General features: G+C 62.8%; 109 protein-coding genes and 3 pseudogenes (2 of these 112 only partly in view). 68 read left to right on the top strand and 44 right to left on the bottom strand.

The genetic code is table 11. From position 1 onward, the window contains the following. Positions 1-3,102: the 3' portion of a cobaltochelatase subunit CobN gene (gene cobN / locus CO664_RS06530; protein WP_097538211.1), read on the top strand. The gene continues 921 nt to the left of window position 1, outside the view; 3,102 of the gene's 4,023 nt are visible here — the last part of the coding sequence; the start codon falls outside the window, past its left edge; it ends in the stop codon at positions 3,100-3,102. A gap of 10 nt (positions 3,103-3,112) precedes the next feature. Further along, complete coding sequence (cobO, locus tag CO664_RS06535) at positions 3,113-3,757, top strand: cob(I)yrinic acid a,c-diamide adenosyltransferase (RefSeq protein ID WP_037423672.1); 645 nt, start codon at positions 3,113-3,115, stop codon at positions 3,755-3,757. A gap of 54 nt (positions 3,758-3,811) precedes the next feature. Here the strand turns inward: cobO and CO664_RS06540 are convergent, their stop codons facing one another. Continuing rightward, positions 3,812-4,597 (bottom strand): TSUP family transporter, encoded by a 786-nt coding sequence (locus CO664_RS06540; RefSeq protein ID WP_097538212.1) that lies wholly within the window; start codon positions 4,595-4,597, stop codon positions 3,812-3,814. 462 nt (positions 4,598-5,059) lie between these two features. Between CO664_RS06540 and CO664_RS06545 the strand changes: the two genes are divergently transcribed. From CO664_RS06545 to CO664_RS30615, 14 genes and pseudogenes are all read left to right on the top strand, one after another. Further along, complete coding sequence (locus tag CO664_RS06545) at positions 5,060-5,518, top strand: cobalamin biosynthesis protein (protein ID WP_037423678.1); 459 nt, start codon at positions 5,060-5,062, stop codon at positions 5,516-5,518. Positions 5,519-5,633: 115 nt separating this feature from the next. Beyond that, a complete protein-coding gene (cobA, locus tag CO664_RS06550) occupies positions 5,634-6,476 on the top strand; it encodes a uroporphyrinogen-III C-methyltransferase (RefSeq protein ID WP_097538213.1) in 843 nt (280 codons plus the stop codon). Then, positions 6,473-7,768 carry a cobyrinate a,c-diamide synthase gene (locus CO664_RS06555; RefSeq protein ID WP_097538214.1) on the top strand — a complete coding sequence of 432 codons (1,296 nt, stop codon included), beginning with the start codon at positions 6,473-6,475 and terminating at the stop codon, positions 7,766-7,768. The genes cobA and CO664_RS06555 overlap by 4 nt, the downstream gene beginning before the upstream one ends. A 2-nt stretch (positions 7,769-7,770) precedes the next feature. Then, positions 7,771-8,772 (top strand): threonine-phosphate decarboxylase CobD, encoded by a 1,002-nt coding sequence (cobD, locus tag CO664_RS06560; RefSeq protein ID WP_097538215.1) that lies wholly within the window; start codon positions 7,771-7,773, stop codon positions 8,770-8,772. Next, positions 8,773-9,753, top strand: a complete 981-nt coding sequence (gene cbiB, locus CO664_RS06565) for an adenosylcobinamide-phosphate synthase CbiB (RefSeq protein ID WP_097538216.1) — start codon at positions 8,773-8,775, stop codon at positions 9,751-9,753. Positions 9,754-9,776: 23 nt separating this feature from the next. Further along, positions 9,777-10,529, top strand: a complete 753-nt coding sequence (locus CO664_RS06570; RefSeq protein ID WP_097538604.1) for a glycerophosphodiester phosphodiesterase family protein — start codon at positions 9,777-9,779, stop codon at positions 10,527-10,529. A 177-nt stretch (positions 10,530-10,706) separates the two neighbouring features. After that, positions 10,707-10,985, top strand: coding sequence for an acyl carrier protein (locus CO664_RS06575; protein WP_097538217.1), 279 nt, complete (start codon positions 10,707-10,709; stop codon positions 10,983-10,985). 115 nt (positions 10,986-11,100) lie between these two features. Then, on the top strand, positions 11,101-11,577 hold the full coding sequence (locus CO664_RS06580) for a 3-hydroxyacyl-ACP dehydratase FabZ family protein (protein ID WP_097524945.1): 477 nt from the start codon (positions 11,101-11,103) through the stop codon (positions 11,575-11,577). A 1-nt stretch (position 11,578) separates the two neighbouring features. Then, a complete protein-coding gene (locus CO664_RS06585; protein ID WP_097538218.1) occupies positions 11,579-12,778 on the top strand; it encodes a beta-ketoacyl-ACP synthase in 1,200 nt (399 codons plus the stop codon). Between the two features lie 11 nt (positions 12,779-12,789). Further along, positions 12,790-14,073, top strand: coding sequence for a beta-ketoacyl-ACP synthase (locus CO664_RS06590; protein WP_097538219.1), 1,284 nt, complete (start codon positions 12,790-12,792; stop codon positions 14,071-14,073). Positions 14,074-14,116: 43 nt separating this feature from the next. Then, a complete protein-coding gene (locus tag CO664_RS06595; protein WP_037423703.1) occupies positions 14,117-15,145 on the top strand; it encodes a zinc-binding dehydrogenase in 1,029 nt (342 codons plus the stop codon). Between the two features lie 11 nt (positions 15,146-15,156). Continuing rightward, positions 15,157-16,080, top strand: coding sequence for a lipid A biosynthesis lauroyl acyltransferase (locus tag CO664_RS06600; protein ID WP_037423706.1), 924 nt, complete (start codon positions 15,157-15,159; stop codon positions 16,078-16,080). A 61-nt stretch (positions 16,081-16,141) separates the two neighbouring features. Then, positions 16,142-16,336, top strand: a pseudogene (locus tag CO664_RS06605) (cytochrome C oxidase Cbb3); the annotation flags it as partial. Between the two features lie 108 nt (positions 16,337-16,444). Continuing rightward, positions 16,445-16,624, top strand: a complete 180-nt coding sequence (locus tag CO664_RS30615; protein ID WP_162109160.1) for a hypothetical protein — start codon at positions 16,445-16,447, stop codon at positions 16,622-16,624. Between the two features lie 43 nt (positions 16,625-16,667). Here CO664_RS30615 and CO664_RS06615 read toward each other — a convergent pair whose 3' ends face one another. The 3 genes from CO664_RS06615 to CO664_RS06625 all read right to left on the bottom strand — a co-directional run bounded on the left by CO664_RS06615 (position 16,668) and on the right by CO664_RS06625 (position 18,321). Next, positions 16,668-17,021: a VOC family protein gene (locus CO664_RS06615; RefSeq protein WP_176536538.1), complete on the bottom strand. Its 354-nt coding sequence runs from the start codon at positions 17,019-17,021 to the stop codon at positions 16,668-16,670. Continuing rightward, positions 17,005-17,436, bottom strand: coding sequence for a polyketide cyclase (locus CO664_RS06620; RefSeq protein ID WP_097525067.1), 432 nt, complete (start codon positions 17,434-17,436; stop codon positions 17,005-17,007). Before CO664_RS06620 ends, CO664_RS06615 begins: the two co-directional genes overlap by 17 nt. 78 nt (positions 17,437-17,514) lie before the next feature. Next, positions 17,515-18,321: a helix-turn-helix domain-containing protein gene (locus tag CO664_RS06625; protein ID WP_097538221.1), complete on the bottom strand. Its 807-nt coding sequence runs from the start codon at positions 18,319-18,321 to the stop codon at positions 17,515-17,517. A gap of 399 nt (positions 18,322-18,720) precedes the next feature. On the opposite strand from CO664_RS06625, the gene gndA reads away from it, so the two are divergent. Together gndA and CO664_RS06635 are read left to right on the top strand one after the other, a co-directional pair. Beyond that, positions 18,721-20,151, top strand: coding sequence for an NADP-dependent phosphogluconate dehydrogenase (gene gndA, locus CO664_RS06630; RefSeq protein WP_097538222.1), 1,431 nt, complete (start codon positions 18,721-18,723; stop codon positions 20,149-20,151). Positions 20,152-20,256: 105 nt separating this feature from the next. Beyond that, positions 20,257-20,526: a hypothetical protein gene (locus CO664_RS06635; protein ID WP_037423718.1), complete on the top strand. Its 270-nt coding sequence runs from the start codon at positions 20,257-20,259 to the stop codon at positions 20,524-20,526. A gap of 24 nt (positions 20,527-20,550) precedes the next feature. On the opposite strand, the gene CO664_RS06640 is transcribed toward CO664_RS06635, so the two are convergent. After that, positions 20,551-21,150 carry a YdeI/OmpD-associated family protein gene (locus CO664_RS06640; RefSeq protein WP_097538223.1) on the bottom strand — a complete coding sequence of 200 codons (600 nt, stop codon included), beginning with the start codon at positions 21,148-21,150 and terminating at the stop codon, positions 20,551-20,553. A gap of 228 nt (positions 21,151-21,378) precedes the next feature. On the opposite strand from CO664_RS06640, the gene CO664_RS06645 reads away from it, so the two are divergent. Then, positions 21,379-22,053, top strand: coding sequence for a hypothetical protein (locus tag CO664_RS06645; protein ID WP_097538224.1), 675 nt, complete (start codon positions 21,379-21,381; stop codon positions 22,051-22,053). Positions 22,054-22,274: 221 nt separating this feature from the next. On the opposite strand, the gene CO664_RS31130 is transcribed toward CO664_RS06645, so the two are convergent. Continuing rightward, positions 22,275-22,595 (bottom strand): hypothetical protein, encoded by a 321-nt coding sequence (locus CO664_RS31130; protein ID WP_234820110.1) that lies wholly within the window; start codon positions 22,593-22,595, stop codon positions 22,275-22,277. 114 nt (positions 22,596-22,709) lie between these two features. Between CO664_RS31130 and CO664_RS06650 the strand changes: the two genes are divergently transcribed. Beyond that, positions 22,710-23,948 (top strand): transcriptional regulator, encoded by a 1,239-nt coding sequence (locus tag CO664_RS06650; RefSeq protein WP_234820112.1) that lies wholly within the window; start codon positions 22,710-22,712, stop codon positions 23,946-23,948. Between the two features lie 22 nt (positions 23,949-23,970). Here CO664_RS06650 and CO664_RS06655 read toward each other — a convergent pair whose 3' ends face one another. Next, positions 23,971-25,032: a LacI family transcriptional regulator gene (locus tag CO664_RS06655; RefSeq protein WP_097538605.1), complete on the bottom strand. Its 1,062-nt coding sequence runs from the start codon at positions 25,030-25,032 to the stop codon at positions 23,971-23,973. 514 nt (positions 25,033-25,546) lie between these two features. On the opposite strand from CO664_RS06655, the gene CO664_RS06660 reads away from it, so the two are divergent. The 10 genes from CO664_RS06660 to CO664_RS06705 all read left to right on the top strand — a co-directional run bounded on the left by CO664_RS06660 (position 25,547) and on the right by CO664_RS06705 (position 37,680). Continuing rightward, positions 25,547-26,782, top strand: coding sequence for an ABC transporter substrate-binding protein (locus CO664_RS06660; protein WP_097538226.1), 1,236 nt, complete (start codon positions 25,547-25,549; stop codon positions 26,780-26,782). Between the two features lie 198 nt (positions 26,783-26,980). Further along, on the top strand, positions 26,981-27,889 hold the full coding sequence (locus CO664_RS06665; protein WP_037426801.1) for a sugar ABC transporter permease: 909 nt from the start codon (positions 26,981-26,983) through the stop codon (positions 27,887-27,889). Then, the gene (locus CO664_RS06670) at positions 27,882-28,823 is read left to right on the top strand and encodes a carbohydrate ABC transporter permease (RefSeq protein WP_037426799.1); all 942 of its coding nucleotides are present in this window, start codon (positions 27,882-27,884) and stop codon (positions 28,821-28,823) included. Before CO664_RS06665 ends, CO664_RS06670 begins: the two co-directional genes overlap by 8 nt. 6 nt (positions 28,824-28,829) lie before the next feature. Further along, positions 28,830-29,915, top strand: coding sequence for an ABC transporter ATP-binding protein (locus tag CO664_RS06675; protein ID WP_097538227.1), 1,086 nt, complete (start codon positions 28,830-28,832; stop codon positions 29,913-29,915). Positions 29,916-29,994: 79 nt separating this feature from the next. Beyond that, positions 29,995-32,469: a glycoside hydrolase family 2 protein gene (locus CO664_RS06680; RefSeq protein WP_097538228.1), complete on the top strand. Its 2,475-nt coding sequence runs from the start codon at positions 29,995-29,997 to the stop codon at positions 32,467-32,469. A 112-nt stretch (positions 32,470-32,581) separates the two neighbouring features. Further along, entirely contained in the window at positions 32,582-33,343 is a 762-nt protein-coding gene (locus CO664_RS06685) for a sugar phosphate isomerase/epimerase (RefSeq protein ID WP_097538229.1), read from the top strand. A 15-nt stretch (positions 33,344-33,358) separates the two neighbouring features. Continuing rightward, complete coding sequence (locus CO664_RS06690; RefSeq protein WP_097538230.1) at positions 33,359-34,492, top strand: Gfo/Idh/MocA family oxidoreductase; 1,134 nt, start codon at positions 33,359-33,361, stop codon at positions 34,490-34,492. Between the two features lie 205 nt (positions 34,493-34,697). Continuing rightward, entirely contained in the window at positions 34,698-35,726 is a 1,029-nt protein-coding gene (gene mgrA, locus CO664_RS06695) for an L-glyceraldehyde 3-phosphate reductase (RefSeq protein WP_097524934.1), read from the top strand. 294 nt (positions 35,727-36,020) lie between these two features. Then, entirely contained in the window at positions 36,021-37,127 is a 1,107-nt protein-coding gene (locus tag CO664_RS06700; protein WP_097524933.1) for a TRAP transporter substrate-binding protein, read from the top strand. A 139-nt stretch (positions 37,128-37,266) separates the two neighbouring features. Beyond that, positions 37,267-37,680, top strand: a complete 414-nt coding sequence (locus CO664_RS06705; protein WP_097538231.1) for a cupin domain-containing protein — start codon at positions 37,267-37,269, stop codon at positions 37,678-37,680. 91 nt (positions 37,681-37,771) lie between these two features. Here the strand turns inward: CO664_RS06705 and CO664_RS06710 are convergent, their stop codons facing one another. Both CO664_RS06710 and CO664_RS06715 read right to left on the bottom strand, forming a co-directional pair. After that, positions 37,772-39,619, bottom strand: coding sequence for a TRAP transporter large permease subunit (locus CO664_RS06710; protein ID WP_097538232.1), 1,848 nt, complete (start codon positions 39,617-39,619; stop codon positions 37,772-37,774). After that, complete coding sequence (locus tag CO664_RS06715) at positions 39,616-40,191, bottom strand: TRAP transporter small permease subunit (RefSeq protein ID WP_097538233.1); 576 nt, start codon at positions 40,189-40,191, stop codon at positions 39,616-39,618. The genes CO664_RS06710 and CO664_RS06715 overlap by 4 nt, the downstream gene beginning before the upstream one ends. 315 nt (positions 40,192-40,506) lie before the next feature. Here CO664_RS06715 and CO664_RS06720 point away from each other — a divergent pair, with 315 nt between their 5' ends. Next, positions 40,507-42,135, top strand: coding sequence for a glycoside hydrolase family 43 protein (locus tag CO664_RS06720; protein WP_097538606.1), 1,629 nt, complete (start codon positions 40,507-40,509; stop codon positions 42,133-42,135). A gap of 122 nt (positions 42,136-42,257) precedes the next feature. Beyond that, positions 42,258-42,629, top strand: a complete 372-nt coding sequence (locus CO664_RS06725) for an RcnB family protein (RefSeq protein ID WP_097538234.1) — start codon at positions 42,258-42,260, stop codon at positions 42,627-42,629. Positions 42,630-42,727: 98 nt separating this feature from the next. Here CO664_RS06725 and CO664_RS06730 read toward each other — a convergent pair whose 3' ends face one another. Next, positions 42,728-43,750: a zinc ABC transporter substrate-binding protein gene (locus CO664_RS06730; protein WP_097524930.1), complete on the bottom strand. Its 1,023-nt coding sequence runs from the start codon at positions 43,748-43,750 to the stop codon at positions 42,728-42,730. A 157-nt stretch (positions 43,751-43,907) separates the two neighbouring features. Between CO664_RS06730 and CO664_RS06735 the strand changes: the two genes are divergently transcribed. From CO664_RS06735 to CO664_RS06745, 3 genes are read left to right on the top strand one after another with little or no spacing between them, the layout of a single operon-like run. Beyond that, positions 43,908-44,816, top strand: coding sequence for a metal ABC transporter ATP-binding protein (locus tag CO664_RS06735; RefSeq protein ID WP_037426745.1), 909 nt, complete (start codon positions 43,908-43,910; stop codon positions 44,814-44,816). Beyond that, entirely contained in the window at positions 44,809-45,630 is an 822-nt protein-coding gene (znuB, locus tag CO664_RS06740; RefSeq protein WP_037426734.1) for a zinc ABC transporter permease subunit ZnuB, read from the top strand. Before CO664_RS06735 ends, znuB begins: the two co-directional genes overlap by 8 nt. Then, a complete protein-coding gene (locus tag CO664_RS06745) occupies positions 45,630-46,025 on the top strand; it encodes a Fur family transcriptional regulator (RefSeq protein ID WP_037426730.1) in 396 nt (131 codons plus the stop codon). Before znuB ends, CO664_RS06745 begins: the two co-directional genes overlap by 1 nt. 10 nt (positions 46,026-46,035) lie before the next feature. Here CO664_RS06745 and CO664_RS06750 read toward each other — a convergent pair whose 3' ends face one another. From CO664_RS06750 to CO664_RS06770, 5 genes and pseudogenes are all read right to left on the bottom strand, one after another. After that, complete coding sequence (locus CO664_RS06750) at positions 46,036-46,689, bottom strand: phytochelatin synthase family protein (protein WP_097524929.1); 654 nt, start codon at positions 46,687-46,689, stop codon at positions 46,036-46,038. A 73-nt stretch (positions 46,690-46,762) separates the two neighbouring features. Next, positions 46,763-47,293 carry a gamma carbonic anhydrase family protein gene (locus tag CO664_RS06755; protein ID WP_037426726.1) on the bottom strand — a complete coding sequence of 177 codons (531 nt, stop codon included), beginning with the start codon at positions 47,291-47,293 and terminating at the stop codon, positions 46,763-46,765. A 53-nt stretch (positions 47,294-47,346) separates the two neighbouring features. Beyond that, positions 47,347-48,035: pseudogene (locus CO664_RS06760) on the bottom strand (fumarylacetoacetate hydrolase family protein). A 214-nt stretch (positions 48,036-48,249) separates the two neighbouring features. Further along, complete coding sequence (locus tag CO664_RS06765) at positions 48,250-48,462, bottom strand: hypothetical protein (RefSeq protein WP_050988417.1); 213 nt, start codon at positions 48,460-48,462, stop codon at positions 48,250-48,252. Positions 48,463-48,877: 415 nt separating this feature from the next. Further along, positions 48,878-49,117 carry a DUF982 domain-containing protein gene (locus CO664_RS06770; RefSeq protein WP_037426721.1) on the bottom strand — a complete coding sequence of 80 codons (240 nt, stop codon included), beginning with the start codon at positions 49,115-49,117 and terminating at the stop codon, positions 48,878-48,880. A gap of 414 nt (positions 49,118-49,531) precedes the next feature. Between CO664_RS06770 and CO664_RS06775 the strand changes: the two genes are divergently transcribed. Continuing rightward, positions 49,532-49,780, top strand: coding sequence for a hypothetical protein (locus CO664_RS06775; protein ID WP_037386209.1), 249 nt, complete (start codon positions 49,532-49,534; stop codon positions 49,778-49,780). Positions 49,781-50,104: 324 nt separating this feature from the next. Here CO664_RS06775 and CO664_RS06780 read toward each other — a convergent pair whose 3' ends face one another. Continuing rightward, positions 50,105-50,326 carry a hypothetical protein gene (locus CO664_RS06780; RefSeq protein ID WP_234819707.1) on the bottom strand — a complete coding sequence of 74 codons (222 nt, stop codon included), beginning with the start codon at positions 50,324-50,326 and terminating at the stop codon, positions 50,105-50,107. A gap of 536 nt (positions 50,327-50,862) precedes the next feature. Between CO664_RS06780 and CO664_RS06790 the strand changes: the two genes are divergently transcribed. The 3 genes from CO664_RS06790 to dusA all read left to right on the top strand — a co-directional run bounded on the left by CO664_RS06790 (position 50,863) and on the right by dusA (position 52,942). Continuing rightward, complete coding sequence (locus CO664_RS06790) at positions 50,863-51,117, top strand: hypothetical protein (protein ID WP_097524927.1); 255 nt, start codon at positions 50,863-50,865, stop codon at positions 51,115-51,117. Between the two features lie 305 nt (positions 51,118-51,422). Continuing rightward, on the top strand, positions 51,423-51,731 hold the full coding sequence (locus tag CO664_RS30620) for a hypothetical protein (protein WP_158254907.1): 309 nt from the start codon (positions 51,423-51,425) through the stop codon (positions 51,729-51,731). A 53-nt stretch (positions 51,732-51,784) separates the two neighbouring features. Next, positions 51,785-52,942 carry a tRNA dihydrouridine(20/20a) synthase DusA gene (gene dusA, locus CO664_RS06800; RefSeq protein WP_097538236.1) on the top strand — a complete coding sequence of 386 codons (1,158 nt, stop codon included), beginning with the start codon at positions 51,785-51,787 and terminating at the stop codon, positions 52,940-52,942. Between the two features lie 240 nt (positions 52,943-53,182). Here the strand turns inward: dusA and CO664_RS06805 are convergent, their stop codons facing one another. After that, on the bottom strand, positions 53,183-53,395 hold the full coding sequence (locus tag CO664_RS06805) for a cold-shock protein (RefSeq protein WP_012708287.1): 213 nt from the start codon (positions 53,393-53,395) through the stop codon (positions 53,183-53,185). Between the two features lie 503 nt (positions 53,396-53,898). Between CO664_RS06805 and CO664_RS06810 the strand changes: the two genes are divergently transcribed. Continuing rightward, complete coding sequence (locus tag CO664_RS06810; RefSeq protein WP_086022816.1) at positions 53,899-54,516, top strand: J domain-containing protein; 618 nt, start codon at positions 53,899-53,901, stop codon at positions 54,514-54,516. 228 nt (positions 54,517-54,744) lie between these two features. Here the strand turns inward: CO664_RS06810 and CO664_RS30625 are convergent, their stop codons facing one another. Together CO664_RS30625 and uvrB are read right to left on the bottom strand one after the other, a co-directional pair. Next, the gene (locus CO664_RS30625; protein ID WP_210201045.1) at positions 54,745-55,467 is read right to left on the bottom strand and encodes a hypothetical protein; all 723 of its coding nucleotides are present in this window, start codon (positions 55,465-55,467) and stop codon (positions 54,745-54,747) included. Positions 55,468-55,711: 244 nt separating this feature from the next. Next, positions 55,712-58,756, bottom strand: coding sequence for an excinuclease ABC subunit UvrB (gene uvrB / locus CO664_RS06825; RefSeq protein WP_097538238.1), 3,045 nt, complete (start codon positions 58,754-58,756; stop codon positions 55,712-55,714). Positions 58,757-59,002: 246 nt separating this feature from the next. Between uvrB and CO664_RS06830 the strand changes: the two genes are divergently transcribed. Next, positions 59,003-59,356, top strand: a complete 354-nt coding sequence (locus tag CO664_RS06830) for a DMT family protein (protein ID WP_037424128.1) — start codon at positions 59,003-59,005, stop codon at positions 59,354-59,356. An 8-nt stretch (positions 59,357-59,364) separates the two neighbouring features. Here CO664_RS06830 and CO664_RS06835 read toward each other — a convergent pair. Continuing rightward, positions 59,365-59,900 (bottom strand): annotated as a pseudogene (locus tag CO664_RS06835) (hypothetical protein). Between the two features lie 65 nt (positions 59,901-59,965). Continuing rightward, positions 59,966-60,352: an acyl-CoA thioesterase gene (locus CO664_RS06840; RefSeq protein ID WP_037424131.1), complete on the bottom strand. Its 387-nt coding sequence runs from the start codon at positions 60,350-60,352 to the stop codon at positions 59,966-59,968. 200 nt (positions 60,353-60,552) lie between these two features. Here CO664_RS06840 and CO664_RS06845 point away from each other — a divergent pair, with 200 nt between their 5' ends. The 8 genes from CO664_RS06845 to CO664_RS06880 all read left to right on the top strand — a co-directional run bounded on the left by CO664_RS06845 (position 60,553) and on the right by CO664_RS06880 (position 68,874). Next, positions 60,553-62,361: a methyl-accepting chemotaxis protein gene (locus tag CO664_RS06845; protein ID WP_097538239.1), complete on the top strand. Its 1,809-nt coding sequence runs from the start codon at positions 60,553-60,555 to the stop codon at positions 62,359-62,361. A gap of 254 nt (positions 62,362-62,615) precedes the next feature. Continuing rightward, positions 62,616-63,110 carry a Kazal-type serine protease inhibitor domain-containing protein gene (locus tag CO664_RS06850; RefSeq protein ID WP_234820160.1) on the top strand — a complete coding sequence of 165 codons (495 nt, stop codon included), beginning with the start codon at positions 62,616-62,618 and terminating at the stop codon, positions 63,108-63,110. Positions 63,111-63,315: 205 nt separating this feature from the next. Further along, positions 63,316-64,542 (top strand): extensin family protein, encoded by a 1,227-nt coding sequence (locus CO664_RS06855; RefSeq protein ID WP_097538241.1) that lies wholly within the window; start codon positions 63,316-63,318, stop codon positions 64,540-64,542. Positions 64,543-64,825: 283 nt separating this feature from the next. Then, positions 64,826-65,647 carry a sulfite exporter TauE/SafE family protein gene (locus CO664_RS06860; protein WP_097524919.1) on the top strand — a complete coding sequence of 274 codons (822 nt, stop codon included), beginning with the start codon at positions 64,826-64,828 and terminating at the stop codon, positions 65,645-65,647. A 184-nt stretch (positions 65,648-65,831) separates the two neighbouring features. Beyond that, positions 65,832-66,722, top strand: coding sequence for an MBL fold metallo-hydrolase (locus CO664_RS06865; RefSeq protein WP_037424151.1), 891 nt, complete (start codon positions 65,832-65,834; stop codon positions 66,720-66,722). Beyond that, positions 66,723-67,061 carry a metalloregulator ArsR/SmtB family transcription factor gene (locus CO664_RS06870; protein ID WP_037424155.1) on the top strand — a complete coding sequence of 113 codons (339 nt, stop codon included), beginning with the start codon at positions 66,723-66,725 and terminating at the stop codon, positions 67,059-67,061. It begins immediately after the preceding gene. Positions 67,062-67,189: 128 nt separating this feature from the next. After that, complete coding sequence (locus tag CO664_RS06875; protein WP_097538242.1) at positions 67,190-68,116, top strand: ABC transporter ATP-binding protein; 927 nt, start codon at positions 67,190-67,192, stop codon at positions 68,114-68,116. Next, positions 68,113-68,874 (top strand): ABC transporter permease, encoded by a 762-nt coding sequence (locus CO664_RS06880; protein ID WP_097524918.1) that lies wholly within the window; start codon positions 68,113-68,115, stop codon positions 68,872-68,874. Before CO664_RS06875 ends, CO664_RS06880 begins: the two co-directional genes overlap by 4 nt. Positions 68,875-68,891: 17 nt before the next feature. On the opposite strand, the gene CO664_RS06885 is transcribed toward CO664_RS06880, so the two are convergent. The 3 genes from CO664_RS06885 to CO664_RS06895 are packed head-to-tail and all read right to left on the bottom strand — an operon-like array spanning position 68,892 to position 70,644. Then, positions 68,892-69,593, bottom strand: coding sequence for a TIGR02281 family clan AA aspartic protease (locus CO664_RS06885; RefSeq protein ID WP_097538243.1), 702 nt, complete (start codon positions 69,591-69,593; stop codon positions 68,892-68,894). Then, complete coding sequence (locus CO664_RS06890; RefSeq protein WP_037424164.1) at positions 69,590-69,811, bottom strand: DUF1289 domain-containing protein; 222 nt, start codon at positions 69,809-69,811, stop codon at positions 69,590-69,592. Before CO664_RS06890 ends, CO664_RS06885 begins: the two co-directional genes overlap by 4 nt. Positions 69,812-69,855: 44 nt before the next feature. Then, positions 69,856-70,644 carry an adenosylcobinamide-GDP ribazoletransferase gene (locus CO664_RS06895; protein WP_037424168.1) on the bottom strand — a complete coding sequence of 263 codons (789 nt, stop codon included), beginning with the start codon at positions 70,642-70,644 and terminating at the stop codon, positions 69,856-69,858. Positions 70,645-70,793: 149 nt separating this feature from the next. Here CO664_RS06895 and cobT point away from each other — a divergent pair, with 149 nt between their 5' ends. Together cobT and CO664_RS06905 are read left to right on the top strand one after the other, a co-directional pair. After that, entirely contained in the window at positions 70,794-71,810 is a 1,017-nt protein-coding gene (gene cobT, locus CO664_RS06900; protein ID WP_097538244.1) for a nicotinate-nucleotide--dimethylbenzimidazole phosphoribosyltransferase, read from the top strand. Between the two features lie 187 nt (positions 71,811-71,997). Then, positions 71,998-72,408: a diacylglycerol kinase gene (locus CO664_RS06905; RefSeq protein WP_037424173.1), complete on the top strand. Its 411-nt coding sequence runs from the start codon at positions 71,998-72,000 to the stop codon at positions 72,406-72,408. Between the two features lie 23 nt (positions 72,409-72,431). Here CO664_RS06905 and CO664_RS06910 read toward each other — a convergent pair whose 3' ends face one another. Beyond that, positions 72,432-73,967, bottom strand: a complete 1,536-nt coding sequence (locus CO664_RS06910) for a HAMP domain-containing sensor histidine kinase (RefSeq protein WP_037424175.1) — start codon at positions 73,965-73,967, stop codon at positions 72,432-72,434. Between the two features lie 137 nt (positions 73,968-74,104). On the opposite strand from CO664_RS06910, the gene CO664_RS06915 reads away from it, so the two are divergent. From CO664_RS06915 to CO664_RS06925, 3 genes are all read left to right on the top strand, one after another. Further along, positions 74,105-74,821, top strand: a complete 717-nt coding sequence (locus tag CO664_RS06915; RefSeq protein ID WP_097538245.1) for a thermonuclease family protein — start codon at positions 74,105-74,107, stop codon at positions 74,819-74,821. Then, positions 74,814-75,449 (top strand): uracil-DNA glycosylase family protein, encoded by a 636-nt coding sequence (locus tag CO664_RS06920; RefSeq protein WP_097538246.1) that lies wholly within the window; start codon positions 74,814-74,816, stop codon positions 75,447-75,449. Before CO664_RS06915 ends, CO664_RS06920 begins: the two co-directional genes overlap by 8 nt. Before the next feature lie 64 nt (positions 75,450-75,513). Further along, entirely contained in the window at positions 75,514-76,002 is a 489-nt protein-coding gene (locus CO664_RS06925) for an Lrp/AsnC family transcriptional regulator (RefSeq protein ID WP_037424182.1), read from the top strand. A gap of 38 nt (positions 76,003-76,040) precedes the next feature. Here the strand turns inward: CO664_RS06925 and CO664_RS06930 are convergent, their stop codons facing one another. The 3 genes from CO664_RS06930 to CO664_RS06940 form a co-directional block, all read right to left on the bottom strand. Next, a complete protein-coding gene (locus CO664_RS06930) occupies positions 76,041-76,772 on the bottom strand; it encodes a DNA alkylation repair protein (RefSeq protein WP_037424185.1) in 732 nt (243 codons plus the stop codon). Next, positions 76,769-77,659 (bottom strand): NAD(P)-dependent oxidoreductase, encoded by an 891-nt coding sequence (locus tag CO664_RS06935; RefSeq protein WP_272938887.1) that lies wholly within the window; start codon positions 77,657-77,659, stop codon positions 76,769-76,771. Before CO664_RS06935 ends, CO664_RS06930 begins: the two co-directional genes overlap by 4 nt. A gap of 70 nt (positions 77,660-77,729) precedes the next feature. Further along, on the bottom strand, positions 77,730-78,554 hold the full coding sequence (locus CO664_RS06940; RefSeq protein ID WP_097538247.1) for a class I SAM-dependent methyltransferase: 825 nt from the start codon (positions 78,552-78,554) through the stop codon (positions 77,730-77,732). Positions 78,555-78,744: 190 nt separating this feature from the next. Between CO664_RS06940 and CO664_RS06945 the strand changes: the two genes are divergently transcribed. After that, on the top strand, positions 78,745-79,470 hold the full coding sequence (locus CO664_RS06945; RefSeq protein WP_097538607.1) for a DUF2270 domain-containing protein: 726 nt from the start codon (positions 78,745-78,747) through the stop codon (positions 79,468-79,470). Positions 79,471-79,494: 24 nt separating this feature from the next. Here the strand turns inward: CO664_RS06945 and CO664_RS06950 are convergent, their stop codons facing one another. The 4 genes from CO664_RS06950 to CO664_RS06965 form a co-directional block, all read right to left on the bottom strand. Then, on the bottom strand, positions 79,495-79,761 hold the full coding sequence (locus CO664_RS06950; protein WP_037424194.1) for an usg protein: 267 nt from the start codon (positions 79,759-79,761) through the stop codon (positions 79,495-79,497). A 165-nt stretch (positions 79,762-79,926) separates the two neighbouring features. Further along, complete coding sequence (locus CO664_RS06955; protein ID WP_097538248.1) at positions 79,927-80,757, bottom strand: ABC transporter permease; 831 nt, start codon at positions 80,755-80,757, stop codon at positions 79,927-79,929. Further along, on the bottom strand, positions 80,754-81,557 hold the full coding sequence (locus CO664_RS06960; RefSeq protein WP_037424199.1) for an ABC transporter permease: 804 nt from the start codon (positions 81,555-81,557) through the stop codon (positions 80,754-80,756). Before CO664_RS06960 ends, CO664_RS06955 begins: the two co-directional genes overlap by 4 nt. A gap of 165 nt (positions 81,558-81,722) precedes the next feature. Further along, entirely contained in the window at positions 81,723-82,505 is a 783-nt protein-coding gene (locus CO664_RS06965) for an ABC transporter substrate-binding protein (RefSeq protein WP_097538249.1), read from the bottom strand. Positions 82,506-82,897: 392 nt separating this feature from the next. Between CO664_RS06965 and CO664_RS06970 the strand changes: the two genes are divergently transcribed. Then, on the top strand, positions 82,898-85,195 hold the full coding sequence (locus CO664_RS06970; protein ID WP_097538250.1) for an OmpA family protein: 2,298 nt from the start codon (positions 82,898-82,900) through the stop codon (positions 85,193-85,195). Positions 85,196-85,443: 248 nt separating this feature from the next. On the opposite strand, the gene CO664_RS06975 is transcribed toward CO664_RS06970, so the two are convergent. The 3 genes from CO664_RS06975 to CO664_RS06985 all read right to left on the bottom strand — a co-directional run bounded on the left by CO664_RS06975 (position 85,444) and on the right by CO664_RS06985 (position 90,553). Then, on the bottom strand, positions 85,444-86,184 hold the full coding sequence (locus tag CO664_RS06975) for a TetR family transcriptional regulator (protein ID WP_097538251.1): 741 nt from the start codon (positions 86,182-86,184) through the stop codon (positions 85,444-85,446). A 143-nt stretch (positions 86,185-86,327) separates the two neighbouring features. Beyond that, complete coding sequence (locus tag CO664_RS06980; protein ID WP_097538252.1) at positions 86,328-89,438, bottom strand: efflux RND transporter permease subunit; 3,111 nt, start codon at positions 89,436-89,438, stop codon at positions 86,328-86,330. Beyond that, positions 89,438-90,553 carry an efflux RND transporter periplasmic adaptor subunit gene (locus CO664_RS06985; protein WP_097524905.1) on the bottom strand — a complete coding sequence of 372 codons (1,116 nt, stop codon included), beginning with the start codon at positions 90,551-90,553 and terminating at the stop codon, positions 89,438-89,440. The genes CO664_RS06980 and CO664_RS06985 overlap by 1 nt, the downstream gene beginning before the upstream one ends. A gap of 99 nt (positions 90,554-90,652) precedes the next feature. Between CO664_RS06985 and CO664_RS06990 the strand changes: the two genes are divergently transcribed. The 3 genes from CO664_RS06990 to CO664_RS07000 all read left to right on the top strand — a co-directional run bounded on the left by CO664_RS06990 (position 90,653) and on the right by CO664_RS07000 (position 93,592). Then, on the top strand, positions 90,653-91,240 hold the full coding sequence (locus tag CO664_RS06990; RefSeq protein ID WP_037424223.1) for a TetR/AcrR family transcriptional regulator: 588 nt from the start codon (positions 90,653-90,655) through the stop codon (positions 91,238-91,240). Positions 91,241-91,417: 177 nt separating this feature from the next. Next, positions 91,418-92,716, top strand: a complete 1,299-nt coding sequence (gene fabF / locus CO664_RS06995) for a beta-ketoacyl-ACP synthase II (protein ID WP_097538253.1) — start codon at positions 91,418-91,420, stop codon at positions 92,714-92,716. A gap of 60 nt (positions 92,717-92,776) precedes the next feature. Continuing rightward, entirely contained in the window at positions 92,777-93,592 is an 816-nt protein-coding gene (locus tag CO664_RS07000) for an oxidoreductase (RefSeq protein WP_097524902.1), read from the top strand. Positions 93,593-94,080: 488 nt separating this feature from the next. On the opposite strand, the gene CO664_RS07005 is transcribed toward CO664_RS07000, so the two are convergent. Further along, the gene (locus tag CO664_RS07005; protein WP_097538254.1) at positions 94,081-94,785 is read right to left on the bottom strand and encodes an aspartate/glutamate racemase family protein; all 705 of its coding nucleotides are present in this window, start codon (positions 94,783-94,785) and stop codon (positions 94,081-94,083) included. A gap of 335 nt (positions 94,786-95,120) precedes the next feature. On the opposite strand from CO664_RS07005, the gene CO664_RS07010 reads away from it, so the two are divergent. Genes CO664_RS07010 through CO664_RS07030 form a run of 5 tightly spaced genes read left to right on the top strand, consistent with a single transcriptional unit; the run spans position 95,121 to position 100,848 of the window. After that, complete coding sequence (locus tag CO664_RS07010; RefSeq protein WP_097538255.1) at positions 95,121-96,443, top strand: FAD-binding oxidoreductase; 1,323 nt, start codon at positions 95,121-95,123, stop codon at positions 96,441-96,443. A 53-nt stretch (positions 96,444-96,496) separates the two neighbouring features. Then, positions 96,497-97,624: an FAD-dependent oxidoreductase gene (locus CO664_RS07015; protein WP_097538256.1), complete on the top strand. Its 1,128-nt coding sequence runs from the start codon at positions 96,497-96,499 to the stop codon at positions 97,622-97,624. Next, positions 97,605-97,907, top strand: a complete 303-nt coding sequence (locus CO664_RS07020; protein ID WP_097524899.1) for a (2Fe-2S)-binding protein — start codon at positions 97,605-97,607, stop codon at positions 97,905-97,907. The genes CO664_RS07015 and CO664_RS07020 overlap by 20 nt, the downstream gene beginning before the upstream one ends. Beyond that, a complete protein-coding gene (locus tag CO664_RS07025) occupies positions 97,904-99,424 on the top strand; it encodes an NAD(P)/FAD-dependent oxidoreductase (RefSeq protein WP_097524898.1) in 1,521 nt (506 codons plus the stop codon). Before CO664_RS07020 ends, CO664_RS07025 begins: the two co-directional genes overlap by 4 nt. Further along, complete coding sequence (locus tag CO664_RS07030) at positions 99,421-100,848, top strand: aldehyde dehydrogenase family protein (RefSeq protein WP_097538257.1); 1,428 nt, start codon at positions 99,421-99,423, stop codon at positions 100,846-100,848. The genes CO664_RS07025 and CO664_RS07030 overlap by 4 nt, the downstream gene beginning before the upstream one ends. A 223-nt stretch (positions 100,849-101,071) precedes the next feature. On the opposite strand, the gene CO664_RS07035 is transcribed toward CO664_RS07030, so the two are convergent. From CO664_RS07035 to CO664_RS07050, 4 genes are all read right to left on the bottom strand, one after another. Beyond that, a complete protein-coding gene (locus tag CO664_RS07035) occupies positions 101,072-101,428 on the bottom strand; it encodes a cupin domain-containing protein (RefSeq protein ID WP_037424240.1) in 357 nt (118 codons plus the stop codon). Between the two features lie 462 nt (positions 101,429-101,890). Continuing rightward, positions 101,891-102,418 (bottom strand): molybdopterin-guanine dinucleotide biosynthesis protein B, encoded by a 528-nt coding sequence (gene mobB, locus CO664_RS07040; RefSeq protein ID WP_097524896.1) that lies wholly within the window; start codon positions 102,416-102,418, stop codon positions 101,891-101,893. Continuing rightward, positions 102,415-103,074, bottom strand: coding sequence for a molybdenum cofactor guanylyltransferase MobA (gene mobA / locus CO664_RS07045; RefSeq protein WP_176536507.1), 660 nt, complete (start codon positions 103,072-103,074; stop codon positions 102,415-102,417). The genes mobB and mobA overlap by 4 nt, the downstream gene beginning before the upstream one ends. 13 nt (positions 103,075-103,087) lie before the next feature. Beyond that, positions 103,088-103,996, bottom strand: coding sequence for a DMT family transporter (locus tag CO664_RS07050; protein WP_097524895.1), 909 nt, complete (start codon positions 103,994-103,996; stop codon positions 103,088-103,090). Between the two features lie 420 nt (positions 103,997-104,416). Between CO664_RS07050 and CO664_RS07060 the strand changes: the two genes are divergently transcribed. Further along, the gene (locus CO664_RS07060) at positions 104,417-106,960 is read left to right on the top strand and encodes a HAMP domain-containing methyl-accepting chemotaxis protein (protein WP_097538258.1); all 2,544 of its coding nucleotides are present in this window, start codon (positions 104,417-104,419) and stop codon (positions 106,958-106,960) included. A 146-nt stretch (positions 106,961-107,106) separates the two neighbouring features. Here CO664_RS07060 and moaA read toward each other — a convergent pair whose 3' ends face one another. Further along, positions 107,107-108,156, bottom strand: a complete 1,050-nt coding sequence (moaA, locus tag CO664_RS07065; protein WP_097538259.1) for a GTP 3',8-cyclase MoaA — start codon at positions 108,154-108,156, stop codon at positions 107,107-107,109. Positions 108,157-108,317: 161 nt separating this feature from the next. On the opposite strand from moaA, the gene CO664_RS07070 reads away from it, so the two are divergent. Continuing rightward, positions 108,318-108,692: a DUF971 domain-containing protein gene (locus CO664_RS07070; protein WP_097525058.1), complete on the top strand. Its 375-nt coding sequence runs from the start codon at positions 108,318-108,320 to the stop codon at positions 108,690-108,692. 108 nt (positions 108,693-108,800) lie between these two features. Here the strand turns inward: CO664_RS07070 and CO664_RS07075 are convergent, their stop codons facing one another. Beyond that, positions 108,801-109,298: a MarR family winged helix-turn-helix transcriptional regulator gene (locus CO664_RS07075; RefSeq protein WP_176536508.1), complete on the bottom strand. Its 498-nt coding sequence runs from the start codon at positions 109,296-109,298 to the stop codon at positions 108,801-108,803. 47 nt (positions 109,299-109,345) lie between these two features. Between CO664_RS07075 and CO664_RS07080 the strand changes: the two genes are divergently transcribed. Together CO664_RS07080 and CO664_RS07085 are read left to right on the top strand one after the other, a co-directional pair. Next, the gene (locus tag CO664_RS07080; protein WP_097524890.1) at positions 109,346-110,263 is read left to right on the top strand and encodes an alpha/beta fold hydrolase; all 918 of its coding nucleotides are present in this window, start codon (positions 109,346-109,348) and stop codon (positions 110,261-110,263) included. Positions 110,264-110,345: 82 nt separating this feature from the next. Beyond that, positions 110,346-110,954, top strand: a complete 609-nt coding sequence (locus tag CO664_RS07085) for a pyridoxamine 5'-phosphate oxidase family protein (protein WP_097538260.1) — start codon at positions 110,346-110,348, stop codon at positions 110,952-110,954. 29 nt (positions 110,955-110,983) lie between these two features. On the opposite strand, the gene CO664_RS07090 is transcribed toward CO664_RS07085, so the two are convergent. Then, positions 110,984-112,054: a GGDEF domain-containing protein gene (locus CO664_RS07090; protein WP_097538261.1), complete on the bottom strand. Its 1,071-nt coding sequence runs from the start codon at positions 112,052-112,054 to the stop codon at positions 110,984-110,986. Positions 112,055-112,208: 154 nt separating this feature from the next. Beyond that, positions 112,209-113,046, bottom strand: partial view of a class II fumarate hydratase gene (gene fumC / locus CO664_RS07095; RefSeq protein ID WP_234820114.1) — the 3' portion only. Its footprint extends 554 nt past the window's final position; 838 of the gene's 1,392 nt are visible here — the last part of the coding sequence; the start codon falls outside the window, past its right edge — the gene reads right to left on this strand; the stop codon is at positions 112,209-112,211.

Consider the following 113,046-nt stretch of genomic DNA (forward strand, 5'->3'; position numbering starts at 1 on the left):
TCCTCCCGCGAAGCCTGGGAAGCCTCGCCGCAAGGGCTGATGGCGCGCGACCTCGGTATGAATGTCGCGCTGCCGGAGGTGGACGGACGGATCCTTTCGCGCGCCGTCTCCTTCAAGGCGGCATCGGTCTACGACCCGCTTGTCGAGGCAAACATCGTCGGCCATGAGCCGCTTGCCGGCCGCGTGCGCTTCGCCGCCCGGCTCGCCGGTAATTGGGCAAGGTTGCGGCGCGCGAAGCCGCAGGCGCGGCGCGTCGCAATCGTCATGGCGAACTACCCGAACCGGGACGGACGTCTCGGCAACGGCGTCGGCCTCGATACACCCGCCGGCACTGTCGAGGTGCTGAAGGCGATGGCGGCGGAAGGTTATTCGACTGGCGATCTGCCCGAAGGCGGCGAGGCGCTGATCCGCTTCCTGATGGCCGGACCGACGAATGCCGCAAGCCGCGGCCGGGAAATTCGCGAAACCATTTCCTTGAATCACTACAAGGACTTCTTCTCCTCTCTTCCGGAAAAGATTCAGGCGGAAGTGGGCGTGCGCTGGGGGACGCCGGAGGCCGATCCTTTCTTCCTCGACGGCGCCTTCACCCTGCCGCTTGCCCGGTTCGGCGAGGTCATCGTCGGTATCCAGCCGGCGCGCGGTTACAACATCGATCCGAAGGAAACCTATCACGCGCCGGATCTCGTGCCGCCGCACGGCTATATCGCCTTCTATGCCTATCTGCGCCAAACCTTCGGCGCTGACGCGATCATCCATATGGGCAAGCACGGCAATCTCGAATGGCTGCCGGGCAAGGCGCTGGCGCTTTCCGAGACCTGCTACCCAGAGGCGATCTTCGGCCCGACGCCGCATCTCTATCCCTTTATCGTCAACGACCCGGGCGAGGGGACGCAAGCGAAACGCCGCACCAGCGCGGTGATCATCGATCACCTGACGCCGCCTCTGACACGCGCCGAGTCCTACGGACCGCTCAAGGATCTCGAAGCGCTGGTCGACGAATATTACGAAGCGGCGGGCGGCGATCCGCGACGGCTGCGTCTGCTCAGTCGTCAGATCCTCGATCTCGTGCGCGACATCGGCCTCGACCACGACGCCGGCATCGACAAGGGCGACAGCGACGACACGGCGCTCGAAAAGCTCGACGCCTATCTCTGCGACCTCAAGGAAATGCAGATCCGCGACGGGCTGCATATCTTCGGCGTGGCGCCGGAAGGGCGGCTGCTGACCGACCTGACGGTGGCGCTTGCCCGGGTGCCACGTGGCTTGGGCGAGGGCGGCGATCAGAGCTTGCAGCGCGCGATCGCGGCGGACCTGGGGTTGGGTGATGCCGGGCGAGTACCCCCCTCTGTCCTGCCGGACATCCCCCCCACATGGGGGGAGATCAGGGATGCGGGTTCTTCCCTCCCAAATACTGCCGCGCTTGCAACCAACTCCTCAATAGACCGCCCGATCGCCGCCGGCGGAACCAGGGAAACGGACGGGCGCCACTCGCCAATCTCCCCCCTTGTGGGGGAGATGTCCGGCAGGACAGAGGGGGGTATTCCCGCACAACGTTTCGACCCCCTCGACTGCGTTCTCTCCGCGCCCTGGCTCGGCTCAAAGCCCGATCTCCTCGCCAACCTCTCGGATGCTTCTTGGCGCACCGCCGGCGATACGGTTGAGCGCATCGAGCTTCTCGCCACGAAGCTGGTGTCGGGCGAGATCGCTTGCCCCGACGGTTGGACCAACACGCAAGCCGTGCTCGACGAGATCGAGGCACGGCTGAAGCCTTCAATCGAACGGTCGGGTGCTGCCGAGATCACCGGCCTGCTCACCGGTCTCGACGGCCGCTTCGTCGCGCCTGGCCCATCCGGCGCGCCGACACGCGGGCGGCCGGACGTGCTGCCGACCGGCCGCAATTTCTATTCCGTCGACAGCCGCGCCGTGCCGACGCCGGCGGCCTACGAACTCGGCAAGAAATCGGCCGAACTGCTCATCCGCCGCTATCTGCAGGACCATGGCGAATGGCCGTCCTCCTTCGGGCTGACAGCCTGGGGCACCTCTAATATGCGCACCGGCGGCGACGACATTGCCCAAGCGCTGGCGCTGATCGGTGCAAAGCCGATCTGGGACATGGCGTCGCGTCGGGTGACCGGCTATGAAATCGTGCCGCTCGCCGTGCTCGGCCGACCGCGCGTCGACGTCACACTCAGGATTTCGGGCTTCTTCCGCGATGCCTTCCCGGAGCAGATCGCGCTGTTCGACAAGGCGACCCGCGCGATCGGCGCGCTGGAGGAGGACGATGCCGACAACATGATCGCGGCACGCATGCGTGCCGAAGCGCGACGCCTCGAGGAAAAGGGCGTCGAGCCGATGGAGGCGGCAAGACGCGCCTCCTATCGTGTGTTCGGTGCCAAGCCGGGCGCCTATGGCGCTGGTCTACAGGCGCTGATCGACGAGAAAGGCTGGGAAAAGCGCGGCGATCTCGCCGCAGCGTATCTCACCTGGGGCGGCTATGCCTATGGTGCCGGCGAAGACGGCAGGGCGGAACGCGGGCTTTTCGAGGAGCGCCTGCGGACCATCGAGGCGGTCGTCCAGAACCAGGACAATCGCGAGCACGACCTGCTCGACAGCGACGATTACTACCAGTTCGAGGGCGGCATGAGCGCTGCGGCGGAATATCTCAGTGGAGAGCGTCCCGCGATCTACCACAACGACCATTCGCGTCCGGAAAAGCCGGTTATCCGCTCGCTGGAGGAGGAGATCGGCCGCGTGGTTCGCGCCCGCGTCGTCAATCCGAAGTGGATCGCCGGGGTGATGCGTCATGGTTACAAGGGCGCCTTCGAGATCGCCGCGACTGTCGATTACATGTTCGCCTTCGCCGCGACGACCGGGGCCGTGCGCGACCATCATTTCGAGGCGGCCTACCAGGCCTTCATCGCCGACGAGAAAGTCCTCGATTTCCTGCGCGACAAGAACCCGGTGGCACTTGCCGAACTCGCCGAGCGGTTCCTGGAGGCGGTCGACCGAGGTCTCTGGAACCCGCGCTCCAACTCGGCGCGATTTGAACTGAACAGTCTGTCGGGCGCTCAGCCTGAGCGCCCGCGCGCCGGCAACGAATAGGGAGGATGCCATGAGCGACGAAACCGCAAACACCGGCGAACCGGTTGCCGAGAAGGACGAAGCCCGTCACGCCATGAAGATGGCGAAGAAGAAGACGGCGCGCGACAAGATCATGGCGACGAAGACCGACGAGAAGGGGCTGGTCATCGTCCATACGGGCAAAGGCAAGGGCAAGTCGACCGCCGGCTTCGGCATGATCTTCCGCCATATCGCCCATGGCATGCCCTGTGCCGTCGTGCAGTTCATCAAGGGCGCCATGCAGACCGGCGAGCGCGATTTGATCGACAAGCACTTCGGCGACCTCTGCCAGTTCTACACGCTGGGCGAGGGCTTCACCTGGGAGACGCAGGACCGCGCCCGCGACGTGGCAATGGCCGAGAAGGCCTGGGAGAAGGCCAAGGAACTGATCCGTGACGAGCGCAATTCCATGGTGCTGCTCGACGAGATCAACATCGCGCTGCGCTACGACTATATCGACGTCGCCGAGGTCGTTCGCTTCCTCAAGGAGGAGAAGCCGCACATGACGCATGTGGTTCTGACCGGCCGCAACGCCAAGGAGGATCTCATCGAGATCGCCGATCTGGTGACGGAGATGGAACTCGTCAAGCATCCGTTCCGCTCCGGCATCAAGGCGCAGAAGGGAGTCGAGTTCTAGCGGTGCAAATCCGGCCTGTTCACGCGCCGGCCGTGAACAGGCAGGCCGGCGCGATCAGATGCCCAGCCAAATCCTGAGCGGATGCGTTGGATCCGCTAGCAGCCGGACTGCCAGCGCGATCGAGACGATGACGAGCAGCGGCTTGATGATCTTCGCGCCCTTTGCCATCGCATAGCGGGAGCCGACCTGCGCGCCGAGAAACTGGCCCGCTCCCATCAGCAGCCCGACCTTCCAGAGCACGACGCCGTAGAAAACGAAAACGATGAAGGCGCCGAGATTGGAACCGAAGTTGAGGAACTTCGTGTGGGCCGTCGCCTTGAGGATGCCGTAGCCGGCAAGCGAAACAAAGCCGAGCATGAAGAACGAGCCCGTGCCCGGTCCGAAAATGCCGTCATAGAAGCCGATCAACGGTACGAAGGTGAGGGTGAAGAGAAAAGCCGACAGGCGGCGGTGCTTTTCGACGTCGCCGATATTCGGTTTGCAGCCGAAATAGACGGCAATCGCGATCAGCAGAAAGGGCAGCACGCCCTTCAGCGCATCGGCTGGAACGACTGTCGCGATCAAGGCGCCGAGCACCGAACCCGCGGCCGACATCAGCGCCATCGGCAGCTGCTCCTTCAAATTCACATGGCCGTGTCGCGCATAGGCGACGCTGGCGGAGCCCGAACCGAAGAGCGATTGCAGCTTGTTCGTGCCGAGCGATTCGAGCGGCGGAATGCCGGCGATCAGCATGGCAGGAATGGTGATCATCCCGCCGCCGCCGGCGATCGAATCGATGAAGCCGGCAATGAAGGCGGCTACGAACAGAAAGAGCAGCAGGTGGATGGCGAGTTCGGTCACGGAAAGCTCGAGACGAAACGGAATTGCTTCCGCCTTGTGTCAGAGCCGGGCGTGAAAAGCAAAGGCTTGTCGTCGGCAATTTCCGCAGAAAATGCCATTCTGCTGCTGCAAGCTCCCTGTCTTCGCCCGCCGGAGCGGCGGCGCTCGGTTATGTGTTTACGACGCCGTGATGGCGCAATCTGGTTTGACCGCCCGGATGCCCTTCGGTAGAAATGAAGATCATGCGACGGCGTCCGTGCGAGCGGATCGAAAGAGCGTCCGGTGCGGCCGACCCATTCAGGGGGCCAGATCCGGTGCTGTCCTGACCGGTGCGGCTGTCTGCCCAGGCCGGCGCTTCGTGTGGAACGCCGACCGCTGCGCGGCTCCCAACCCCAAAGGCATGGGACTATCGCGCAATTACACTGATTTGCAGCTGCTCTGTGCCCCCGGGCCGTGTGGCGCTGCAGGGGAGCAGCACTGCAGATGTCTTTGGTCACGGGGCCAGTTTCAGCCGCACGACTCGTTCTCGGCCTCGGCTGCGAGCGAAATACAGCGCCCGGGGAAGTGATCGCGCTTGCCGAGCGGGCACTCGCCGACGCCGGCGCGTCGAAGAGCGATATTGCATTCGTGGCTTCGCTGGACGCGCGCGCCGAAGAGCCGGCCATTCACGCGGCAGGCCGGCATTTTTCCGTGCCCGTCCGCTTCTTCGACGCTGCGACGCTCGAGGCAGAAGCCGCGCGACTTAAGAATCCGTCCGAGATCGTCTTTGCCCATACCGGCTGCCACGGCGTTGCCGAGGGCGCTGCATTGGCGGGGGTCGGGCGTGACGCAGTGCTGCTCGTTCCAAAGATCCGCTCGGCCCGGGCCACGGCAGCGATCGCAGGACCGCGGCACCATGCCTTCACCCGCGAAACCGAAGCCGGCGCCACGGGAGGCGGCTGATGCCTTGCGCGGGCACACACGTGTTGTCATTTCATACGCAGATTCAATGTTCTGCCATCATTTCCTACGAGAGAGAATAAGCTCAGATGTTTCGCCAGGACCGGAGTAATAAGGGGTGACGGATATGTTTTTTGCCGGCCTGCCGAAGCTCGAACCCGGTTCCGTCTGGCTGGTCGGTGCCGGACCCGGCGATCCCGGTCTTTTGACGCTCCATGCCGCCAATGCGCTTCGCCAGGCGGATGTGATCGTTCACGATGCGCTGGTCAATGCCGATTGCCTGAAGCTCGCCAGCCCGGACGCCAAGCTTGAATTTGCCGGCAAACGCGGCGGCAAGCCGTCGCCGAAGCAGCGTGATATCTCGCTGCGCCTGGTCGAGCTCGCACGCGCCGGGCTCCGGGTACTACGCCTCAAGGGCGGCGATCCCTTCGTCTTCGGTCGCGGTGGCGAGGAGGCATTGACCCTTGTCGAACACGGTATTCCATTCCGTATCGTGCCCGGCATCACTGCGGGGATCGGCGGACTGGCCTATGCCGGCATCCCGGTGACCCACCGCGAAGTCAATCACGCGGTCACCTTCCTCACTGGCCACGATTCCTCCGGCGTTGTGCCAGACCGGATCAACTGGGAAGGCATCGCCAAGGGCTCGCCGGTCATCGTCATGTACATGGCGATGAAGCATATCGGACAGATTTCGGCGAACCTCATCGCTGCCGGGCGTGCGCCCGACGAGCCGGTTGCCTTCGTCTGCAATGCGGCGACGGCCGAGCAGGCGGTGCTCGAGACCACGCTTTCCCGCGCCGAAGCCGATGTGGCGGCATCCGGGCTGGAGCCGCCGGCAATCGTCGTCGTCGGCGAGGTCGTTCGGCTGCGTCCGTCGCTTGATTGGCTCGGCGCACTCGATGGCCGCACACTTGTCGCCGATCCGTTCGCGAGCCAAATCCGCCGGGACCCGGCATGAGCGGTCTGATGATTGCCGCCCCGAGCTCCGGCTCCGGCAAGACGACGGTGACGCTCGGTCTTCTGCGGGCGCTGGCGCGGCGCGGCGTCTCCATTGCGCCGGGCAAGGCAGGCCCAGATTATATCGATCCCGCCTTCCATACGGCCGCAAGCGGCAAGGCCTGCCTCAACTATGATCCCTGGGCGATGCGGCCGGAACTGCTACTCGCCAACGCTGCGGCTGCGGCGAAGGATGGCTCGACGCTGATCGTCGAGGCGATGATGGGGCTCTATGACGGCGCTGCGGACGGGACCGGATCGCCGGCGGACCTCGCCGCGACGCTGGGGCTGGCGGTGGTCCTGGTCGTCGATTGCGCCCGGCTTTCCCACTCGGTCGCGGCGCTGGTGCGCGGCTATATGGATCATCGCGACGATATGCGCGTCGCCGGCGTCATCCTGAACCGCGTGGGAAGCGACCGCCATGAGGCGATGCTCCGCGATGCGCTCGACCGCGCAGGCGTGGCAATTTTCGGCGTGCTGCGCCAGGATGCCGCGTTGAAGCTGCCGGAACGGCATCTGGGCCTTGTCCAGGCCGGCGAGCACGAGTCGCTCGAAGATTTCATCGAGCACGCCGCGGCGCGCGTCACTGCGGCCTGTAACGTCGAAGCCCTTCTCGCAACAGCGTCTGCCTTGCGGGGGAAGCCGGCGCAAGGCGCCCGGATGCTGAAGCCGATCGGCCACCGGATTGCCGTTGCCCGCGACGTCGCCTTTGCCTTCAGTTACGAGCATGTGCTGGCCGGCTGGTTGAGCCAGGGAGCGCAAATCTCGTTCTTTTCGCCGCTGGCCGATGAAGCGCCCGATGCCGGCGCCGACGCAATCTATCTGCCGGGCGGCTATCCGGAATTGCACGCCGACCGGCTCGCCAGGGCTACTCGTTTCCGAGCCGGGATCCATGCCGCGGCCGATCACGGTGCGCGCATCTTCGGTGAATGCGGCGGCTACATGACGCTCGGCGAAGGTCTTGTCGCAGCGGACGGCAAGCGTTACGAGATGCTCGGGCTGTTGCCGCTGGTCACCAGTTTCGCGGAACGCAAGCGGCATCTCGGCTACCGGCGCGTGGCGCCTTTCGACAATGAATTTTTCGAGGGACCGATGACGGCGCACGAATTTCACTATTCGACCATCGTTTCCGAAGGGGCGGCCGCGCCGCTCTTCGCCGTTTCTGATGCGGCAGGTGTAGACCTCGGCCATGCCGGCCTTCGCCGCGGCAATGTTGCCGGTTCCTTCGTGCATCTCATCGATCTTTCGGAGTGACGATGACCGCGCCGATCGTCCATGGCGGCGGGATCACCGAGGCCGCGGCCCGCTTCGGCGGCGCGCCAGACGATTGGCTCGACCTTTCAACCGGCATCAATCCGTGCCCGGTCGCGCTGCCGAAGATCGACGCGCGGGTCTGGCATCGGCTGCCGGATCGCCACCTGGAGGAGGCAGCCCGCGCAGCCGCATCCAGCTACTATCGGACCGGCGACCTCATGCCTCTGCCGGTTCCCGGAACCCAGGCTGTCATTCAGTTGCTGCCGCGGCTTGCCGACTTGAAAAGGCGCGCCGCTATATTCGGGCCGACCTATGGCGAATATGAGCGCGTCTTGACCGGCGCCGGCTTTGCCGTCGACCCTGTCGCGCGTGCCGATGATCTCTCTGCGGCGCACGGGCTCGCGGTCCTGGTAAATCCCAATAACCCCACGGGCCGGGTTTTTCCGCCCGACCAAGTGCTTGCAATGGCAAGGGAGATGGAGGCGAGCGGCGGACTGCTCGTCGTCGACGAGGCCTTCGGTGACCTCGATCCGGAAACAAGTGTTGCGCCGCATGTCGACGCACAGCACAACCTCGTCGTCTTCCGTTCCTTCGGCAAGTTCTTCGGCCTTGCGGGCCTGAGGCTCGGCTTCGTCGTTGCAAACGCCGCGGTCACGGAATCTTTCCGCGAATGGCTTGGCCCCTGGGCGGTGTCAGGCCCGGCACTTGCCGTTGCGGCGAGGCTGATGGAAGGCGACACGGAGGCGGTCAGGGAAGGTATTCTCGAACGCAATGCGGCTCTCCATGCGGTGCTTCGTGGCGCCGGCATGGACGTCATCGGTGGTACCGGTCTCTTCGCGCTCGTCGACCACGAACGGGCAAACGATCTTCATACGGCGCTCTGCGGGGAGCACATTCTGACGCGCAAGTTCGACTACGACCGGCGCTGGCTGCGGATCGGCCTGGCCGCGGATGCGAATGGCGACCGCCGTCTTGCCGAAGCCTTGCAGCGAGCAGGAGTTTAGATGTCGGCTGAAATTTTCCTCATCCTCGTCGTCGCGCTGATCATCGACCGCATCGTTGGCGATCCAGATTGGCTTTGGGAGCGGTTGACGCATCCGGTGGTACTCTTCGGCAAGGCCATCGGCGTTTTCGACGCGGCGCTCAATCGCGGTGGGCACGGTGGCTGGCTAAAAATGCGGGGCGTTGCGGCCATCGTCATCCTTGTCGCAGCAAGCATGCTGCTCGGTGTGGTGCTCAATCGGCTGTTCGATGTTCTCGGTGCGCTCGGTTTCGTCCTGGAGGCGCTGACCGTTGCGGTTTTCCTGGCCCAGAAGAGCCTCGCCGATCACGTCCGCCGCGTCGCCGACGGATTGCGCCGTGACGGCCTGGAAGGGGGCCGGAAGGCCGTGTCGATGATCGTCGGCCGGGACCCGAAAACGCTTGATGAGCCTGGCGTCTGCCGTGCGGCTATCGAGAGCCTTGCGGAGAATTTTTCCGATGGGGTCGTCGCTCCCGCCCTTTGGTATGCGATTGCTGGGCTCCCCGGCCTTTTCGCTTACAAGATGCTGAATACGGCCGATTCGATGATCGGCCATAAGAGTCAGAAATACCTTCATTTCGGCTGGGCCTCGGCGCGGCTCGACGACCTCGTCAATCTTCCGGCCGCACGGCTTTCGGCTCTTCTCATCGCCGCAGGGGCTCGCTTGAAGCGCGGCGCCGAAGCGGCGAAGGCCGCAATCGAGGTGGCCAAGAGCGATCACGCTTTTCACCGCTCGCCTAACTCCGGCTGGCCCGAGGCGGCGATGGCCGGCGCGCTCGATATCCAGCTTGCCGGGCCACGGGTCTATGGCGGGGCGCGCGTCGAGGAGCCGATGATCAACCGCCCCGGCCGCGCAGTCGCGACGGCAGCCGACATCGACGACGCGGTGATCGTCTTTTACGGTGCCTGCAGCGCGATCACCTTGAGCGCCGCCGTCCTGGTTCTGCCGTTCCTGCTTTTCTGAAACTCCAGCAGCAGGCGACGATGATGCCCTCTGAGTTCTGGTTTCGTCGCTCCGGCCGCAAACCTCTCATCATCGCGCATCGCGGCGGCGCGGCGCTTGCTGCCGAAAACACCGCGGAGGCGCTGCATGCCGCCGCAGGCGCTGGCGCAGATGCCATCGAGACGGACATTCGCCTGACGAAGGACGGCGCTCTCATTTGCATGCACGATGACGATCTTCGACGGCTCTGCGGTGATGGACGCACTGTTTCGGATGTCGATTTGGAAACGCTCCGGCGCCTGCTGCCGGCCACGATGACGCTTCGAGAGGCGCTGACCTCCTCGGGCTCGCTAGGGGTGCTCCTGGATGTCAAGCTTTCCGACCCGCAGCACGTCCAGCGCATCGTCGACGAGGTCACCGGTGCGAGTGCGACCGAGCGAACGATGCTTGGCCTCCGCAGCCTCGACCTCATCGCTGCAGTCCGCTCCGCCAGAGCGGACATCGCCATTCTCGCTTTCTTGGAGGAGCCGGACTCCGCCACTCGGGCTCGGCATGCCGGTGCAGACTGGTTCAGGCTATGGCAGGGCGCAGCGAGCCCCGAACGTGCGGCGATCGTTCGCCACGCCGGCCTGCTCCTCACGGTGATGGTGGGTCAGCCGCGTTCGATTCCGATGCCGGAATACCCGCCGTTTCCGGTCGGGCTGGTCGACGGAGAAGGACTTGAGCGCCTGCGCGCGATTGGGCCTGACGCCATCCTCTTGGACGATCCGCGCCTGGCGGCAGGTCATTTCGGATAAGGCCGTGAGGAAGCGGATCAGCTGTCAACGGGCACGACACCTCAGCCGACCGGCACTCGGTCGCCGATTAGCAACACCGTTTTTCAAATCTGGGTCGCAAAACTCCGCGAGGCATTGGCTTTTGCGGTGCATTTTTCTATAGGGATCGCCAAGACTCGATTTTCAAGAGGTAAGCGCGTGACAGCTACATTCGACAAGGTTGCCGACATCATTTCGGAAACGAGCGAGATCGACCGCGAGACGATCAAGCCGGAAAGCCACACGATCGATGATCTCGGCATCGACAGCCTGGACTTCCTCGACATCGTCTTTGCGATCGACAAGGAATTCGGCATCAAGATTCCGCTTGAGCAGTGGACCCAGGAAGTCAACGAAGGCAAGGTGTCGACCGAGGAATACTTCGTGCTGAGGAACCTCTGCGCCAAGATCGACGAGCTTCGCGCCGCCAAGGCCTGATCGCCTCGCCGCCGACACGGTTCGATCCGTTTACCGATGCCGCCTGCTGCGTCCTTCGCTTGACAGGCGGCATCGGCATTTTTACTTGAGCCCGAAACGAACGGGATGAGCCCTGATGCTCCTTGAATATTTCCAGATGATCGATCGGATCGAAACCGTGGATCTCGCGGCGGGCCGGCTGACGGCGCGGTCCATCGTGCCGGAGAAGAGCCCGGTCTTCGAGGGGCATTTTCCCGGCTATCCGCTGGTTCCCGGCGTGCTGCTGATCGAAACCATGGCGCAGGCCTCCGGCTTTCTCGTGCTTGCTGTCACCAAATTCGTGGCGATGCCCTTCCTGATGTCGGTCGACGGCGCCAAGATGCGCACATTCGTCGAGCCTTCCGCCGAGCTCGAGATCGAAGCATTCCTGGAGCACGAGGGCTCGGGTTTCGCGGTGACCAAGGCCAAAATCGCATCGGGCGGCAAGAAGATCTGCGATGCCCAGCTAAAGTTGAGGACGATGCCGTTCGATCAGGTGCCGCTTGGCGAGATCGTCCGCAGGCGTGCCGAGGAAGTGGGACTGATGGCCGCTGCGGCCGCTTCGGAGAAATAAGATGACCAAATCCGCAAACGACGTGGTGATCACCGGCGTCGGCATTGTGACGAGCCAGGGCGTCGGCGCCGAGCCGCATGTTGCCCTGCTGAGTTCCGTCGAACCGCCGAAGGCCCGGGTCGAGACCGAGCGCTTTGCGCCTTATCCGGTCCATCCCCTGCCGGAGATCGACTGGTCGGCGCAGATCGCCAAGCGCGGCGATCAGCGGCAGATGGAGAACTGGCAGCGCCTCGGCGTCTTCGCAGCCGGGCTCGCGCTGGACGACGCGGGGCTCAAGGACAATCTCGAAGCCTGCGGCAGCATGGACATGATCGTCGCTGCCGGCGGCGGCGAACGCGATATCAATGTCGACTCGCTGATCGTCGATGAGGGCCTGAAGCGCAATGATCGCGAACAACTCCTGAACGAGAAGCTGACGACGGAGCTCCGCCCGACGCTCTTTCTTGCCCAGCTCTCCAATCTTCTGGCCGGCAACATCTCGATCGTCCACAAGGTGACGGGCTCGTCTCGCACCTTCATGGGCGAGGAAGCGGCGGGCATTTCGGCAATCGAAACCGCCTTTGCCCGCATCAAGGCCGGGCAGTCGACGCATACGCTCGTCGGCGGCGCCTTCTCGGCCGAACGCCTCGACATCATCCTGTTGATCGAAGCCATCCAGGGACATGCGCTTGGCGAGTGGCAGCCGATCTGGTCGCGCGATCCCGAGAACGGCGGCGGCATGATCCTGGGGTCCGTCGGCGCATTCCTCGTTCTGGAATCGCGCGAATATGCCGAAGCCCGCGGCGCCCGCATCTATGCCACGATCGATGCGATCGAAGGCGATCGCGGCAGCCGCGAAGACGGCCGGTTCGAGGCACGGCTCCGGGATCTGGCACGACCTGCCGCAGAACTTGAGCCGCAGTCGACCGTGGTGTTTTCCGGCACCAGCGGCTTCCACGACCTGGCGCGCCGCGAGAAGGCATTCCTCGACACGGAGTTCGCCGGACGGCCGGTCCGCGCCTATGGCGGTCTCGTCGGTCACGGTATCGAGGCGCAGTTCCCGGTCGGCATGGCTTTTGCCGCGCTCTCGCTCGGGCATTCGGCGAAGGTGCCGCCCTTCGATCCTGCCGAGGCGCCGATGACGGCGTCCGCCAAGGCGGCGATCGTCACGACCATCGGCCATTCCCGCGGCGAAGGCGTCGCCGTGCTTTCCGCGGAATAAGGAGCTCAAGCATGAGCAAGGCTTACACCGATCACCTCGGCCGCCCGATCGTCGCCATTACCGGCATGGGCGTCATCACCTCGCTCGGCCAGGGGCTGGAGGACAACTGGGCGGCGCTCAGCGGCGGCGTTTCCGGCATTCACAAGATTACCCGCTTCCCGACGGAGGGCCTTTCGACCCGCATCAGCGGCACGGTCGATTTCATCGAAATTCCGGCCGACAACGCCGTCGAACGCTCCTATGCGATGGCGCGCGAGACGACCTTGGAAGCGCTCGCGCAGGCCGGTCTTTCCGGCGATTTCAACGGCCCGCTCTTCCTCGCAGCGCCGCCGATCGAACCGGAGTGGAACGCGCGCTTCGAGCTCGCGGACCGGGCGCCGGCCTCGGAACGGCCGGGCGACGCCTATAACCGCTTCCTCGCCGCGATGCGCCAGAAGGCCGATCCGGTCTTCCACGAGGCCGTGCTCTTCGGGTCGATTTCCGAGCGGCTTGCCGATCGTTTCGGGACGCGCGGCCTGCCGGTCACGTTGTCGACGGCTTGTGCCTCGGGCGCCACCGCGATCCAGCTTGGCGTCGAGGCGATCCGCCAGGGCCGTACCGACCGGGCGCTGACGGTTGCGACCGACGGTTCGGTCAGCGCCGAGGCGCTGATCCGCTTCTCGCTGCTTTCGGCGCTCTCGACCCAGAACGATCCGCCGGAAAAGGCCTCGAAACCCTTCACCAAGGATCGAGACGGCTTCGTCATCGCCGAAGGCGCGGCCACCCTGGTGCTGGAATCGCTCGAAGCGGCACTCGCCCGCGGCGCCCGCATCTACGGCATTCTCAAGGGCTGCGGCGAAAAGGCGGATCTCTTCCACCGCACGCGCTCGTCGCCCGATGGTGGGCCGGCGATTGCGACGATCCGCGCGGCGCTTGCGGATGCCGGCATCGATGAAACCGGCATCGGCTACATCAATGCCCACGGCACCTCGACGCCGGAGAACGACAAGATGGAATATCTGTCGATGTCGGCCGTCTTCGGTGAGCGCCTGCCGTCGATACCGGTTTCGTCCAACAAGTCGATGATCGGCCACACGCTGACCGCCGCCGGTGCGGTCGAGGCGGTTTTCTCGATCCAGACGATGCTCACCGGCACGCTGCCGCCGACCATCAACTACCAGAACCCGGACCCGGCGATCGTTCTCGACGTCGTGCCGAACGTGAAGCGCAGCCAGCAGGTCACCGCGGTCCTGTCGAATTCCTTCGGTTTCGGCGGCCAGAATGCCAGCCTTGTCATGACCGCCGAGCCGGCCTAAGCCGCTCGACGATCGAATACCTGCCTTCCGCAAAGGAAAGACCATGCGCGCCCTGCAACTGCTCGATGACCGCAAGCTCGAAATTACCGACCTGCCGGAACCGGAGACGCCCGGTCCGGGCGAGGTGACGCTGCGGGTCAAGGCCGTCGCGCTCAACCATATCGACGTCTGGGGCTGGCGCGGCATGGCCTTTGCCAAGCGCAAGATGCCGCTGGTCATCGGCGCGGAAGCGTCCGGCGCTGTCGAGAGCATCGGACCGGGTGTGGCAAATGTCCTGCCGGGCCAGCTCGTTTCGATCTACGGTGCGCGCACCTGCGGCCTCTGCCGCCCCTGCAAGGAAGGGCGCGACAATCTGTGCGAGCATGTCGGCGGCGTGCACGGTTTCCATCTCGACGGCTTCGCCCAGGAGAAGATCAATCTGCCGGCTCGCCTGCTGGTCCCGGCGCCGCCCGGTGTCGACGCGGTCGGTGCGGCACTGGCGCCGGTCACCTTCGGTACGGTCGAGCACATGCTGTTCGATAATGCCAAGCTCGAGCCGGGCGAAACGATCCTTGTCCATGCCGGCGGCTCCGGCATCGGCTCGGCGGCGATCCAGCTCGCCAAGAAGATCGGCTGCACGGTCATTACCACGGTCGGTTCCGACGACAAGATCGAGAAGGCGAGGGCGCTCGGCGCCGACCACGTCATCAACTATCGCACCGACCGTTTCGAGGGCGTGGTACGCAAGCTCACCAAGAAGAAGGGAGTCGATGTCGTCTTTGAGCATGTCGGCAAGGACACCTGGGCGGGCTCGATGCTGTCGATGAAGCGCGGCGGCCGGCTCGTCACCTGCGGCTCGACCTCGGGCGTCTCGACCGACATGAATCTGATGATGCTCTTCCAGCAGCAGTTGAAGCTGCTCGGCTCCTTTGGCTGCCGCATGGAAAACATGGCGAACGCCATGCAGAAGATGGCGCGCGGCCTCGTTCATCCGGTGATCGATACCGAAGTCGGCCTCGCCGACATCGATCGTGCGCTCGAGCGGATGGAGTCTCGGCAGATCTTCGGCAAGATTATTCTGCGGATGGATTGATCCCGGTGCGGATGCTGATCACACGGCTGGTGCTCGCTGCCGATCGCTTCCGGCAATGGCTGATCGCACAGCTCGTCTTCCTGCTTCTCAATGTTTTGAAGCTCTTTCCGGCGGATGCGGCGATCAATTTCATGGATCGCGTCGCGCGCTGGATCGGTCCGAAGACCCGCCGCCATAAGCTGACGCTTACCAATCTGCGCAATGCCTATCCTGAGAAGAGCGACGCCTGGATAAAGGAGACCGCGCTCGAAAGCTGGGGCAATATGGGCCGGCTCGCGGCCGAATATGTCTTCCTCGACCGGCTCTTCGACTTCGATCCGCACCGCGCCGAGCCGGGCAGGGTGGAGGTCTCGGGCATTCCGCTCTTCCTGGAGCTGCGAGACAATCCGCGGCCCTTCATCGTCTTCACGGCGCATAGCGGCAATTTTGAGATGCTGCCTGTGGCGGGCTCCGCCTTCGGGCTGGACGTCACCGTTCTCTTCCGGCCGCCGAACAATCCTTACATGGCCGACAAGGTCTTCCAGTTCCGCCAGGAGCGGATGGGCAATCTCGTGCCCTCCCATGCGGGCTCCTCCTTTGCGCTCGCCCGCCAGCTCGAACGCGGCGGCGGCGTCGGCGTGCTGGTCGACCAGAAATTCCGCAAGGGCCTGAAGACGAAGTTCTTCGGCCAGGACGTCCAGACCAATCCGCTGCTCGCGAAACTTGTTCGCCAGTTCAATTGCGAGGTCTATCCGGCCCGTTGCATCCGCCTCCCCGGCGGCCGATTCCGGCTGGAACTCGAGCCGGCCGTCGAAATTCCGCGCAGGGCCGATGGCAGCGTCGATGTCACGGCGACGGCGCAGATGCTGAACGACAAGGTCGAGAGCTGGGTTCGCGAATATCCGGGCCAGTGGCTCTGGTATCACGACCGGTGGCGTATCAAGCGCAGTCTCTGAAGCAATCTCATTCGATTTGCGGGGCGTTCTCCGCGGTTCCGAGCCGCCAGGCTGCGCGCCGGCGAAGGGCAATCGCGAGATGGGGGCACCCAATCTGGCGGACGCGATCTGGTTGAACGGGGAGGGCGAGCGGGCGATCGTCAACCGGATGAAGGCACCGAAGCATGGCGTCATGCCGGCCTGGCTGCCTCGCATGGGCGATACGACAGTCAAGCAACTCGCGGTCTTCGTCCACTCCCTCGGCGGCGGCGAGTAGCAAAGCAACCCGAGAAAGCGCGCTGCGAGCCGCGCGTCCTTCTGGGCGCGCGGCTTTTCGTGCGCAGTTCAACAGGAGATGCTAAACTTTGCCGGCGGCGGGATGCCAATGGAAATTGGCAGTTGCCGCGAGGGGCCTGTGCCGCGGCGCCGCTCCTTACAGCTATCCATTGTGGCGGTGGTCACGCGGGAGGAGAAGCGGATGTCACAGGAATGGCCCATGTTCATCCTCCAGTGCATCGTCGTCTTCGGCCTCGTCAGCGCGCTTTTCATCCGCTTCGGCGAATAGCCCTTCGCCGTCCACTCCGCCCGTCGAACATTTCGAACTGCCGCTATTGCTTGGACCAGACCGCCAGCTCGTAACCGTCCGGATCGGCAAAGTGAAAGCGCCTGCCGCCGGGGAAGGTGAAGATCGGTTTGACGATCCTGCCGCCGGCGCCCTCGACGCGGGCGAGCGCGCCTTCCAGCTCATCGGCATAGATGATGACGAGCGGCCCTCCGCTGCGGACCGGACCGAGCGTCGTGAAGCCGCCGGTCAGCCGGCCGTCGGCGAACTCGCAATATTCCGGACCGTAATCGGTAAAGGTCCAGCCGAACGCGCTGCCGTAGAAGGCCTTGCTCGCCGCGATGTCCGCCACGTTGAATTCGATATAGTCGATCCGTCGGTCGCTACCGGTCATGGCGATGTCCTTTGCCGTCTTTTGATTCTTCCAGAATGGTCTTCAAGGTGTCGAGATCCTTTTGAACGCAGGCGGCATCCGCCGCTAATTGTTCGTCACTCATGTCGAACTGTCTCAGTAGGGTGAACATCACTTCCGCGCCGTCGCCATTCGGCACCACCCGGAGCGCGTTGTGGATCTTCGCGCCGTTCTCGAGCTTCACCAAATGGTCCACGACGCCGAACTCATTGGCGGGAGCGAAACGAACACGGGCATTGCCGAGCGGGCCCGGCGCGATCCATTCGTCGCCGTCACGCGCAAGCCCCGTCGAGAGCCCGGAGGCCCAAAGCGGCATCTTTTGGTGATCGGCCATGAAGGCGTAGACATCGCGCCAGTCTCGCTCGATCGAGACGTGGATAATTCTGGCGGCCATCGTGGTCATGCGCGTCTCCGTTTTGAGTTCGGATAGCACCTCGTTGTGCAATGGTCTTGAACGAAACGGCCAATCGTGCTGCTGAAATCACCCCTTCGATTTCTCTGATGGGTCTGGAGCGAATTGCCGCAGGATTTCGCCGGGCGTCAGCGAGGTGAGCTCCCTCGTTTCCCGGGTAAGGTGTGCCTGGTCGGCATAGCCGGCATCGGCGGCGAGGGCCGCCAATTTGTCCTGCGGCCGGCCGCGGCCGGCAGCCAGGAAGCGCTGCAGGCGCAGCACGCGATCTAGGGTCTTGGCGCCATAGCCGAAATGCTCGAGGCAGAGACGGCGGAGACTTCGCTCGCTAGAGCCGGTTGTTCGCGCCAGGTTTCGGATGGGATCGGCCGCGGCTGGGCGAGCCTCGTGGAGATGCTTCACCAACGAAGCGATGTTCGGTGGCGGGGGGTGCGCGGTCGAGAGGCGGCCTTTAAATGCGCCTGCCAATATCGCGAGCCGCTCGGTGGCGTCCCGTGCCAGCGCCATCCGCTCGTCCATTTCGTTGGCCGCTCGCCCCCAAAGGAGATCGAGTGGGACCGTCCGGCCGGTCAACCCGCTCAACGGCGTGCGCAGCCAGGCGGCCGCTGCACCAATTCTGAACCGGGCACCGAAGATGGTTTCGCCTGCGGCGAGCTTGGGGAAGGCGGCGACACGGTCGGGTCCAACGATTGCCGGGCCGCCGGACGTCCAGATGACGTCGGCGCAGCCGTCCGGTACGACGGCCATGCTTGGCGCTTCGCCGTCGGGGAGTCGATGCAGCCACAGGCATTTGAAATAGGCAGCAAGCGCGCCGGCGGCGGGCCGCTCCCGGTAAATGCCCGTGCTTTGCGCAAGTCGCGGCGGTGTGATGTTCGGCATGCCCGGCTCTCCTCGGTGTCGGCGCTACTACGGCGACACGGCAGCCATCTTACAGCCGGAAGTGGGCCGAAAGGAGCTGATTGTTGCCGGGGGCGACGCACCGCGCGCATTCGACTCCAGAACTTGACGCAGATCAAGGATCTGGGTCGGTCTCAGCCTCGCTGCATTCCGCTGGACGGCGCGTGCTCGACGACGGCGACGGCAAGCCGGAGAAGCAGTGATTTTCTCAGGAATGGCTTGTCGTAAATCGATTTGAGTGCCAAAACAGCCTCCTCCGCCGCATGTTGCCGGCACCCCCTTCGCGGGCCACCGGGACGTGCGCAGTTCAATTCGAAGGAGCCGGCACCGACGCGACTTCGCGGCCCGTGCATGGCTCTCCTGCCCAATGGAGGGAAGCACGTGTCACAGGCGGAAATCGGCCTCATCGGTCTCGGCGTCATGGGATCGAACCTGGCACTCAATATCGCGGAAAAAGGCAACAAGATCGCCGTTTTCAACCGTTCGGTTGACGCGACGCGGAAATTCTACGCGGAGGCGGGCGCGCTCAAGGAACAGATCGTTCCCTGCGAAACGATCCAGGAATTCGTCGCCGCTATCCGTCCGCCGCGCCCGATCATTATCATGATCAAGGCCGGCGACCCCGTCGACCAGCAGATGCAGGCGCTGAAGCCCCATCTCGACAACGGCGACATCATGATCGACGCGGGTAACGCCAATTTCCGCGACACGATGCGCCGCTTCGATGCGTTGAAGGATAGCGGCCTCACCTTCATCGGCATGGGAGTTTCCGGCGGCGAGGAGGGGGCGCGCCATGGACCGTCAATCATGGTCGGCGGTACGGAGGAATCCTATCGCCGCGTCGAGAAGGTGCTGACCTCGGTCGCCGCGAAATACGACAATGATCCCTGCGTCGCTTGGCTCGGCGAAAACGGCGCCGGCCACTTCGTCAAGACGATCCATAACGGCATCGAATATGCCGACATGCAGATGATCGCCGAGATCTACGGCATCCTGCGCGACGGACTGAAGATGACGGCGCAGGAGATCGGCGAGGTCTTCGGTGCCTGGAACAAGGGCCGGCTCAATTCCTACCTGATCGAAATCACCGAAAAGGTTTTGAAGGCCGCCGATCCTTTGACCGGCAAGCCCATGGTCGACCTGATCCTCGACAAGGCCGGACAGAAGGGCACCGGCAAATGGTCGGTGATCGAGGCGCAGAACATGGGCGTGCCGGCGACCGCCATCGAGGCGGCCGTCGCCGCCCGCAGCATCTCCTCGGCGAAGGAGGAGCGTGAGGCAGCCGAAAAGATCCTCGGGCTGCCGCCGGTTGGCGAGTTCAAGGTGACGGACAAGCAAGCCTTCATCAAGGACCTCGAAAGCGCGCTGCTCGCCGGCAAGATCGGCGCCTATGCGCAGGGCTTCGCGGTGATGTCGGCCGCCTCGAAGGAGTTCGACTGGAACCTCCCGATGCCGACGATCGCCCGGATCTGGCGGGCCGGCTGCATCATCCGCTCGCAATTCCTCGACGAGATCACCACCGCCTTCACCAAGGCGCCGGATGCGGCCAACCTGATCGTCACGCCCGCCTTCGCGGCGATGGTCAAGGAAACCGACGGGGCGCTCCGCCGGGTCGTTTCCGCGGCGGTGCTCGGCGGCCTGCCGGTGCCGGCGCTCGCCTCGGCGCTCGGCTATTTCGACAGCTACCGCCGCGGCCGCGGCACGGCGAACGTCATCCAGGCGCAGCGCGACTTCTTCGGCGCTCACGGTTTCGACCGCGTCGACGGCGCCGACAGCCACCACGGACCGTGGGGCAGCGGCTTGACCGCTTAGTTTAGAATCAGTTCAGATCGCTTCTACCAAAGGAAGGGTGGCGCCGGTCGCCCTTCCGCGGCAAGCTCACGACATCTCAAGCAAGGGAGCAATCGGGAAGGCAGCATGAAATTCAGGGTGATCGAAGGGGGCAAGGCGATCGACACTGGGTCCGGAACCGGGCCGGGAGGTATCCGCGGCGAGGCGGAGCGGCGCATAAGGGCGTCGGGCTACGAGCAATGGCGGGTACGCAGCCTAGCCACGGGTGCGCCGATGCCGCATTCCATCCGATATCTGAAGATGCAGATCGATTTCGTCGCCGAGAAACTCGAACAGCTCAATCCGATCCCGGCGGATTTTACCGACGACAAGTACTGGCCAGCCGTGAGCATATGAAGCATAAGCACGGGCTCGATCGGTTCACTTCTTCCCCTGCGGATAGATCGTCTCGCCGCGCTTCAGCATCTCGACAAAGGTCTCGATCTTCTTCTTTCGACCGGCTTCGGTTTTCATGTTGTGGGTGCGGAAGGCCAGCGCGAAGCGGTTCTGTTCGCTAAGCTTGCTAAGCATCTCCCTGGCCTTGGGTTCGGCTTCGATTGCGGCCTGGAGGTCGTCGGGGATCTTCATGTCCTTGCCGCTCTTATAGGCGCGGTCCCAGCGGCCGTCGGCCTTGGCCATCTCCACCTGCCGAAGCCCGTGCTCCGTCATCCGGCCGTCCTCGATCAGTCGCGCGACATTATCGACATTGATCTGGCTCCAGGTGCTCTTCCTGCCACGTGGCGTGTAGCGTTGGAGAAAGCTTTTCTCATCGAGCCCCTTGCGCACCCCGTCGATCCAGCCCCAGCAGAGCACCACGTCTATGGCCTGCTTGGGCGTGATCGACTTGAGCCCCGACCCAACTTTGTGGACCTTGATCCAGACTTCGTCCTGCTTGTCGTGGTGCTTGCCGAGCCAGGCATAAAAGGCTGCGGGGTCCTCGAATTCATGCACTTTGTCGGGATCGACCTTGACGGGCGGCATCAGTCAGTTTCCTCCTGGCGGTGACATCATCGCTCCTGAATCGGCGAGCCTACAAGGCGCCGCTGTCGCCTTCCAGCCCTCACCCTACGACGCGAACCGACAAGCGGGGCGCGGTAAACGCAACTGGCGTGCGCAACGGGCTCGTGAGATGGTTAAGTTACGTGGATGATTGGCCCCGGCATGCCTGCGCGTTCCGGATAACGTGACCTCCAACGGAAAGAGGCTCGCATGCCCGCGGTTTCGAACCTGAGCTACGATGCCTGGCTCGAGCACGCCTTTGGCCACTCGATCAGGCCGCACGGCTATCCCTGGTTCTTCGACGAAGATCCGCCTTGGTGGAATCCAGAGCCGCCCGTCGCCATCGAGTACTTCACGAGGCTCTTTTCGACAACTGAGCACTCGCTCGCCAGCTTCTCCGATGCGCAGATTGCCCAGGGACTCACCTATCTCCTGAGCACCAGCGCCTCGGGTGACAACGGGTGGTTCTACAGCACCTCAACGCCGACGGGGGCGCGGCTCTCCTGCATTGAGGCCATAGAGAACGTCTTCACCGATCTATTCGCACCTCGCTGTGCTGCTGTGTTGGGCCACGTAGACGAGCCCGGCGCGGCTCCCCTGAACACTGTCTGTTACATGTGGTGGGACGAGTTCCCGTCTTTGGCGCTCCCGGACGATCCTTCTTGCGACCGCATGCAGAAGGCAGCGATCGATGTCATGCGCCGCACGCTAGGCCTCAGCTCGATCGCGTGCCAGGAAGCAGCCCTCCATGGCCTCGGCCATTGGGCACGGTACCGGCCGAGCGACGTCGCCGCGGCCGTCGACGAATTCCTCGGCGACGGGCGCAGCAAACGGGCCGAGATCGTCTCCTATGCCCGATCCGCGAGGTGCGGCTGCGTCCTTTGAAACATTGTGAAATCTGAAATGTTCGTCCGCGGCGGTGCATCTCATCGGTGTCGCCTCTGGATGAAAGCGTCCGGCAAGGTGTAGACTTGCTCCATTGAGGGGCGAGGGAGGGGCTAGTGCCGACGAATGAAGCAAAGGGACGCCATCTGGCCGTTGTCCTGGCTGCCGACGTCGCTGGGTACAGCCGTCTCATGTCGGAAGACGAAGAGGCGACGCTCAGCCTACTTACTAAGTATCAGGAGATTATTGCGGGTCTTGTCGCCGAACACCGCGGTCGGGTGTTCAACATGGCTGGCGATGGCGTCATGGTTGAGTTCGCAAGTGCCGTGCAGGCGCTGCGTTGCGCCGTCGCTATTCAGCGCGCCCTCGGCCGCCGCAATATCGATCTCCCCGAACGCCGCCGCATGATGTTCCGCATCGGCATCAATCTTGGCGACGTAATCGCCCGCGGCGGTGATCTCTTCGGAGACGGGGTCAATATAGCGGCGCGGCTGCAGACCCTCGACGAACCGGGCGACATCTGTATCTCTGCTTCCGTGCATGATCAAATCGTCGGAAAGCTAAGCTTTGCGTGTGAGTGCCTCGGCGAAAAAACCTTAAAAAATATCGCGCGACCGGTGCGCGCCTATCGCGTCCGCTCCAGCATGGAGCCGCCTGTGCCGATAACCGAGCTCCAGAGCGGCTCTTTGGCCTTGCCGGACAAGCCGTCGATCGCGGTGATGCCATTCGTCAATATGAGCGGAGATGCCGAGCAGGATTACTTTGCTGACGGCCTGACGGAGGATCTTATTACGGCCCTCGCAAAGTTCCGGTGGTTTTTCGTCATCGCCCGCAATTCGAGCTTCACCTACAAGAACCGCGCCGCCACGGTGCAGCAGATCGGCAGTGAACTCGGCGTGCGTTATGTGTTGGAGGGGAGCACGCGCAAATCGAGCGACAGGGTTCGCGTCACGGCGCAGTTGGTGGAAGCGGAAACCGGCCATCATGTCTGGGCCGAACGGTACGACCGTGACCTGGCGGAGCTCTTCGCGCTGCAGGACGAGATCGTCGACCGCGTTGCCGGCGCGATCGAGCCGGAAATGCTGAGAATGGAGACCCTACGGGTGCGGCGCAAAGCGCCGGAGAACCTGACCGCCTGGGAACTGATCTTTCGCGGCATGTGGCACTTCTATCAGTTCACGCCGGCAGAGCATCGCTGTGCGCGCGAGCTGTTTCGCAAGGCGATCGTGGCGGCGCCCGATATCGCCGAAGGATACACGTGGCTTGGCAGGTGCAACGCGGGGACGCTGTTCTTCCGGTGGAGCGAGAACCCCGCGGGGGACATGGCGGAGGGATGGCAGGCGGCGCTGCGTGCCGCGCAACTTGCCGAAACCGACCCCTATGCGCATTATGCGGTGGGAATTATGAGTGTCGTCATGGGTAGGCTCCATCGGGCAATGGAGGCCGCCCAAAGATCGATTGACCTCAGTCCCAGCTTTGCGCTCGGCTATATGCTCCTCGGTATGTCGCGCCTCTTCCTCGGCCGGGCCGGCCAGGCGATTGAGCCATTTCAGAGAGGCCTGCGCCTCAGTCCGCACGATCCGCTTGCATTCCTATGGCTGCATTTCCTGGCCTTCGCGCATTTCCTCACAGGGGAGTACGAAGAATCGCTTCAACCGGCGCTCAATGCCGCGGCCAAGCGGCCGGATCTACCCTCCACGCACTGCGCACTCGTCTGTTGTCTCGTGGAACTGGGGCGCCAGCGTGAGGCCGAACAGGCAGCCGCCGAAATGCAACGGAACTCGTCTGAAGGACAGGAGGAACTCGGCGAGTTCGTATCGCGCTTCGTCAATCCCGAGCAACGCGAACAAATACGCATTAGTCTCCGCAAAGCGGGCTGGCAGGGCAACTGGTAGCCCGCGGATCGACCGACCTAGTCTAAACTTCCGGCGATCTCTGCATCGGCGGCTGGAATTCGGGCTGGCTGAGGCTTTGAAGCGTTTCGGGAGGGCTTCCCTCGATGCGGCCGACGACCGCCTTGGCGAGTTCGCGTCCGGCGACCCGGATATCCTCGTACATGGTCATCACTTCCGGGCGCAGCCAGCGCAGGAAGTCGCTCGGGACCTTGGAGACCATGTCTGCGTCCTCGCCGAGCTTCTTGCGCGCCGCCTCGATGCCGGCAATCAGCGCAATGGCACCCGAGCCGCTGCCGGAGACGATCCCGTCGGGGGCGTCCGAAGAGCCCATCAGCTTCTCGAAAGCGTCGCGGATGGCGACGAGGCTGTAGTCGATGTTGACCTGATGGAAGCTCACCGACTCCGCGCCGAAATCCTTGAGACCGTGCTCGAAGCCGGTGCGCATGTGGGAATGGAAGGTGAGGTGCGGCGGCGGTTCCAGGAGCACCAGCCGGCGCCTGCCGCGCTCGACAAGCCTGCGCACCGCCTCATACGCGAAGCGTCCGTTGTCGAAGTCGTGATAGGGATGGGCGATCCCCATTTCGGTCCGGCCATGTGTCGCGAAGGGAAATTGACGCTCGGTGAGCAGCGTCACGCGTGGATCGTTCGGCTCCATTCGAGAGATGATCACGCCGTCGGCAGCGCCGGTATCGAGAATGTAGCGGATCGGCCCGAGCGGATCCTTGGAGGAACTATAGGGCGTGACGACGAGATGATACGGCGTGCCGGCGAGGATCTCGGTGATGCCGATGACCATCGGGCTGGTGATGCCCATGATCTCTTCCTCGAGCGTCAGCACCAGGCTGATGACATTCGTCTTGCCGGTCCTGAGGCGGACGCCTGCGCGGTTCGGCTGATAGCCGATCTGCTTGGCGACCAGGCGCACCCGCTCCTTGGTCTCGGCGCCGATGTCGGGCGCGTCCTTCAGCGCGCGGGAAACGGTTGTGATGCCGAGCCCGGTCATGAAGGCGATCGTCTTCAATGTCGGCCTGCCGCCCTCCGTTGGCGGCGCTGCCGCTGGCCTGTTTCTCGTCCTGTCTTCCATGCCCATCACGCAAAGCCCGCTCGTTCGGACCTTCAAGATCGCCGTTCCCAGCCGCACCCCGCGGTGGCCGCTCGCGATAGCCCGTCTCCTTAGCCCGTAGGGGCGTTATATACGATTTGCCCGAACGCACCATATCGGGGCGAGGCGAAATCGTACCTTGAAATCTGTAACGATACAGTAGCGAAGTCGAGCCTTTTTGTTGTTGCGCTGCGAAGGGCGTAAACGGTGAGTTGAATTAGGAGTGCGTGCAGCGTCATGCAGCGTTCGCGAACACTCCATTTGTGATGCGCATCGCAACACGTCGATTTAAATTATGCGTCGCAGGCACTTACGAGATGATTTCTGAAGCGCTGCGGCAGCTTGGTGTGGCCGAATGAACCCATTTACCGGTCCGCAGAATACAACCAAAGGAAGTATTAAAATAATAAATTTGAATTATCCGTTGTGGGTGTTGCGTCGGCAATTGGATTGAACTAAGTTTTTTACGGTAACGTTACAGTGAGGGAGGAGACTCATGAAATTACGTTCTTTGGCCGGCGCTTTGGCCGCAACCGTGGTCCTGCCGTTCGGCCTGGCTCAGGCCACCGATCTGGAGGTCACGCATTGGTGGACGTCCGGCGGCGAAGCTGCCGCGGTCGCCGAACTTGCGAAGGCATTCGACGCGACCGGCAACAAATGGGTTGACGGTGCGATCGCCGGCTCCGGCGGCACGGCGCGGCCGATCATGATCAGCCGCATCACCGGCGGCGACCCGATGGGCGCGACTCAGTTCAACCATGGCCGTCAGGCCGAGGAACTGGTCGAGGCCGGGTTGATGCGCGACCTGACCGATGTCGCTACGCGCGAAAACTGGAAGGAAATCGTCAAGCCGGCCAGCCTGCTCGACTCCTGCACGATCGAAGGCAAGATCTATTGCGCGCCCGTCAACATCCATTCCTGGCAATGGCTGTGGCTTTCGAATGCTGCCTTCAAGCAGGCCGGTGTGCCGGTGCCGAAGAACTGGGACGAATTCGTTGCGGCCGGGCCGGCGCTTGAAAAGGCCGGCATCATACCGCTTGCCGTCGGCGGTCAGCCGTGGCAGGCGGCCGGTGCGTTCGACGTGCTGATGGTGGCGATTGTCGGCAAGGACGTGTTCGAGCAAGTCTTTGCCAAGAAGGATGAGGAAGTCGCAGCCGGACCGGAGATCGCCAAGGTCTTCAAGGCGGCCGACGATGCACGCCGCCTGTCGAAAGGCACCAATGTTCAGGACTGGAACCAGGCGACGAACCTGGTGATCACCGGCAAGGCCGGCGGCCAGATCATGGGCGACTGGGCCCAGGGCGAGTTCCAGGTGGCGGGCCAGAAGGCCGGTGTCGACTATACCTGCCTTCCTGGTCTCGGCGTGAACGAAGTGATCTCGACCGGCGGCGATGCCTTCTACTTCCCGCTGCTCGAGGACGAGGAAAAGTCGAAGGCGCAGGAAGTGCTGGCCTCGACGCTCCTCAATCCGAAAACACAGGTCGCCTTCAATCTGAAGAAGGGCTCGCTGCCCGTGCGCGGCGACGTGGACCTCGCAACCGCCAACGACTGCATGAAGAAGGGACTGGAAATCCTCGCCAAGGGCAATGTTATCCAGGGCACCGACCAGCTGCTGTCGGCCGACAGTCAGAAGCAGAAGGAAGATCTCTTCTCCGAGTTCTTCGCAAACCCGTCGATGACGCCGGAAGACGCGCAGAAGCGCTTCGCGGAAATCATCGCCGCAGCGGACTGATCGCGGCTTCCAGACGGCCTCGCTGCTGCGCGAGGCCGTCGCTCGGCCCGCCGCCGTGCCCGAATGCCGCTGAGGCGGAGCGCGCATGGCAGACAAGGACAGGGGGCCACGTCCCGTGGCCGGCGTTGAAGTTCGGCGGCTTGCTGGTCGCCGGTGCCCCCCGCCGCCAGACATTGTCGCAGTTCCGGAGGAGGAAACATGACGGCTCTAACACGTGGTTCGGGCAGACCGAACCAGTGGCTGCGCAACCTGAATGCGAAGATCGCCTCGATTCCGATGATCCTGACAGCCGTGGTCATCTTCCTCGGCGGCACGATCTGGACTGTCGTCTACTCGTTCACCAACTCGAAATTGCTGCCGCGTCTCTCCTTCGTCGGCCTCGACCAATACGAGCGGCTGTGGGCGGCGCCGCGCTGGATCATCTCCATCCAGAACCTTGCGGTCTACGGCTTCTTCTCGCTGGTCTTCAGCCTGGTGATCGGCTTCGTGCTCGCGGCGCTGATGGACCAGAAAATCCGCTTCGAGAATACCTTCCGAACGATCATGCTCTATCCCTTCGCCCTGTCCTTCATCGTGACCGGGCTGGTCTGGCAGTGGCTTCTCAATCCACAATTCGGCATCCAGTCGATCGTTCGGTCGCTCGGCTGGACAAGCTTCTCCTTCGACCCGCTCTACGATGCCGATATCGTCATCTACGGCATCCTGATCGCCGCGCTCTGGCAGGGCACGGGTCTCGTCATGTGTCTGATGCTCGCGGGCTTACGCGGCATCGACGAGGACATCTGGAAGGCCGCGCGGGTCGACGGCATCCCGATGTGGAAGACCTATGTGCTGATCATCATCCCGATGATGCGCGGCGTTTTCATCACCACCCTGGTGATCATCGCGAGCGGCATCGTCAAGGTCTACGACCTCGTCGTGGCGCAAACGAGCGGCGGCCCCGGCATCGCGTCGGAGGTGCCGGCCAAATACGTCTACGACTACATGTTCCAGGCCCAGAACCTCGGCCAGGGCTTCGCCGCCTCCACCATGATGCTGATCACCGTCGCCATCATCATCGTGCCGTGGGCGTATCTGGAATTCGGAGGAGGCCGCAAGCGTGGATAACATTGCCAGCAACAGCACGCTCACTGCCCATGAAACGGCAACCGGGCGGATCGAAAAGGGCCCGAGCGGCCGCAAGCCGCGCCGCCGGCTATCGCGGCGCAACATCATCGTCTACGGCACCTTGATCGTCGTGGCCCTTTACTACTTGCTGCCGCTCTACGTGATGATCGTGACGTCGCTCAAAGGCATGCCGGAAATCCGCGTCGGCAACATCTTCGCGCCGCCGCTCGAAATCACCTTCGAACCCTGGGTGAAGGCTTGGGCGGAGGCCTGCACGGGGCTCAATTGCGACGGGCTCTCCCGCGGCTTCTGGAATTCGGTCCGCATCACCCTGCCTTCGGTGATCATCTCGATCGCGGTTGCCTCGGTGAACGGCTATGCGCTGGCGAACTGGCGCTTCAAGGGGGCGGAGCTCTTCTTCACCATCCTGGTCATCGGCGCCTTCATCCCATACCAGGTGATGATCTATCCGATCGTGATCGTGCTTCGTGAAATGGGCGTCTATGGCACGCTGACCGGACTTGTCATCGTGCATACGATCTTCGGCATGCCGATCCTGACCCTCCTGTTCCGCAACTACTTCGCGGGACTGCCGGAAGAGCTCTTCAAGGCGGCGCGGGTCGATGGTGCCGGGTTCTGGACGATCTACTTCAAGATCATGCTGCCGATGTCGCTCCCGATCTTCGTGGTGGCGATGATCCTGCAGGTCACCGGCATCTGGAACGACTTCCTGTTCGGCGTCGTGTTCACGCGGCCCGAGTACTACCCGATGACCGTCCAGCTCAACAACATCGTCAATTCGGTCCAGGGCGTGAAGGAATACAACGTCAACATGGCAGCGACGATTTTGACGGGAGCCGTTCCGCTCGTCGTCTATTTCGTCTCCGGTCGGCTCTTTGTCCGCGGCATCGCGGCCGGTGCAGTGAAAGGATAAGCAAGGATGACAAGTGTTTCCGTCAGGGATCTGTCACTGAATTTCGGCGCCGTCACGGTTCTCGACAGGCTCAATCTCGACATCGACCATGGCGAGTTCCTCGTCCTGCTCGGTTCGTCAGGCTGCGGAAAGTCGACGCTGCTGAACTGCATCGCCGGCCTGCTCGACGTGTCCGATGGACAAATCTTCATCAAGGACCGCAATGTGACCTGGGAGGAGCCCAAGGATCGGGGCATCGGCATGGTGTTCCAGTCCTATGCGCTCTATCCGCAGATGTCCGTCGAGAAGAACCTTTCCTTCGGCTTGCAGGTCGCCAAAATTCCGCATGCGGAAATCGACAAGCGCGTGAAGCGCGCCGCGGAAATCCTGCAGATCCAGCCGCTGCTGAAGCGGAAACCCTCGGAGCTCTCCGGCGGCCAGCGCCAGCGCGTGGCGATCGGCCGGGCGCTGGTGCGCGACGTCGACGTCTTTCTCTTCGACGAGCCGCTGTCGAACCTGGACGCCAAGCTGCGCTCCGAATTGCGGGTCGAGATCAAGCGGCTGCACCAGTCGCTGAAGAACACGATGATCTACGTCACGCACGATCAGATCGAAGCGCTGACGCTCGCCGACCGCATCGCCGTGATGAAGAGCGGGGTCATCCAGCAGCTCGCCGATCCGATGACCATCTACAACGCCCCAGAGAACCTCTTCGTTGCCGGCTTCATCGGCTCGCCGTCGATGAACTTCTTCCGCGGCGAGCTGGAGGCGAAGGACGGCCGCAGTTTCGTTCGGGTCGACGGCGTTGCCTTCGACGTCACCGCCTATCCGGCACGCACGAGGCTTCACCCTGGCCAGAAGGTGGTCCTCGGCCTGAGGCCCGAACACATCAAGGTCGACGAGGCGACGGAAGGGCACGAGGTGCACCCCGCGACGGTCGACATCGAGGAGCCGATGGGCGCCGACAACCTCCTGTGGCTGAGGCTTGCCGGCCAATCCATGTCGGTGCGGATCGCCGGCCAGCGGCGCTACCCACCGGGCAGCACGGTGCGCCTCTCCTTCGACATGGCCGTCGCCTCGATTTTCGACGCAGCCAGCGAAAACCGACTTTGACCGAACATCCGATAGGCCGGTGACGTCTCATCGGATGAAAGCCGGCGCGAAATCACCGGCCAATGAATGGACTGTGGGAATGCCTTCCGAGATCAACAACCGTGACCCGATCCGCATCGATCTTTCCGGCGACTGGCTGCTCGCTTCGGCCGACAACAGCCATGCCCTGACGATCGCGCTGCCGGGCGACGTGCACAGCGCGCTGCAGCGCGCCGGCATCATTGCCGACCCCTATCACGGCCGGAACGAGGCGGACGTCCAATGGGTGGCGTACAAGGACTGGGTGCTCGAGCGCACGGTCGCCATCGACGCGAGCGATCTCGAGGGACACTGGTATCTCGATTTCGAGAGCATCGACACGGTCGCGTCCGTCTTCGTCAACGATCGCCTCGTCTTGCAGGCGGACAATTGCTTCCGCCGCCATCGCCCCGATGTGTCGCAGGCACTTGTCGCAGGAGAGAACCGGATCCGCCTCGTGCTGCATTCCTCGATCGCCGAAGGTGCCCGGCGCCAGGCGGAGCAGCCGTTTTACGTGCCCTATCACGACGGCAACTCGCCGATCGCCAACGGCAACATGCTGCGCAAGCCGCAATGCCATTTCGGCTGGGATTGGAACATCGCCATCGCGCCGCTCGGCGTCTACGGCTCGCCGGCGCTCTGCCGGCTTGAGACGGCGCGCATCGAACATGTGACGACACGCCAGGTCTGGCTCGATGATGGGTCTGTCGACCTGCAGGTGACCGTGGAGCTCTATGCCGGCGATCCGGGCATCCTGCCGATCCATTTCGAACTCGACGGCCTGCGCGAGCGCCTGGACTGCAGCGTTGCCGCAGGCGAAACCCGCATCACCCATGTGTTCAACGTGGCGGAACCCAGGCGCTGGTGGCCGGCCGGCAGCGGCGAGCAGGTGCTCTCGATCCTCAAGGTGGAAACGCCCGAGGAGAGCGTCACGCGGCAGATCGGCTTTCGGACGCTCGAACTTGTCACCGACCAGGACGAAGCCGGCAGCCGCTTTGCGTTCCGCGTCAACGGCCGCGAGATTTTCTGCCGCGGCGCCAACTGGATACCGGCGGATGCGCTGACGTCCCGCGTGACGCCGCAGGGTGTCGAGGACCTGTTGCGCTCTGCAGTCGAAGCCAACATGAACATGATCCGCGTCTGGGGCGGCGGCTTCTACGAGCCGGATTGGTTCTACGATCGCTGCGACCGCCTCGGCCTGCTCGTCTGGCAGGACTTCATGTTCGCCTGCAATCTCTATCCCTCGACGGCTGACTTTCTCGAAAACGTTGCCGCGGAAGTCGAGTATCAGGTCAAAAGGCTTCAGTCCCATCCGTCGATTGCGCTCTGGTGCGGAGACAACGAACTGGTCGGAGCGCTGACCTGGTTCGAGGAAAGCCGCAGGGATCGCGACCGCTACCTGGTTTCCTATGACCGGCTGAACCGCACGGTGGAGACTGCGCTCAAGGCCGCCTCGCCGGAGGCGATCTGGTGGCCGTCGAGTCCGTCGGTCGGATATCTCAATTTCGGCGATGCCTGGCATGCGGATGGCGCCGGCGACATGCACTACTGGTCCGTCTGGCACGAGAACAAGTCCTTCGACAATTATCGCACCGTGCGGCCGCGCTTCTGCTCGGAATTTGGCTTCCAGTCCTATACGTCGATGCCGGTGATCCGGCAGTTCGCCGAGGCGGGCGACCTCAACATCGCCTCGCCGGTCATTGAGGCACATCAGAAGAATGCCGGCGGCAACGAGCGGATCGCCGGGACCATGTTCCGCTATTTCCGCTTTCCCAAGGATTTTCCAAGCTTCGTCTATCTGAGCCAGATCCAGCAGGGCCTGGCGATCCGCACGGCCGTCGACTACTGGCGCTCGCTGAAGCCCCATTGCATGGGAACGCTTTACTGGCAGCTCAACGACACCTGGCCGGTCGCCTCCTGGTCGAGCCTCGACTACGGCGGCCATTGGAAGGCCATGCATTACATGGCGCGCCGCTTCTTCCAGCCGGTCGCCGTCGCAGCCATTCCTTCGGTGGATGGCCGGGAGATCGCCTTCTCAGTGGTGAACGATACACCCGAGCCGGTGACGATCGAGCTCGAGGCTTTCCTCGTTGCGCTCGACGGCAGCCGCCGTCCATTGATGGCCGCCATGGGATCCTGCTCGTCGGACCGCGCGGCGACGCTCGTGAGCATCGCCGCAACCGACATTCCCCGGGATACGCTGCTCTTCTGGTCCTTCGAGGCCTCCAACGGCATGCGCGGGGAGGGGCACTACGTCCACGGCACCTACAAGGCGCTCGAACTCGCGCCGTCCGGGCTGTCGCTCGAAGCGGCATCGCGGCCGGACAGCAGTTTCGACGTCACTGCGACCGCGACCGGTCTCGCGCTGCATGTCATGCTCGAGGCCGATGTCGAGGGCCGCTATTCCGATAATGCCTTCGACCTGACGGCGGGCCAATCCATGACCATTCGCTTTACACCAAGAACCCGGCTCGCCGAGGGCGCTCTGCCGCGCTTCGCCGCCTGCGATCTCGAATCCTGCCAGGGAAAAGGGTGAGTGAGTGAGGCGTATTCCGGCAAATGGCCCGCGGCTCCGCGTCCGACGTATGGGCGGTCGTTATCTCTTTTTTCCAGCAATCCTTCCCGCAAGTCCCACGAGGAGATTCTCAATGAAAGACGTCAGCTTCCAGCTCTATAGCGCCCGCAACTTCCCGCCGCTTGCCGAGGTGCTCTCCGCTCTCGGTGATGCCGGCTACACGCAGGTCGAGGGCTACGGTGCGCTCTACGCGTCGCTTAGCGACGGCGAGATTGCCGGCTTCAAGAGCGGTCTCGATCGCCACGGCCTCTCCATGCCGACCGCCCATTTCGGGCTCGACATGCTCGAGTCGGATCCGGAGCGGGTCCTGAAGATCGCCAAGGCGCTCGGCATCCGCGCCGTCTATTGCCCCTATCTGATGCCCGACCAGCGCCCGACCGATGCGGCCGGCTGGCGCGCCTTCGGAGCGCGGCTGCAAACTGCGGGCAAGCCGTTCCGCGAGGCGGGGCTCGACTTCGGCTGGCACAATCACGACTTCGAGTTCCATCCGCTTGCGGACGGTTCGGTGCCGCTCGACCTGATTTTTGCCGGCGGACCGGAACTCTCCTGGGAGGCCGACATCGCCTGGATCGTGCGCGGCGATGCCGATCCCTTTGCCTGGATCTCGAAATACGGCAGCCGCATCACCGCCGTCCACGTCAAGGACATCGCGCCGAAGGGCGAGAATGCAAGCGAAGACGGCTGGGCGGATGTCGGGCAGGGCACGCTCGACTGGAAGGCGCTCATCCAGGCGCTCTCCAGGACCTCGGCCAAATACTTCATCGCCGAACACGACAATCCCAGCGACTTCCGGCGCTTCGCCAAGCGCTCGCTGGCTTCCATTCAATCCTACTGAGAAGCGGATATTTCCATGGCAAAAGAACTGGGCGTCGGCATCATCGGATGCGGCAATATTTCAACCACCTATTTCAAGCTCGCGCCGCTCTTCAAGGGCATCAGGGTCATCTCCTGCGCCGATATCAATCCGGCCGCCGCCGAGGCGCGTGCCGCTGAATTCGACGTGACGGCGCAAAGCATCGAGGCGATGCTTGTCAATCCGGAGATAGACATCGTCGTCAACCTGACGATCCCGGACGCGCATTTCCCGGTTTCGAAGGCAATCCTCGAATCCGGCAAGCACGTCTATTCGGAGAAGCCGCTGGTGCTCACGCTCGAGCAGGGCGAGGAACTGCGGGCAATCGCAAAAGCGAAGGGGCTGATGGTCGGCTCGGCGCCGGACACCTTCCTCGGCGGCGCGCACCAGCTCGCCCGTGCCCATATCGACGCGGGCAAGATCGGTCGGGTCACATCGGGGACCTGCCATGTGATGAGCCCGGGCATGGAGATGTGGCATCCGAATCCGGACTTCTTCTTCCTGCCGGGCGGCGGGCCGGTGCTCGACCTCGGGCCCTATTACATCGCCAATCTCGTCAATCTCATCGGACCGGTGAAGCGCGTCGCAGCACTTTCCTCGATGGCGAGCCAGACCCGCACGATCACCAGCGAGCCTCGGAAGGGCGAGGTGATCCCGGTCAAGACGCCGACCAACATCCACGCGCTGCTCGAATTCCACAACGGCGCGACAATCACTCTTTCAGCAAGCTGGGACGTCTGGTCGCACCGCCACGCCAATATGGAGCTCTACGGCACCGAAGGCTCGTTGTTCGTACCGGATCCGAATTTCTTCGGCGGCACTGTCGAGGCCAGCGGCCAGGACAAGGAGATCCAGCCTCTCACGATGTGGGAGCACCCGTTCGCCGTCGACAACTGGGAGCATCCGCTCGGCCCGATCGCCAACTATCGCACGGCCGGCCTCGCCGACCTGGCAGACGCCATTCTGACCGGCCGTGATGCCCGTTGCTCGCTCGATCGTGCCCTTCACGCCGTCGACGTCATGGTGTCAATTTTGAAATCGGGCGAGGAGGGCCGCTTCGTGACTCTGTCCACGACCTGCACCCAGCCCGCAGCGCTCGGCATCGGGGAGGCGCAGGCGTTGCTGCGGTGAGGCCGAACAAACCCCTCCCCAACCCCTCCCCACAACGGGGAGGGGCTTCTCGGCCGGACCGTTTCGACCGCCCTCTCGACCTCTACGCAAGTCACGCAATTGGAAATCGCACGTGATCGCAGCGGGCACGACTTGCCCCTCCCCCTTGTGGGGAGGGGTTGGGGAGGGGTATTCAAAGCACCCGACGCAATTGAGGAGCATAGCCATGGCCTGGCAACCGGCGGAAAACCGATACGAGAAGATGAAGTACAACCGCTGCGGCCGGAGCGGGCTGAAGCTGCCGGCGATTTCACTGGGGCTGTGGCACAATTTCGGCGGCGACACGCCGCATGAGCGCAAGATCGACATGTGCCGGACGGCTTTCGACCTCGGCATCACCCATTTCGATCTCGCCAATAATTACGGTCCGCCGGCCGGTTCGGCCGAGACGGCCTTCGGCGAAATCCTCAGGACCGATTTCGCCGGTCTGCGCGATGAGCTGATCATCTCCTCCAAGGCAGGATACGACATGTGGCCGGGTCCCTATGGCGAATGGGGCAGCCGCAAATATCTGATCGCCTCCTGCGACCAGAGCCTGAAGCGCTTGGGGCTCGACTATGTCGACATCTTCTATTCCCACCGCTTCGATCCGGACACGCCGCTCGAGGAGACCTGCGGCGCGCTCGACCACATCGTCCGCTCGGGCAGGGCGCTTTATGTCGGCATATCCTCCTACAATTCGCAGCGCACCCGCGAGGCGGCAGCGATCCTCAAGGAACTCGGCACGCCATGCCTCATCCACCAGCCGAGCTATTCCATGCTAAACCGCTGGGTCGAAGACGACGGGCTTGTCGACACGCTTGAAGAGCTCGGCATCGGCTCAATCGTCTTCTCACCGCTCGCCCAAGGGATGCTGACGACGAAATATCTGAGCGGAATCCCGCAGGACAGCCGCGCCGCCCAGAACCACTTCCTCAAGAAGGACTTCATTCGTCCGGCGATCACCGACAACATTCGCAAGTTGAACGCGATCGCCGAAGGGCGCGGCCAGACGCTGGCGCAGATGGCGCTTGCCTGGGTGTTGCGCGGCGGGCGCATCACCTCGGCGCTGATCGGCGCGAGCCGCTCCGAGCAGATCGTCGATTGCGTCAGGGCGCTCGATAACGACGCCTTCACGGCCGAGGAACTGGCGGAGATCGACCTCTACGCCCGTGAAGCCGACATCAATCTCTGGGCTTCGTCAGCCGAACGCTGATTGCACCGGAATGCCTTGATTTGCCTTGAATTTACGGCCATCGGACATAGTTTCCCAAGCCTGTACAAAAGTAGGGGGCGGCGGCTCGATGCCGCCGCTGGACATGGGATTGCGTTTATGTAAGGTGCGTTGCTGTCGTCCGGTTTGCGCAGTGCTTTTTGCAACGCGTGCCGGGCGGCAAACGAGGAGAAACAAGGCGCTTTCGATCACCCGAAATGGATCGAGGAAGCCTCGATAGGCGGGGGCGTTGACAGTCGACAGCGTCGATCGCCAGGCGGGAACCAGGGAGGAACTATGGATCGCCGTTCATTCATTAAAAACGCGAGCTTGGGCGGCCTCGGTGCGGCTGCCGCGTCAGCGCTCGCATCGCCGGCCATCGCGCAAAGCAATCCGAAAGTGACCTGGCGTTTGACGTCGTCGTTCCCGAAGTCGCTGGATACGATCTATGGCGGCGGGGAAGTCCTGTCGAAATACGTGTCCGAGGCGACCGACGGCAACTTCCAGATCCAGGTCTTCGCAGCGGGCGAAATCGTCCCGGGGCTGCAGGCCGCCGATGCGGCCGCGGCCGGCACCGTGGAAGCGTGCCACACCGTCGCATACTATTACTGGGGCAAGGACCCGACCTGGGCGCTCGGCGCTGCCGTGCCCTTCGCGCTCAACGCGCGCGGCATGAACGCCTGGCACTATCACGGCGGCGGCATTGACCTGTTCAACGAATTCCTCGGCGGGCAAGGCCTGGTCGGCTTCCCGAACGGCAATACCGGCGTCCAGATGGGCGGCTGGTTCCGCAAGGAAATCAAGACCGTCGCCGACATGAAGGGGCTAAAGATGCGCGTCGGCGGCTTCGCCGGCAAGGTCATGGAGCGCCTCGGCGTGGTGCCGCAGCAGCTCGCCGGCGGCGACATCTACCCGGCCCTCGAGAAGGGCACGATCGATGCCGCCGAGTGGGTCGGCCCTTATGACGACGAGAAGCTTGGTTTCTACAAGGTGGCGCCGTATTACTACTATCCCGGTTGGTGGGAAGGTGGTCCGACGGTGCACGCCATGTTCAACAAGGCGGCCTATGACGGTCTGCCTAAGGCCTATCAGTCGCTTCTGCGCACCGCCTGCCAGGCGACAGACGCGAACATGCTGCAGAAGTACGATTTCCTGAACCCGTCGGCGATCAAGCGCCTGGTTGCGGCCGGCGCCAAGCTGAGTCCATTCAGCCCGGAAATCCTGTCGGCCTGCTTCGACGAGGCGAACAAGGTCTATGCGGAGATGGAAGCGTCGAATCCGACCTTCAAGAAGATCTGGGATTCGATCAAGGCGTTCCGCGCCGAATACTACCTGAACGCCCAGATCGCCGAATACAACTACGACACCTTCATGATGATCCAGCAGCGCAACGGCAAGGTCTGAGCTCGACCCCTGTTCCTGACTGCAACCAGCCGCTCGCAACCTTGGTCGCGGGCGGCTTTTTTATTGCCGGACGTCGACCGGCGATTGTCCAGTGGTTTCGTGGTAGGGTTGCCGCCTCAACGCGCAAGGAGGAGGCGCAATGCCGAGTGAGAGCCAATCGATCGCGCTCGGCCCCGACGAGGGGCGGCGCTACGACATGGGTGCGATACAGGCCGTCTTCAAAGCCGATGGACCGGAGACCCAGGACCGCTTTTCGGTCTCGGAATGGTGGCTAGACGCACGACATGAAGGGCCGGGTGCCCACAAGCACGATGACAACGACGAGATCTTCTATGTGATCGAGGGCACGGCCAGCATCCTAGTGGGCGACACCTGGCACCAGATGGAGAAAGGGTCGCTTTGCGTCATCCCGCGTGGAACGATGCATGATTTCAAGAACGAGAGCGCGGCCCGCATGGGCCTGCTCAACGTTTTCGTGGGTGGCCCCTTCGAAGAGATGATGCCCATGATCGTCGACTGGTATCGCGACAATCCGGCAAAGCGGCTGGATTAGGAACCGGGTTTTCTTGTCGGGAGCGTAAGCCACAAAGAAAACGGGCGGCCGTGGTCGGGGCCGCCCGATGCATTTCGAGCCGATTCTTGCTCTATTTGAACGACGGCGGCTGACTGAGATCGTTCGAAGGCGCGGTCTGCGGCTGCGGCTGTGCGCCGCCGTTCTGATCAGCGGGCTTCTGGTCGAGCGGGCTGCCACCGGGGAGTTGCAGGCCGCCCGGAAGGCCGAGGCCGCCGCCGGGCGGGCTGCCACCGGGGAGTTGCAGGCCGCCCGGAAGGCCGAGGCCGCCGCCGTTGTCGGGCAGGGTCAGTCCGCCGCCTCCCGTCCCGAAACCGGGCACCTCGATCTTGATCGTCGACGGATCGACCGTGGTGCCGCTTCCCTTGTAGTGCATGACCATCTGCGGGAAGAGGATCGTCAACGCCACCATCACGATCTGGATGCCGACGAAGGGCACCGCACCCCAATAGATTTGGCCGGTTGTCACCGGCTGCGTCATCTTGCCGGTCACCTTGTCGAGATAGGGCACCCTCGCGGCGACCGAACGCAGGTAAAAGAGCGCGAAGCCGAAGGGCGGGTGCATGAAGCTCGTCTGCATGTTGATGCCGAGCAGCACACCGAACCAGATCAGATCGATGCCGAGCTTGTCCGCCGCCGGTGCGAGCAGCGGCACGATGATGAAGGCGAGCTCGAAGAAGTCGAGGAAGAAGGCCAGAAAGAAGACGAGCAGGTTGACGGCGATCAGGAAGCCGATCTCGCCGCCCGGCAGCCCGACCAACAGGTGCTCGACCCAAAGGTGCCCGTTGACGCCGTAGAAGGTCAGCGAGAAGACGCGAGCGCCGATCAGGATGAACAGCACGAAAGCCGAAAGGCGGGTGGTCGACGCGAGCGCAGCCCGGATAACCTCCATGTTGAGGCGGCCTTTCGCCGCAGCCATGATCAGCGCGCCGACTGCACCCATCGCCCCGCCTTCCGTCGGCGTCGCGATTCCGAGGAAGATCGTGCCGAGCACGAGAAAGATCAGCGCCAGCGGCGGGATCAGCACGATGATGACCTGTTGGGCGAGGCGCGACAGGGCATTGAGCTTCATGGCCCGATCGACGAGCGCAACGACATAGATGATCGCGACGCCGACCGTCGCGCCGAGAATGTCGGCGTTTTCGCCCTGGGTTGGCGACAGGTAGACATGCGCCGCATAGGCGATGCCGGCTGCTACGAGCAGCGCGACGATGAGCGACGCCACGCCCGATCCGAGCGTACGCGCTTCCAGCGGCAGCGCCGGCATGGAATCGCGCTTCAGGAAGGTCATGAGCAGGATGTAGCCCATGTAGAGGCCTGTCAGCACGAGACCCGGGATCAGGGCGCCGGCATACATGTCGCCGACGGAGCGGCCGAGCTGGTCGGCAAGAACGATCAGCACAAGCGACGGCGGGATGATCTGGGCAAGCGTGCCGGAGGCGGCGATGACGCCCGACGCGATGCGCCGGTCATAGCCGTAGCGCAGCATGATCGGCAGCGAGATCAGGCCCATGGCGATGACCGAGGCCGCCACCACACCGGTGGTTGCCGCAAGCAGCGCGCCGACGAAGATCACCGCATAGGCGAGGCCGCCGCGGACGGGGCCGAAGAGCTGGCCGATCGTGTCGAGAAGGTCCTCGGCCATGCCGGAGCGTTCGAGCACGATCCCCATGAAGGTGAAGAAGGGGATGGCAAGCAATGTGTCGTTCGACATCACCCCCCAGAAGCGCTCCGGCAGGGCGTTGAGCAGCGGCCAGGAGAGATTGATCGAATCCGAAAGCGGCGCCAGTTCCACGCCGATGATGAAGAACAGCAGGCCGTTGGCGGCAAGCGAGAAGGCGACCGGGTACCCCAGCAGCAGGAACACGATCAATGAGGCGAACATGATCGGCGCCAGGTTTTCAGCGATGAGCTCGATCACGGGCGTACCTCCGGAGCGACGGGGTCTTCAAGCGGCGCGTGGGTCGGTACGTAGGGGGTCGGATCGTCCATGTTGCCGGTCATGATGGCAATCTTCTTGATGATTTCCGAGACGCCCTGCAAGGCGAGGAGAATGAAGCCGAACAACAGGATGGCCTTGGCCGGCCAGATGATCAGCCCGCCGGCGCTCGACGATACCTCGCCCGAGACATAGGACATTCGGACGTAAGGCACGAGGTAGTAGAGCATCAGGACCACGAAGGGCATCAGGAAGAAGACGTGCCCGAAGAGATCGATCCAATGCTGGACGCGCCGCGAGAACATTCCGTAGACGACATCGATCCGGATGTGCTCGTTCTGGCTGAGCGTATAGGCGGCGGCGAACATGAAGGCGGCGCCGAAGAGGTACCATTGCGCCTCGAGCCAGGCGTTGGACGACACGTTGAAAGCTTTTCTGATGACCGCGTTGCCGGCGCTGACGAGAACGGCGACGAGTATGAGCCAGGAAACTGCCTTGCCGATTCTCTCGGTAATGGCATCGATCAATCGGCTGAAGCCGAGTAACGGATTCATTGAATACCTCCCCGCATTGGCTGGTTTTTGGTGTTCTGCCAAGCACAGTCACAGTGCCGATTTCAAGCTTCCTTTCAAGTCTGGGCGGCCATTTTTCCGTTTCGCGGCCGGCGTATGTACGAAAGTATCATGGGGAGGCTCTCGGAGTGCCTCAAGCTCCGGCGCTAGGCTCGATATACCGCCTTGTATTGGCGTGCGGTTCCCCTCGTGGAGGCGATTCGGTCGCCCTCCGCGCATGCACTGCATGGACAGGAAAGGCCTTGAAACGGCGCCGAGTTTGGGGCTGGATGCTGCGCAAAGATGGAGGAGCAAGACATGACCGCGATGATCCGCAATCCGATCCTGCCGGGCTTCAATCCCGACCCGTCGATCTGCCGGGTCGGTGACGACTATTACATCGCGACGTCCACCTTCGAGTGGTTTCCGGGCGTGCAGATCCACCACTCGCGCGACCTCGTGAACTGGCGCCTCGTCCGCCGGCCGCTGGAGCGGGCTAGTCAGCTCGACATGCGCGGCAATCCCGACAGCTGCGGCATATGGGCCCCGTGCCTTTCCTATTGCGACGGGCTGTTCTGGCTGGTCTATACGGACGTGAAGCGCTTTGACGGCAACTTCAAGGATGCGCACAACTACATCGTCACCGCGGAAGCGGTGGAGGCGACCTGGTCGGATCCCGTCTATGTCAATTCCTCGGGATTCGATCCGTCGCTCTTCCATGATGACGACGGCCGCAAGTGGTTCCTGAACATGCAGTGGAACCATCGCACGGAGAGTTTTGGCGGTGCGCCGAAGCATCCGGCTTTCGACGGAATCTTGCTGCAGGAATGGGACGAGCGGACGCGCAAGCTCGTCGGTCCCGTCAAAAACATCTTCGCCGGCAGTCCGCTCGGGCTCGTCGAGGGGCCGCATCTCTTCAAGCGCGACGGATGGTATTACCTGACCACGGCGGAAGGGGGGACGGGCTACGACCATGCGGTGACCATGGCGCGCTCGCGGACGATCGACGGGCCGTACGAGATGCACCCGCAGGTCCATCTCATCACATCGAAGGATCATCCGGAAGCGCCGCTACAGCGGGCCGGCCACGGTCAGTATGTCGAGACGCCCGATGGGCAGGCCTATCACACCCACCTTTGCGGCCGGCCGCTGCCGCCGCAGCGCCGCTGCACGCTCGGTCGCGAGACGGCCCTGCAGAAGTGCGTCTGGCGGGAAGACGGTTGGCTCTATCTGGAAAGCGGCATCGTGCCGGAGCTGAGCGTCCCGGCTCCGGCCGAGACGAGCGTTCTTTCGCAGCCCGCCGTCATCGAGACGGATTTCGACGAGACGATCCTTGCGCCGGAGTTTCAATGGCTGCGCACGCCGCTGCCGGAGCGAATCTTCTCGCTGGAAAGGCGCGAAGGGCATTTGCGCCTGTTCGGCCGCGAAAGCATCGGCAGTTGGTTCGAGCAGGCGCTCGTGGCGAGGCGCCAGGAGCATCATTCGTTCCGAGCCGAGACTGTCGTCGACTTTGCACCCCATACCTACCAGCAGGTCGCCGGCCTGACGCACTATTATAACCGCCACAAGTTCCACGCGCTCGGCGTCACCTGGCACGAGACGCTCGGCCGTGTGGTCACCATCCTCTCATGCCCGGGCGATTTTCCGCATGGGCGTCTGCAGTATCCGGCCGGTAGCGGCGTGACGGTGCCGGACGGCGCGGTTCACCTGGCAATGGAGGTGAGGGAAAACGAACTCCAATTCTTCTGGCGGACCACCGCTGAGGAGGATTGGGCCTCCATCGGCCCTGTGCTGGATGCGAGCGTCGTCTCGGACGAGGGCGGCCGCGGCGAGCACGGCTCTTTCACCGGCGCCTTTGCCGGCATGTTCGCCTTCGACACGTCCGGCAGCGGCATGCCGGCGGATTTCGACCGGTTCCGCTATCAGGCGCTTGGTTCTATGATCTGATATTTGTTTGTAAGAAAGTACTTATAAGCATCGATTATCATTACATAAATGTAATCTCGACTTCATATTCGGTTCAGGAGGCGGGAACTAGTTTCCAGGGGCAGACAAAGAAAGGAAACCCTATGAAACGCCTCTTGATCGCGCTTGTCGCCAGTTCATTCCTCGCCACGCCGATGGCGTTCGCTCAGTCGGCCGGCGCCTCGTTCGAGCTTGCACAGGCGCATGATCGCTATCGCTACCGGCCGGTCGATCGCCATGTCGATAAGCGCGTCGAAAAGACCATCGAAAAACGCGCGATCATCAAGAAATACCGTTGGGCGCGCGGCCATAGGCTGAGCCCGTCCGAGCGGCGGCATATGGACTATGTCCGGGATTACCGGCGCTATCGGCTGCGGACTCCACCGCGCGGCCAGCAATGGGTGCGCGTCGACAACGACTTCCTGCTGATCAGCCTTGCTACGGGTGTCATCGTCGGCTTGGCCTCGGCCCATTAGTATGTGAATGCGAGGGGCGAGAGGAATTCGGCGCTCGACGCCCTCATGAAGAAGGCGGGCTCCTGCGAACCCGCCCTCGCTACCGCGGGAGGGGGACGTCAGCTGGCCGAAGAAAGGCAGTCTTTGAGCGACGTTCCGACATTCTCCATCAGCTGGAAGTAAAGATCCGGGCCTGCCTCCAGAGTGGCCGCCTCCGGGTCGAGCGTGCCGGACTTGGCCGGCGTGCCCTCTAGGACGACATTGACCAGCTTCGGCTCGAATTGCGGTTCGGCAAAGACACAGGTGGCTCCGAGATCCTCGATCTTGGCGTGGATCTCGGAAAGCCGCTCCGCGCCCGGTAATACCTCCGGGCTGACGGTGATCGAGCCTGCGACGCGCACTTTGTAGCGGTGCTCAAAATATTGATAGGCATCATGGAAAACGATGAAGGGCTTGTCCTTGATCGGCGCAACCGTCTCGGCGAGGCTCTTATCCAGGCCATCGAGCCTCTGGTTCAGTTTTTCCAGATTGGCCTTATAGGCCGCGGCATTGGCGGGATCGGTGTCGGCGATCGTCTTCTCGATCTCGGCGGCCATGGCCTTGGCATTCATCGGGTCGAGCCACAGATGCATGTCGAATTCGCCTTCGCCGTGACCGTGATGGTGCTCGGCTTCCTGCGCTGCGGCGCCATGAGCGTCGGCATCGTGCCCCTCATGGCTGGCTTCCTCGGCGCCGTGCCCGTGCCCTTCCTCGCCATGCTCGTCGCCATCGTCGTGCGGTTCGAAGGCGCCGCCCTCGCGAAACTTGAGCTTCTCCATGCCGGGCGCCTCGCTGAGTTCGACCACTTTTGCGCCGCCACCGAGGGCTTCGAGCGGCTTTTCAAGGAAGATTTCGAGGCCGGGGCCGACCCAGAACACCAGATTTGCCGCCTGCAGTGCTGCGGCGTTCGAAGGCTTCATATTGTAGGTATGGGGCGAGGCTGCGCCTTCGACGATCAACGACGGCTCGCCTACGCCCTGCATGATCGAGGCGACGAGAGAGTGGATCGGCTTGATCGAGACCACCACGTTGGGAGCTTCCGCCCAGGCGGGCGACGACAGAAGGAGGGTGGAGAGCAGGAGGAGGGCAGGCGTCGATTTCATCGGATTCTCCGAGCTTGCAGTTCAAAGTTAAAATCGCACCGGCGAATCCGCGCTTCCAAAACTGCGCGGCATCGCCATGTAATGTTATTACATCCATTGCGTTATGCTATAACGTGTGCGATAGCCAGAGGCAACCGTGAAAAGACGGAATTTTTCGATGCTGAATTTCCGATCGCCAGACATTGCGCCGCTTGTCAGCCTTACCAATGCGGGCGTACGCCGCAATGGGCGCTGGCTGGTGCGCGGCGTCGAATTCTCGATCAGCCGCGGCGAGATCGTCACGCTCATCGGTCCGAACGGATCGGGGAAATCGACGACCGCGAAGACCGCCATCGGCGTGCTGAGGCCCGACGAAGGGAATGTCGCGCGGCTTGCCGGTCTCAAGGTCGGCTACGTACCGCAAAAGCTAGCCGTCGATTGGACTCTGCCGCTGACGGTCGAGCGGTTGATGACACTGACCGGTCCATTGAAGGGCAGGGAGATCGAGGAGGCGCTGGCCGCAACGGGCATGCTGCATATGGCCAAGGCCGAGGTGCAGCATCTTTCGGGGGGCGAATTCCAGCGGGCGCTGCTGGCGCGCGCCATCGCCCGCAAGCCGGATCTTCTCGTTCTCGACGAGCCGGTGCAGGGCGTCGACTTTTCCGGCGAGATCGCGCTTTACGAATTGATCAAGCAGATCCGCAACCGCACCGGCTGCGGCATCCTGCTGATCTCGCATGATCTGCACATCGTCATGGCGGAGACCGATACTGTCGTTTGCCTGAACGGCCATGTCTGCTGCCGCGGAACGCCGCAGGCCGTCAGCCAAAGCCCGGAATATCTGAAGCTCTTCGGGCGCAGGGCCGCCGGGGCACTGGCCGTCTACAGCCATCATCACGACCACACGCATCTGCCGGACGGGCGGGTGCTGCACGCCGACGGCAGCATCACCGAGAGCTGCTTCCCCGGCGATGGCCATCATCATCATGACGAGGCCGAAAACGTCCACGACCACGAGCCGGACTGCGGCTGCGGCCATCACACACGGCTGCACGGCTTTGACGCCGCGGAGAAGCGCGATGCTTGACGATTTCTTCATCCGGGCGCTGCTCGCCGGCATCGGCATCGCCATGGTCGCGGGACCGCTCGGCTGCTTTGTCATCTGGCGGCGCATGGCCTATTTCGGCGACACGATGGCCCATTCGGCGCTGCTTGGCGTGGCGCTATCGCTGCTTCTCGACCTCAATCTGATGATCAGCGTCTTCATCGTCGCCTCGGCCGTTTCCCTGCTGCTTCTCTTTCTGCAGAGGCGCGGCGCCCTGTCGACGGATGCGCTGCTCGGCATCCTGTCGCATTCGGCGCTGTCGATCGGCTTGGTCATCGTCGCCTTCATGACCTGGGTCCGCATAGACCTCGTCGGCTTCCTCTTCGGCGATATCCTCGCCGTTTCGGAGGCCGATATCGACATTATCTGGGGCGGCGGCATCCTGGTGATCCTGGCGCTCGTCTATCTCTGGCGGCCCTTGCTCGCCTCGACGGTCAATCCGGAGCTTGCAGAGGCCGAGGGACTGAAGCCGGGACGGGCGCGGCTCGTCTTCATGCTGCTGATGGCGCTGGTGATCGCCATTGCCATGAAGATCGTCGGCATTCTCCTCATCACCTCGCTGCTGATCATCCCGGCGGCGACCGCGCGCCGCTTCGCCACCTCGCCGGAGGTGATGGCGGTCCTCGCCTCGCTGATCGGCGCTCTTGCCGTCGCCGGCGGGCTTTTTGGCTCGCTGCACTGGGATACACCCTCCGGACCATCGATCGTGGTTGCCGCGCTGGCGCTTTTCGTGCTCAGTCTGCTGCCGGTCGGCCGACCAGGGCGCGCGTCGCATTCTTCGCAGGGAGGACATTGATGGGTACGCCCCAATTGACGAAAAACCAGTCGCTGGTGATGGGCGCGCTCTCTCATTCGGACGGACCGATGAGCGCCTACACGATCCTCGACAAGCTCAGGGACCACGGCTTCCGGGCGCCGCTCCAGGTCTATCGCGCCCTCGACAAGCTGCTGGAATACGGCCTCGTCCACCGGCTGGAAAGCCTCAACGCCTTCGTGGCCTGCACGTGCCCGCATGAGCACGAGCATGACCACGGCGTGACTGCCTTCACGATCTGCGAGGGCTGCGGGCAGGTGACCGAGTTCCACGACGAGGCGATCGAACAGCGGCTGTCGACGCTCGTTCGCGCCCAGAGCTTCAAGACCGAGAAGACCACGATCGAAATCCGCGGGCACTGCAAGAGCTGCGCCTGAAGCCGTCCATCTATTCGATCAGCAACAAGCCGCGCTTGCGGTCGCCGTCCAAGGTGTTCACCGCCGAATAGAGCTTTTCGCGCGAAACGAGCCAGGGCTTGAAGCGCTCGTTTACGTCCAGGACGAAAACCAAATCTTCCGCCTCGAGATAGCCGCCGATCGGCGAGTGATGGCCGACGCCGGCGCCGAAGATCGCCTCTCGTGAAAAGTTGACGATATAGCGCTTGGCCGGATCGTTGCTCGCCCGCAAATGCCGCCGAAACTCCTCCGGCGTCAGGTCCCGCAACACGCTGACATTGCGATCCGTCTGGGCGCCCGCTACCTCGGCAAGCTCGTCGAGCGTCAGCCCCATCCAGCAGAAGCCGAGCCGGCACCAGCCGGTGCCCTCGAGCACCTCGGTTTCGGTGGTCTCCTCTTCGCCTATGGAGCGGAAGAGGTTGGCGACGCTGGCCGGGCCGCAGAAGGAGCCGTTCGCCTGCCACGTCAGTGTCCGCCCATAGCTCAGGGCGACCGGGAGACTCCAGGCGCGGTCCAGCAGGTCAGGCGATTGCTCGACCGAGGCGCGGATCGCAGCCGGCGAAACCTCGGCTGGGCGCAAGACATAGGCGCCGCCGAGGAGGACGGAGAGACCAATTGCGGCACCGACGAGAATTCCACGCCTCATCGCCCTGACCTCTGAAAATGCTGGCAGAGCATAGCGCAAGGCGATAGCCGCGCCTACCGATGCTGTCGAAGGCTCAGTCCAGCCGGCTAAGCTGCGCGGCGTAACGCTGCCAATTCTTTACATAATGCTCGGCCGAGCGCTTCAGACCTTCGACGGCCGCGTCGTCGAGCGTCCGGATCACCTTGGCCGGGGCGCCGACGATCAATGAGTTGTCTGGAAATTCTTTGCCTTCGGTGACCAGCGCATTGGCGCCGACCAGGCAGTTGCGGCCGATCCTGGCGCCGTTCAGGACGGTGGCGCCCATGCCGATCAGCGAGTTGTCACCGATGCTGCAGCCGTGAACGATGGCTCTGTGGCCGATGGTGCAGCCTTCGCCGATCGTCACCGGGAAGCCCGGATCGACATGGACGATCACCGCCTCCTGGATGTTGGTGCGTGCACCGATGCGGATCGGCTCGTTGTCGCCGCGCAAGGTCGCGCCGAACCAGATGCCGACGTCTTCGCCGATCTCCACCTGGCCGATGACATGGGCGTCCGGCGCCATCCAGTAGCTGCCTTGCGGCGGCGTGTTCGGCTGCAGCGGTCCCAATGCATAAAGTGGCATGGTGCGTTCCTTCTGCTGAGCGGCAAGGCGCGGGCAGCCTTCCACGCGGCGCGTCAGACGACCTTTACGGAGAGCGCCGCGATACCGTCGATGCCGCAGGTGATGACGTCGCCGCGCTCGACGGCACCCACGCCGGCGGGCGTTCCGGTCATGATGATGTCGCCGGGTGCCAATGTGAAGAGGCGTGAGAGTTCGGCGATGATCTCCGGCACCGTCCAGATCATCTGGGCGAGGTCGCCCTGCTGGCGCGTCTCGCCATTGACCTTCAGCCAGATATTGCCGTTTGCCGGATGGCCGACGGCCGTCGCCGGCGCGATTGCCGAAATCGGCGCGGAATGCTCGAAGGCCTTGGCCGCGGTCCAGGGCCGGCCGGACTCTTTCGCCTGGGCCTGCAGGTCGCGGCGGGTGAAATCGATGCCGACGCGCCATAGCCGTAGACATGCGCGGTCGCTTCTTCGACCGGGATATCCGCACCGCCGTGGCGAAGGGCAACGACCAGTTCCACCTCGTGGTGCACGTCCGAGGAGAGCGGCGGATAGGGGAAATCCTGGCCGGTCGGCAGCAGGTTGTCGGCATTCTTCTGGAAAAAGAACGGCGGCTCGCGCTCGGGGTCATGTCCCATCTCGCGCGCATGGGCCGCATAGTTGCGGCCGACGCAATAGACGCGGCGCACCGGAAAGCCGACGGCACTCCCGGAAATCGGCAAAAGCACAGGAGGTGAGGGCGGTATGACGGTTTCCAAAATGGCGGTTTCCTGTCGTCCGGTTCTCGCATCGGCCAGGCTTGGCGCCGAGCAAATGAATATGCGGGAGGCGAAACGCTACAGCGACCTACCGTGCCGGCTGGACGGTGGTGCTGTAGCGATTCTTTGGTGGGACGTTAGCAGCCGGAAGGGCTGCGGCAATAGGCAAACTTATGTTGCCGAGAGTGATTTATAGGGCTCGCAGGGCCTGCGGTCAGGCGCAGCAGCGGGCATAGGCTTCAAGCTGGTCGCGGGTCAGAAAGCGACCGTCCGAGCGCGAGTTGAGTTCCGGGTGGCTGTATTCGAGGCTCGGCACTTCGGGAAGCTCAAGGGCCTGGCGAACGGTCATGATGCCGATGTCCTTGCGGCCGGTTTCACGCTTCATGCTGACTTCGACGATACGTCGGAGATTGCTCTCTCTCATCATGATGTCTCTCCCGTAGTATTTTCTTTTCCCTTTTTGTCCGGAGTTAAACACTCCGAACTTGTTCTTTATGAGGCACCTCAGAATATAAGGGCTTTAGATGAACGCTTCACGACAGAAATCCGGCGGTTTCGCGGAAATTTCCGTGTCATTTCAAGATTGGCCGCAAATTCGGCCTCGCCCGAAGGCATGCTGATGACTTAAAGTTTGCGCCCTTGCTTATATTGGAAACGACCTTGATCTTCAAGCAAAGCCGTTGGCTGACGATATTAATACTATTTATGCGCCCCGCGATCTACCTATAAATATTATGATTTCGGCCTCCCGACGTGGTTTTGGCGCGCAAATAGCAGACAATACAGGTGCGGGCGTACACAGACGCTGAACACTGGATCGGTCGAAATAGCGTCTCTCCGGCTCAATGAGCTCTCAGATGCGCTTCCTCGACGGCAAAAATGAACAGCCTGCGCGCCTCGTCGGGAGTCCGACGGCCGGCAATCGCCGCACGGCAGGCGCTGCGCGCTGCGACGTAATAGGGACCGCGGTGCGGCCATTGACCTGCCAGGCATGCGAGCGCATCGGACGGCCCCTTGACCATGCGGATATCGCCGGCGGTCAGTCCAAGCTCGATAGGACGGTTCCACAACACCTGATGCATGCTTCTCCTCCTGAGGTGCGACGTCCCGGACAAGTCCGGGACCGGCGAATTTCGGTTCCGACAGTCGGGTGGAGGGCCCTCGAGCGCGGCTCCTCCCGCCTATTCGAGTTTCGAATGCAAAAACGTCGTCGGCCATGGCCCGGTTCCGCGCAGGCTCTGGGCGCGTCCGCAGTCAGGCTCTTCAATCTAGCGCAGGTTTTTTCGTTTGTCCGCATTTTCGAGAGGCTGGCCTTTTTGCGTCCGTGCAAGCGGCCGACAGTGCCCGGCCGCGCATTTCGGCCGGCCCGCCGCTTCCCTCCAAGGTTGTTCCGTTCGCGATAACCGTTCTTCCCCGCCTCTGGCCGCAAGCCCCTCAATTGCTGGGGTTTCAAGCACTTGATTGCCAGCCTACTATATTTTCGGCTGGAGGCTGAAATGATAGAGGTTGCAGAGATCCGCTTGACATGGTTGCCGCTGCGCAACGGAACCTATTGTGCCATGCTGGGCCGGCACGAAGTCGCCTTCGTCATGAAGCGCGAGACGATGAGCGACTGGGCCTGGCGCATTTCGCATTGCAACGGCACCAACAATACCGGCTTTCATTATGCGCCGACGCTTGAGGGCGCCAAGTCGGCGGTGCTGGCCGGCGTCCAGGAGTGGTTCCGGCAGGCTGGATTTCGGTAGCCGACCAGCCATGGCCGCCGCGTCGCCGCTGCACATCAAGTCGGCCGGCGGGGCGCGCGGCGCAACGATGTCGTGGCTCTGCGATGCACACCGAGCGGTCGTGCCATCTCGCCTTCTTTGCGTCGGCGCAGTACAAGGCCCCGATCCGCATCGCTCACGCCGCAGATGATCACGAAGCCTCATGTTCATCTGTGCAGGTGGCGGAACTCTTTCAACGCGGCGTCGCGCCGCTGGTCTAGATAGTCGGCCAAATCCTGCAGAGGGTTTTTAATTGCGAGTTAGCGCTTCGAAAGCTTCGGCCCAAAAGCAAAGAATCCGAAATCTTCAGGCATTTCCGGCGGCGCCGCTTCCCGCCAGCAACCGCAAGACTTCAGTTTGAATGCTTGCGCAAATGTCCCTGTATTCTGCCACGAGCTCCGGCTGTATCGGCGTTTGTGTACTCAGTCTTTCCAGTGCTGCCGCCGAGAGGGCGTAGGCTTCGAAAAGGTCGTCCAGTTCAGCGCTCTTTATGGAGAGCAGTTGCTTTCGATGTTGCGGCAGAGCCATCGCCAAGCGCGCTCTGCCGACTCGAACCACGGACATGTTTTTGCCTGCTTGCTGCTGATTGCGTTGTCGGCGAACTAGCGCGCAAAGAAATTCAGCGCGTCGTCGGGACGTCTGTGATTTGCGGCGCGTACACGACTGTCTCAGTGCTGTTCTCCGACCACGCTCCACCGATTGTAAGATAGGCTAGGAGAGCGCCAACAGAGAGCAAGAGAAGGCCGATGGGAAGGCCCGGCGAGGCGCTCCGTTCCGGCTTGTTGTTATCCTGGACAAACATAATCGCACTCCCACGGAAGACTGAGGGAAGAACGGAAAAGGCTTTCACCAGTTCCCGCCGGACTGCCGTAAGGGACTTTAGTCCGAGCAGATCTGGACAAAGGTCTTACCCCCATTGCCGAGGGTTTTTCCTGATCCATATGCGACCATGCGCACTCGCTAAACAAATGCTGAAGCCTGATGGTGCGAGTCCCAGAGCGGCGCTTCCGCCCCTTCCGCAATGCTCTGGGATTTTCCCCTTCGGCAACCTGGGAGGAGGCTCGATGGCTCATTCAACAAAGAAGATCCAGATCGCACCGACGCTGGAGAGCGAAGCCGAGCTTGTGGAGCAGGTCGTCACCGATTGGTGCGACGTGCACCGGGTCGATCCGAAGAGCCACACGGCGGTAATGGAAGGTCTGAGAGTTCTATATTTTATGCGAGAGTTCGATATAAAGAATAGAAGGCAGCTTCTGAAAGCACTACTCGACAGCGACGAAGGGAATATTCCCGAAGCGCCACATGGATCCAAGGCTTAATCGACAAGCCGGCCCCGCCTGTTAAAATGAGCCCGTAGGAAAAAATACCCGTCTCGACTGAATGAGCTCGTTGGTCCGCCGCAAACAATCGGGCTCATCTTTCCTCCACGAAATTCGAGGCTCGATCGCTATAGTGCTCCATGAGCTTGTGGGAGCTCCTCGAGCGTCGGCCGGCGATCGCGTGCGACGACTTCGCAACCAGGCCGAGGCGCTTCAATACGACCTGGGCGTCCTCCATGGCCGGGTAGTCGAGATCGATCTTCCAGGCGGGGCGGGCGATCGCGAAAATACTCGACAGGTGTGAGATGTATTTGCCGCCGGCCGACGACCCGGCGAAAGCTTTTCGCGAATTCGGCAATCTCGGCGCTGCAATGTCGTTGCAGGACGTCTTGGCGATCTCGCTCTTTCAGCTTCTCGAGCGCGCCTGGTTCGCCAATGCGGTTTCCCGCTTCTTCAGCCAGGCCGCGGCGGCCAGCCGACGTTCGAACGTCTGCGCCTGGACTGCGGCGCCATCTCGCATTATTCGGATCTGCGCAGTATATGATTTCTGCCCATTGCGAGGCTTTTGCTCGCCAATGGTGCCCATGATTTTTCTACACGCCCCTCAGTTGTAGCAATAGCACAGCGAAACGGGTCTAAAAAAGGATCAAACAAGAGCGAACCGGATATGAAAGAAACGGCGCAACCGACTGAAAAACCGGGAAAGGGCCGGTACTTCAATGCCCCGGTTTTTGCCGTGGCGCCTATGATCGACTGGACGGACCGTCACTACCGTTTCTTCGCGCGGCAGCTCTCGCGTCATGCGCTGCTTTATACGGAGATGATCGTCGCCGACGCGATCCTGCGCGGCGACAGGGACAGGCTGCTTGGCCATCACGCCACGGAGCACCCGGTCGCGCTGCAGCTCGGCGGCAACGATCCGGTCAAGATGGCGGAGGCGGCGCGGATCGCCGAAGCCTCCGGCTATGACGAGATCAACATGAATGTCGGCTGCCCCTCCGACCGGGTGCAGTCCGGCACCTTCGGCGCCTGCCTGATGCAGGAGCCGGAGCTGGTCGCCAAATGCGTGGCGGCGATGAAGGCGGCCGTGAAGGTTCCGGTCACGGTCAAGTGCCGCATCGGCGTCGACGACCAGGATCCGGAGGTGGCGCTTCGCACGCTCGTCGAGCGCGTCAAGGATGCCGGCACGGATGCCGTCTGGGTGCATGCCCGCAAGGCCTGGCTTAAGGGCCTGTCGCCGCGGGAGAACCGCGAAATCCCGCCGCTCGACTATGGTCTTGTGCATCGGCTGAAGGCCGAGAACCAAAATCTTTTCATCGGCCTCAATGGCGGTCTTCAGACTCTGGATCAGGCGCTGGCGCATCTCGACGCGCGGCCGTTTCCGGCTCCATCGCCGAGGCTTGCCGGGGGCGAGGCGGGAAATGGAGCGCCGCTGGACGGCGTCATGCTCGGCCGCGCCGCCTACCACGACAGCGGCCTGCTGACAGCCGCGGACGGCTATTTCAACCACCCGCTGACCGGCGTCCCACCGGCGCTGATCGAGCCGGAGGCCTTCTCCGGCCGCCATCATCGCCTGTCGCTCGCTTTCTGGGTAAATGTGCGCGATGCCATGGCAGCCTATGCGGCCGCCCATATCGAAAATGGCGGCCGGCTGATCCATATCACGCGCCACATGGTGGGATTGTTCCAGGGCTGGCCCGGGGCGCGGCGCTTCCGCCAGATGCTTTCCGCCGACGCCACCCGCAAGGGCGCCGGTCCGGACGTCATCCATGCCGCCTTCGAGGCTGTGTTCGAGGCGGTCACCGCGCGTGAGGCGGCGGAGTAGGGGGCCGCGCCGGTTCCCCTCATTCCTGTCCTTGTCACAGGAATTCAGCCACAGCGCGTCTGCGGTGCGAATAACTAAAGCTGTACCGAGAGCTTCAAAGCACCCTACGGCGCCAGGGACTTGGCGCACTGGATTCCTGTGACAAGCACAGGATTGAGGGAGTTCCAGTGGGGCAACCCCAACGAAAAACGGCGCCTCTTGCGAGGCGCCGCCCTTCACGATCTGATCGCAACGTCCGGCTTAGAGCGCCTGGAGGTTGACGGCCTTCGGGCCCTTGCCCATGCGGTCCGGCTCGGTGTCGAAGCTGACCTGCTGGCCATCCTTGAGCGTCGCGAGACCGGCGGCCTGAACGGCGGAGATGTGGACGAAAACGTCCTTCGCGCCGCCGTCCGGCGTGATGAAACCAAAACCCTTGTCCTGGTTGAAGAATTTTACGATGCCCTTGGTGGCCATGGAAGAAGTCCTTTTCCTTCAGTCTGTCATTTGCCGCAACCCAGCGCTTCAATAGCACGGCTTGGCTGCTTGAGGTAGTGTGTTCGTGCCCCCTCAGGAGGAAACGAACCGGTCGTCTTCAGCGATATGCTGAAAGCGTCGAGTGGTCACGATATCGGGGAAAAGACGTCTACGATGCCGCTTGCGGCAGTCCCGGCAGTGGCCGGGCTCAAACGAAAGTCCAGTCTCCGGGATTGAAATCGCCCGAACGGCGCTAGGAGTGGCAGTATTCGGGGGAAAAGGCAAGTAGAGAGTTCTAGCCGTGGCGGTATCCGGTCAATGCCTTGTGAGGTCGACCTTTCCCTGAGTTTAATGCAGCCCGAGGCGAGGATAAATGTCGTGGATTGCCTCGTTTCGACCACAATTTCGTCCGGCGCTGCGTTGAGCGTGGCGCGCCTCGGGCATTCGTCACTGGCCTTGCTGCTGGCGCGGCGAACCGGTAGGTCTGGACCGGACAGGAAACATTGCAAGTCGACGAAAAGCAGGTGGCCCGCGTGATCGATCCCTATGCCCTCCTTGGACTTGAGCGCGACGCCGACGAGCGGGCGATCCGCGCGGCTTACCGGCGGGCGGTGAAAACCGCGCATCCGGACCGCGGCGGCGATGCCGAAGAGTTCGGCAAGCTGCAGGCGGCCTATGATCTTTTGAAAGATCCGGTGCGCCGCAAGGTCTATGACGACACCGGCTACGATCCGCAGCTCGTCGATCCCAAGCAGCTCAAGGGCCTGATGATGCTGGAGACGCTCGTCAACGACTTCATTCTCGACCTGCGCGAGCCCGGCAGTTTCGATCCGGTCGCGGCCATGCGGCGCAAACTCTCCGACGACATCGTCAAGACCCGCTTCCATATCCTCGAACTGGAGCGCCACCGCTCACGGGTCCGCAAGCACATGGACCGCCTCGGCCGGCGGCCGGACACGGACGTGCTCGGCTCGATGCTGCGCGCCCGCAGCCAGTCGATCGGCGAGGCCATTAAGAACGCCGAAGCGCAGATCGAGGTGATCGAGGAGGCGTACCAGATGCTGGAAGGCTATTCCTATGAGATGGAGCCGCTGGAGATCGAGGCGCGGGCGGCGGAGTAAGCTTCAGTGTGGAGCGTGCCGTCGCAACGCGATTCAATACTATTTCAGGAAATGCGTGCAACGAATCGTGAAATGATCCAGATCACGGTCTCCCGTGGACTGCACCACAAGCACCCCGTATTTCTGCGGAAGTACAAAAATCTATAGGCGGCGCCAAACGCTGGCACCGCCTATAGAGCATTGATTGTCCATCGATCGGCGGATTGGGACGATCATCGACGCTGCGTGTTATCTGGCCCCGCCCGTCTTCGAGCCGCTTTGCGAATGTCCGGCGCCCGGGCCACCTTTCGAAACGCCCTTACCATGAGCGCTGCCGGGATTTGTCGAATCCCGTCCGTTGCCCCAACCGTTGTTGCCGCGATCCTTATCACCATTGTCATGACCGCCGCCATTGCCGTTGTCGTGGCCGCCGCCGTTGCCGTCGTCATGACCGCCGCCATTGCCATTGTCATGACCGCCACCATTGCCGTCGTCGTGGCCACCGCCGCCACCGTCGTTGCCGCCGCCACCGCCGTCGTTGCCGCCGCCACCGCCGTCGTTGCCGCCGCCACCGCCGTCGTTGCCGCCGCCGCCGCCACCGCCGCCGTTGCCGCCTCCGCCACCGGGACCACCGCCGCCACCGGGACCACCGCCGCCACCGGAACCACCGCCGTTACCCCCGCCTCCGCCGAGGCCGCCGCCGCCGGCATTAGTCGTTGAGAAGGGATCGGTGGGCGCAATCACTGCCGTAGACAAAGGCGGGCATTGCGCGATTTGCGCGGACGTGAGGATGTCGGCTCGGTTTTCCGCCGCACAGCAAGCCGCGAAGTTCGTGTCTGTCAGCGGGCTGCACTGCTGAGCCATAAGGATGGGCCGATCCTGGCTTTGTGCCGGAACCGGGGCCGATGCAATAAATCCGGCCGAAATCAGCGCCAGACCGGTGCTCGTCAAAAATGTTTCCAGGATGCGCATCTTCGTTCTCCCTAAATTAGTTTGAACTGAAATTCGCAATCTGCGGGAATGTTCCCTATAAAGTTAGGGTTTTTGGTTGCGTGAGGATGGGGAAAACGGGGATAGGCGCGTGAACTGGCCCGTAAAAAAGATAGGGTGCGGCGCGTGAATACACGTCTTCTCACGTCACCCTTACGGGCCGATCGAGCGGTCGGCCGGCGGAGTAGCGAAAAATGGGTTCTCTAAAATTGAGTCCCTCGATCCATTACCGCCCCGGCCGCCCCGTTTTTCCTTTCGTTCGGCCCTTCTGCCGCTTCTCGTCCGCTTGGTCCTCATAGGAGCCAATGCCCGGTTTGGCGCGGGTGAGGGTAGGCTTTTCCGGAACGTGGCCAGCGACCGGCTTTTCGGTGCGGCCGACGGTCATCTCGTCGAGGGTATTCTTGCGGAACAGCGACTGACCCTTGCCCGCGGGGATAGCCACATCACGGCCCATTTCGTCGAGGTCCGGTTTGCGGAAGAGGGGGCGCTCGGTATCGGTACCCGGGCCCATGTCGTCGAGCGAGGGTTTGGCGAAATAGCTCGTGGAAGCCCCCCCCTCTGTCCTCCCGGGCATTTCCCCCGCAGGGGGGGAGATCGGGCTGGGCGCGGCCTTGCTGCCCCGCTTGCCGCCCTCAGCGCTCCTCGCCTCTTCCCTTGCCATCGGGTCGTCCAGCACGGCCAACTCGGCCGCCTTGAGGCGCTTGATCTCGTCGCGCAGCCGCGCGGCGGTTTCGAAGTCGAGGTCGGCGGCGGCGTCGCGCATCTGTTTTTCCAGCGCATTGAGATGCGCCTGCAGATTGTTGCCGACGAGGTGGCCGGCCTCGGCAAAGCCCTTGCCGGCCACGCCGGAGATGTCGGCGCGGACGTGGTCGCGCTCGTAGACCGAGTCGAGAATGTCGGAGATCTTCGCCTTCACCGATTCCGGCGTGATGCCGTTTTCGAGGTTATAGGCCATCTGCTTCTCGCGGCGGCGGGCTGTCTCCTCCATCGCCCGACTCATCGAGCCGGTGATGGTGTCGGCGTAGAGGATGACCTTGCCGTCGACGTTGCGGGCGGCGCGGCCGATCGTCTGGATCAGCGAGGTTTCCGAACGCAGGAAACCTTCCTTGTCGGCGTCGAGAATGGCGACGAAGCCGCACTCGGGAATATCCAGGCCCTCGCGCAGCAGGTTGATGCCGACCAGCACGTCGAAAGCACCTAAACGAAGATCGCGGATAATCTCGATGCGCTCCAGCGTGTCGATGTCGGAATGCATGTAGCGCACCCGCACGCCCTGCTCGTGCAGGTATTCGGTGAGGTCCTCGGCCATGCGTTTGGTCAGCACCGTGACGAGCGTGCGGTAGCCGGCGGCAGCGGTCTCGCGGATTTCTCCGAGCACGTCGTCGACCTGGGTCTTGGCGGAGCGTACTTCGACCGGCGGGTCGATCAGGCCGGTCGGGCGGATCACCTGCTCCGCGAAGACGCCGCCGGACTGCTCCAGTTCCCAGCTGCCGGGCGTCGCCGAGACGGCGATCGTGTCCGGGCGCATCGCGTCCCATTCCTCGAAGCGCAGCGGTCGGTTGTCCATGCAGGAGGGCAGGCGGAAGCCGTATTCGGCGAGCGTCGCCTTGCGGCGGAAGTCGCCGCGATACATGCCGCCGATCTGCGGAATGGTGACATGACTCTCGTCGATGAAGATCAGCGCGTTGTCGGGAATATATTCGAACAGCGTCGGCGGCGGCTCGCCCGGCCTGCGGCCGGTCAGGTAGCGCGAATAGTTCTCGATACCCTGGCAGGAGCCGGTGGCTTCCAGCATTTCGAGGTCGTAGCGGGTGCGCTGCTCCAGCCGCTGCGCCTCGAGCAGGCGGCCGGCCCGTTCAAGCTCGGCAAGGCGATGCGTCAGCTCCTCTTTGATCGCCTTGATGGCGGCGTTCAGGGTCGGGCGCGGCGTCACATAGTGTGAGTTGGCGTAGATCTTCACCGATTTCAGGTCGCCGGTCTTCTGGCCGGTAAGCGGATCGAACTCGGTGATGGAGTCGATCTCGTCGCCGAACATGGAGATGCGCCAGGCGGCATCCTCCAGGTGGGCCGGGAAGATCTCGATCGTGTCGCCGCGCACCCGGAAGGAGCCGCGCTGGAAATCCATGTCGCGGCGCTTGTACTGCTGCGCCACCAGGTCGGCGAGGAGCTGCCGCTGGTCGAGTCGGTCGCCGACATTCATCTGGAAGGTCATCGCCGTATAGGTTTCGACCGAGCCGATACCGTAGATACAGGAGACCGAGGCGACGATGACGACGTCGTCGCGCTCGAGCAGCGAGCGCGTCGCCGAGTGGCGCATGCGGTCGATCTGCTCGTTGATCGAGGATTCCTTCTCGATATAGGTGTCGGAACGCGGAACGTAGGCCTCCGGTTGGTAGTAGTCGTAGTAGGAGACGAAATACTCGACCGCGTTTTCCGGAAAGAAGTTCTTGAATTCGGAATAGAGCTGGGCGGCGAGCGTCTTGTTCGGCGCCAGGATGACGGCCGGGCGCTGCGTCGCCTCAATCACCTTGGCCATAGTGAAGGTCTTACCGGAGCCGGTGACGCCGAGCAGCACCTGGTTGCGCTCGCCCGAAGAGAGGCCGTCGACCAGATCGGCAATCGCCGTCGGCTGGTCACCGGAGGGCTGGTAGTCGGTCACCATCTTCAGCGATATGCCGCCTTCCGACTTGTCCGGCCGGGCAGGGCGGTGCGGGGTCCAGAGCTTGCCGTCCTTGAACAGCGGGTTGCCGCTCTCGATCAGCTTGGCGAGCGCCTCGACCGTGGCGGTGACGCCGGAGCCCGTCGTCAGCTTGTCGACATCCTCGAGTGCAACGTCGAGACCGGCGACCGGGTTGAGCCCGGCGGCGGCGCGCGTCTTCGGGTCGTGGCTGCCGCCCATGGAAGTGCCGCGTGCGGTCTTGCCGCTGAAAGTTTTTCCGCTCGTACTGTCGGCGCGCAGCGCCTTCGCTCCGCGGGGGCCTTGCGTCAGCTCGGACGCCCGTTCGGGCTTGCGGCCTTCGGCCGATTTCTCTTCCGCATCCGCGGCCGCTTTCGAGGCGGCAATCTCGACCTTCTTGCGGTGCTTGCCGGCCTTGGAGGCGATCTCCCGCTGGCTTTCGAAAGCGGAGGTTTCCGCTTCCGCCTCGAGCTGCTTCACCCAGTCGGAGACGTTGCCGGAGAGCGGCGCACCGGAAAGCGGCGCCTGCGGGGCTTCTTCGAAACCGCCGGGCGCTGCCGATTTCTTCGGGGGATTCTTCGGATTTTGAGCCATGGCCGGGAATATGGAGAGAGTCAGCGCGAAAGAAAAGGGGGAATGAGTACAAAAGGGAAACGGCCGGCGCGGAATTTCCTGCCTTGGCGAACCGGTCGAGGGCTCCGGTAAGACCGGACGTTGCTTTCCGATGACAGGGACAGATTCATGTTGGACGGTACTGGTTCAGCGCGGATCAGAAAAACTTGAACCGACGCTGCGTCCAGATCATCCTCGTGCACCGATTCGCGTCCTCCCGAGGTCTTCATGTCCTTTGCCATCAATCCCGCCTATGTCTGGCCGGTGCTGCTGCTCATCGCCTCGAATGTTTTCATGACCTTCGCCTGGTACGGCCACCTGAAGTTTACGTCCTCGCCGCTCTATATCGTCATCGTCGCCAGCTGGGGCATCGCCTTCTTCGAATACTGGCTGGCAGTACCGGCCAACCGCATCGGCCATTCCGTCTATTCGGCGGCGCAGCTGAAGACGATGCAGGAGGTGATCACACTCAGCATCTTCGTCCTCTTCTCGGTCTTCTGGCTAAAGGAGTCGATCGGTTGGCATCAACTCGTCGGCTTCGCGTTCATCGCGCTGGGAGCGTCGTTTATCTTCAAGGGGTGAGCCCTGAATCATTCCAAGAGATCGAAGGCTCCATACATCCAGGTCAGTTGATAGAGCACGCCAGCCACCAAAAAAGACGGCGTGGAAGCGGCGGTTCGGTGTCATCGCAGCGATGATGCAGAGCGCAATGTAAGCCGCGTTGCGCAGCGGATATTCCATGCCGAAGGATTCGAAGTAGGCTTTTCCCTTCACCGCGGTGCCGACCAAATCGACGAGGAAGGCCAGGGCCAGAAAGCCGAAGAACCAGGCGCGGCGCGACATGAAATAATGTTCGTATCCGCTGTAGTCCTCCAGCGACGCGGGAAACAGCAGCACGCTCAGGAAGAAAGAAGACGCAGGCATAGAGGATGACGAACAGATAGACGGTGACGTCGATCGCCGGTAGCGCATGCAGGTGATATTCCCACCACCAGAAATGCACGAGGAAGATGAACAGGAACAACACCCAGCCGAGGTGGATCCAGAACACCCTGGTTTTGCCGGGGTGCTGTATGAAGAGCGCCACGCCGCTCAGCAGCCGCGCCAGGCTGAGGCTGATGATCATGCCCATCACCACCCGGATATGAGAAAATCGCCGAATCCGGCGCGGGTGCGTCCATGGCGCTACCGCTATTCCGCCGGTACGGGCGTCGGCTTACCGCTGCTGTCGAGCGCCACCATCACGAAAATCGCGTCGGTAACCTTTTCCATAACATGCGACAGGTAGCGCTGCGCCCAGGCCTCGACCTTGAGCGTCATCGAAGTACGGCCAACGCTGACGATGTCCGTATAGATGCAAAGCGTGTCACCGATCTTAACCGGCAGGGCGAAGGCCATTTCCTTGACGGCGGCGGTGACGACGCGGCCCCGGGCGCGTTCGGCGGCGCGGATGCCGCAGGAAAGGTCCATCTGCGCCATCACCCAGCCGCCGAAGATGTCGCCGGCCGCGTTGGCGTCGCCGGGCATCGCCAGCGTGCGCAAGGTTAGCTCGCCGTTCGGCTTGATCACGACATTCATGCGGCCCGTCTCCCTCATTCAGGCAAGCTTTAGCGCATGGCGCCAATCCGAAAAAGGGGCTCTGCGACGATCGGGGAGAGGGCCGGTGCTCGTGTTGGTTGTCGAAAGGTTAATTGTCCATCCTAAAATCTAGCAAAACCTTTGTTAGGAGCTTCGCAAATTCCTGCCTGTATCCTGCACCCACTTTGAGGGAGGCTGGGATGAGACGATTTCGGATTTCGGCGCGGCTTTACGCGCTCGTGGCATTTGCGTTGCTCGCCATGGCAGCGGCGCTGACCTTTGGCCTGATCCAGGCGCAGGACAAACTCGTCGCCGAACGCAAGGCGATGCTTTCGGCAATGAATGAGAACGCCGTGACGGTGTTCGAGGCCTATCACAAGCAGGAAGAGGCCGGGACGCTTTCGCGCGAGGAGGCGCAGAAGCGCGCCCTGGAAGCCATCAAGGCGATGCGCTACCAGGACAGCGGCTATTTCTGGGTCAATGACATGCATCCGACCATGGTGATGCACCCGATCAAGCCGGAACTGGACGGCAAGGATCTCTCCCATAACAAGGATCCGAACGGCAAGTTCCTGTTCGTCGAGTTCGTCAAGACGGTGCAGGCGGAGGGCCGGGGCTTCGTCGACTATTACTGGCCGAAGCCTGGTGCCGAGGAGCCGGTGCTGAAATTTTCGCATGTGGCGGGCTTCAAACCCTGGGGCTGGGTTGTCGGCACCGGCGTCTATGCCGACGACCTGGCGGCGATGTTCCGCGAGCGCGCCTGGCAGGTTGGCGGCATTCTGGCGGCGGCGGCGCTGGCGATCCTGCTGGCGGCGCTGGCGATCGTCCGCAGCGTCGTGAGGCCGGTCGAAAAGCTGAAAGTCGCCATGCAGGCGATCGCCGACGAAGATATTTCATCGGACGTGCCCGAAACGGACCGTGGCGACGAGATCGGCCAGATGGCCAAGGTGCTGCTGGTGCTGCGGGATTCCGTCAAGGAGCGCCTGGAGCTGCGCTCGCGCGAAGTCGAGCAGCAGGACCGTCTGAACGCCGAACGGCGCGGCAACGAGGAACTGCAGCGCTCGACCGCCGCGGCCCAGGCCGAGGCGATGGAAGCGCTCGGCGCAGCTCTTGAGCGGCTGGCAAGTGGCGATCTGACGGCCGAGGTCGGGCGGATCGCGCCGGAATACGGCAAGCTCAAGCACGACTTCAACACCGCCGTTGCCGCGCTTCGCGATGTCATCGGGGCAATCTCGCATTCGACCGAGATCGTGCACGGCAGCGCCGGCGACATTTCCGAAGCGGCGAACAACCTGGCGCGGCGGACGGAACAGCAGGCGGCCGCCTTGGAGGAAACGGCAGCCGCGCTCGACGAGATCACCTCGACCGTACGCCATGCCTCGGACCGCGCCGTCGAGGCCCGTGACATGGTCAACGAGACCAAGGCAAGCGCGGCGAAATCTGGCGGCATCGTCCGCAACGCGATCGATGCCATGGGCCGGATCGAGGATTCCTCGAGCCGCATCAGCCAGATCATCGGCGTCATCGACGAGATCGCCTTCCAGACCAACCTGTTGGCGTTGAATGCCGGCGTCGAAGCGGCGCGGGCGGGCGAGGCGGGACGCGGCTTCGCGGTCGTCGCCCAGGAAGTTCGCGAGCTCGCCCAACGTTCGGCCGGCGCCGCAAAGGAGATCAAGGATCTGATCGGCACGTCGGTCAAGGAAGTCGGTGCGGGTGTCGAGCTCGTCCGCTCCACGGGCGACGCGCTGATGGAGATCGAGGCTCTCGTCAACCAGGTGAACGAGCAGGTCGCCTCGATCGCCACCGCGGCGCGGGAACAGGCGACCGGCCTGCAGGAGGTCAATACCGCCGTCAACAGCATGGATCAGATGACCCAGCAGAATGCGGCGATGGTCGAGGAAACGACCGCCGCCAGCCAGGTCTTGGCGCAGGAAAGCCGCGAATTGAAAACCTTGCTAGACAGGTTCCGCCTGCGGGACGGGCAAGCGGCCTACGGCCGGGCCGCCTGACACATAAGAAAAGACGGATTTTGCTGGCCCGCGTTCGAAAGGGCGCGGGTTCTTCTTTTCGGCGCTTTTGCCGTTCCTATCCTCAGTTGCATGCAGCCGGAGCGGTTCGCGGATATTGACGGCGTTCTCCGTTCGGGGTGAGATCGGGCCGGGAACGAGCGGCTGTTGCAATTCGCTCGAGGCACAGCACCCTCGCGGAGGACTTCATGGCGCTTCTCAGGCTTCTCATTTCGCGGCCAACCGCGGCAATCTTGATGGTCATGGGCCTGCTCTCCGCCTGCACGGTGGTCGTCGACGAACCGCGTCACGGGCCGCCGATCCGGCCGCCGCAGATGTGCACCATGGAATTCGCGCCGGTCTGCGGCGAACGCGGCAACCGCCTCAGAACCTTCCCCAATGCCTGCAACGCGCGTGCCGACGGATTTCGCGTCCTGCACCGCGGCGAATGCCGCCCCGATTTCCGTCCACCGGTTGAGCAGGCCTGCACCCGGGAATACGCACCGGTCTGCGGCGAGCGCGGTAGGCTGAGGCGGACATTTGCAAATGCCTGCGTGGCACGGGCCGACGGATTCCGGGTGATCGGGGCGGGCGAATGCCGTCGCAGCGATGAACCGGCGCCACAGCAGTTCTGCACGCGGGAATATGCCCCGGTTTGCGGCCAGCGCGGCGGGCGGCTCAGAACCTTCCCGAATGCCTGCGAGGCCGGCGCCGCCGGTTTCCGCATCGTCCATGGCGGCGAGTGCGGCTGAGGAACTAGCCGCGCTGAGCGAGCCCTCGTCCCATTTGCGGTGCCGGGCAAACGCTTCGTTTACCACGTTTGCATAAACTGCGGCCTCAGCCCGTTTTTTTGGCCGCTTGCCCGCGTGGCGACATAGCGGACCTTCAGTTTCGATCGCGGGCGGGGCGGTGGACCGGCAAAGTCAAGGCTTTGCCACGGACGAAGGCGGCGAGTGTATGGCGTATGTTTCTCTTCTCCATCGGCCGTTGACGGCGCTGCTGCTGTCTCTTCCGCTTGTGGCCTGCAGCACGGACGTGCTGTCGCCGCCCGCCCGGATCGACGAGGCGTCGCGCGTCGGCGCCATCCGGCCGAGCCGCGTCATTGCCCATCCGGAACGGCAGGCGGCTGCCTATCCCTCTCCGGAGCCGGTATCGACCTTCAGCGACAGGAGCGCCGGCGTGGCCAAGACGCAGGGCCGCCTGCCGATGATCGACAGCGAGCCGGAAATGGCTGACACGCAAGTCGCGAGCGCCGGCCCGATGACGGTTCCTCCCGAAGGCGTCAACATGGATGCGATGCTCGGCGTCGAGCCGGTTGTCGGCCTGGCGCAGGAGCAAGCCGGTGATATTGCCGAAGGCAACACCGCTCAGCCGGTCGTCGGCGGCATCGGCGAGGAGAACGTGCGTCAGTTCGGCGGCCTCGCCGAGCCGCCGCCAGCCATCGACCCTGCGCCGGGTTACGACCCCGATCTGCCGCCGCTTACGCCGGAGCAGATCTCCGCCGAAGAGGCGAAGAGGGCGCGCTCCGTCATGCCGCAACGAACCGTGCGGCGCACCGAGGAGCCGCAGCAGGTCGCCTTCCTGCCGCGCGTCCGCAGTCCTCTGTCGGCGCCCGAATATACCGGTGAAATGCCGCGGTCGGAGATCGCCTGCCGCCAGCGCCTGAAGAAGCTCGGCGTCGTTTTCCGCGACGTGCCGCGCATCCATGACGGTCCGTCCTGCGGCATCGACTATCCGGTCGAGATCAGCGGCCTTTCCGGCAATATTGCCGTCAGGCCGGCGGTCAAGCTCAATTGCCAGGTGACTGAAGCCTTCGCCAAATGGGTGAAATACGAGCTCGCGCCGTCCTCGCGCTACCGCTACTGGTCGGGTGTCAAGACGATCAAGCCGCTCGGCGGCTATTCCTGCCGGACGATGAACTCGCGGCGCGGCAATCCGATGTCGGAACATGCGCGCGGCAATGCGATCGACGTCGGCAAGTTCGTGCTGAAGAACGGCAAGGAGATCGATGTGCGCCGGAAGGGCTTCTTCGCCTTCCGCGAACGTGGGCTGCTGAAGGCGGTGCGCGCCGACAGCTGCAAGTATTTCAACACCGTGCTCGGTCCCGGCAGCGACCCCTTCCACAAGGATCATTTCCACTTCGACCTCAGAACCCGGAAGTCCGGCTACCGGCATTGCGATTAGCGCATGTCGTCCAAAAGTGTGCAGCGGTTTTGGGACAAAGACAGGCGCAAAACAAAGACCCTAAAGCGCGTCGCATGATGCGCTCTGGCACAAGAGAAAAAGAGGCCGGCGGGGGCCGGCCAAAAACGCCCGGAGGATAGGGGAGGCTCCGGCGTGCAAGTCACGAGAGCGGAGTTGCTCGTCGCGCACTGAAGGTGATTGAAAAGCATCACCGATTCATGACAGGGAAGGCCCTTTCCCATCGGCGGCATCGGCCGCCGGCCTTCGAAAAGATCGGGTTCTCATGCCGCCGCTGTCGGAACTGATGATGTTTGCCCTGGCGCTGGCCGCGGCCGGTGTCGTGTCGGGCGTGCTTGCCGGCCTTTTCGGCGTGGGCGGCGGTGCGATCCTGGTGCCGGTCTTCTTCCAGGTCTTCGGGCTTCTCGGTGTCGACGACGCCGTGCGGATGCACTTGTCTGTCGGCACCTCTACCGCGATCATCGTACCGACATCGGTGCGCTCCTTCCTGGCGCACTATAGGCGGGGCATGGTCGACGTGGCCGTGTTGCGCAATTGGATACTCGCCATTCCGCTCGGCGCCCTCCTTGCCACGGTGATCGCTGCCTATGTCAGCAGCGAGACCTTGCGGCTGATCTTCGCCGTCGTCGCGCTCCTGGTGGCGTCGAGGATGATCCTCAACCGTGCCTCCTGGCGTCTTGGCACGGAGCTTCCGAAAAATCCGGCCAAGTGGCTCGTCGGAGTGGTGATCGGCGTTCTATCCGCCCTTATGGGTGTCGGCGGCGGCGTTCTCAACAACACATTCATGACGCTGTACAACCGGCCGATTCACCAGGCGATCGCGACGTCCTCCGGCGTTGGCGTGTTGATCTCCATCCCCGGATTGTTCGGCTATATCTGGGCGGGCTGGGGCGACCCCGGCCTGCCGCCGCTTTCGACCGGCTTCATCAACTGGATCGCCGTCGCCTTGATCATCCCGGTCTCGCTGCTGGTGGCGCCGCTTGGCGTGCGGCTTGCCCATGCGATGGACAGGCGGCAGCTGGAGGTCGGTTTCGGCATCTTCATGACCTTGATTGCCTTGCGCTTTCTCTACAGCCTTTACGGCTAGGCGAAGCCCGAGCCGGACAGTCGTCTCGCCAGCCACCCAAAATGGCTGAGTCTTGCCCCTGCGGCTGTGCGATAATCGCTATCCAAGTTCTTGAACACGCACCGCAGGACTCGCACGGGTCACTTGGCGTGATCTTTCGATATATATTATATTTAAATATATAGTGATGATATGGAGGGGACCCATGCCGGCAGCTGCAACTGCAAAACCGGAAGTCAAAGGCTTTTACGAGTGTCGCACATGCAGCATCCAATACGTCGTCTCCGATCCGGCCACGAAGCGTTGCGCCATCATCGACCCGGTTCTCGATTTCGATGAAAAGTCGGGTGCGACGGCGACCGTGCAGGCGGATCTGATCCTCGACTATGTCGCGGAGAACGGCCTGACGGTCGAATGGATCCTCGACACCCATCCGCATGCGGACCATTTTTCGGCCGCGGCCTATCTGAAGGAACGGACCTGTGCGCCGACCGGCATCGGATCCGGGATCGTGCGGGTGCAGAAGCTCTGGAAGGATATTTACAATTGGCCGGAGCTCGAGGCGGACGGGTCGCAGTGGGACCATCTCTTCGACGAGGGCGAGCGCTTCTCCCTTGGATCGATCGAAGCCCGGGTGCTCTATTCGCCGGGCCACACCCTTGCCTCCATCACCTATGTCGTCGGCGACGCAGCCTTCGTCCACGACACGATGTTCATGCCCGACAGCGGCACGGCAAGGGCGGATTTCCCCGGGGGTGACGCGCGTCAGCTGTGGCATTCGATCGGCGAGATCCTGGCGCTGCCGGACGAAACCCGGGTTTTCACCGGGCACGATTACCGCCCGGAAGGTCGCGAGCCGCGCTGGGAAAGCACGGTCGGCGAGGAGAAGCGCTGCAATCACCATATCGCCGGCGTGAGCGAGGATCAGTTCGTTCAATTGCGCGAGGCACGCGACAAGACGCTGCCGATGCCGAAGCTGATCCTGCACGCATTGCAGGTCAATATTCGTGGCGGCCGCTTGCCGGACCCGGAGGCCAACGGCGCGCGCTATTTGAAGTTTCCGCTCAATGCGCTGAAGGGAGCGGCATGGGGCTGAATGGAGATGCGAACGGTCACCAAATGTCAAAACCTCGGTCGGGACATGGGCGGGCAGGCGGGCGAAGCGGCGGCGCTTCTCAAGACGCTTGCAAACCAGAACCGGCTGATGATCGTCGCTACGCTCGCCGACGGCGAGCGTTCGGTGGGCCAGTTGGAAGAGATGCTCGGCATTCACCAGCCGACCTTGTCGCAACAGCTGACCGTGCTGCGGGAGACGGGCATCGTTGCGACGCGGCGCGACGCCAAGCAGATCTTCTATCGCCTTGCCGAAGAAAGGGCTGTGCGATTGATCACCGCCCTCCAAGACATCTTCTGCCGGGAGGGGACGAAGCGATGACCATCTATCGGCGTCCGTGAACGGTGCGTCACCGGAAATTTGTCTGGGACGGGCTGCAAAACAGCGCGAATTGGCCCATATAGAGCGGCAACCCGCCGATATTTGCCCGCTTTCCGGATTTGTTTTTCATGGCTCCTATTGTTTCCGTTTCGAACCTGTCGAAAACCTATGCCTCAGGCTTCGAGGCGCTGAAGGGCGTCAGCCTCGAGATCGAGGAGGGGGAGATTCTCGCCCTGCTCGGGCCGAATGGCGCCGGCAAGACCACGCTGATCTCGATCATCTGCGGCATCGTCAATCCGAGCGACGGCGAGGTCACGGTCAATGGCCATGACGTCGTGCGCGACTTTCGGCAGACGCGGGCGATGATCGGGCTGGTGCCGCAGGAACTGACGACCGATGCCTTCGAGACGGTGTGGAACACCGTTTCCTTCTCACGCGGCCTGCACGGCAAGAAGCCGGACCCCGCCCACATCGAGAAGGTGCTGAAGGACCTGTCGCTCTGGAACAAGAAGGACAACATGCTCCGCGAGCTTTCCGGCGGCATGAAGCGGCGCGTGTTGATCGCCAAGGCGCTGTCGCACGAGCCGCGCGTACTCTTTCTTGACGAGCCGACCGCCGGCGTCGACGTCAGCCTTCGCAAGAGCATGTGGGAGGTCGTCGAGCGGCTGCGCGCCTCGGGCGTGACGATCATCCTGACGACGCATTACATCGAGGAAGCGGAAGAGATCGCCGACCGGATCGCCGTCATCAACGGCGGTGAAATTCTTCTGGTCGAGGACAAGAATGCGCTGATGACCAAGCTCGGCCGTAAGCAGTTGCGCGTCGATCTCGCCCAGCCGTTGGAGCGTATCCCGGATTCCTTGTCGTCCTATAATCTGACACTCGAGGACAATGGCCAGAGCTTGATCTACGACTACGACACGAGCGCCGAACGCACCGGCATCACCGCGCTGCTCGCAGCGCTCGCCGAGACCGGCATCAGGCTTCGGGACCTCTCGACGCAGCAGAGTTCGCTCGAGGACATTTTCGTGGAGATCGTGGAGGCGGGGCGATGAACATCGAGGCAATCAAGTCCATCTATTTCTTCGAGATGGCGCGTACGCGACGCACCCTGTTGCAAAGCGTAGTGTCGCCGGTCATTTCGACATCGCTCTATTTCATCGTCTTCGGTGCGGCGATCGGCGAGCGCATCCAGCAGATCGACGGCGTCTCCTATGGCGCCTTCATCACGCCCGGGCTGATGATGCTGACGCTGCTGACGCAATGCATCGGCAACGGCTCCTTCGGCATCTATTTCCCGAAGTTCACGGGGACGATCTACGAAGTGCTGTCGTCGCCGATCTCGATGCTGGAAATCGTTCTCGGCTATGTCGGCGCGGCGGCGACCAAGGGGCTGATGATCGGCACGATCATCCTGATCACCGCCTCGCTCTTCGTCGATCTCAGCATCGCCCATCCCTTCGCGATGATCTTCTTCTTCGTGCTGACGGCGGTGACCTTCAGCCTGTTCGGCTTCATCATCGGCATCTGGGCGAAAGACTTCGAGCAACTGAACCTGATCCCGATGCTGGTCGTTCCGCCGCTCGTCTTCCTGGGCGGAAGCTTCTACTCGGTCGACATGCTGCCGCCCTTCTGGCGGGCCGTCAGCCACTTCAATCCGGTGCTCTATCTGATCAGCGGTTTCCGCTGGAGTTTCTTCGAGATCTCCGACGTCAACCCGCTCGCGAGCGCCGTGATCATTGTCGCTTTCCTGGCGATCTGCATGGCCGTCCTGACCTGGATTTTCCGCACCGGGTACAGGCTGCGGAACTGACGACCCGACGATAAGCGTCAGTCCCTCAGACGCAGCTCATCGGTGCGCATCTGCAGGGTGTCGAGGGTCGAGAGGAAGCTCATGCCGAGCAGGCTGCGGTCGAGCTTGCCTTCGGCGGCGACGGTCGCGCGGATATTGCGGCGCTCGATCGGGCCGATCGCAAACTCCTCCAGCGTCACCGGCGCAGCGAGCGCCGGGCCGTTCGCCGTCATCACTGTCAGGGTATAGCCGAGGCCGGACGGATCGAGGCCGACCCGCTCGGCGTCCTCGTAGGTCAGGGCGATGCTGCTCGCTCCGGTGTCGACGAGCATGCTGACCTCCTGGCCATTGATCGTCGCGTCGGCCTGGAAGTGGCCGTCGAGGCGCTTGCGCAGCACGACTTCCGGCTGCCCCTCGCTGTCGGTGACGACCATCGTCCGGCCGGGCACGAGTTCCGAGAGCACCCGGTCGCCGAAGGCTTGAAGCTCGACGCGATAGGCATAGCCGGAGACAAGCCCGACGGCGATCAGCAGCCATACGGCGATCTGGCGCAGACTCTCGCCGAAATGGCGTCGGCTGCGCAGAATGCCGGCCGCAAGCAGCGTCGCAATGGCCGCGAGCGAGACAAGCTGGCCGAAGTCGTCATTGTTCATGCCGAGAGTCTGACCGCTGTCGTGATTGAAAAGGAGGAGCGCGAGGCCGATGGCGAGGATTGCCAGCAGAAGGATCAGACGGTTCATGCGCCGCTTCGTTCCCGCGCCAAGCGTGCCCGGCGGGTTTCCCGCCGCGGCTTGCGCTCGACGGTCTCGAGCCGGGCCGGCAGCGCCTGCATGATGCTATGCCGCTCTTGGTCGGTGTAGAGCGTCCAGGAGCCGATTTCATTCCGCGTACGCCCGCAGCCGAAACAGTAGCCTGTCCGGTCGTCGATCGCGCAGACAAGAATGCAGGGAGATTCCATCGGCTTGGCGTGCTCTGTTGGCTTCGTCGATTTATATCGGCCTTTCAGATGGCCAGCGCAAGAGCGCCGAGGACGGCGATCTCCGTCAGCTGCTGCGCGGCGCCGATCGTGTCCCCCGTATGGCCACCGAGCTTGCGGGAGACGGTCCGCCCAAAACCCAACACGGTGAAGGCCAGGGCAACGAAAGCGAGCAGGGCTGCAATCAGAGAAACGCCGGCAGCGTAAAACAGCAGAAGCGAGAGGATCGCCCCTGAACCAAGCGCTTGCGATGTGGCGCGTGGCTCTGGAACGCCGGCCGCGGCTGCAACTCCGTCGCGGCGGGCCGGCGGCAGGCGCGACCAGTGCCAGACCATGGCCGTGCGGCTGAGGGCGGCGGTCCCGAGAAGCGCAAAGGCGGCCCCGATGGGGGAGAGTAGCGGCAGGAAGGCCGCGAGTGCCGAAACGCGAAGTCCGAAGGAGAGTATGAGGGCCACCGCTGCATAGGTGCCGATGCGGCTATCCTTCATGATCGCCAGCGCTCTCTCGCGATCACGGCCGCCGCCGAGGCCATCGGCAGTGTCGCCGAGGCCGTCCTCGTGCAACGCGCCGGTGACGAGCGCCTGCACGCCGACGATCAGGAAGGCGGTGAACAGCGAACTCGCCTGAAGCACGTCCAAGAGCGCGGCGAGCAGCGCGGCAGGGAAGGCAATCAGGATGCCTGCGAGAGGGAAAGCGCGCACGGCGCGGCTCAATCGGCCGTCATGGCCCGTGAAGTGCCGCTCAGGCATGGGGATGCGGCTCAGGAACGCAATCGACCGCATCAGATCATCACAGAAATCGCCGACAAAGCGCATTGTCTCTCCCAGGCCGCAGCCGCCCGAATCGCCGGCCCTTTGCCGGATCATGCTCCGTGGACAGCATTTGGCGCAAATGCCGTTGCCGGAAGCGATAGCAGCCTCTATGAGGGGCACCGAACGCCCCTTCGGACATGCAAGGATTCCCAATGAGTGCCAGCGGTCTGCCGTTTGATGATTTCCGCGAGTTGTTGCGTAACCTGCCGGGTCCCGATGCGGCGGCGCTCGTTGCGGCGCGCGAGCGCGATGGGCAACTGACGAAGCCGCCGGGAGCGCTCGGCCGTCTTGAGGAAATCGCCTTCTGGCTCGCCGCCTGGACGGGCCGTCCGCCTGCCGTCAACCGGCCGCTGGTCGCGATTTTTGCCGGCAATCACGGTGTGACCCGGCAGGGCGTCACGCCGTTCCCATCGTCGGTCACGGCGCAGATGGTGGAGAATTTCGCCGCCGGCGGGGCGGCCATTAACCAGATCTGCGTCACCCACGACCTCGGGCTCAAGGTCTTCGACCTCGCCCTCGATTATCCGACTGGCGACATCACCGAGGAAGCGGCGCTTTCCGAACGCGACTGCGCGGCGACGATGGCCTTCGGCATGGAGGCGATCGCCGGCGGCACGGACCTGCTCTGCATCGGCGAGATGGGCATCGGCAACACCACGATTGCCGCCGCAATCAACCTCGGCCTCTATGGCGGGACGGCCGAGGAATGGGTAGGGCCGGGGACCGGCTCCGAGGGCGAGGTGCTGAAGCGCAAGCTTACCGCCGTCGAGAAGGCGGTGGCGTTGCATCGCGATCACCTGTCCGATCCGCTTGAACTGATGCGCCGCCTCGGCGGACGCGAGATCGCGGCCATGGCGGGCGCCATTCTCGCGGCACGCATGCAGAAGGTGCCGGTGATCATCGACGGCTACGTGGCAACGGCGGCCGCGTCGATCCTCAAGGCCGCCAATCCGGCGGCACTCGACCATTGCCTGATCGGTCATGTCTCAGGAGAGCCAGGGCATATCCGCGCCATCGAAAAGCTCGGCAAGACGCCGCTCCTGGCGCTCGGCATGCGGCTCGGCGAGGGCACCGGCGCCGCACTTGCCGCGGGCATCGTCAAGGCGGCCGCCGCCTGCCATGGCGGAATGGCGACCTTCGCCCAGGCCGGCGTCAGCAACAAGGACTGAAGCCGCGGCTTCGCCGCTTCCTGTCGGCCGACTGTCTGCCATGGTATGCTTGGCGGCTGCGGTCTTGATGCCGGGCGTCTTCTCGCTTATCCGCAGACACGGGGCGCGCGCTCTTCAATTGAAGTCGGCCTCGCATTCGCCGCAATCGCAATGTCGAAGCTCGCAGTTTGAAGCATGTCGAGACGAAATGGACGCCAAGAACACCACCCCAAACGGTCGAACCGCCCCGTTCACCAAGCATAAGGGCATCCGCCATCTCTTTGCGGCCGCGAGCTATTCGCTTGGCGGCGCGAAGCGGCTTGTCGGCGAGGCGGCCTTTCGCCACGAACTGATCGCCTTCGCGGTGGCAATGGTCGCCTTCGTGATCGCCGGCGCCAGCTTCTTTCAATATGTGGCGATGGCCATCCTGTTCCTGCTGATGATGGCGTTCGAAGCGATCAACACGGCGATCGAAGAGATCGTCGACCGTGTCTCGCCGGAAATCTCGGAAATGGGCAAGCACGCCAAGGATCTTGGATCCTTCGCGTGCTTGTGCCTCATCCTGGCGAACGCCACCTACGCCTTTTACGTGGTATTTCTAGCCCGCTATCTTGGCTGAGCGCAGCCGCCGGCGGCGCTCGATTAGGCGAAGCTCTTGCGGCGGCGCGCCGGCGAGGGGGCGTCCTCGACCGGAGGAAGGCTCTGAAGGACGCGGCGGGGCGGCAGGATGGCGATCGCCTCGGTGCCTTCGCGAAGCTTCGAGCGCAGGATGAATTGGCCATTGTGCTTGGCGAGGATCGCCTGGACGATCGGCAGGCCAAGGCCGGTGCCCTGTTCGGCGCTCTTGATGGCGATCGAGCCCTGGCCGAAGGCGGACAGCACGATCGGAATTTCCTCCTCGGGAATGCCTGGGCCATTGTCCTTGATGGAGATGTATTGCCCGCCGCCGGCGGTCCAGCCGACCTTGACAGTGATTTCTCCGCCGGACGGCGTGAACTTCACTGCATTCGACAGGAGATTGAGAGCAACCTGGCGCAACGCCTTCTCGTCGACCCAGACGGAGGGCATCGCCTGTTCGAACTGCGGCTCGATGGTTATGTTCTTGCTGCGGGCGCGCAGCTGCACCATGCCGATGCAATCCTCGGCGATCTCAACGAGATTGACGGCCTCTTCGTTGAGTTCGTAGCGACCGGCTTCAATGCGGGAAAGGTCGAGGATCTCGTTGATGAGGTTCAGGAGATGCTCGCCGGAGCGGTGAATGTCGACCGTGTATTCCTTGTAGGTCGGGTTGTTCAGCGGACCCAGCACTTCCGTCGACATCACTTCCGAGAAGCCGAGAATGGCATTGAGTGGCGTGCGCAGCTCGTGCGACATCGATGCAAGGAAGCGGGACTTGGCAAGGTTCGCCTCTTCGGCGCGCCGGCGCGCCTCGTCCGACATGGACTTCGCCACCTCGAGTTCGGCGATCAGGTCGTCCTTTTCCGATTGCATGGAGAGGATATGCACATTGGCCTTGTTCATCCTCTCGGTCATGAAGGCGAGGAAAACGAGCGAAAGCGACAGGATGCCGGTCATGCCGACATGTATAGGGTCACCGCCCGCCAATGACGTGAAGCCGAGCGCGGCGACCACGGGGAGAAAAGTGTAGACCAGGGCGTTGCGCAGCAGAAACGTGCCCATGGCGGTGGCGGCAAGCGCAATGAACAGCCCGGTTCCTTCGAAGAGCGCGAACTGGATGTCGCCACAGGCACTGCAGTCCTGCAGGGCAAAGATGGCCCAGCAAAGCCCCATCAGCAATTGACCGGCGAGAAAGCGGCGGCGCCAGATGGCCACTTTCTCCGTGCCGATGTTCTGGCGCTTCGCCTTGCGGGCAAGGTAAACGGTGGCCGCGTGGGCCGAGAGCGTCATCAGGCCCCAAAAGAGGATGCTCGGCTGCTCGGAAAGGTAGAGCCCGATAGCCGAAATCAGGCCGACGAGCAGGGGGACGGCGATAGCGCCGTGCAATACGGCATCGACGTGGAGGAGGAGCATTTCGCGGTCGAAGCCGGAAGGGGCGGAGGAGCCGGTCTGCAGGCGCTGGCGAGTCGCGCGCACCGCCCTCGAAACGGCTTTGTTTCGATGGTTTCGCGACTTGTCGACGATGATCTTATCAGTCGATGTGCTGACGGCGATGCTCATGCTTCGTGGGTCGGGGATTGCGTTTGGCTTTGAAGTCTAGGATGCAATCCTTAAGAAGTTGCTGCCCGCTGGAAGGATTCGACAACCATTGTGGCGCGATTGCGTTTTTGCCTGATGCCAGACAGAGAGGTCGCCGTTTGAAACCAGGGCACCGCAAATTCCGTATCGTCGGTGGCGGAAAGCCGGCGGCTCCCGGACGGCGCTTCGTTTTTGGGCGTCCGGGAAGCGTTGCGCAGCGGAGCAATCGCTCGGAGGGACGCGGCAGCCTGATCGGCGGCTGGGTGTTCCTGCTTCTGTTGAGTTTTGGCGCCTATGTTGCCTCTAGTCTGCCGCCACCGGAAAAGGCCGTTACCGGGGAACTGCTCGGCGCCGCCGTCGCGAGCGACGGAGACAGCCTGCGGCTCGCCGGCCGTCGCGTCAGGATCGAGGGCATCGATGCTGCCGAGATCGACCAGACGTGCCGGCGTGGCACGACGAGCTGGGACTGCGGTGCGGAAGCAAGGCGGCGCCTGGCCGAACTCGTCGAAGGGAGGACGACGCGCTGTCGCCTGCATGGCCGCGACCGGTACGGCCGCGAGCTCGGCCTCTGCGAAGCCGGCGGGCGCGACATCGGCCGCGAGATGGTTCTCTCCGGTCTTGCGGTCAGCTATGGGCTCTATCGTGACGAGGAGGAACAGGCGCGAAATCGCCGTGCAGGCCTGTGGGCGGGGGCGTTCGCCCGGCCGCAGGAATGGCGCCGATCCCAAGGCGAGGCCGAGGAGGCGCCGCACCAGGCCGGCGACTGGCTCGAACTTATCCTTCAGTGGCTCGAAGACCAGATTTGGAGGTTCGCGAGGGAGATCGTCGGTGCCTAATGCCGAGGAACGGCTGGTGGAACTGCGTGCCGCGATCGCGGCCTGCCGCCTCTGTCGCGACGATCCGGCGCGCGGCGAGGGCCATCGGCTGCCGCATGAGCCGCGGCCCGTGGCAGTCCTCTCCGCCAATGCCCGGATCCTGATCGCCGGCCAGGCGCCGGGCTTGCGGGTGCATGAGAGCGGGCTTCCCTTCAACGATGCTTCGGGTGACCGGCTGCGGCAGTGGCTGGCGGTCGATCGGGAAACCTTTTACGACCCGTCCAACTTTGCAATTGTGCCGATGGGATTCTGCTTCCCCGGCTACGACAGACATGGCAGCGACCTGCCGCCGAGGGCCGAATGCGCGCCGCGTTGGCGGCACAGGGTGATGAATGCCATGCCGCAGATCGAGCTGGTTTTGGCGGTCGGCCACTATGCGCAGCGCTGGCATCTCGGCGCGGATTGTCCGAAATCCATGACCGAGACCGTGCGCGGATGGCGCCGCTATGCGGCGCGCAATTTCGGCACCGCCGTATTGCCCATGCCGCATCCCAGCTGGCGCAACACCGGCTGGTTGCGGAGGAACCCGTGGTTCGAGGCGGAACTGCTTCCGTTCCTGCGCGGCCGCGTCGAGGCTTTGATCCGCTGAAACAATTTTCTTTATCTTCATGAATTCCGCGCTATAGAGGGAAAAATATTCGAGAGGATTTGCTATGGACCGTCTGGACCGCAAGATCCTGCGCCTCTTGCAGGAAGACTCGACTTTGGCCGTTGCCGACCTCGCCAAGAAGGTCGGGCTTTCGACGACCCCTTGCTGGCGGCGCATCCAGAAGATGGAAGAGGACGGCGTCATCCGTCGCCGCGTCGCGCTTCTCGATCCCGTCAAGGTCAATACCAAGGTGACGGTGTTCGTCTCGGTTCGCACCAACGCCCACTCGATGGAATGGCTGCGCCGCTTCTCCGAAGTGGTCGCCGATTTTCCGGAGGTGGTCGAGTTCTACCGCATGAGCGGCGACGTGGATTATCTGCTGCGCGTCGTCGTGCCGGATATTGCCGCCTATGACGCCTTCTACAAACGGCTGATCGCCAAGATCGAAATCCGCGACGTTTCCTCGGCCTTCGCCATGGAGCAGATCAAATATACGACGCAATTGCCGCTCGATTACATGGTCATCGATCAGGCGAAATCGAACGACGACTAGGTCCGTTCGCAGTTGAGGCAAAAGTGAAACTTTTGCTTCTATCCGTCTGACTTTCCTGCCGACAACCGTTCTCCGCTCGTGAGGCCGAGCCTGCCTCGCACGTTTGCACCGGTCAATTCTCGAACGGCGTCCTTGCCCGTCCATCGCGCCGCGCGATTGCCGCTGGCGGCAAGCTTTTCCGCAAGCGCCAGGGAAGGTCCGTGGCAGGCGGCGTTGCGCTTGCCTATCTGTCTCAGGGCCCAGTTTACCGCCTTCTTCACAAAGTTGCGTTCGTCTTCGGCGTGGACCTCGATCAGAGGCAGCCAGGCGAGCAGCGCCGCATCAGGTTCCCGCTTCAGATGCACGGCGCAGGTGGCGATCATTGCGAAGGCGAGGCGGCGGACGAATTCGCGGTTGTCGCGGGCGAATTCCGGGATCAGCACCTGCTCGAAGCGCGCGGCGACGAACAGGTCGGCTACCGTGTCGACAATTTCCCAGGAGTTGCAGTCGGCCGCCCAAAGCCGTGCCTCGTCGAGCGTCAATACCTTGGGATCGGCGGTATAGGCCGCCAGGATGCGCGCCTCACGGATGCCGGAGCGCCACAGCGCCAGCGCGCGGAATTGATTGGTCTTCGCCAGCCGGGCGACACGGCGAAGCTCGACATTGGAAATGCCGAGCGCCGTTTCGGTTGCAATGCCGAAGCGCGCCATGCCTGCACGGTTCTCCGCCGAAGCATGGCCACGCAGATGATCGATGAGCTCTTCCGCCGATGAGGCCGGCGCAGGCGTCATTTCTCCAGCCGGGCGAGCAGGGAGGACGTGTCCCAGCGGCTACCGCCAAGGGCCTGGACCTCGGCATAGAACTGGTCGACCAACGCGGTAACGGGCAGCTTGGCGCCGTTCCGCCGTGCTTCGGCGAGGACGATGTCGAGGTCCTTGCGCATCCAGTCGACGGCAAAGCCGAAGTCGTATTTTCCGGCATTCATCGTCTTGTGGCGGTTTTCCATCTGCCAGGAGCCAGCCGCGCCCTTGGAGATGACCTCGATCACCTTCTCGATGTCGAGTCCCGCCTTCTTGCCGAAATGGATGCCTTCGGCGAGGCCCTGAACGAGGCCGGCAATGCAGATCTGGTTGATCATCTTGGTAAGCTGGCCGGCTCCCGCCGGCCCCATCAGCCCGACCATGCGCGCATAGGCGTCGATGACCGGCTTGGCCCGATCGAAGACCTCGGCATCGCCGCCGCACATCACCGTCAGGACACCGTTTTCGGCACCCGCCTGGCCGCCGGAGACCGGAGCGTCGATGAAATGCGCGCCCTTTTCGCGGGCGGCGGCATATAGCTCCCGGGCCACCGCGGCGGAGGCGGTCGTGTTGTCGATGAAGACTGCGCCGGAGCCGATGGCCTCGAAAGCTCCGTCCTCTCCGGTGGTGACGGAACGCAGGTCGTCGTCATTGCCGACGCAGGCAAAAACGAAATCCTGGCCCCTTGCCGCCTCTGCCGGCGTTGCCGCCGCGCGCCCGCCAAACTCGGCTGCCCAACGCTCCGCCTTGGCGGCGGTGCGGTTGTAGACGGTCACCTCATGCCCACCGCGAACCTTGAGGTGGCCGGCCATAGGATAACCCATGACGCCGAGACCGATGAATGCGACTTTGGCCATTGCGAATGCTCCCGTTTCGATTTGGCCGAAGATTTAGCGGAATTGAGCGGAAGGCGGAAGGCCGAGTGTCGTCTCTTGCCGACCGACCGGGTCAGAGAAAGCGGGCGATCACCAATTGCCCGGCAATGGGCTGACCTTCTTCCATGCGTACGGTGATGTCGGTCACCTCGACGATCTCGAATCCGGTCGCGATGAGCCGGTCGCGCAGATAGGCTTCGGAATGGGCGAAGCGCTGATGCGGGCCGACCATGAAGGGACTGCCGGCGAATGTCTGATCGGGAAGGGTTTCGCTGGAGAAGATCAGCAGGCCGCCCGGTACGAGATTGTCGACGGCGCCGAAGAAGAGGGCCTCCAGTGCGCCCATATAGGGCAGCACATCCGTGGCGACGATCAGGTCGAACGGCGCCTCTTCGTTGTCGTCGAGGAAATCGACCGCTTCGGCGACATAGAGCGTCTCGTAGAGGTCCTTCTCATGGGCGATCTCGACCATGTTCTCGGCGAGATCGATGCCGGTGATGTCCTCCGCCAGGTCGCGCAACGCGCCGCCGGTCAGCCCCGTGCCGCAGCCGAGATCGAGCACCCGCTTGAACGGCCCGAGTTCCAGGGCCTGGACGCGCTGGCGGACGAGGAGCGGCACGCAATAGCCGAGTTGCTCGACAAGCACGTTGTCAAAGACGTCCGCATGCTGGTCGAATAGGGTCGCGACATAGGCATCCGGAGCCTTGAGCGGCGTCTCGCCCCGTCCCATGGACGCAAGCCTGACCGAAGCTCCGCCGTGATCTTCGGGATCGAGCTCCAGCACTTCGCGGTAGGCGGCCGCGGCGGCGTCGAAATTGCCGGACTTTTCAAGGGCAAGCGCGCGGTTATAGGCCTCCGCCAGCGCTTCCTCGTCGATCTTTTTGCTCTTCTGGGTCATGGCCGCTTCTTACGACTGCCGGAGAGCTTTGGCAATCGCCCGCCATCGCCCCTTGCTCGACATCCCGTTCATCCATGCGGGCCCCGTTTAGCATCTGCTCAAGAATTCGCCGGCGCGCCGCCTGGCGGGTTTATCCCGAAAGCGATTGGAGTCATGATCATGAAAAGCATGAGAAATCGGGAGGATGCTGATGTCCGCCGAACTGAGCCCGCTGACATTGGAAACGGAGATGCCGGAGAGGCAGGGTCCACCTCTGCCGCAGTCATCGCAGGAGACGATCAACACGATCGTGCATTATTATCGCGGGGAAATGGGGCGCATGGCCGGCTGGCGGGATCGCATCGACCGGACATCGAACTGGGCAATCACCGTCGTGGCGGCAATGCTTTCCGTGTCGCTGTCGACGCCGTCGTCGCATCATGGCGTGCTGCTCTTTGCGATGCTGCTGATTACCTTGCTGTTGCTGATCGAAGCGAGGCGCTACCGATTCTTCGATGTGTATCGCGCGCGTGTGCGGCAGCTCGAACGCGGCTATTTCGCGCAGATCCTTGCCCCGGAAGGCACGCAGAGTTTCAAATGGTCGGCGGCAATTGCCAAGAGCCTCCGCAGGCCGGCCTTCCTAATGACCTACAAGGAAGCGGTTTGCCGCCGGCTGCAACGCAATTACTGCTGGATGTACCTGATCCTGCTGCTTGCCTGGGCGCTGAAGATATCCTCGCCGAAGATCTCCTCGAACGGCGAACCCTTCGGCCATGTGCGGTCATGGACCGACTTTGCGGAGAATGCTGCGCTCGGTCTCTTGCCGGGCTGGAGCGTCATGGTCGGCGTTTCGCTCTTCTACGCCGTGGTGGCCTACGGCTCGCTCCGCAAGGAGGAACACGAGGGCGAACTTGCCCATGGCGAGGTGCACGTCTGACCGCCGCGACGGCGGGCAAGATTATCAGTGCAGGATGAGCTCGCCCTTGAGTGCCCGCCATTCCGTCGCCGATATCAGCTTGCGATGAACATAGCGGACCGAATGCAGCGGCCCATCCAGCTTCTCCTGCCAGAACTTGAGAAAGCCGCGCATTTCCGGAAAGTCCGGGGCGATATCGTAATGCTGCCAGATATAGGCCTGCAACAGGGCGGGGTGGTCGGGCATCCGGTAGAGGATCTGGGCCGTCGTCAGGCCATAACCCTTCAGCTGCAGTTCCATGTCGTTTGTCATCAAGGACCTCGCTTCTGACAAAGGTTGGTCACTATGATGAAGCGCTTAGTTTGTTAATCAATACCTAATATCGGCGTAGTGGCGCAATTAACATTGAAAAAACAAAGGCTTGGCAGCAAAGATAAACGAGTGCTGCCAAGCCGGTTTGCTACGCACCGCTGGGACTCAACGCTTCAGATGGCGCGTCAAGCGAGCTTCGAGCCAGCCCCAGATATTGCGCAGAACCTCCACGATCACGAGATACAGCGCTGCCGCCCACACATACATCTGGTAGTCGAATGTACGGGAAAAGGCGCGCCGGGTCTCTCCCATCAGGTCGAAGACCGTGACGATTGCGACGATCGCCGAACCCTTGATCATCAGGATGATCTCATTGCCGTAGGGGCGCAGCGCCACGATCATCGCCTGCGGCAGGATGACCTTGAAGAAGGCGACGCGCTGCGGGAGGCCAAGGGCGGCGGCACCTTCATGCTGGCCGCGCGGGACGCTTTCGATGGCACCGCGAAGGATCTCGGCCTGGTAGGCGGCGGTATTCAGGGTGAAGGTGAAGAGTGCGCAATTCCAGGCGTCGCGGAAGAACCACCACAGGCCGATCGCGTCGAGTTGCGGGCGGAAGCTGCCGAGCCCGTAATAGACGAGGAAGAGCTGCGTGATCAGCGGCGTGCCGCGGAAGAAATAGACATAGGCATAGGCGAGCCAGGACCAGAGCCTGTGCTTCGACATCCGCCCGAGCGCGACCGGCAGCGACAGGACGGCGCCCATCAGGATCGACGAGGTGACGAGCATCAGCGTCACCCCGAGGCCGGACAGGAAGCTCGATCCGTAGCGCGAGAATTTGTCCGGGTCCCAACCCTCGACGACGGAGAAGAAGATGCCGACAGCGAGGGCCAGCCAGATACCAAGCGTCACGCTGCCGACGAAGCGCGACAGGGTGTAGGCTTTCGGCGGAGCCGGGGGCGGGGCCTGAGGTGGAATCAGGGTTTCGGCAATGCTCATCGTTGCATCTCCGCGCGTTTGGTCCGCCGCTCGAGCGCCGCGAAGGCGATGGAAGAGACCATTGCCAAAATGAGGAACAGGATGCAGGCGATGCCGTAGAACTGGAATGCTTCCTTGGTGACGCGCGCGGCAATGCCGGTTTGGCGGAGAATATCGGGGAGGCCGACGACCGAAACGAGCGCAGTGTCCTTGAGCAGTACCATCCAGAGATTGCCGAGACCCGGAAGGGCGATACGCACGAGTTGCGGCAGAATGATCAACAGCATCGTCTTGCCACGGTGAAAACCGAGCGCATCGCCCGCTTCGTACTGACCCTGCGGAATGGCCTTGAAGGCGGAAAGCAGCACCTCCGAGCAGTAGGCGGAGAAAACGACGCCAAGCGCGACCATGCCGGCGGCAAAGGCGTTGATTTGAACGGGCTCGTCATAACCCAGCGTCGCCAGGAATTGCTGGACGAGAATCTGGAGGCCGTAATAGATAATGAAGAGCGTCAGGAGTTCCGGAAGGCCCCGGAAGATCGTGGTGTAGATATTGGCCGAAAGCCGCAGGGTCCGTTCATTCGATTGCTTTGCGAGGGCGATGAAGAAGCCCATCACCAGCCCGAGGGGCAGGGTGGCCATTGCGAGGCTCACGGTCACGAGGAATCCATAGGCGATCTCGTCGCCCCAGCCGGTATCGCCGCACGCCAGGAGTGTGCCGGAACCGAACCAACGAAAGACCCCGGCCGGCCCGCAGAATGGGTCGATCATCGACACGACCCAGGCAAGGCCGGAGAACAAGGCGGCAAACAATCCGCTCATGCCTCTATATTCCCCTTATCCGTTCTTATTTGGCGCTGAGGCGCATATTTTTCGATTTGTTGTCAAACAAAAACGGTGGAAGGGCAAGCCCATCCACCGGTGCATTTTTTCATCAACCGAGACTTAGCCGACATCACTGCCGGATCTTCTCAGAATGCGCGGCGATCAGCTGCCGTAAACGTCGAACGGGAAGTACTTTTCGTTGATTTCCTTGTACTTGCCGTTGGCCCGGATGGCTTCGATAGCCTTGTTGAACTTCTCGCGGAGCGCATCGTCGCCCTTGCGGACCGCAATGCCGGCGCCTTCGCCGTTGATGGCCGGGTCGACCGGCAGCGTGCCGAGCAGCTTGCAGCAGGCGCCGTCTTGGGTCTTCAGCCATTCGGAGATCACGACGACATCATCGATGGCGGCATCGATGCGGCCGTTGATCAGGTCAAGCTTGTATTCGTCCGCAGTCGGGTAGAGCTTGATGTCCGCACCCTTCATATGCGCTTCGGCATAGTTTGAATGGGTGGTCGAGCCCTGCGCTCCGAGCGCCTTGCCTTCGAGCGCTGCCCCGGTGGCCTCGGTAATCGGCGAATCCTTCGGCACGACGATGGCCGGCGGCGTGTTGTAGTATTTGTGGGTGAAGTCGACCTTTTGCTTGCGTTCCTCGGTAATCGACATGGAGGCGATGATCGCGTCGAACTTCTTGGCGATCAGCGCCGGGATGATCCCCTCCCAATCCTGGGTCACAAAGGTGCATTCGGCCTTCATTTCTTCGCAAAGGGCCTTGGCGATGTCGATATCGAAGCCCGTCAGCGAGCCGTCCGCCTCGAGATTGTTGAAGGGCGGGTAAGCGCCTTCGGTGCCGATCACGACCTTTTCGCCTTCCGCCATGGCGGAGCTCGCCATGAGCACGAAAACGGCAGCCGATGCGGCAGCTACCATCCGTCTGGAAATACGCATGATTATCCTCTCTGTTGGCCGGCATCCGGTCTGTTCTTGTGCGCGGATGCCAAATAGCGCCGGCAGGAGCTGCCCGCCGGTTGCGGCGATATTCGTACGCTTTTCCTGTAAAAATCAACAGGAAAGCGGCGTCGCCCACCGCGAAACGCGAGATGCCCCTTCTTGCGGTCGCTGAGGTTGAGGAGGCGGAAGATCGAACCGTTCATGAACGGTTAATGTCGGCTTCGATAGCCCTGGGGGCGGAACCGATCCGTGGCTGAGGAGTTCGACTACGGATTTTTTGACCGACACAAAAATGTCGGAACCGCGGGTCATGGCCCTATGCCGATGCGATGCGGCTTGAACTGTGGCGCGGCGGGCGAGGCCGCCGAGCCACAAGAGGAAGGAAGACAATGTCCATTCGATCCAAACTTTTCGCAACGGTCGCCTTGCCCGTATTTGCGGCTTCTCTTGCGGTCCAGCCCGCGCTTGCCGACAGCCTGATGGCACCGTTCGAAGTTGCGCAGGAAGGTGCCGAACAGCCGTCACCCGAGGATTTGCTGCTGCTGAAGAAGCGCAAGCAGCGCGCCGCTGAGGAGGAGTCCCAGGGGCAGGCGGAAGAACGGCAGCCGCAGGCGGAAGAACAGGAAACGCCAAGGCGCAAGAAGCGCCAGCAACAGGCCGAAGAGCAGCAGCCCGCCGCTGAGGAGGCCGCTCCGCAGCAGGCCGAGGAGCAGGAAACGCCAAGGCGCAAGAAGCGCCAGCAGCAGGCCGAAGAGCAGCAGCCCGCCGCTGAGGAGGCCGCTCCGCAGCAGGCCGAGGAGCAGGAAACGCCAAGGCGCAAGAAGCGCCAGCAACAGGCCGAAGAGCAGCAGCCCGCGGCCGGGGAGGCTGCCCCGCAGCAGGCCGAGGAGCAGGAAACGCCGAGGCGCAAGAAGCGCCAGCAGCAGGTCGAAGAGCAGCAGCCCGCGGCCGAGGAGGCCGCTCCGCAGCAGGCCGAGGAGCAGGAAACGCCGAGGCGCAAGAAGCGCCAGCAGCAGGCCGAAGAGCAGCAGCCCGCCGCTGAGGAGGCCGCTCCGCAGCAGGCCGAGGAGCAGGAAACGCCAAGGCGCAAGAAGCGCCAGCAGCAGGCCGAAGAGCAGCAGCCAGCCGCCGAGGAGGGTGCTCCGCAACAGGCCGAAGAACAGGCGCCCACCCGCAAGAAGCGCCAGCAGCAGGCTGAAGAGCAGCGTCAAACGGAGGAGCAAAAAGCCGCCGAGCAGCCGATTGTCGTGCCTGACGGTGGAACGACCGCCGAGCAGCCGGCGACCGAGGCTCCGGCCCAACAGACGGGCGAAGGCGAGCAGCAGCCCGTCCCCGGTACGGAACAACCCGCAACGGCAGAGCAGCTTCAGGGCGAGCAGCCCCAGGGTCAGCCTGCTCCCGAGGTGGTCGATGAGCGCACCGTGGAAGAGAAGCAGAAGATCGCCGAGGATCCGGCGGCTTCCGACGATACGGTCGTGCTTCCAGTGGAAAAGGGCGCTGCCGTTCTCGATAGCGATAAGGACGCTGACACTTCCGGCGGCAACCAGTCGCGCGAAGCCCGGCGCAAGCAGCGCGAGGAACTGCGCGCGAAGCAGGAAAGCATAGCTCCTCCAACCGACGATGCTTCCGCGCAGGCGCAGGCGGCGATCCCAGTGGAGTCTAAGGAGGAACTTTCGCAACGGATCGAGGCTGTGCTGAAGGAGGAAGGCGAGCGGGTCGAAGAAGCCCCGGCCTTTGCCGTTCCGGAGACGACAAACATCGTCAACAATACCGTCGTCAATAACACGGTCATCAACAATACCACCGTCAACAACACGACCGAAAACAACGTGACGGAAGTGCAGGTGGTCGAACAGGTGGACGACCGGGTGATCCTCGGCGTCGGAGATCGCATCTTCGTGCGCGGCGACGACCGGCCGCGTCTGCGGCTGAACTCGGAGGAGTCCTACTACGACAATCTGTCGGGTGGCCGTGTCCGCGAAACGATCGTTCGTCCCGGCGGCTACCAGATCGTTACCGTCTATAATCGCTACGGCGATATCCTGACGCGCACGCGCGTCGATCGGGACGGCAATGAATATGTGATGATGTATACGCCGGAGTATGAAGAGGATCGGCCGGCGATCGTCGATGTCGGCTACGAACTGCCGCCGATGCGGCTCAGTATTCCGGTCGACGAGTACATCGTCGATGTGGCCGAGGATCCGGACCGGGATTACTACGAGTTCCTGTCCGAGCCGCCGGTCGAGCAGGTCGAGCGCGTCTACACGATCGATGAGGTCCGCAACTCCGCCCGCCTGCGCGACAAGGTGCGTCGTATCGATCTCGACACGATCCATTTCGCAACTGGAAGTGCCGAAGTGTCGATGACGCAGGCAAAGACGCTGCGAGGTGTCGCGGATGCAATGAACAAGGTCCTCGAGAAGGATCCGGGTGAAACCTTCTTCATCGAGGGTCACACGGATGCCGTCGGATCCGACCGGTCGAACCTGGTGCTCTCCGACGAGCGTGCCGAGTCGGTCGCGGTGCTGTTGACCGAGGTCTACGGCGTCCCGGCGGAAAACCTGGTGACACAGGGCTATGGCGAGCGGTTCCTCAAGATCCGTACCCCGGAGGCCGAGCAGGAGAACCGCCGCGTCACGATCCGCCGCGTCACTCCGCTGGTGCGGCCGGTCGCGCAGCGTTAACAGCGCGGACGAATGCCATGTTTTTGATCGGGGCCGGTTTGCCGGCCCCGTTTTGTTGGTGGCGCATCAGAGAATCAATTTTCATCTCCCCGGGGATTGCCGCAAGACATCTGAGCCGCAGCAATTTGAGGTGCGCCGTGAAGTTTCAACGAGCCTCGGAGTGGCAGAACTCGGCTGTCGACCCGTTGCTGTCGTCGAGGGTGCGTACGTTTGAAGCCGCTGCGTACACGCCCCAGAGCGAACCTTGGTCAGCCGCTCGATGCGGCGGTGAAAACCGCCAACTGGGCGTCGAAAGCACGCTTGTATGCGGGCCACGCTTCGCCGCGGGCGACATAAACGGAGAGGTTCGTGCATTCCTCAAATAGTCCCGATCCCTTCAACCTTTGGCCGAGAGCTTTCTGGATAAAGCGGAACTGCTCGCGCAGGGCCGCTTCGGTGTCTTCGCCGCGTCGAACAGAGTGCTCGATCAGAATCGGGTGGAAGAACGGCGTGAACGCGGTGTTGACCGCACACGCCGTTTCAGCGGGATCTTCGACCTCGAACTCGTCCGCCTCTTTGCCTTCGCGGACGATCGCCTCCAGGATCGTCATCATCCGCTCCTCATGCGCCTTGATGACCGGCCAGTCTTCCCGCGCGGCCGTCGCAACAAGGGCATGCATGCGCTTTTCCCCGGTCAACTGCATCTTATTGTGGTGGTGAACCGCGCTCAGGATCTGCTCGAGCTTCTCCAAGGCCGGCACGTTCCTGCTCGCGATCGCAACGGCCACGTTGGCGGCCCGGCTCAAAATCCGGCCGCAGACGGACTCGCTGATCGCATCTTTGGAAGGGAAGAAGCGGTAGATATTGGCTCGACTCATGCCGAGTTCGGTGGCGATGTCGGCCATCGATGTCTTCTGATGACCGATGCGGTGGAAGTGCTCTTCCGCCACGTCCAGGATGCGCGCCCGCAAACTGTCGGTATAAGTTCCCGGTCGGTCCGGATAATTCATGAATGTCTCCAGAGCGGATGAACGGATCTGCCGGACCCAGCCGGACGATCATCCTGTAAGCGCTGTGAACGCGGGCCGGCCGTGTGTCGTGTTCAGTCAAGGCCGGCGCGCGGCGGCTGACCGGTCTCAGCCGCGGCCGGGCACTACTCGGCCGCCAGCGCTATGCGTACTTTCGGCTCCTCCGTCGACACCTCATGGATCTCATCTGCAGTCGGCTTGATCCGGAACCACGCCGCGTAGAGCGCCGGCAGGAACAGCAGGATCAGCACCGTGCCGACCGCCGTGCCGCCGATCAGGGTATAGGCCATGGATCCCCAGAACACCGAGTGGGTCAGCGGGATGAAGGCGAGGACTGCAGCGAGGGCTGTCAGGATGACGGGCCTCGTCCTCTGCACAGTCGCTTCGATAACCGCATGATAGTCATCGAGACCGGCCGCCTGGTTCTCCTTGATCTGCTCCGTCAATATCAGGGTGTTCCGCATCAGGATGCCGGCCAGACCTATCAACCCGAGAATGGCATTGAAGCCAAACGGCTGATTGAAGAGGAGCAGCACCGGAACCACCCCGGCAAGACCGAGCGGCCCCGTCAGCATCACCATCGTCATCGTCGACAGGCTCCGAACCTGGAGGATGATGACGATCAGCATGGCGGCAATCATGGCAGGGAAAATCTGGACGAGTGCGACATTTGCCTTGAGGGACTCTTCGATATTTCCGCCCATTTCGATCCGATACCCGACAGGAAGCGTGGCGATCAATGGCTGAAGAGCTTTCAGAATTTCCTGCGATACTTCCGGTGGCTGGGTCGCCTCGTTGATGTCAGAGCGGATGGTGACGACCGGAGTGCGGTCACGGCGCTTCATGATCGGCTCCTCGAAGCGGACCTCGGAGTGGCCAATCTGGTCGAGCGGAATTGGTCGGCCATCCCTGCTCATCAGCGAGAAATCTGCCAATCTCGACGGATCAAGGCGGTTTTCGCCAGCACTGCGTGCGATGACAGGCACGTGGCGGATATTCTCGCGAACCTGCGTGATGGGTACCCCGCTCAGCAGCAATTGCATCTGCTGAGCAGCCTCTGCAGGAGAAAGGCCGATCAGGTTTAATCGCTCTTGATCAGGAATGAAGCGCAGAACAGGCGTGCGATTGCCCCAGTCGCGGTTCGCCTGGCGAACATCCGGCACACTCTTCATGATGGCGAGGGCCTGCTCGGAAATCCTGTACAACTGATCTGGATCCGGGCCCATGATTCGGAACTCAACCGGGAACGGTGTGTAGGGACCGAACACCAACTGTGTGACACGCACGGAGGCTTCGGGAGCGAGGCCACTGGAGACGGCTGCCCGCAGGCGATGCTTCAAAGCCTCGCGTGCATGGGCATCGGGCGTCAGCACCACGATCTTGGCGAATGCGGGATCCGGCAATTCCGGTGCCATGGCGAAGAAGAAACGCGGCGCACCCTGACCGATGTAGCTGGTCGCGATCTTCGCCTCGGGCTGGTCCTGCAGCCAGCGTTCGAGTTTCTTGACGGTGGCCGTGGTCGTCTCGATGCTCGTGCCTTCAGGCAGCCGAACTTCCACAAGAACCTCGGGACGGTCCGAGGTCGGGAAGAACTGCTGCTTTACGGACCCCATGCCGAGGACGGAGACGGCCATGACAACGCCGACGAGACCGCACGTCAAGAATTTGTGACGGACTGCGAACTCGATGAGACTACGAAGGCGCCGGTAATTAGGAGTGTTGTAGATGGCGTGATGGCCGCCTTCCACTGGCTTGATTGCGGGCAGCATCTTGACGCCGAGGTAGGGCGTGAAAATGACCGCGACGAACCATGAGACGATCAAAGCGAATCCGACGATCCAGAAGATGTTGCCTGCATATTCGCCGGCGGTGGATCGGGCGAATCCCACCGGCATCAGCCCAATGATCGTCACGAGTGTGCCGGATAGCATGGGCGCTGCCGTATGGCTCCAGGCATAGGCGGCCGCCTTGATGCGGTCCATGCCTTCTTCCATCTTTACCACCATGACCTCAATGGCGATGATGGCATCGTCAACGAGCAGACCGAGCGCCAGGATCAACGCGCCGAGTGTAATGCGGTCGAAAAAGCGCCCGGTTTCCAGCATGATGAGGAAGACGACACCGAGCGTCAGCGGAACTGCGAGAGCGACGACGATACCGACGCGCCAACCGAGGCTGACGAGGCTGACAAACAGCACGACGCCGAGTGCCATTGCGAATTTCAGCATGAACTCGCCGACGGCTTCCTGGATGTTGACTGCCTGATCACTGACTTTCGCAAGCGTCATGCCGAGCGGCAGGGTTTGAGCGATCGCGGAAGATCGTTCTTCCAACGCTTTTCCGAGTTCGAGGCCGTTCCAGCCTTGCTGCATCACAACCCCAAGCATGATGGCGGGCTCGCCGTCATGCCGAATGAGATAGGTGGCCGGATCCTCATAGCCGCGGCGCACTTCTGCAAAATCTGAGAGCTTCAGCGTGCGTCCGGCTGCAACGATCGGCGTGTCGGCTATCGACTGGATGCTGTCATAGGCACCGTCGAACCGAATGAAAACCTGCGGCCCGCGCGTGTCGATCGATCCTGCCGGGGTCACGGTATTGCGTCGCTGCAAAGCGGCTGCGATGTCCTGTGCCGAGATCCCGAGAGTAGCCAGCTTGGCATAGGAGAACTCGACAAAAATCTGCTCCGGCCGTTCGCCCAGTATGTTGATCTTTTTGACGCCGGGTACATGAAGGAGATCCTGGCGAATGGTTTCGGCCTGCCGCACAAGGTCACGCATCGGCATACCCTTGGCCTTGAGCGCGTAAAGCGCGAAGCTGACGTCCGAATATTCGTCATTCACAAACGGGCCGAACACGCCCTGGGGAAGGTTGCGGGCTTCGTCTCCGAGCTTCTTTCGTGCCTGGTAGAACTCTTCCTCAACTGCACTGGGCGGCGTGCTGTCCTTCAACGTGACGGTCAAGAACGCGTATCCCGGCCGGGTTGTTGTCTCGACCCGGTCGTACCAGGTGAGTTCCTGAATGCGTTTCTCGAGCTTCTCAGCGACAAGATCCTGCATCTCACGCGCGGTCGCGCCCGGCCAGACGGACGTCACGGTAAGTGTCTTGATGGTGAACGAAGGATCTTCAGCTCGTCCCAGCTTGACGAAGGCATAGGCGCCGGCGGCAGCCAAAAGGACGATGAAGAACAGGGTGACGGCTCGCTCGCGGACGGCGAGTGCGGAAAGATTGAAGGTCATCAGTTTGCCGCCTCTGCCTTTTGCACGCCTGTACGCACACCCGCGCCGTCCTGCAGCAGATGCGCTCCCAGAGCGACGACGGGCTCGCCTGCCTTCAGACTGGAAACCACTGCGATCTCTTCGCCGATGTGTTCGATTTCCACCTGTCGGAAGTGGACGGTCGAAGATTTTTCATCGAAGATCCAGACGCCGGTTCGGCTGCCGTCATCCAAAACGGCGCCTACGGGCACCGCTGCATGCGTTTGCCCACTGCCATTGGAGATTTTGATCGTAACTGTCGCGCCAAGCGGGGCTGACGCTGCGGCGCCGTCCAACACCCAGCGCGCCTCATAGGTCCGGGTTCGAGGGTCAGCCGCATCAGAGATCTGACGAAGCCGTGCCTTGTCTTGCCGGCTTTCATTTCCGTAGATACTGGCCCCGGCTATCTCGCCGATCTGCGGGCGGAGAGATTCCGGGAGCCAAACAAGCGCCTCACGAGGTCCAGCTTGGGCAAGCCTGATCACGGTCTGTCCGGCTGCGACGACCTGCCCCGGCTCCCCAAGCGTCTCCACAACGGTTCCATCGCTGTCGGCAACCAGCAGGGAGTAGGTTGCCTCGTTTTCTGCGACTTTCGCTTCCGCTTCCGCCGCAGCAAGTTGGGCGGTAGCAGTGTCGAGTGCAGACTTTGCTTGCTCATAGCGCTGGGGCGTCGCGGCCAATCCGCCTTTCACCAGCGCGGCGTAACGCCTTTCGTCCGCTTCCGCCTGGACCACGACAGCCCGAGCTGCGACGACTGCATTGCGTTTTGCCGTAAGCGCAAGACGGAGATCGGTCTCATCGATGCGCATCAGGGGTTGACCGGCCCTGATCTGCTCGCCGACGTCCACATAGCGTTGGATGATCTTGCCGGGTACACGAAAGCCGAGGTTGCTCTCGACCCGGGCCGCGATCGTGCCTGTAAAACTGCGCTGGGCCGTCTCCGGCCTTTTCGCTTCCACCAGGCTCACGAGCGGCGGCGCGACGCGAGGATCTGCGGCTGCCGCCTCGACTCCCGATGGTTCGACGATGAACGCATATGCCGCGCCCCCGGCTGCAGCGACAAGGCCGATCGATGTGAGAAGAAATTTGCGCTTCATGTCAGATGACCCTTGTTGACGGGCGCTGCTTTAAATTAGATTGCGATCTAAATCTAAAAGTGATATAGATGTCAAGTGAAATCTAATTGGAGGCCGATCATGAGAGTTAGTCGAGCCCAGGCGGAGGCAAATCGCGAAGCGGTCATCAACGTGGCGAGCCGGCTTTTTCGAGAGCACGGCTTTGATGGCATCGGACTTAAGGATCTGATGAAGGGGGCCGGCCTCACGCAGGGCGGATTCTACAAGCAGTTCGAATCCAAGGACGATCTTGCGGCACAGGCCTCAAGGCGGGCGATGGAGCACGCGACCCGCAGATGGTCGGCTATTGCTGCGGCAAGCCCTGATCCCCTTGAGGCCGTTATCGAGCTCTACCTGTCAACTGGCCACCGCGAAGAGAAGAGCGACGGTTGTCCCTTGGTGGCACTTGGCGCCGATGCTGCGCGTCAAACCGAGGAAGTGAGAGCCCCGTTCCAGGATGGCATTCAAGCGCATCTGCAGATCCTCAACGAACTGATGCCGAAGGCGGAAAGTCCAAAAGGCTATGGCAGGGCCATGGCGATGCTGTCGCTGATGGTGGGTGCCGTGACGATCTCTCGTATCTTGAATGACGAAGAGATGTCGCAGCGCTTTCTCGAGGCAGCCGCGGACGAAGTTCGGCGGATCGCCGCCTCCGCAAGAGACATGTGAGATGTCCACTTCCCGCCAATGGCGTCATGCGTTCGCACGTTGGGTTCGCGGATTCTTGCCCGCTCGCCCTGAAGCACGGCCCCAGAACACCCGGACGAGACGATTGCCAAAATGAATGCCGATCGAGCGTCTGCTCGGCATGCAGACGGATGAAACACAATGACAGTCGGAGATCACATGCGTCGTATCGTTATCACAGGGATGGGAGCCGTCAGCCCCCTCGGAGCCAACGTGACGACTTCCTGGTCTCGGCTCTTGTCTGGCCGTTCGGGCATCCGGCGGCTTGCGGATGATATCGTGAGAGACCTGCCGGCGAAGGTCGGTGGAACGGTGCCCTCCCTGGAAGAAGACCCCGATGCAGGCTTCGATCCGAATACCGTCTTTGCTCCAAAGGATCAGCGCAAGGTAGACCGGTTCATTCTCTTCGCATTGGCGGCGGCAGAAGAGGCGCTTGCGCAGGCGGGATGGAAGCCGGGTTCGGAAGATGACCGGACCCGGACCGCGACGATCATCGCGTCGGGCATCGGCGGGTTTCCGGCCATAACTGAGGCGGTGCGAACGGTCGATCAGCGCGGTGTCCGGCGTCTTTCACCGTTCACCGTGCCGTCATTCCTGGTGAACCTGGCAGCTGGACAGATTTCCATCCGTTACGGTTTCAAAGGGCCGATCGGCGCGCCGGTGACCGCGTGCGCGGCCGGCATTCAGGCGATCGGCGATGCGGCTCGTCTTATCCGCGCCAATGAGGCCGACATCGCCGTGTGCGGCGGAACGGAAGCGTGCATGAATATCGTCAGCCTCGGTGGTTTTGCCGCGGCACGCTCTCTTTCGACCGGCTTCAATGAAACGCCTGATCGGGCCTCACGCCCCTTCGACATGTTGCGTGACGGCTTCGTCATGGGCGAAGGCGCCGGCATCCTGGTCATCGAGGCGCTCAGTCACGCGCTTGCGCGCGGTGCGAAACCGCTCGCCGAGCTCGTCGGCTACGGCACGACAGCGGATGCCCACCACGTCACGTCCGGTCCCGAGGACGGCGACGGCGCGCGCCGCGCCATGGAGATCGCGATTGCCCAGGCCGGAATTTCACCGCGCGAGATTCGCCACCTCAATGCGCACGCGACCTCGACGCCAATTGGCGACCTGGGAGAAATCGCCGCGATCAAGAGGGTCTTCGGCACCGATTTCAGCGTCGCTGTCAGCGGAACGAAGTCGGCGACCGGGCACCTGCTCGGAGCTGCCGGCGGGCTTGAGGCCATCTTCACAATCCTGGCGCTTAAGGACCAGGTGGCCCCGCCGACTCTCAACCTGAACGCTCCCGATCCGGCCGGCGACGGGATCGACATCGTTGCGAACCAGGCTCGGCCAATGGAGATGGACTACGCGATCTCCAACGGCTTCGGCTTCGGCGGAGTTAACGCCAGCGCCTTGTTCCGACGCTGGACGGACACGCTGGCGGGCGTCGGATCGCGCCGCAATTGAAGTCTCGTCTCCTCAACGACAACGAAACGAAATTCAGCACAAAGAAGGAAATAGATCTCCATGAACAAAGCCAATCTTGGTGTCGCCCTGGTCACTGGGGCATCGACCGGCATCGGGCACGCTACCGCCAAAGCCCTTCAGCGGGCGGGTTTTCGAGTCTTCGGGACCAGCCGTCGTGCGGCCGCCGGAGGGACTGACGGCATCACCATGCTCACCTGTGACGTAACGGACGATGAGTCTGTGGCGAAGCTGATCGATGAGGTGCTCGCCGAGGCCGGACGCATAGACCTGCTTGTCAACAATGCCGGCATCGGCTTGCTCGGCGGCGCAGAGGAGTCCTCAATCGCGCAGGCACAAGCGCTGTTCGACGTGAACGTCTTCGGAGTTCTCCGGGTGACCAACGCGGTGTTGCCAATCATGCGGAGCCAAGGAAAGGGCAGGATCATCAACATAAGCTCCATTCTGGGGCTGATCCCGTCGCCCTACAATGCTCTCTATGCATCGACCAAGCATGCCGTCGAGGGCTATTCCGAATCGCTCGATCACGAACTGCGCACGTTCGGAATTCGAGTGGCGCTGGTCGAGCCAGGCTTTACCCGCACGGCGTTCGAGGAAAACCTGACCAAGCCTGATCGCTCGCTTGCTGTCTACGACGCGGTGCGCGCTGACATGGAAGTGCAGATGCGGAAGAGCGTGGAAAGGGGCGACGACCCCGAGGTCGTGGCAGAGACCGTTGTCAAAGCGGCAACGGCCAAGGCGCCTAGAAGACGTTACACCGCGGGAAAGCTGGCCGGCCAAGTTGGCTTGCTGCGCCGTTTGGTCCCCGAATCGGCGTTCGACAAGAGCTTGCGCAAACAGGCCGGGCTGCCGGTCTGATGTCGACAATAGGCGCTACGCGCGAGGTAACTTGATTGGATTGCTAGAAACTACCGCGTGATAGCGAGTTTTGAAGGCCGCTGAAAAGTAAGCGAGCACCCAGGCGCTGAGGTTCGAGGGAGCGGAAGTCGAATGCGCAAGATGCCGGATGGCGGCTTCGCGCCCCTGTATCGCATTGCTGAGGGCCAAAGTCGACCCTAAGCTGGCGTTCACCAATACCGATGGGAATGTGCAGTGCGGTTCCAAAAAGCGGACAATGAGGCGGCTGCTGGATGGACGCTTCCCGGAGAGTTCCCACGTCGGTGAAGCTGCGCTGCTCGCGTTGTTGATCAGGAGGTCAATTGGCCGAGATCACCTTCCATCTCGTTAAACGCGGTTCTGACTCGAAAGATGACACGACACCACTATAACCGTCGCCTGCTTTGCGATCAGATCGCGCAGTTTCAAGGCGGGCTGTTCGGGACTGCTGAAATCCGGCCAACGCCTGCCTAACTTTGCGCACTTTCCTGGACGCGGGAGCGCGCATTTAGTGCGGAGGACATGTGCAGCACACCGAGTTCAGGGCTCGTAAGTACTGGCACCGACGTCTCGCTCATCTCAGTTAGGGCATTTGCCATTGATGCTTGAGCAAGAACAACCACGTCGACACTACCCACGAGCGAACCGAGGCCTTCACGTATCATCGCATCATGCGCCGCCCTGTCACCGCTACGCAATTTGTCAAAGGCTCCTTCACAAAGACGACTGGTGACGGAAACGTTACGATCCATCCTATGAGCATGGCGTTCAATCAACTGGGTTGTGGGGATCATTGTTGTAGCCAGAGTTGCAAGGACGCCAATTCGATTGCCGCGCTGGATCGCCTCAATCGCCATCCCGTCATCTATACGGAAGAGGGGTACGGGGCAGAGCGGCACTGCAGCATCCACTGCAGGGCCGAGCGAGGAACAGGTGACGAGGACAGCCGAAGCCCCCGCATCCACCGCCGACCAAATGTGAGTCGCAAGCCTTCGCATGGTCTGAAGTGAAAGCGTGCCTTCGCGGATCGTGTTCCCCAGCAGGCTCTCATCCAACATGTTGAACGGCCGCCAACCGGGCAGATGGAGGCCAACGAGTTCATTAAACGCGGGGATGATCCCGGGGACAGTATGGATCATCGCGAGCGCAGGGGACTCATGAGTGTCTGCAGTCATGGCTTCATCTCTGTTTTTGATTGCGCACGCTCTTCAATTTGGGCCTGTAACAGCAGGGGCGACATGAAGCCGATCGCGGCAGCTGTCGTACTCGACCGGAAGCCGATTCAAAACCACTGTCGTCAGACGATGCTCTGTAACTTAGCCATTCGGCCGTCGAATACGTGACTGTCGCTCGGCCGAAAACGAAATTTTCTGCCGTGCCTGCATTTCTATTCGATGCATGCTGATCGCCTTCCTTCGGTAGCTTCGTCGTTGCCTCAGATGTTTCCTGCCGGAGGGGCAGGAAACAGTGCCGTATAGATCGGCCGTCAAAATCAGTTCAGGTCAGCCCCATGTCTCCAATTGTCAAACGCATACAGAACGATCAAGAGCTTCCGGCCAAGGCCGACGTTGTCGTCATCGGCGGCGGCATCATTGGTGCAACGGCAGCTTTCTTTCTGGCGGAGCGGGGGCTCTCCGTCGCTCTGGTCGAAAAGGGCCATGTCGGCTGCGAGCAGTCGAGCCGCAACTGGGGTTGGTGCCGCCAACAGAACCGGGATGAGCGCGAGCTGCCGCTTTCGGGTGTCGCGCTGCGGCTATGGGGTGAGTTTGAATCCAAAATCGGAGAGGACGTCGGCTTCCGTCGATGCGGCCTGCTTTACGCGACAGACAATCCCCGGCAGCTTGCGGAATGGGAAGCATGGCGCGAGACGGCCCGCCAGTTCAACGTCAATACGAAGATGCTGAGCGCCAAGGAAGCGGCTGCCGCAATTCCGGCGAACGGCCGCCGATGGCTGGGCGGAGTGCATTCGATCGATGACGGCAAGGGCGAGCCTGCTATCGCCGCGCCGACGATCGCGAACGGCGCGCGCAGGTTCGGCGCGACGATCCACCAGGAATGCGCTGCCCGCGGCCTCGATCTGGTAAATGGAGCGGTCACGGGGGTGATCACCGAAAAGGGGCTCATCCGGACACAAGCCGTTCTCTGCGCCGGCGGTGCCTGGACGTCGATGTTTTGTCGCCAGCACGGAGTTCTGTTTCCGCAGGCGAGCGTGCGCCAGACGGCGCTTCGTACGCGGCCGACAGCGGATCTGGGCGAAGCGATCTATACGCCGGAGTGTGCGTTGACACGCCGGTTGGATGGCAGCTACACGCTTGCGATCAGCGGCAGGGCGATGCTCGATATCACCCCGCAAGGCATTCGCTACGCCCGCTGGTTCATGCCGATGTTCATGAAGCGACTGAAAGCGGTGCAGTTCGGCATCGGCAAATCCTTCCTCCAGGGTCCGGAGGCATTGGGAAGCTTGAACAAGAGCAAACCGACGGCCTTCGAGCGGATGCGCGTTCTCGACCCGCCGCCGAGCCGCCGCACCATCGCGGCTATCTTGAAACATGTCACGGAGCAGTTTCCTGCGTTGGCGGGAGTCGAAGTCGCCGACAGTTGGGGAGCCTACGTGGATTTCACGCCGGACGCGGTGCCGGTCATCTCGCCGGCCGACGGTGTGAGAGGTCTCTACCTGGCAGCGGGCGCCTCCGGCCATGGCTTCGGCCTGGGCCCCGGTATCGGCCGCCTGGCGGCCGACCTGGTTGCCAATGATACACCCTGTGTCGACCCCACCCCTTTCCGCCTGTCGCGCCTCCTTGATGGTTCGAAAGTCAAAGTCGGCGCGATCTGAGGGGCAGAACAGGAGAAAGCCGTTGGGGTGACGCGCCGAGGGAAGCAAGCGGAATGGATTACGACGTAATCGTCATCGGCGGCGGGCTGGTAGGGGTATCGATAGCCTGGGGTCTGTCGAGATGCGGACAAAGGGTTGCAATCCTCGACGAGGGCGATGTGGCAAACCGGGCCGCCCGGGCGAATTTCGGTCTCGTATGGAGCTCAAGCAAGGGCCTCGGCAACGCCGCCTATTCGCGGTGGTCGCGAACCTCGACGGCGAACTGGCACCGGCTGGCAGCCGAACTCAAAGCCGAAACCGGTATCGATACCAGCTTTGTCCAGTCGGGCGGCTTCTCAATTCGGCTCACGCCAACGGAACTGGAACGCGGGATCGCATCGATGGCGAGGCTCGCCGACCAACAAGGAATGGACGCGGAAGGAACGCCGCCGCTCGAATATGAGATACTCGACCAGGCGGAGACGCGCCGCCGCTTGCCCCTCGTCGGCGAGACAGTGGCAGGCGCGATTTTCAGCCCGCTCGATGGACACGCAAACCCGCTGCGGCTGTTCGCTGGCTTTCACAAGGCGCTGCAGCAGCGTGGCGTTCACTATTTACCGCATCGCAAGACGACTGCGATCCGCCATCGCGCCGGCGGCTTCGAAGTGGCTGGGGAAGGCTGGAGGCTCCGTGCCGGCAAGATCGTGCTTGCGGCCGGCATCGGCAATACCGCGCTGGCCCCGATGGTTGGGCTGAGCGTTCCGCTCTCGCCCAGCCGCGGCCAGATCATCGTCACGGAGCGGCTGAAGCCCTTCCTCAGCCATGCCACCGGCTATCTGCGGCAGACAGACGAGGGCTCTGTGCTGATCGGTGAGAGCAAGGAGGCGACAATCGATCACCAGCGACCGCGAGGACCAATCACCGCAGTTCTGGCCGAACGCGCGCTACGCACCTTCCCACTGCTCAGGGACGCCAGGGCGGTGCGGATCTGGGCCGCATTCCGTGTGGTGACGCCCGACGGCTACCCCATTTACGAGCAATCGGAGCGGTTCCCAGGTGCGTTTGCAGTCGCCTGCCATTCCGGCGTGACGCTGGCGGCGAACCATGCGCTGGTCCTGCCGTGGCAAATTTCGGCCGGGGCGCTTTCTGAGGATCTTTCCGTATTTCATTCCCGGAGGTTCCATGTTCCGGCGGCTGTCTGACAGAAAAGAGAGCTCGGTCTCATTCACATTCAACGGCGTGCCGACCATGGCCAGCCAGGGCGATAGCGTCGCCGCTGCCCTCTTGGCCGCAGGACATTGCAGCACTCGGCGCACCCCGGTGTCCGGCGCCGCCCGTGGTCCTTACTGCATGATGGGTGTGTGCTTCGAATGCCTGGTCAAGATCGATGGCCGGCCGAACCGGCAGGCCTGCCTGACCACCGTGGTGGAGGGCATGAGGGTTGAAACACAGAATGGCGCGGCCATGCCGGGGCAGGAAGAATGATTCAGAACATTCAGTCGGCCGCCGATCTCGCGCCTGCCTATGACCTCGTCGTCGTTGGCGCAGGGCCCGCCGGCCTCTCGGCAGCGATCGAAGCGTCGACCCATGGCCTCGCCGTATTGCTGGCCGACGAAAATGAATCGCCTGGCGGCCAGATCTATCGGTCGGTCGACCGGGCTTCGGACGGCGATCTCGCGCGCATGGGGCCGGACTACGCTGCCGGTCGGATGCTCATCGAGCGGTTCCGGGGCGCAGACTTGAACTATGCCCGCCGGGCGACGGTGTGGAGCGTCGGGCCGGCTGACGAGGAAACTGGCGACGGCGCGCATGCGCTCGAGGTCGGGATCTCGCTCGGCGGCATCGCTCGGCCGATCGCCGCCCATCGGGTGATTCTCGCAACCGGCGCGCTCGAGCGTCCGTTCCCTTTCCCGGGGTGGACCATGCCCGGCGTCATGGCGGCGGGAGCGGCGCAAATCTTGATGAAATCGTCAGGCCTGGTGCCCTCCGGGCGGACCATCCTCGCCGGGACCGGGCCGTTGCTGTACTTACTGGCAAGCCAACTTCTGCGGGCAGGCGTGTCCGTGATAGCGGTCGTCGATACCACGCCGGCCGGGAACTGGCGCTCGGCCCTGCCTCATCTGCTTGGTTTTGCCGCATCGCCCTATGCCCTCAAGGGCCTGAAGCTCCTCTTGGACGTTCACCGACGAACCCGCGTCATTCGCGGGGTGACCGCGCTCGAGGCGGTCGGTTCCGGACAATTCAGCGCCCTGCGGGTCCATCGCGGCGATAAGTCCCTGCACATTGAAGGCGACCTGCTCCTTCTGCACCAGGGGATCGCGCCGAACCTCAATCTCGCGCTCGCAGCCGGGTGCGACTACGTCTGGGACGAGCGCCTGGCAGCCTTCCGCCCAGCCGTCGACATTCGCGGCGCGAGTTCGGTTCCGGGGGTTTCGATCGCCGGTGATGCGGCGGGAATTGTCGGAGCGGTTGCCTCGGCTCACCAAGGAGAGCTCGCGGGCTTGACCGCAGCGCTCGACCTGGATCGCATTGGCCAGGGTGCCTACGAACAGCGCCGGAACGAACTCACGCGGAGGCTCGCGCGAGCCTTCAGGGGCAGGACTTTCATCGAGCATCGGTTCCGGCCCGGCAAAACGTTTCGCGTGCCCGAGGACGACGGCACCATCGTCTGCCGCTGCGAAGAAATCACAGCCGGCAAGCTGCGTAAAGTTGCGGCGCTCGGCGTGCCGGGCCCTAACCAAATGAAGGCGTTCACACGATGCGGAATGGGACCATGCCAGGGTCGGCTATGCGGACTGACCGCGGTTGAGCTGCTGGCGCAATGCCGTGGCGTTGCGCCCGGAGAGCTCGGTTACTATCGGCTACGCCCACCCATTAAGCCGGTAACATTGGGCGAGCTGGCCGCTTTGCCGCACACGGAGGCAGCCATCGTTGCTGTCGCCGGATTCGTGGAACGCGCCGCCGATGGCACGCAGGACGCCATACATGGGAGCCGCCAATGAAACATGCCCACAAGTTCTATATCGACGGTGAATGGGTCGAACCCACGGTGTCGAGGTCCCGCGAGGTCATCGACCCGTCCACCGAGCAGCCAATCGGAACGATCGCGATCGGCAGTGCCGCCGACGCCCAGAAAGCGGTCGCGGCCGCGCGGCGGGCCTTTGCCTCGTTCTCGCAGACGTCCAAGGAAGAGCGCGCCGAACTGCTGAAGCGCATTGTAACGATCCTGAAGCGCCGCAATGACGAGCTCGGCGACATCATCTCGCGGGAAATGGGCGCGCCGCTCGCCATGGCCCGGGCCGAGCAGGCCGCCATCGGCGCTGCCCATTTCGAGCAAACGATCAAGGCCTTCGAGACCTTCGCCTTCGAATACATGCAGGGCTCGACCCGCATCGTGCACGAGCCGGTCGGGGTCGTAGGCATGATCACGCCGTGGAACTGGCCGATCAACCAGATCGCCTGCAAGGTCGCTCCGGCACTCGCGACCGGCTGCACTATGGTGCTCAAACCCTCGGAGATCGCTCCGTTCAACGCCGTGATCTTTGCCGAGATCATGGATGAGGCCGGCGTGCCCAAGGGGGTCTTTAACCTCGTCCAGGGCGACGGTCCGACGGTTGGCGCGATGCTCGCCAGCCATCCGGACGTCGACATGGTGTCCTTCACCGGCTCGACCCGCGCCGGCATTGCCGTGGCGCAGGCCGCGGCACCGACGGTCAAGCGAGTGCATCAGGAGCTCGGCGGCAAGTCGCCGAACATCATCCTGCGCAGCGCCGACTTCGCAGCCGCGGTCGCCGCTGGCATTCGCCGGTGCTTCGGCAATTCCGGCCAGACCTGTACTGCGCCAACACGGATGCTGGTGCCGGCGGAGCGGATGGATGAAGCAAGCTCGATCGCCGCGAGGGAAGCGGCTGCGCTCGTTGTCGGTCCGCCTTCGGATCCGCGCACCGACCTTGGACCGGTGGCAAGCGCCGCCCAGTTCGACAAGATCCAGGCGCTGATCGAACGCGGCATCGCGGAAGGAGCGGAGCTCGTCGCGGGTGGCCCTGGCCGCCCTGCGCATCTCAATGCGGGTTATTACGTGCGCCCGACGGTGTTTGCCCGCGTCACCAATCAGATGACGATTGCACGGGAGGAAATCTTCGGCCCTGTGCTGTCGATCATCGGTTATGACACCGAAGAGGAAGCGATCGCGATCGCCAACGATACGCCCTACGGCCTCGCAGCCTATATTCAGGGGGATCCGAAGGAAGCGCGGGCGCTCGCAGGCAGGCTGCGGAGCGGCACCGTTCGCCTCAACAGCTCCGCGTGGGACAGCGCCGCGCCGTTTGGTGGCTACAAGCAATCCGGCAACGGTCGGGAATACGGCAAGTTCGGACTGCACGAGTTTACCGAAATCAAGGGCATCGTCGGCTTCCTGAACGAGTGAATGGTGTGCCCGGTCCGGATGCCTGGCGCACATCGCGCCTGATATTGGCCCCGCATAAGCAGGAGATGCTCGCGAGCCACGGCGGCTACACGGCCGGCATGACAGCACCGGGAACGCCGTCTTTCGAGCACTCACTGCGCGCCGAACCGCGTCGAGTTTTCTGAAGTCGCCTCATCTGGAAGTCTCAGGTGCGCCTACAGTCGGGCGCACCTGAGTTTTGCTGTCACTCGTAAACACAAACGTAGATCTTGCGTACAGTCTCGATCGTGCGCCAAACACCGACGAAACCAGGCTTCATGACGAAGCTGTCACCAGCGCGATAGGTCTTCGTCTCGCCGCCCTTCTCCTCGATTTCCACGAGACCCGATATGATATGGCAGAATTCATAGGTGGTCCCTTTGATCGAATGATGCTCGCCAGGCGTCGCCTCCCAGACGCCAGTCAGCACCTTCTCGCCTTTCGAGGCATCCTGTGCCCAGGTCTTGAAGAATGGATTCCCCGAAATGAGCCGTTCCGGTGCGGGGACCGCGTCCTTTGGTGTGAAGTCCGGATCGGTATCGATAGTAATCAACAGTGACATGTCATGTTCCTTATTTGGTTCGCGGGTGGCCGGATCGACGAGGGCGATTGCATTCTTTCCCGGCGCGGGGCGCCAGATGTTTTGAATGACGATGCTGCCCTCGCGGTTGAGCCAGCGATGTGCCTCTGAGCTGGCTCGGGCGTCACCCAGAATAGGTCGATGCAGGAGTTTGCTTTGCCAAATAGAGCGTCGGTCTAGCAGATAATCTCAAAAATTCGCCGCGAACCAGCGGACCTGCCCGCCCCTTGCGCCGCCTGTCGCCGCGCCTGCGACACAGCGGCAGTTTCTTTTATTGTGAAACACTGAGCGCCTAATACCGCTCTCCACCCATTTAGGGCCGTTGGTAAGCTCACGCCAAATCCGTCCGGGCAAAATAGTGGCGGCAAAGCAAGTTAGCTGAACGCCCGGAAATCTGCAGCCAGACTTTTCAAGGCTCAGGAACGAGGGGCAAAATGGCGGTGGCTATCTAGACCAAGACGAGCGCCGCAGCCCGGTCGTCCTCTCGACGAAGTCGGCAATCGCTGCCGTGTCGTCAAGGTCGAAGACGGGAAGCTCGGTCTCGGCGACCGGGTGGTCGGCGGCGATCGCGACGATATGCGGGTCGGTTGGCGCGAGCGGCTCACGGTTCGCCGATTCCAGCCGGCGAGCCTCGATCTTCGGGATCGGTTCGCGCTTGTAACCCTCGATCAGCACCAGATCGCAGGGCGCCAGCCGCGCCAGGATTTCCTCGAAGCTGGGCTCCGGTGCGCCGCGCAATTCATGCATGATCGCAAAGCGGGTCGATGAGACGATCGTCACTTCGTGAGCACCGGCCTCGCGATGGCGATAGCTGTCGGCTCCGACCTTGTCGATGTCGAAGTCGTGGTGGGCATGCTTGACGGTCGACACCACATGGCCGCGCCGGGTCATTTCGCTGACAAGCCGGACCATGAGGCCGGTCTTGCCGGAGTTCTTCCAGCCGGCGATGCCGAAAATCTTGGATGCGGTCATGGTTCGGAATCCTCGAGGCGGTTCAGCCATTGTTCAGCTTCTTCAAGCTGCTGCGGGGTGTTGACGTTGAAGAACGGGTCGAGCGGCCCCGCTTTCGTCGCGGCGAGCGGGAAGTCTACCGCGACCGATGGATGACGGGCGATGAACGCTCGGACGCGGCGTTTCTCATCGGTGCGGATCCAGGCATCGAGATCGTCGGCGATCGCGATGGGCCAAAGGGCGAAGAGCGGATGCATCTCTCCGAGAGACCAGGCGACGGCAATTTCGTTTCCGGTGACCAGCGACCCCTGAAGCCGAGCAGCAAGCGTGGCCGGGAAGAAGGGTGCATCGATCGGCACCGTCAGAACATGGCTTGCCGCGGGCGCGATCTCGCCGGCGTGTCGTAGGGCGGTTAGCACGCCGGCGAGCGGGCCGGGCAAACCGGGCATCGTGTCCGCAAGGACGGGATAATCGCCGGGCAAGGCGATGCCCGGATCGGCATTGAGGTTGATTGCAATGCTGGCCGCTTGCGGCGACAGTCGCTCGACGACGCGGGCGAGCATGGATTGCCCGCCGAGCATGACCGCCGCCTTCTGTTTGCCCATGCGCGACGACCGTCCGCCGGCGAGAATGACTGCGGGCGGGCGGGGGCTCGTCATCGCGGTGTTTCCGGCCATCCTTCAGCGTCCTCTATTCGAGCGGCCCGCCGGGAGAGCGCTGCGCCACCGGTCGGGGTCCGCGCAGGCTCTCGCGATAGAAAGTGTAGAGGCCCGAGCCGACGATAACGGCAACGCCGGCCAGCATCCAGCGGTCCGGCGTCTCCGAGAAGAAGGCGATGCCGATGGTGATCGCCCAGAGAAGGCTCGTATAGCGGAAAGGGGCAACCACCGAGATATCGCCGTCGCGCATGGCGAGCACGATGGTCTGATAGCCGAGCATGAGGAGCACGCTGGCGCCGGCGAGATGGGTCAGAGAACTTGCGGATACCGGCTGCCAGCCGCCGAAAGGGACGATCAGCGCGGCACCCATCAGCGTCGTCACGAGTGAAGTCGTGACGGAGATGAAGAGCGACGGCACGTCGGCGCCGATGCGGCGGGTGCAGAGATCGCGTGTCGCGGTGAAGAAGACGCAGGCTACGACCGTCAGTGCGGCCGGCGTAAAACCTTCAGGCCCGGGCCGGAGCACGATCAGCACGCCGACGAAGCCGATCACGATTGCGCTCCAGCGCCGCCATCCTACCGGCTCGCTGAGAAACAGCGCGGCGCCGAGCGTGACCGCCAGCGGCAGGGCCTGCATGATCGCCGAGGCATTGGCGAGCGGGATGTGACCGAGAGCGGAGATGTAGGTCAGCGAGGCCAATGCCTCCATGGCGATGCGGAGCATGATCACCGGCCTGAAGACTGTGCGAACCGGGCGTAGCGCGCCGAAGCGGTGGGCGATTAGCAGTATCATCAGCGTCGTCATCAAGCCGCGCACGAATATGATCTGACCCGTGTTCATGACGCCCGTGACGGATTTGACGAGGGCGTCGTTGCAGGAGAAACCGGCCATGGCAAGCGTCATGAAGGCGATGCCGCGGATATTGGCTGAGGAATGCATTCCCGATGACCTTGGCTGAGGGCGTTCTGGGCGGGACCGGGCGAATCCGTCGAGGCGCCCTGTGGTAGAGCTTTGACGTCCAAAGCGCGCAAACTCAAGGACGTGTTTGCGTCGGAAGCGTTTTGACGCGCGGCAAACTCGCTGCGCGGCTCTCAAGGACGCACGCGGTGCGGGCGCAGGTGCTGTCCATTCGCGGAATCTTAAGTTTCGCTGCCTATCGTCCCGATGATTCCGCAGTCCAATCGCATGATGCGATCGGTGGCGACGGCCCGGAAACGCAGCAGCCGTCGATCCCAGGACTGCCAGCCGAAGCCAGGGAGGTGCTTCCGCCGGCAGTCGTCGATGCCTGTGCTGCCGCCAGCGGCCGCCAAGCACTCCAACCGCGCGGACATGTTCCTCATAACAAAATCGGGGTTCGCAATGTCTGTCATCGATCGTCTTCTGCAGCGCCTGCGCATCGTCACGAAAGTCCTCCTTTTCGTCGTTCCGCTGGTGGCCTTGATCGCCGGTATCGGGCTTGTCGGCTTCTTTACGGCCCGTACGCTCAACGGCCACATGACAGTGACCCGCGAAACCATCAACAATCTGTCGGATTTCCAGGCCCTGCGCACTGCGCTGCAGGACTTCCTGGACGATCCGGCCGAGGAAAGCCGCGGCCGGCTCGCGATGATGATCGACGAGCAGGAGGAGGGGGTCAGGTCGCTCGAATCCTTGCTGACACGGGAAGAGGACCGGGCGCAGATCGCCTCTGTCGTCGCTCTCGGCGAAGCGATGCGCAGCCAGACCGACAAGCTCTGGGCCGTTCAGGTCGAACGCGAGACGGTGACGAAATCGCTGGAAGCGGCGCTCGCCGAAATGACCAAGAACGGCAACGGCGCCTATAAGCAGATCGACATCCTTCAGGAGGAATCAGGCGAGAAGGAAGCCTTCGCCAAGGCGCTGCTCTTCGATGCGGCCGCCTATCAGGGGCTCGCTGAGCGAATCAAGAAGTTCCGCCTGCCGGTGACGATGGCCGTCAATCCCGACGCGAAGATCGAACAGGCCACCAAGCTGCTGCCGCACCTGATGAAGCAGATTGGCGAATCCGAGCGGATCGCCTCCGACCAGGTCAAGAAGCCGATCGCCGAGATCAAGGAGCAGGCGCAGAAGATCCAGGCGATTCTGGCCGGAGTACAGGATAACGAAGCTAAGAAAAACGCCTTCGTGCCGATCCTCAGCAAGTTCTCCAAATATGAAGCCGACTTCGCCAAGGAGGCTGCGAAGAATTCCGATACGGCCGCCAAGCGCTTCGTCAGCATGGACGGGGAAATTTCCACGTTGAAGACGCTGATCGCGCTGATGGACGACACGTTCAAGGGCCTCGCCAGCACCCGGCTGCACATCAGCGAACTGCACCGCAAGCTCGACGCGGCGAGTCGCACGCCGATCGTCGCCGACATCAACGCCGTTCGCGAGACGGCCGGCAAGCTGTCCGACCTCGGTGGCAAGAACGCCGCATTGCGCGACCTGCCGGCCAAGCTCGGGCCGTCGCTGGACGATATCGACAAGGGCAGCGCCGCCTTGATCGATGTGGGCGCCCGGTGGCAGGCCGCCAAGGCGGAAGCTTCGAGCCTTGTTGCGAAGGCGAGCGCCACGCTCGAGAGTTTCGTCAGCAGCGCTCAGGAAGTGGGCAAACAGGATAGCCAGCGTTCGGCGACAGTCTCGATCGTCGCCATGGTTGCCGGCACGCTGCTTGCGATCATCGGTGGGCTGATGCTCGTCGAGACGCTGCGTGGTCCGCTGAAACGGGTCACCGAAACCATGACCCGGCTTGCCAAGGGCGACCTTGAAGTGGCGATCGAAGGCCGCAATCGCGGCGACGAGATCGGCGACATGGTGCGTTCCGTCGCCGTCTTCCGCGACAATGCCTTGGAAAATATCCGGCTTGAGCGCGAAGCCCAGGCGGCCCGTACCCTGTCGGCCGAGGAGGAGGCGCGGCGATCCGCCGAACGCGCCCGCATCGAGGCCGAGCAGATGCAAGCGCTCAATGCGCTGTCGGACGTCCTTGCGCAGCTCGCCGCCGGCAACCTGGAAGAGGGTATGGCGGAGGATCTGCCGGCCGACTACGTGATGATGGCGCGGACCTACAACAATGCCGTCGACGCGCTCCGCGCGACGCTGACCGATGTCCGCCTCGTCACCGAGGAGATCACCGGCGGCACCGGCAATCTCTCGGCCTCGGCCGACGATCTGGCGCGCCGCACCGAGCAGCAGGCGGCAGCACTCGAGGAAAGCTCACGCGCCCTGCGGCAGCTCACCGAAATCGTCCGCACTACCGCCGAGAGCGCTCGCAAGACCACCGTTTCGGTCGACGAGACGAACTCCTACGCCCAGCATTCCGGTCAGGTCGTCGCCAAGGCGATCGACGCCATGGCGGAAATCAACCGCTCGTCGGAAAAGATCGGCACGATCATCGGCGTCATCGACGAGATCGCCTTCCAGACCAACCTCCTGGCGCTCAATGCCGGCGTCGAGGCTGCGCGCGCCGGCGAGGCGGGCCGCGGCTTTGCCGTGGTGGCGCAGGAAGTCCGCGAACTGGCCCAGCGCTGCGCCGGCGCAGCACGGGAGATCAAGGGACTGATCTCGGCAAGCTCCGCCCAGGTGCGCAGCGGCGTGGCACTGGTCCAGGAGACTGGCGATGCCCTGTCGGTGATCAACGACCATATCGGAACCATCCACCAACTGGTCGCCAATATCGAAGCCGCCGCCGCCGAACAGTATACCGGCCTCAACGAGGTCAACGCGGCCGTTCACGAGGTCGAACTGATCACCCAGCAGAACGCCGCCATGGTCGAGGAGAACACCGCGGAGATTCACGGCCTGCGGAGGCAGGTGGAGGTGCTGAACGAAAAGATCGAGCGGTTCAAGACCGGAACGGGCGGCCAGGATGTGCAGGGCCAATATCGGTCGAACTACGCCGCGTAGTTGGGAATTTGCCCCTCACCCTAGCCCTCTCCCCGCAGGCGGGGAGAGGGGACAAGGCGGCGGCATACCCCTTCGCCCCGCTCGCGGGGAGAAGGTGCCGGCAGGCGGATGAGGGGCAATATTCTCGCGCCGACGTCGCTTTAATGTCAGCCGCCGGTTACGCTCATGTGGCGGGCGACCGCCGGGCGGTTGTGCTCGCGGTCGATGATGAAATCATGGCCCTTCGGCTTGCGGCCGATCGCTTCGTCGATCACCTGGTAGAGATAGGCGTCGTCATCGGTGGCGCGCAGGGCGGCGCGCAGATCTGCGGCGTCGTTCTGGCCGAGGCACATATAGAGCGTACCGGTACAGGTGAGACGGACGCGGTTGCAGCTTTCGCAGAAATTATGGGTCATCGGCGTGATGAGGCCGAGTCGGCCGCCGGTTTCCGCCACCTCCACGTAACGGGCGGGGCCGCCGGTACGGTAGGGGATGTCCTTGAGCGTGAACTCCCTCTCGAGCCGCTCGCGCATCTCCGAGAGCGGCAGGTAGTGATCGGTGCGGTCCTCGTCGATCTCGCCCATCGGCATGGTCTCGATCAGCGTCAGGTCCATGCCGCGGCCATGCGTCCAGCGGATCAGCTCGGGGATCTCGGCATCGTTGAAGCCCTTGAGCGCCACCGCGTTGATCTTGACCTTCAGCCCGGCCGCCTGTGCTGCATCGACGCCTTCGAGGACCTTCGCAAGCTCGCCCCAGCGGGTGATCTCGCGGAACTTGTCCGGATCGCGCGTGTCGAGCGAGACGTTGATCCGCCGCACGCCGCAATCAGCCAGTTCGGCGGCGAATTTCGAGAGCTGTGAGCCATTGGTGGTCACCGTCAGTTCGTCGAGCCGACCTGCTTCGATTTCCTTGCCGAGTTCGCGCACGAGGAACATGATGTTCTTGCGCACCAGCGGCTCGCCGCCGGTGAGCCTCAGCTTGCGTACGCCCTTGGCGATGAAGGCGGAACAGAGCCGGTGCAGCTCTTCCAGCGTCAGAAGATCCTTCTTCGGCAGGAAGGTCATGTGCTCCGCCATGCAATAGGTGCAGCGGAAATCGCAGCGGTCGGTGACCGAGACGCGCAAATAGGTGACCATGCGGCCGAAGGGGTCGATCATCGGCGCGGTCATTCTGTCGAGCGGTCGTGCGTTGGTCTGGTCTATGGCGGCCGTGTTCAAGTCTGTTCTCCCTGCGCCCCCAATGTCGTGACCGAAAGAGGTCGCGTCAAGGCGCATAACGTCGCAAAGTGTTTTTCAAATATCGGGAAAGTCGCCTTCGGGAGATTTTCGCCGGTTCAATTCTGCTTTACTCAACGAGGGCCGAGAAACGGAGCATGACGATGAGTGAATTCTGGCCGACCGAACTGCGTGTATCGAAGGATCGCCACCGGCTGACGGTGAGCTTCGACGACGGCGCCACCTTCGATCTTTCGGCGGAACTGTTGCGCGTGCTTTCCCCATCGGCGGAAGTGCAGGGCCACGGACCGGGCCAGCGCGTGACAGTTCCGGGCAAGCGCAACGTCCAGATCATCTCGGTCCAGCCGACCGGCAACTATGCGGTAAGGATCGGTTTCGACGATTTCCACGACACGGGTATCTACACCTGGACCTATCTGCGCGAACTCGGCGAGACGGGCGAGGAGCTCTTCAGGGCCTATGAGCAGGAGCTTGCCGACAAAGGCATGTCGCGCGACAAATCCGAGAAGCCGCGCTGATCAGCCTTGTGCATGTCGCTCAAAAGTGTGCAGCGGTTTTGGGATGACGACATGCACAAATCAAAAGCTTAAAGCGCGCCGCGTGAATACGTTTGAACGCATGGCGCTTTAGCTTTCGCGATCTGGAAGTTCGCTATCTTCCTTGAGCAGGGTCGAGATGATCCGCTCCATTGATTCCGCGACCTTCATGCAATCCTCGATCGGAGAGCCGGCGTGAGAGCTTTCGATCAGCGCCGTCTGGATTTCCATCGCCTCTTCGGTGAGTGCCTGGCCAGCTGCGGTCAGTGACAGCCGCAGCACCCGTTTGTCCTTGGCATCGCCACGGCGCTCGATCAGGCCGCGCCTCTCGAGCTGCGGCAGCAGCATGCTCATGTTGGAACGGCCGACGAGCAGCTTGCGCGCGAGTTCCTGCTGCGAAATGCCATCGAAGCGGTAAAGATTGATCAGGATGTCGAGATGCGGCGGCTTGATTTCCAGATGGACCAGTCGGCGGGTCAATGTCTGCTGCATCAGCTGGCAGGCACGTCCGACTGCGATCCAGCTGCGAAAGCGGGGATGCTCCCAGGGAAAATGGTGATCTTCGGTCGTCACTTGATTTTTGTTCATCCTTGGACAAATATGTTCATGATTGAACATTAAGGGCTCGATTCACTATGGCATCCTTTGCGACCAAGGTCATCCGCCTCTCGCTCAAGGCCGTGTCGGCGGTCTCTCCCGCGGCCGCCGGCGAAATGGCATTTCGGATATTCTGCCTTACCCCAAACCGCAAGCCGAAGAATGGCAAGGAACGGGCGTTGCTGAGCGCTGCGGCGCCGTTGATGGAGCAATCGCGAAAAATCACGCTGTCTTTTGCCGGCGGCTGGGTGTTCGTCCGACACTTCCCGCGCCACGGAAGCGGCAGGGGACCACGCGTGCTGCTCACACATGGCTGGGGATCGCGCAGCGACTACCTGGCCGCGCTGATCGATGGCCTGCTGGCGGCGGGCGCCGAAGTTGTCGCGCTCGACTGGCCGGGGCACGGCGGTTCGCCGGGCCGCTCCCTGACAATGCCGCAGGCGGTGCGGGCGATCGATGCCGCATGGCGGCACTTCGAGGGTTTCGATGTCTGCATCGGCCATTCCTTCGGCGGCGCCAGCCTGGCCTGTGCGGCGGGGGGCGTGGTTTGCGATCTTCCTGCGCGTGTGCCGGGGAAGCTGGTGCTCATCGGCGCGCCCAGCGAGATGGCTTGGCTCTTCCAGGGCTTCGGCAAGATGATGGCGCTTGTACCGGCGGCGCAGGCGGCGTTCGAAGGCATGGTCGAGCGCCTGTCCGGCCGCCGCGTCGAGGATTTTGACGCCGCAGGCGTCACGGCTGCGCTCAACAAGCCGGTTCTTGTCGTCCACGCCGAAGACGACAAGGAGGTCTCCGCCGACCATGCCCGCCGATACGGCGCGAGCGGCCCGCATGTCGAACTGCATTGGGCGAACGGCCTTGGCCACCGCCGCATAGTTTCCGCATCGCCCGTCATCGAGAAGATCATCGCTTTCCTTGGCGAAGGTCAGCAAACGGGGCATCTCAGGAAGATCGCATGATGCCGTCATCGGGACGTCATGCTATTCCGGCAAGGGACGGCGCTTCTGCGCAGGAGTGCAGCGCCGGATCGGAGGACGAAGAATGACGATCATCAGGACGGTTGAGGAACTGAAGGCGCTTTACGGCGAAGCGGGCGAGGCATCGATCGTCAAGGTTACGCAGACGCTCACTGCAGAATACCGTCAGATGATCGAGGTCTCGCCGTTTGCGGCAATGGCGACCGTTGGACCTGAGGGTCTCGATTGCTCGCCCCGAGGCGACGATCTGTCGGTCGTCCGGATTGCCGACGACCAAACCCTGTTGATGCCGGATTGGCGGGGCAATAATCGCATCGACTCGCTTGTGAATATCGTCCGCGACCCGCGCGTCGCGCTCCTCTTCCTCGTTCCCGGCTCGAACACCACTATGCGGATCAACGGGACGGCGGTCGTCAGTATCGATCCGGCCTTGATCAGTTCCTTCGAAGTCAACGGCAAACATCCGCGCACCGTCGTCGTCATCACGATCGCTGAAGTTTACTTCCAGTGCGCGAGGGCATTGCTGCGTTCGCAGCTCTGGAACCCGGAACGCTTCGTCGATCCGGCCTCGCTGCCGACGCCCGGCGCTTTGTTGAAGGCGGCAAAAGCCGATTTCGACAAGGATAGCTATGACCGGGAATGGCCCGGCCGCGCCGCAATGACGATGTGGTAGCCCCGGGTTAGCCCCGAAGCTTCGGGCTGTCAGCGACGATAGATCAGCCAGTTGCGACCGGAATCCTTGCGCATGCCTTCCTCGAAGAGAACCGTCCTGTTGCGCCCTGAACTCTTGGCTGCGTAGAGCGCGATATCGGCCTTGTGGTAGAGCTCGAGCGGATCGTCCGCCGCCGTTGCCATGCACACGCCGACGGAGAGCGTGATCGGGCCGTAGTTGACGCCGGTCTTGGAGTTCTTGAACGGCGTGCTTGCCAGAATGGCGCGGATGCGGTCGGCGGCCTGCAGGCATTCCTCCTGCGTGCTGTCGTTCAGGATGACGGCGAATTCCTCGCCCCCGGTCCTGGCAACGAAGGCGTCCCGGCGGAGATTGGCGCGAATGACGGTGCCGACGGTGGAGAGGATCTTGTCGCCGACCGGGTGGCCGAAACTGTCATTGACCTTTTTGAAATGGTCGATGTCGACGACGAGCAAGCCCGTATAGTTGCGCATTTGCTCGTTGTTGTAGACCGCCGCGAGAGTCTCGTCGAAGGCACGCCGGTTGCCGAGCCGCGTCAGCGAATCGGTGTTGGCGATGCGCTTGTACTCATCGAGTTCCTGGCGGATCGCTTCCATCTCGAAGGATTTCTGAACGACGGTCTGAACGCGCTCCTTGCCCTGATTCATCGTATCCGCGGTCGCTTCGCTCAGAATGTCGATCGCGTGGCGGAGGAGGTCGGCGCTCGCCGCACTCTTGCTGGTGATGTTCAGATAGGCCTCGTCGAGGACCTTGTTGTAGCTCTCGAGCGCGTATTGTTCGTCGCGCAGGAGCGTGACCAGTTCGCCAAGCTTTGCCGCCAGCGTGCTATGGGCGCGCTCGATCCCGCGCGAATGGTGGATGTTGCTGAAATAGCGCGCACCGATCGCATCGAGCTCTTCCTGCGTGGCGCGGCTGCCGAGCGCTGCAAGATCCTTCGACAATTGCGGGTTCGAGCCGAGATAGGCCTCGTAGTAGAGCTCATAATTGCGCGGAATCGGCGCAACGCCCATCATGCGCATTGCGTGGGTAATTTGCGCAGCGATATCCGGCGTCGGCGTCCTGTTCGAAGTTGCCGTCTGCATCTGCCAACCTTTAAAATAAAATTGAAATAGTCAGCTATTTTCTAGGAGTAAAAGCTTTGTGAAATCTTAATGTTTGCTTGGGTGCGTCGATGCAGTGCGAATGATTTGCATGAGGAGGCCGCGGCGCCGGCGGGCGACCGCGGCCTTTGATCTGTCAAGCGGGGCTGATCATCGTCTCGGGGCGAACGATCGCGTCGAATTCCTCGTTCGTCACATAGCCGCCTCCGACAGCCTCTTCGCGCAGGGTCGTGCCGTTCTTGTGGGCCGTCTTGGCGATCTTGGCGGCATTGTCGTAGCCGATCTTCGGCGCCAGCGCCGTGACGAGCATCAGCGACCGGTCGAGCGCAGCCTTGATGTTGTCTTCGCGGGCCTCGATGCCGACGACGCAATTGTCGGTGAAGGAAACCGCCGCGTCGGCGAGAAGCTGGACCGACTGCAGGAAGTTGTAGGCCATCAGCGGGTTGAAGACGTTGAGCTCGAAGTGGCCCTGGCTGCCGGCGAAGGTGAGGGAGGCGTGGTTGCCGAACACCTGGGCGCAGACCTGCGTCAGCGCTTCGCACTGGGTCGGGTTGACCTTGCCGGGCATGATCGAGGAGCCCGGTTCGTTTTCCGGCAATGACAGTTCGCCGAGGCCGGAACGGGGGCCCGAGCCGAGGAAACGGATGTCGTTGGCGATCTTGAAGAGGGCGGCGGCCGTCGCGTTGATCGCGCCGTGGCTGAACACCATCGAATCATGCGCGGCGAGCGCCTCGAACTTGTTCGGCGCCGAGGTGAAGGCGACGCCGGTGATTGCGGCGATTTCCTCCGCCACCTTCTCGGCGAAGCCGATCGGGGCGTTGAGGCCGGTGCCGACGGCGGTGCCGCCCTGGGCGAGCTCGCAGAGTCCGGGGAGCGTCATCTCGATGCGCCTGATCGAAGAGGCGACCTGTGCCGCATAGCCGGAGAATTCCTGGCCGAGGGTCAGCGGCGTCGCATCCTGCGTATGGGTGCGG

The organism is Sinorhizobium sp. NG07B, from assembly GCF_002532005.1.
GTDB lineage: Bacteria > Pseudomonadota > Alphaproteobacteria > Rhizobiales > Rhizobiaceae > Sinorhizobium > Sinorhizobium fredii_C.

Coding starts and splice junctions, on each gene's coding strand:
- CO664_RS06765 (WP_050988417.1), bottom strand. CDS start 48,462: ATGATGAGAGAGAGCAATCTCCGACGTATCGTCGAAGTCAGCATGAAG.
- CO664_RS06780 (WP_234819707.1), bottom strand. CDS start 50,326: ATGGCTCTGCCGCAACATCGAAAGCAACTGCTCTCCATAAAGAGCGCT.
- CO664_RS06590 (WP_097538219.1), top strand. CDS start 12,790: ATGAGCAAGGCTTACACCGATCACCTCGGCCGCCCGATCGTCGCCATT.
- CO664_RS07030 (WP_097538257.1), top strand. CDS start 99,421: ATGAAACATGCCCACAAGTTCTATATCGACGGTGAATGGGTCGAACCC.
- CO664_RS06635 (WP_037423718.1), top strand. CDS start 20,257: ATGAAATTCAGGGTGATCGAAGGGGGCAAGGCGATCGACACTGGGTCC.
- dusA (WP_097538236.1), top strand. CDS start 51,785: ATGAAAGAAACGGCGCAACCGACTGAAAAACCGGGAAAGGGCCGGTAC.
- CO664_RS06775 (WP_037386209.1), top strand. CDS start 49,532: ATGATAGAGGTTGCAGAGATCCGCTTGACATGGTTGCCGCTGCGCAAC.
- CO664_RS06985 (WP_097524905.1), bottom strand. CDS start 90,553: ATGAAGCGCAAATTTCTTCTCACATCGATCGGCCTTGTCGCTGCAGCC.
- CO664_RS06690 (WP_097538230.1), top strand. CDS start 33,359: ATGGCAAAAGAACTGGGCGTCGGCATCATCGGATGCGGCAATATTTCA.
- CO664_RS06980 (WP_097538252.1), bottom strand. CDS start 89,438: ATGACCTTCAATCTTTCCGCACTCGCCGTCCGCGAGCGAGCCGTCACC.
- CO664_RS06750 (WP_097524929.1), bottom strand. CDS start 46,689: ATGAGGCGTGGAATTCTCGTCGGTGCCGCAATTGGTCTCTCCGTCCTC.
- CO664_RS06840 (WP_037424131.1), bottom strand. CDS start 60,352: ATGAATGTCGTGATCAAGCCGAACGGCGAGCTAACCTTGCGCACGCTG.
- CO664_RS06640 (WP_097538223.1), bottom strand. CDS start 21,150: ATGCCGCCCGTCAAGGTCGATCCCGACAAAGTGCATGAATTCGAGGAC.
- CO664_RS06880 (WP_097524918.1), top strand. CDS start 68,113: ATGAACATCGAGGCAATCAAGTCCATCTATTTCTTCGAGATGGCGCGT.
- uvrB (WP_097538238.1), bottom strand. CDS start 58,756: ATGGCTCAAAATCCGAAGAATCCCCCGAAGAAATCGGCAGCGCCCGGC.
- CO664_RS07035 (WP_037424240.1), bottom strand. CDS start 101,428: ATGTCACTGTTGATTACTATCGATACCGATCCGGACTTCACACCAAAG.
- CO664_RS06645 (WP_097538224.1), top strand. CDS start 21,379: ATGCCCGCGGTTTCGAACCTGAGCTACGATGCCTGGCTCGAGCACGCC.
- CO664_RS07015 (WP_097538256.1), top strand. CDS start 96,497: ATGGATTACGACGTAATCGTCATCGGCGGCGGGCTGGTAGGGGTATCG.
- CO664_RS06850 (WP_234820160.1), top strand. CDS start 62,616: ATGGTCATGGGCCTGCTCTCCGCCTGCACGGTGGTCGTCGACGAACCG.
- CO664_RS06675 (WP_097538227.1), top strand. CDS start 28,830: ATGACAAGTGTTTCCGTCAGGGATCTGTCACTGAATTTCGGCGCCGTC.
- CO664_RS30615 (WP_162109160.1), top strand. CDS start 16,445: ATGGAAATTGGCAGTTGCCGCGAGGGGCCTGTGCCGCGGCGCCGCTCC.
- CO664_RS07075 (WP_176536508.1), bottom strand. CDS start 109,298: ATGAACAAAAATCAAGTGACGACCGAAGATCACCATTTTCCCTGGGAG.
- mgrA (WP_097524934.1), top strand. CDS start 34,698: ATGGCCTGGCAACCGGCGGAAAACCGATACGAGAAGATGAAGTACAAC.
- CO664_RS06720 (WP_097538606.1), top strand. CDS start 40,507: ATGACCGCGATGATCCGCAATCCGATCCTGCCGGGCTTCAATCCCGAC.
- CO664_RS06870 (WP_037424155.1), top strand. CDS start 66,723: ATGGAGATGCGAACGGTCACCAAATGTCAAAACCTCGGTCGGGACATG.
- CO664_RS06950 (WP_037424194.1), bottom strand. CDS start 79,761: ATGACAAACGACATGGAACTGCAGCTGAAGGGTTATGGCCTGACGACG.
- CO664_RS30620 (WP_158254907.1), top strand. CDS start 51,423: ATGTATTTGCCGCCGGCCGACGACCCGGCGAAAGCTTTTCGCGAATTC.
- CO664_RS07010 (WP_097538255.1), top strand. CDS start 95,121: ATGTCTCCAATTGTCAAACGCATACAGAACGATCAAGAGCTTCCGGCC.
- CO664_RS06660 (WP_097538226.1), top strand. CDS start 25,547: ATGAAATTACGTTCTTTGGCCGGCGCTTTGGCCGCAACCGTGGTCCTG.
- CO664_RS31130 (WP_234820110.1), bottom strand. CDS start 22,595: ATGCACGGAAGCAGAGATACAGATGTCGCCCGGTTCGTCGAGGGTCTG.
- CO664_RS07070 (WP_097525058.1), top strand. CDS start 108,318: ATGAGTGAATTCTGGCCGACCGAACTGCGTGTATCGAAGGATCGCCAC.
- CO664_RS06665 (WP_037426801.1), top strand. CDS start 26,981: ATGACGGCTCTAACACGTGGTTCGGGCAGACCGAACCAGTGGCTGCGC.
- CO664_RS06790 (WP_097524927.1), top strand. CDS start 50,863: ATGGCTCATTCAACAAAGAAGATCCAGATCGCACCGACGCTGGAGAGC.
- cobT (WP_097538244.1), top strand. CDS start 70,794: ATGAGTGCCAGCGGTCTGCCGTTTGATGATTTCCGCGAGTTGTTGCGT.
- CO664_RS06755 (WP_037426726.1), bottom strand. CDS start 47,293: ATGCCACTTTATGCATTGGGACCGCTGCAGCCGAACACGCCGCCGCAA.
- CO664_RS06990 (WP_037424223.1), top strand. CDS start 90,653: ATGAGAGTTAGTCGAGCCCAGGCGGAGGCAAATCGCGAAGCGGTCATC.
- CO664_RS06725 (WP_097538234.1), top strand. CDS start 42,258: ATGAAACGCCTCTTGATCGCGCTTGTCGCCAGTTCATTCCTCGCCACG.
- CO664_RS06680 (WP_097538228.1), top strand. CDS start 29,995: ATGCCTTCCGAGATCAACAACCGTGACCCGATCCGCATCGATCTTTCC.
- CO664_RS06585 (WP_097538218.1), top strand. CDS start 11,579: ATGACCAAATCCGCAAACGACGTGGTGATCACCGGCGTCGGCATTGTG.
- CO664_RS06805 (WP_012708287.1), bottom strand. CDS start 53,395: ATGGCCACCAAGGGCATCGTAAAATTCTTCAACCAGGACAAGGGTTTT.
- CO664_RS06545 (WP_037423678.1), top strand. CDS start 5,060: ATGTCTTTGGTCACGGGGCCAGTTTCAGCCGCACGACTCGTTCTCGGC.
- CO664_RS06885 (WP_097538243.1), bottom strand. CDS start 69,593: ATGAACCGTCTGATCCTTCTGCTGGCAATCCTCGCCATCGGCCTCGCG.
- CO664_RS06970 (WP_097538250.1), top strand. CDS start 82,898: ATGTCCATTCGATCCAAACTTTTCGCAACGGTCGCCTTGCCCGTATTT.
- CO664_RS30625 (WP_210201045.1), bottom strand. CDS start 55,467: ATGCGCATCCTGGAAACATTTTTGACGAGCACCGGTCTGGCGCTGATT.
- CO664_RS06865 (WP_037424151.1), top strand. CDS start 65,832: ATGCCGGCAGCTGCAACTGCAAAACCGGAAGTCAAAGGCTTTTACGAG.
- CO664_RS06905 (WP_037424173.1), top strand. CDS start 71,998: ATGGACGCCAAGAACACCACCCCAAACGGTCGAACCGCCCCGTTCACC.
- CO664_RS06975 (WP_097538251.1), bottom strand. CDS start 86,184: ATGAATTATCCGGACCGACCGGGAACTTATACCGACAGTTTGCGGGCG.
- CO664_RS06875 (WP_097538242.1), top strand. CDS start 67,190: ATGGCTCCTATTGTTTCCGTTTCGAACCTGTCGAAAACCTATGCCTCA.
- CO664_RS06830 (WP_037424128.1), top strand. CDS start 59,003: ATGTCCTTTGCCATCAATCCCGCCTATGTCTGGCCGGTGCTGCTGCTC.
- CO664_RS07000 (WP_097524902.1), top strand. CDS start 92,777: ATGAACAAAGCCAATCTTGGTGTCGCCCTGGTCACTGGGGCATCGACC.
- CO664_RS07085 (WP_097538260.1), top strand. CDS start 110,346: ATGACGATCATCAGGACGGTTGAGGAACTGAAGGCGCTTTACGGCGAA.
- CO664_RS06655 (WP_097538605.1), bottom strand. CDS start 25,032: ATGGAAGACAGGACGAGAAACAGGCCAGCGGCAGCGCCGCCAACGGAG.
- CO664_RS06620 (WP_097525067.1), bottom strand. CDS start 17,436: ATGACCACGATGGCCGCCAGAATTATCCACGTCTCGATCGAGCGAGAC.
- CO664_RS06770 (WP_037426721.1), bottom strand. CDS start 49,117: ATGCATCAGGTGTTGTGGAACCGTCCTATCGAGCTTGGACTGACCGCC.
- CO664_RS06595 (WP_037423703.1), top strand. CDS start 14,117: ATGCGCGCCCTGCAACTGCTCGATGACCGCAAGCTCGAAATTACCGAC.
- znuB (WP_037426734.1), top strand. CDS start 44,809: ATGCTTGACGATTTCTTCATCCGGGCGCTGCTCGCCGGCATCGGCATC.
- CO664_RS06685 (WP_097538229.1), top strand. CDS start 32,582: ATGAAAGACGTCAGCTTCCAGCTCTATAGCGCCCGCAACTTCCCGCCG.
- CO664_RS07050 (WP_097524895.1), bottom strand. CDS start 103,996: ATGCATTCCTCAGCCAATATCCGCGGCATCGCCTTCATGACGCTTGCC.
- CO664_RS06745 (WP_037426730.1), top strand. CDS start 45,630: ATGGGTACGCCCCAATTGACGAAAAACCAGTCGCTGGTGATGGGCGCG.
- CO664_RS06910 (WP_037424175.1), bottom strand. CDS start 73,967: ATGAGCATCGCCGTCAGCACATCGACTGATAAGATCATCGTCGACAAG.
- mobA (WP_176536507.1), bottom strand. CDS start 103,074: ATGGCCGGAAACACCGCGATGACGAGCCCCCGCCCGCCCGCAGTCATT.
- CO664_RS07005 (WP_097538254.1), bottom strand. CDS start 94,785: ATGACTGCAGACACTCATGAGTCCCCTGCGCTCGCGATGATCCATACT.
- CO664_RS07020 (WP_097524899.1), top strand. CDS start 97,605: ATGTTCCGGCGGCTGTCTGACAGAAAAGAGAGCTCGGTCTCATTCACA.
- CO664_RS06715 (WP_097538233.1), bottom strand. CDS start 40,191: ATGAATCCGTTACTCGGCTTCAGCCGATTGATCGATGCCATTACCGAG.
- CO664_RS06945 (WP_097538607.1), top strand. CDS start 78,745: ATGTCCGCCGAACTGAGCCCGCTGACATTGGAAACGGAGATGCCGGAG.
- cobO (WP_037423672.1), top strand. CDS start 3,113: ATGAGCGACGAAACCGCAAACACCGGCGAACCGGTTGCCGAGAAGGAC.
- CO664_RS06735 (WP_037426745.1), top strand. CDS start 43,908: ATGCTGAATTTCCGATCGCCAGACATTGCGCCGCTTGTCAGCCTTACC.
- cobD (WP_097538215.1), top strand. CDS start 7,771: ATGACCGCGCCGATCGTCCATGGCGGCGGGATCACCGAGGCCGCGGCC.
- CO664_RS06895 (WP_037424168.1), bottom strand. CDS start 70,644: ATGCGCTTTGTCGGCGATTTCTGTGATGATCTGATGCGGTCGATTGCG.
- CO664_RS06700 (WP_097524933.1), top strand. CDS start 36,021: ATGGATCGCCGTTCATTCATTAAAAACGCGAGCTTGGGCGGCCTCGGT.
- CO664_RS06570 (WP_097538604.1), top strand. CDS start 9,777: ATGCCCTCTGAGTTCTGGTTTCGTCGCTCCGGCCGCAAACCTCTCATC.
- CO664_RS07060 (WP_097538258.1), top strand. CDS start 104,417: ATGTCTGTCATCGATCGTCTTCTGCAGCGCCTGCGCATCGTCACGAAA.
- CO664_RS07080 (WP_097524890.1), top strand. CDS start 109,346: ATGGCATCCTTTGCGACCAAGGTCATCCGCCTCTCGCTCAAGGCCGTG.
- mobB (WP_097524896.1), bottom strand. CDS start 102,418: ATGACCGCATCCAAGATTTTCGGCATCGCCGGCTGGAAGAACTCCGGC.
- CO664_RS06705 (WP_097538231.1), top strand. CDS start 37,267: ATGCCGAGTGAGAGCCAATCGATCGCGCTCGGCCCCGACGAGGGGCGG.
- CO664_RS06960 (WP_037424199.1), bottom strand. CDS start 81,557: ATGAGCGGATTGTTTGCCGCCTTGTTCTCCGGCCTTGCCTGGGTCGTG.
- CO664_RS06855 (WP_097538241.1), top strand. CDS start 63,316: ATGGCGTATGTTTCTCTTCTCCATCGGCCGTTGACGGCGCTGCTGCTG.
- CO664_RS06940 (WP_097538247.1), bottom strand. CDS start 78,554: ATGACCCAGAAGAGCAAAAAGATCGACGAGGAAGCGCTGGCGGAGGCC.
- CO664_RS06555 (WP_097538214.1), top strand. CDS start 6,473: ATGAGCGGTCTGATGATTGCCGCCCCGAGCTCCGGCTCCGGCAAGACG.
- CO664_RS07025 (WP_097524898.1), top strand. CDS start 97,904: ATGATTCAGAACATTCAGTCGGCCGCCGATCTCGCGCCTGCCTATGAC.
- CO664_RS06925 (WP_037424182.1), top strand. CDS start 75,514: ATGGACCGTCTGGACCGCAAGATCCTGCGCCTCTTGCAGGAAGACTCG.
- CO664_RS06930 (WP_037424185.1), bottom strand. CDS start 76,772: ATGACGCCTGCGCCGGCCTCATCGGCGGAAGAGCTCATCGATCATCTG.
- CO664_RS06860 (WP_097524919.1), top strand. CDS start 64,826: ATGCCGCCGCTGTCGGAACTGATGATGTTTGCCCTGGCGCTGGCCGCG.
- CO664_RS06965 (WP_097538249.1), bottom strand. CDS start 82,505: ATGCGTATTTCCAGACGGATGGTAGCTGCCGCATCGGCTGCCGTTTTC.
- CO664_RS07090 (WP_097538261.1), bottom strand. CDS start 112,054: ATGCAGACGGCAACTTCGAACAGGACGCCGACGCCGGATATCGCTGCG.
- CO664_RS06600 (WP_037423706.1), top strand. CDS start 15,157: ATGCTGATCACACGGCTGGTGCTCGCTGCCGATCGCTTCCGGCAATGG.
- CO664_RS06580 (WP_097524945.1), top strand. CDS start 11,101: ATGCTCCTTGAATATTTCCAGATGATCGATCGGATCGAAACCGTGGAT.
- CO664_RS06730 (WP_097524930.1), bottom strand. CDS start 43,750: ATGAAATCGACGCCTGCCCTCCTCCTGCTCTCCACCCTCCTTCTGTCG.
- CO664_RS06955 (WP_097538248.1), bottom strand. CDS start 80,757: ATGAGCATTGCCGAAACCCTGATTCCACCTCAGGCCCCGCCCCCGGCT.
- CO664_RS06845 (WP_097538239.1), top strand. CDS start 60,553: ATGAGACGATTTCGGATTTCGGCGCGGCTTTACGCGCTCGTGGCATTT.
- cbiB (WP_097538216.1), top strand. CDS start 8,773: ATGTCGGCTGAAATTTTCCTCATCCTCGTCGTCGCGCTGATCATCGAC.
- CO664_RS06625 (WP_097538221.1), bottom strand. CDS start 18,321: ATGCCGAACATCACACCGCCGCGACTTGCGCAAAGCACGGGCATTTAC.
- fabF (WP_097538253.1), top strand. CDS start 91,418: ATGCGTCGTATCGTTATCACAGGGATGGGAGCCGTCAGCCCCCTCGGA.
- CO664_RS06890 (WP_037424164.1), bottom strand. CDS start 69,811: ATGGAATCTCCCTGCATTCTTGTCTGCGCGATCGACGACCGGACAGGC.